Consider the following 113,325-nt stretch of genomic DNA (forward strand, 5'->3'; position numbering starts at 1 on the left):
ACAGACAAACCCGACACCCACTAGAAAAGGATCAAGGCTAGGACCTGGGGGAATAACCTGCAACGAACCCCAGGGGAATTACGTGGCGTTCCACAAGACGAGTTCGGACGACTTCCACCCGCTTGTGAATATCCGGTTCGCCCAACGCCATCGCGACCTCCTTGGCGCGCATTGGGCGACCTGCTGAGGCCAACATGATGACGACCTGCCGGTTAATACCGGTCAATGAGGGCCACGCGGCAGCAAGAGTGTCCGGAGCTCCCATGGACGGCACCGGTTGAAGGTGACGAGACTCGGCGGGGCTTTGACGGTCAGCCTCACCGGTGACCAGTTGGTGCGAGCCCTGGGCGTTCTGATCAAGCACTTCCGGCTCGGAATCGTCACTCGCCGCGTTCTTCGCCCGGAGATCCTCCACGGGGTTCCGGCTCGACACCTCGTCTTTGGCCTGCAACCTGGCCAAGGTGCGCCGAACCGCCGTCAGCTGCTCCAGTCGCTCCTCGGCCTCGGCGATTTTCTCACGCCACGCCACGACCTCTTGCCGCGCCTGAGCTTCCTCATCGTCCAGCCGCTCAACAAGCTGAGCGACACTCATCTGCTCAAACCGTGATGGCACCATCGCCCCCTCAGGCTCGATGACCCCAGCGCCTCGCCGCACTCCGGCTTACTCACTCACCGAATAGTTGCAACTCCACACTGTAGGCACGAAAGCCACGCGAGTGCAGACACATCACAAGATCTTCCTTGCTTTCAAGCCACAACTTCCGACACGCAACGAAGCCGGAGCCATTTACGGGTTCATGCCCGAGCCGCCTTGCACCGGATCTCCACACTAACTACGCATCAGGCACATACCGGCCTGCTTTGATGGCGCCGTGATCAAGCAAAGAAGGCACTCGACGGAAGCCAGCGACATTCGCTGGGCCTTCGGCTGCGGATTCCCCATGATCATCGCCCTGGCGTTCGCGACCGTCGGAACCCCCCTCGAGCTTCACCTGGTAGCTCGTGCGCACGTCTACTGCGCTGGTGACCTGAGCGCGGGAGAGAACTTCGCCGGGTCCATCTGGATGGTGAGCCGCCTTGTTCTCTTCCCGGTCGTCTCGGTGGTGTCGGCGCTCATCTCGCTGGCCTTCCAGCTACTCGCCCGACTGCCACGCCTGGCCGGCCGCTTGTGGCTGGAACTCCTCCTGCTGGCGCTCACCATCGCCGTCTCGGCCGCCGGGCCAGTAGCCCTGACCCTGCACGACCTGGCCACCCAAGGCACTCCAGGCAACTGTGTCCTGCCCTGGTGGCCCTCCTGGCTGCCCTCCTAGAAACGACGAACTCCCTCCTCCCTCCAGGGAAACGATCACAAGGATCCTGGGAAGCGATCTTCCGAGCCTCCATTCCGTTCCAGGTCAGACCAACTCGTGAACACCCCGTGAGGGCGGCCCGCGAAGGCCGAACCCAGCTCGCGGTACAAACGGCGCCAACGCCACGCGATGCGGTGCTCAAGACCTCCTCGGCGGCCGCCAGCGACCGCGAACACCTGAAGGAACTGCGCCGGGCCGAGCGGCGCGAGCAGCGCCTGCAGAAGGCGGCCGCTGGGCCGCTGGAGATCGGCCGAATATTCAAAAACGGCGAGATCGCCGGCCGCGCGCTCGCCCGACACCTCGGCCTGCAGCAGGGCCTGGCCCGCTGGCTGTGGCGAGGCGAGCTGCCGATCAGCTCCGGCTACCGGGACATCCCGATCTCCGCGTCCTCCACCAGCAGCCGATCCAGATCCGCCCGCATCAGCCGCGTCAGCAGATGCGCGACCTTCTGGCTGGTCAGCTTCCCCGCCGCAGTCCGCGCAGCGGTCACCAGTTCCATGAGCGTGACCGCGCCCGGCCGCACTACTTGCGCAGCCTGCAGATGCTCCACCGCCTGCTGGAACAACAGCGATGGGGTGTCGTGCTCCATCGCCCGGTCCAGGAGGAACTGCTCCAGCTCCTTCCACTGGATGCTGCCCGGCGTGGCGTTCTTCCACGTCAGATACTTCATAACCAGCTTCAGATGATCGCTGCGCGTCTGCGGCCGCTTCCGCGTCGACCGGTCGTACTGCTCGAGCACCCCGGGAAACACCGCCATCTGGGTCGCCAACCGCTGCACCGCCGCCTGCGGAACCTGCAGCAGTTCATCAGGGACGAAGCCGAGCCACGGCAACGTGCACAGCTGAACGGCCAACCCCAGCCGGGCATCGGGACCGCGGCCAGGCGCGTTCAAGAAGCCGTGCTCACGCGACGTCAACGTGAAGTACTTGTTCAGCTCCTCACGCCCGATGTCCGGGAACGACCGCAGGCGCTCCAACTGCTCGTCCGACAGGAACCGCGTCGACATCAACCACCCCGGACGTCACAGAACGCACGAATCATGACGAACCGTAGCCGAGGAGATCAACAACCGTCCCCGAAACCTCCACAACCGCAGGTCAGCGCTGTATCCGTTGGATTTTCGCCGTTTGCTACGGGAACCCCGTACAGCTCGCTCTCGCCGCTCTCGATCCGGTACAGCTTGACCTTGTTGATCTGCTTGATACGCGGGAGCAGGTCAAAGCCCAAGAGCCGGGTCACACCGAACCCGACTCGGTCTGGCCGTGGGAGTCGACGTAGTTGCCCTCGACCTTCATGGTGGTGCCGTGCCGGACCGCACCCTCGATCATGGCGTGCACTTCCGAGGCCGAGGCGCGCAGGGTCTGGGAGTGCACGACCATGGACCCGCGTTCGATGTGCCAGTAGATGAGGATGCCGCGGCCGCCGTACCGCGAGTGCCACTCGGTGAAAATATTCTGATCGTAGGCGCGCACGTGCGTGGAGTCGGAGGCGACGGTGGTCGTCCCCTCGCCCCACAGCTCCACGTCCCGGGCGGTGAAGGTGGCGTTCGCGATGTCGGTGGCGACCTGCGGGGTCAAATAGCGGCGCCGCACGTAGCGGATCTCGTCCTCGCCGTGGGCGTGGCCACCGGAGGCCACGGCCCGGATCCCGGTGTTGGTGCCGTACCCGAAGATCGCCAGCATCAGCCGCTCGGCCAGCACCTCGGGCTTGAGGCTGGAGCCGCCCACCACCGAGGTAACCGCCTTCACGCTGGATCACCAGCCACCCCGACCACGTCACCGCCGACGACAAGACCAAGCTTGAGAAGATTCTGGAGCGCAGCCCGCGCCTTGCCGCGCTATCTGCACACGTCACCGCGTTCGCGCAGATGATGACCAACCGCACGGGAAGCGAACACCTCAAGAACTGGCTTGCCGCCGTCGAAGCCGACGACATCGCTCAGCTGCACTCCTTCGCCAAAGGGATCGACCGTGACCTGGACGCGGTCATCAACCGTCTCACTCCTCCGGCGCGATCGAGGGTAACGCCACGAAGATCAAGGCCCTCAAACGCAGCCGATAAGGCCGCGCCAACTTCGATCCTCTGCAGCCGACAAGGACGAGATCACGCTCAGTCACAACGGTACACACTTTGCGCCAGAGCTACCTTTACATGGCCACGGACATGAAACGACGATGGACTTACAAGCGCAGACGGCAGGGTCGTCCACCGATCCGACCAGCCATCCAGAACCTGGTCGTCCGCAGAGTGACCGGTGGTGAGGGTCGACCGCTCACGACTGGACGACCAGGACCGCTTTGCTTTGGAGCGTACGGGCGTAGCCCGTTCCTTGATGGGTTAGGGGTGGTGAGCGGATCTCAAGCCGAGCGCCTTTACATTGTAGATTTTTTAGTGAGGACGAGGATAAGGCTCTATTTCTCCCAACAGCGGCTGCCACTCAAGAACGGCCGGGTCGCCGATTGCATCTCTCAACCCATGTAGCCAGCACAAGCCGCTGCCATCCGCCGTCCCCTCCTGTACCGATTCCGAGTAGGTCCCCTGCTCCCCCGCGGTGTGCCCAGACTTGAGCGGCGATCGCGACCGCGTGACCCTTGATTTTGCTGTTCAACGCTTCGCCTGGCCTGGCTGCGGACCCGGCTCGCCCTACCGGTCCGTCACCACCACCAACTCAAAGACCCCGAGCATTGGACGCCCGCGCGACAAGGGCGACCTGCCTGTGCGCCGCTGCGGCGCCCACGAACGTTGCCCATCAGCCAGCACACGGCTGGCGTGCGCGCCCTCTCCAACGTCTATCACCCGATGTCGAGCTCGGGAGCGCGAACCGCCGTAGATCGCCCCGTCCAGGCCCGCGTCCAGCAACGGGCCGATCATGCGCGGTGACGGAGTGTTGGGGTGGAGGTAGACCGGTGTGTCCAGGGTTTCTGCCGCCTCGAAGATCGCCCAGGTACTCGCCCTGGGTGTGGGAGTTGATCATCACGCCCTTCAGGCCAAGCTCCCGGTGGCTTCTTTCGATCTCCTTGGCCGCGTGTTCCGAGTCCAAGCAGGTGCGGATCATCTGGTCTTGTGCCTCGCCTGACTTCTCTGTTAATCGGAGTCGGACCATATGGGGGCCGGTATCGGCCTCACACTGCGGTCAGGCACTGTCAAGGCAGCCGGACCACCTGGCCATCGCGGGCGCTGGACCGCGCGGCGTCCAGGACGGTGGCGGTGGCCACCGCGTCCCAGGGGTCGACGGGAACAGGTCCCTTGCCGCGGACCGCGGCGGCGAAGGCGGTGTAGAACAGGTCCCACCTGCCGCGCATCGAGGCGACGGGCTCGACGATCTCTCCGCGCCGCACCCGGCCCCAGAGGTGTTCGGGCTCGGCGCCCCAGCTGTCGCCCTCGGATTGCGGGGTCGCACCGGTCATCAGCGCGCGGTCCTGGCTGTCCCTGTGGTCGATGACGAAGGTGCCCGTGGTCCCGGTGACGCGCAGGCTGGGTCCCGGGGCACCCTGCCGCCAGCTGCCCCACAGGTGCGACTGCACCCCATTGCGGTGGGTCAGGGCCACAAAGACGTCGTCGTCGAGTCCGTTCTCGTCCTCGCGGTGGTGCATCTCCGCGTACACCCGCTCCACCGGGCCGGACAGCACCAGAGCCTGGTCGACCAGGTGGCTGCCGAAGTCGACGAGGGTGCCACCGCCCGCGGCAGGAGCACCTGCCGTCGGCCGGAAGACCTCAAACCGGGATTCGTAGCGGAGTACGGTGCCGATTTCGCCGCTGTCCAGCAGCGTCCGCAGAGTGAGGAAGTCGGAGTCCCACCGGCGGTTCTGGTACACCGTCAGCGGATGGCCGTGCTTCTCCGCGAGCTCGACGGTCGCACGAGCCGAGGCCGCGTCGAGCGCGAATGGCTTGTCACAGACGACGGCCAGGCCCAGTTCCAGCGCCTGCCGCACCAACGGGATGTGCGTGGCCGCGGGCGTGGAGACGGCGACCGCCTCGGCGCCGGCGCGAACCAGGTCCTCCAGCGAATCGAAGGTCGGCCGGCTCACGTCCTGGGCGACCTGGGCTCGGCGCTCGGGTGAAGTGGTGACCACGCCCAGGAACTCGTATTCCGGGGCGGCGGCGAGCAGCGGGGCGTGGAAGACGCGGCCACCGAAGCCGTAGCCGATCAGTCCGATGCGTACGGGGGCATCCAAGGAGACTCCTCTGTGTTCTTCTGTCGTCGGCACGTCGACCTGTCTGCGGCAACGCCGCCATCCAGACACCGGAGCGCTGGTCCAACGGCGAGCAGTGGCTCGAGTCCAGCATCTGGGACGCCCCCGACTGTTGCCCTGCCTGCCGCCGGTGAGGCCCCGGAGCTGGATGAACACCCATCCAGCCAAGTGCTGCGCCGCCACCTACACGATGACCACCACGCGTGGGCGCGCTGGAACACCGGCTTCGCCACCCTGGTGGCGGCCTGCGACGACCCGCCCGTGGACGCCATGGCCGAGTTGCTGGCCTTGCGCACTCGACCACCTGCTCGCCAACGACGTGCCCTTGGACCCCGACCTTCCCCCACGTGAGGTCTTCAACCTGATCATCGCTCCACAAGCGCAGGGTAGCCGCAGCGACGTCACTGTCAGCCGTGCAGTCAGCGTCCCAGGGAAGGTTTTGTGATATTTCGTCCGTTCTGAGGCTGAGCGGTCGACGTCTACCCGTGGTGGTTGGCTCGGGTGAACAGCCCGGGTTCGGGTTCGATGAGGATGCCGTGGCCGCCCAGGCGTTTGCGCATGGCGCGCATACTATCGGTGTGCTGGGGCTCCAATCCTGTGTTCAGTATCCGGCAGATGTCCTTGGCGCGCAGCCCATCCGGCGCTTGCTCCACGACTGCCAGGATCTGCTGGTAGGCGGGCGGGAGCGAGGCCCCCTCAGAGGCGGATCCGGGCAGGTCGCCGGTCATTTTCAGGATCGTTTCGCGGGTGATGCGCAGCCGGGACAGGACCTGCTCGGCTGCGCTCAGCTCGGCGATCTGCTCGCGCGGGCGGTCGGCTTCGGCTTTGGGGTTCGGCCAGGCGCTCCAGTACACGGGCAACCGCCGGTGGGCCAGCAGCACGGCGACAGCGTTGTGGCGAGGATCGTACTCGACCTGATCTTGGAGGCCTCCTACGAGCCGCCGTTCCCAGCACATCGATGGCGGGCCGCTCCTGGGCCGCTCTCGACGACCGGCCTCACTTACCGCACGATCCGCTGCTCGAGGTCTTGGAGGAACCCGCGGTACGTGTCGAGGAGCGGATCGCCGGTCTCGGCCATCCACGCGAGCAGGTGCCGCCGCGCGGCCTTGAGCGCCTCCCCATGGCTCGGATCCTCGGCCAGGTTGGCCAGCGAGTGCGGATCGGCGCGGAGAGCGTAGAGCTCCTCCGGAACACGGTGCCGGTAGAACCGGGCACGCTGTGCGAGCCGTTCGTCGCTGGAGGCGGCGGCGAGCATCGCCGGCCAGGTGCCGTCTCGTGGAACACCGTGAACACCGTGTCCCAGCCGTCCTGCCGTTCCCCGCGCAGCAGCGGGAGCATGCTTCGCCCGTCCAGCCCCGTCGGCTCCGGTACGCCCGCCGCCGCGCAGAGCGTCGGGAACAGGTCGATCATCGACACGAACGCGGTGTCCACTCGTGTCCCGGGGCGGGTCACCAGGGGCCAGCGGACGATCAGCGGCGTCCAGCTGCTCTGCAGATAGCAGTTCGCTTTGGCGAACGGCACGGCGATCCCGTTGTCGGACAGGAACACCACCAGCGTGTCGTCGGCGGCACCGGCCTCGTCCAGCGCGCGCAGCACCCCGGCGACCACGTCGTCGCAGCGGCGGGACGAGCTCAGGTACTCCTGGTATTCCTGCGCCACCTCGGGCAGCCCGGGGAGGAACCCGGGTAGGTCCCCGACCTCGTGGGCTGGCCCGAAGACCTTCGACGGAGCCGGGTACGTGGCCCGCGCTTCGGCCGGGAAGCGGTCCAGCTCATCCTGGCTGCCGGAGTAGGGACGATGCGGATCGTGCGCGTTGGCCATGAGGAACCAGGGCCGCCCCTGCGCGGCCGCCTCGCCCATGAACCGTCGTGACGCCTCGCCGTAGGCCCGCGGATCGCGTCCCATCCCGAGCTCGCGCATGCCGCGGGTGAATTCCCAGCCGAACGCCTCCACCGGCTGCAGGTGCTCGACCTTGCCGAGGATGCCCGGCATGTACCCGGCCTCGTGCAGGAGCCGGGTGAGGAGCGGCACCCCGGCGGTGATCGGCTCGAAGCCCTGCGCGCCGTTGCGGTGCGGCCACCGGCCGGTCATGTTCGCGGAACGGCTGGGCTGGCACACCGCGATCGCCACGTGGGCGCGCCCGAACGTCATCCCCTCCGCGGCGAGCCGGTCCAGGGTGGGGGTCACCTCCGCCGGGCCGCCGAAGCAACCGGGGGTGTCACCGCCCATGTCGTCCGCGGTGATCAGCAGAATGTTCGGTGGCATGATGCTCCTCAACGGCCGCTCAGTTCAAGGGTGGCGCGGACGTCACCCAGCCCTCGGGCGAAGATGATCCGTCCCTGCGCGGGGAGCGGCGTCCATGCTCCGCGCGCGTCGTCCCAATACCGCCACAGGCGCGGATCGGTGGTCACCTCGACCCGTGCGCTGTCACCCGGCTCCACGGTCGCGGCCCGCCAGCCGACGAGCCGCACCGGCCGGCGGCGGCCGGTGGGACGGAAGTAGACCTGGACGACCTCGCGGCTGGTCCGGCCGCCCGTGTTGGTGACGGTCACAGCGAGGCGGCGGCCTTGGCCGTCGAGTACCGCGGCGCCTGCGTATTCCCAGGTGGAGTAGCCGAGGCCGTGTCCGAACCAGAACGCCGGCGCGGGCCCGCGATCGTGGCCTCGGTAGCCGACAAAGACGCCCTCCGTGTATGCGAGCCTGCCCTCGACCGGGGTGACCGACCAGGCCGGGCCGGCTCCATCCGCGGCGGGGAACGTGGTGACCAGGCGGCCGGCCGGCTCGATGTCCCCGAGCAGCGCGGCCGCCACGGCGTGGCCGCCCTCCTGCCCGGGGCAGGCCCGCCCAGAGCACGGCGTCGACCTGGTCGAGCCACGGCATGAGGATCGGGGTCGCCGCGTTGACCACGACCACCGTGCGCCGGGCCGCGGCGGCGACCGCGGCGACGAGCGCGTCCTGTGCGCAGGGCAGCCGAAGCGTGGTCTTGTCGACCGACTCGGTCTCCTGCTCCTCGGTGAGCCCGACGACGACCACGGCGACCACGCCGACCCGGACGAGACCGAAAACCTGTGCGGAACCCCGGACCACGCGGCCGTCGAAGAGAGGCTGCGCACCGCGATCCTGTCCTGGCTCGCCGCCACCGCGGACGTCCTCCCCATGGACCGCGACCCTCGCCGCCCCACCGTCGACCTGCCGACGCCCGGCTTGGCAGCATCCGCATGAAACCGGCCCGCAGACGCCTGGCACCCAGGTAGACCTGTTCGGATCAACGACGAGCCCGTCATCGAGGCGCTCAGCCTCGCCCGTACCTCCACCGAAGTACCTAGGGGTCCCCGGCCGACTTGGCGGAGGTGGACCGGAGCAGCCGCAATGCACCCCGTGACAAGGCCGTCAGGATGTCGGCGGCCTCGTCCAGGTCCGGGTACCGCCCCTCCAGATGCCCCATGGCCAGCGCGTTGGTGGCCGCGTCGATCCCGTCGGCGATCATCTCCAAGCGCCGCCGATCCCGCTCGTTGTCCGCCGTATACCCCAGCGCCGCCAGGTCGGCGGCATGATGCTCCCGATAGGCCGCCGCCGTCTCGGTGGCGAAGTCGCGCAGCGAGGATGAGGGATCGTGCCGAGCCCTGAGCTGGATCCGCAACAACTCAGGATGACGGCAGATCGCCTCCAGCGGGCTCCGGAACGTCTCCCGATGCCGTTCGAGATCGTCAGGAGCCTCGCGAGCCTTGCGCCGCGCCTCCCGCATCGAGGTGAACAGCCGCTCGCCCCCTTCCTCGGCGAGCACCCGCAGCAACTCCTGTCGATCCTTGAAATGCACGTAGAAACTGGACTGCGCGATGCCGGCGACCTTGGCCACCTTGACCGTGGTCAGCCCGGCCTCACCTTCCTCGTCGAGAATCGCCACCGCGGCGCGGATCAGCTTGCGCCTGGTCAGGTCTTTGGCCTCGCTCCTGGTGAGCGGCGTGCTCGTCATCGATGCCCTCCCCCTGTCGTAACGATTCTTCCGCGGCTCTTGTGCAGTTTTTCACCGATAGTACTATCGGTGAAATCGCTCTCGGGGGGATCTGGCCTCCCAGTACTAGTGGAACGATGAGCCGGGGTTAGTGTCACAAGATTTGACACTCTGCGGGATGATGGCTGTTGACCTGCGTCGGGGCGTGTGACGCAGAGTTCGAGCAGTCGATCTTCAGGGTGGAGGGCAGATCTGATGGCAGTGCCGAGGATGACGCCGCAGCAGCGGGCGAAGGCCTTGGAGAAGGCGGCCGAGGCTCGCACGGCGCGTGCCGTGCTGTTGGCCGGGGTGAAGTCCGGTACGACCAGCGTGGCGGAGGTGTTCGGTCGTAGCGGCGAGGAGCTGGTGAGGAAGACCCGGGTGGCGCAGGTCCTTCGAGCGGTTCCCGGTTACGGGCCGGCGAGGGTCGCGGCGCTGATGGCGGTGTCGGGGGTGGCTGAGAAGCGGCGGGTCGGCGGGCTGACCAAGCAACAGCGGGAGCGTCTGCTGCAGGCGCTGGCCGGCTGATCGCCGAAGATCAGCCGGGCGTGGGCCCTCATCCACACCGATGGGGCCTACGCTCGCCGCCGGTTCCACTCCACGGCGGTGCCGCGGGGAGGCGGTCAGTCAAAGGCGAGCGCGCGGAAGGCGTTGCGGACGGCCATGAGCGGGTCGCGGTCGCGGCTGCAGTGATCTACGACGGCATTACTACTTTCGCTGGACCAAATCTCTTCAGGAAACCGCCCTTCCCGCCAACGAGCGTTACCTGAAGCTGTACACCAACCCGCCCGAGGAGATTGCCGCCACCTACGTCGAAGACCTGTGACCACTCACTCGCTAAACCACATCGCATTTCCCGCCCTGTCTGGGCCGTTCTCACGCACACTCTCCTCAAGGATGTTCAGCTCAGAGGGTGTCCTTTAACCCGGATTGATTTTCGCTAGGACCTGCGCACGCGCCCCGGCCGCGCGAACGTGCAAAAAGGCGTGGATGGAGCGTGCATTTGGCCGCTGACCTACCCACGCTGCCTGCCGCACCCTGAGATGCCGGCGTTTCGGCATGAAACGCAGGTCAACAGAGGGAGAAACGGCATGCGCTCTCACAAGCTCATACGCGCGCTCGCGCTGACGGCGGGCCTGGCCGTCTCGGCGGCTCTGTCCGCGGTCTCGCCCGCCGGCGCGACGACCGCGGCCGCCACCTGCCGGGTGGAACTGAACTACGTGGACGCCTACGACACGGACGAGAACAGCGGCGACGAGATCCGGATCAACCTCGCCGGGTACATGTACCCCAGCGGCAACCGATACGTCGCCATGAATAACGGTGATCGCGCCTATTCCGGCAACTTCGCCCCCGGCCCGACCACCACCATCGGCACCACCGGATCAGCGCTGTTCAGCCTGCGCGAGGTCACCCCGCCCGCCGTCGGCCAAGGCAAAACGCTCGGCTCGGTCACCGCGTGGGGCTCCACCTGCGCCACGCTCGCCACCGGACAGATCACCTACATCCCGCAGCACATCTTCGGCGGCGACTACTGGTACTACATGAGCCTGGTGATGACCGGCCTGTAGCCCCCGGGTTCGAAGGCCCTGCCGGGCCCGCGAGGCGGGAGCTTCACCAGCCCCCGACGCCAGGCCGCACCCCCCGCGTCCAGGCGCCCGGCATCTTGGCCCCATCGTGTTGTGCATCAGTGATCAGATTTCGGAAACCGCCCCCAGAGGGCTGGAAACTTTTGGCATCAGATGACGACTGACAGAACCTACTGGTAGCCACCCGAAACAGGGCGCGGCGGGACTAGCGTGAGGTAGCAGGACCAGGCGGGGCCGGTGGCCGCATATGAAGGGGTGGCATGCCACTGGACAGGCGGCGCAGCGGGCGGGTCCAGGCGGCGATCAGTAGTCGGGCCCAGAGTGAGGGCGTGCCGGTGACGGTGGCCCACGTCTGCGTGGCCTGCACGCAGGCCTTGAACATGAGCGGCGCCGGTCTGTTGCTGGTCACCAGTATGGGCCTGGGTGAGCCGGTGTATGCCACCGATCCGCGTACCGACCGGCTGGCCGAACTGCAGATCACCCTGGGCGCGGGCCCGGCGCACGAGGCGTTGTGCCAGGACCGGCCGGTGCTGGTGCCCGACCTGGCGGCGACCGGCACCCAGCGGCGCTGGCCGATCTTCGCCCCCGGGGCCCACGACCTGGGAGTGCGGGCGGTTTTCGCCTTCCCGCTGCTGGTCGGGGCGATCGCGGTGGGGGTGCTGGAGGTCAACCGTCAACTGCCGGGCTGGTTGTCGCCCGACCAACTTGCCGACGCACTGCTGTACGCCGACGCCGCCCTGCTGGTCACCTTGCGACTCACCCTGGACAAGACCGGCGACGCGCCCGCGGGTACAGGCCAGGCCTCGGACGGGTATGCCGGAAGGTGGGCCGAGGTACACCAGGCCACCGGCATGGTGGCGGTGCAACTGAGCGTCGGCCTGAGCGAGGCGTTCGTCCGGCTGCGCGCCTACGCCTACACCAATGATCGCCGTCTGGCCGAGGTGGCCCGTGACATCGTCGCCCGCCGCCTGCGGCTGGAACCGGACTAAACGCGCAGGATGTCGGCGCGGTGGTCCTCTCCTGTGTGAGGGGTGCCGGCGCTAGCAGGGGAGCCCGCTGGCGGCCCCGCTCGCAGGCGGAAACACGTCCTGTTCGGTGGCGTGCCGGTGGTCGATGTCGGTGAGGTAGGGGGCGACGAAGCCGTGGTAGTCGGCTTTGCGTTCGGCGGGTAGATCCTTCCAGCCGGTGATGTGGTCACGGCAGCGGGGTGAGCCGCACTGGCAGTGGGCGGCGAAGTGCTCGACCGAGTAGTTGCGCATGGCGTAGTCGAAGGTGATCTCCTGGTCGGCGGTGATCGGCCGGCGGGCGACGTAGTCGTGAGCGCCGCCGGCGTTGAGGCGAATTCCGCAGTTCGGGTCGCAGGAGTGGTTCACCTTGGCGATGAGCCCGCCGTGCAGCACGAACCGGTTCTGGCTGACCTGGGAGGCGTGGGCGTGGTTGTGGTCGAGTTCGCGGTCGATGACACCGACCATCACCGTCTCGCCGACCTGGAAGGAGCGGGTGGCGAACACGCCGTCACCTTTGGAGTCGGTTCGCTGGAGTTCGTAGCCGCTGTTCACTTCGTGGCCGCTGTTCACGTCGCCTGCTCTCTGAGGGATCCAGCCCCACCGTCAAGCTGATCAAGGACGAACCGATCGATCCCCCTGCCGGAGATCGCCCGCAACGCATCGCCTAGGTAACCGTTCAGACGCATCTGCACCTTATCCCGTGTTCCGCGTAATCCCGCGGGATGGAGGCTTGAATGTAGGCGTTGACCTGGGCGGACATGCACCGGCCATCCCACCGAGCCGGACCCGCATGGAAGGGAGTGATGGCCCGATGAGCAGGCCAGAGGAAAGGCGACGGCGAGGCGTGGAACGCCTTCGCCGATGAGGTCGAAGCCGAGATCGACCGTCTCATCACCGAGAACGAAGAGCTCCGCGCCGTGCCCGCCCGGTCGGGCGCCACCTGCCTGGCCAGCTCGGCCGACAACGCGCCCGGCACGTTGCGCGCACCGGGCAGGTGCTCGGCGGCGAAAGCGTCGACCGGCAGTGCCTCCACCAGCTGCACGGCGCCACGCTCCTGCCGCACGAGCAAGTCCTCACGGGTGATGCGATCCATCACAGTCCTTCCGGGAACAGGGCGCGCCCGCTTCACACGGACGGGGACGGCGCTGCGGCGGCTGCGCCAGCGCGGGCCTGCAGCGCGTCCAGCACCTCCACCTGCTCCGGTGGCACCGCCACCTCCAGCGCCAGGCTGCCGTCGGCGATGGTGAGGGTGAAGGTGAAGAAGGAGCAGCAGCCGTTCTCCCGCGCCGTCAGCTCAGCGGCCCGGGCCGCGTGCTCGGGGCTGAAGACGAGTTCCAGATGCAGCCGCGCGCGCTCCGGCCGCGTCAGGGCCTGCACCGCGTCGGCGAACAAGGCGTCGAACTCGGCCACCCGCAGCGGCTGCTTGGCGGTGGGCAGCGCGCACGCCGAGGGCACCCACTCCTGGTCAAAGGCGATGTTCTGGGTCATGCCTCGACGGTAAGCCTGTACCCAGGTACCGGATGCAAGCCTTGCGGGCGATTGGTCAACCGCCGAAATCCCGACCGATCCTGGCGTCAGCACCCGCGCTCCGGGCTGCTCCTTGCTGCTCTGGCGCCATCGCGCTCGCCCGGCGAGCCCCTTTGCGCCCATCCGGCGGGCCGCGAGCGGCAGATGCGGGGTGTTCAGCTGGTGGTCACGGTGGTGTGGGCGCCGGGCGGCGGCGTGCGATCAGGGCGGCGATCACCGTCACCAGCGGGCCGATGGCCAGCAGGACGGCGAGCGCGGCGAAGCCGTACGTGAGGGTGAACAGGGTCGCGACGCCGGCGACCAGGAGGGGGCCGCCGGCGTTGCCGAGTTCGCGGCCGAGTTCGGCTGAGCCCATGGTCTGGCCCAGGCGTTCGGGCGGGGTGGCGGCGGCCAGCGCGGCGAAGCCGAGCGGGGTGATCAGGCCGGTGCCGGCGCCGATCAGCAGCGCGGCGGCCAGGACGCCGCTCAAACCGGGAAGCATGGCGGCCGCGAGACCGGCGGCGGTGGTCAGCAGGCCGGTGGCCAGGCCGGTCCGTGTTGTGAGGCGGCCGGCGTCCAGGGCCCGTCCGGCGATCGGCTGGACGATGGCTGCGCTGGCGGCCAGGACGGAGACGGCGGCGCCGGTAACCACGGTGCCGAGACCGGCAGCCGCGCCGGAGACGGGCAGGAAGCCGACGCCGACCGACGGCGGCGGTCGCTCCCGCGAGGGCTGCGGTGGGGGGTGAGGAATGCGGGCGCGCTCAGGCGGCGGGCCAGGTCCAGTACGGTCTGGCGGGCGCGCGGCAGCGGCGGCACGGCGGGTACGGCCAGCGCCACCCACAGAGCAACGCCCGCGCCGAGCAGCGCCATCACCGTGAACAGCAGGCGCAGCCCGCCGGCCCAGACCAGGACTCCGCCGAGCAGCGGGCCCATGGTGTAGCCGATGGACTTGTAGAAGCCGTAGCTGCCGAAAGCCCGCCCGCGCTTGGCAGCCCGGTTGAGCCGGGCGACCAGCGCGGAGGCCGAGGGGGAGAACGCCGAGGCCGCCGCGCCCTGGCCGAGGCGGGCCGCCCACAGCCAGCCGGGACTGTCAGCCACCGCGTACAGCGCGGAGGCGGCGGCGAAGGCGAGCAGCCCGCCCAGCAGCACCGGCCAGGCGCCGATGCGGTTGGCCAGACTGCCGAAGACCGGCTTGAGCAGCACCTCCGCCCCGTCGTAGAGGGCCAGCAGGCCGCCGAGCACCAGCAGCGAGGTGACCGCGTCGGAGGAGAAGCCGCCCAGGTTGGCGGCGATGGCGTGCGCGCCGAACGCGGTGGTGAACCCGGCCGCATGCAGCGGCCACATCGCCGCCCGCGAAACCACCGCGGACGCCGCCTGAGATGCCGGGCGGGAAGTGGAAGGGGGCGGGCTGCTCACGCCTGCTCCGCAGCCGGTCGGTGCAGGTGCTCGAAGACACGCTCGGCGTAGTCCTCGCAGGCCCGTTCGCAGTCCTTGAGCCGCTCGGCGGCCTGAGCCGCCTGCGGTGCGGTGAAGACGTCGCGGGCACTCAGATCCCGGTGCCAGCGTCGCAGCCGCTCCAGGCTCTGTTCCTCTTCCTCCAGTTCGGCCAGGGTGAACTTGGCTATCCGGATGCGGTGATGACGGTCGCCGTGTCCAGGAACAACGGCCCGTCCGGGCGCAGCACCCGGGCGAACTCGGCCGCGAACAGCAGCACGTCCACACACACGACGGCCGCGCCCGCTACAGGTACTGGCCCGCCTCGGCGCTGTCCGTCTTCGACACCCGTACCGACACCACGTTGGCCAGGTTGATGACCACGCCATTCACGTCGGTTTCACGGTCATATCTCGCCCGGGTCAACACCAGGCTGCGCCGCTCGTCCACAGCGCGAGCGATCGCCTCCAACGCCTCCGGCTCCCCGTCGAAGTCCCCGCTCATCACGGAGACGTCTTCACCGCCCACCGGGTGGAATCGAATGATCAGTGCGACATTGTCAGGCACGGCCGGCTCCTTTCGCCAGAATCCGCCCAGAATCCGCAAGGGCTACCTGCCCAGCGTCGAACGCTGTAAGCAGCTGCCCTCCGCATCCGCCTGCGGCGCCGGAAATGCGGCGCCCTCCAGGGCCAAGTCGGGAGACAGGAGGTAAGAATCGCGTCACCGGGGTGCAGCCAAGGTACGGCGGAAACCGGCAATAGGCGGGTAGCGGGGCCAGTAGTGGGTGCGGGTTTGGGCTACTGGCCCGCGCGGCGTTGGAGTACCTGAGCCTGGAGGCGGTCGTGGAGCTCGGCTTCCTCGGGTGTTTCCGGCTCGCTGCGCTGCCGGATCGGGGCGGGCTTGGGTCGCAGCGTCACGCGGTCGTTCGCGGCGGCCTGTTCGGCTGCCGCCTCGGCTTCGGCAAATGCCCGGTAGAGCGAGGCGACGGACGGCGGCTTGCCCTTGTTCTTGCCGGCCCGTGACTAACATGATCCACGGAAACGGCGCTAGTGATGATCTTGAGCAGTCTCCGATCTTGGATCGGCCCTTGAGGACCAGCGCTCGGAGAAGTCCCGATAGGCAGGATCATCTTCGGTGGGCAGGCCAGCGCCGTCCAGCGGGGGCAATAACGATCGTTTTCGCCCCCATGCGGATCGGCAGCCGCACAGGCCGCGAACCACCCCTGAACCGGTAGCGAAATCATGTAGCAAAACCGGCAGGTAGCACAAGAACCCCAACCACCGTTTTCGCTACATTGAAGCCTTACCGCGCCGGGAGGCCACCATCAAAGATCACGTCATCCTCAACGACGACTCAGCCGCGCGCGAGGACCTCATCGGACTGGCCCGGGTATCCACCGACGCCCAGGAACTCGCGCGCCAGATCGACGCCCTCAAGACCGCCGGCTGCGCCCGGATCTACCTCGACAAGGCATCCGGCGTCAAGGGCACCACCCGGCCCGGCCTGACCGCCGCCCTCGATCACATGCGCAGCGGCGACACCCTCGTCGTGCTCGACCTGACCCGGCTGGGCCGCGACACCCGCGAACTCCTCGCCATCGTCGAAGACGACCTGCACGCCAACGGCCGCCACTTCCGCACCCTCGACGGCATCGTGCTCGACACCAGCGACGACATGTGCGGCGAACTGATCTTCACCGTGTTCGCCGCCATCGCCAAGTTCCAACATCAGCAGATCGTCAAAGGCACCGCGAAGGCCTCGACGCCGCCCGCGCTCGAGGCCGCGTCGGCGGCCGCCCTCGCGCCCTGACCTCCGAACAGATCGCCGACGCCCGCATCCTGCTCAGCGCCGGACAAACCCGAACCGCCGTCGCCGCCAAGCTGCGCGTCTCCCGCTGGACACTCAGCCGCGCCCTCGACACCGCGCCCCGCTGACGGCCGCCACCGGGTGCCAACGCTTGACCGCGGCGGACAGCCCCAGCCCCATGCGCGGATCGCAGAAGAGGACGGTCTAGTTGTCGCCTCGGTGTCCGTCGCGGACCACCGCTAACCCGCCGACCCGGGTCGTGATGCCCGCCGGCCCGCGTCGGGCCGAAGCGAGCACGCTGGCCGGTCGACCGAGGGTGTCACCCTGCTCCACCTCGATCGCGACCGTCTGTGCCCCTGTCGTGTCGAGCAGGTGGGCGGCCAGGCAGCCGGTGCTGTTGGCGTTGGCGACGTCCTCGTCGACACCGATCGCCGGCGCGAACATCCGCGCCGCACCCGGTCGGTCACCCACCGGCGGTACGTACACGAAACAGCCGAGGAGCCCGTACCGCTGGCACGCCGCTGTCAGCCTGCCGAGGTGTGGGTGGACTCGGAGCAGCGCCGACCGGTCGTGGACCGGTACCAGCATGCGTGGTGCGCCGGGCGCGGCGATCCGTGGCGCGTCGGTCGGATGCGGGTCGTCCGCGGTGAGCCCGAGCGCGGCGACGATCGCGGCGCGCTCGTCCGGTGCCGGGTGACGCAGCGCGACGAGGCCCTGGTCGAACCACACCTCGATGCCGGCGGGGCGGCGGATCGCGACGGTGTCGAACGTGCGCCCGCCGGTGTGTTGGCGGTCGTTCAGCTCGCCCAGCGCGGTGCGGGTCAACCGGACGGCCTGCGCGGCAACGGTGCCGTGGCCGCAGCCGGACAGTTCGGCGGTGGCGGTGAAGAACCGGACCGGCCAGCCACCGTCCGGCGTCCGCCCCGGGCCGAGGAACGCCGCGTGCGAGGTGCCGGCCGCAGCAGCGACCGCACGCCGGTCCGCGTCCGTCGCCGCCGGGTCGTCGTCGGTGACGGCCGTGGGGCTGCCGCCCCGGCCGTCGCGCCGCACGCACGCATCAACCACCGTGACATCCGGCCAGGACATCGGCCCTCCTTTGACGCTCAACGAACCGGCAACCGCGAACGGCGTTCCGCCGATAGCCGGACCTGGCCGCAACGGCCGACCGAACGCGTCCCGGAGCGTACCGTCCTGCCTCAGCCGGTGCCGTCCTGCACCGGATAGTGGATGATGACCGCACCGCCGGTGGCGTAGTTGCGAACTGGGACGCGGGGCATGGCTTCGAACTCGTCTCGTGAGTCGTCGTTCAGCACCGTGTGCGTATCAGGTGACGGATGCTCAGCGATGGCTGGGCCCGCCGGTCAGTCGATGCCTTCGATGATGCGGAAGTCGCGCTCGAAGCCGTCGGGGAGGGCCACCAGCGCCTTCTGGTATGCCTCGCTCTCGTATGCCGCGACGGCCTGTTCAAAGCTGTCGAACTCGATCAGAACGACGCGTTGCGTGATTCCGGCTTCGTGGGGGACGACTCGACCGCCACGGGACGGGATCCGGGACAGGACGCGCCCGCCCCCAGCCTGGACAGCCGGACCGGCCAGCTTGTCGTAGGCAGTCAGCCTCTCAGGGTCGGAAATGGCGGGGTAGACACTGACCCAGTAGCCCTTAGCCATGGAAACCTCCTGTGTTCGGCCGGACACGTCCGACTTCGAATTGACACTCAGATCGATCGATCCCGGCGACGGGTACTGCGGTCAGTTGAATCGTCATATGCGCAGGTTAGGGCTTGATGTGCGGTCGAGGGAAAGACCGGTACGGGATAGACTCAGAACGGATCGTTATCAATCGGCAGGGAGGGCACGTGGCGCCGGATACGGTGAGCCTGCGGTACTTCCTGGTGCTGGCGCAGGAGTTGAACTTCACCCGCGCGGCCGCACGGATCGGTATCGCACAGCCCGCACTCAGCGCCCGGATGCGCCGATTGGAGGCGGAACTCGGTACGGCCCTGCTGGTCCGCAACACCCGTAGCGTTGTATTGACCGCGGCCGGTGCGGCTTTGGCGGAGTCCGCACCGCCCGCGCTGGCGGCGCTGGACCGGGCATGGGACACCGCCCGGAGCGCGGCGGCCGGTGAACTGGGCACGCTGCGCATCGGATACAGCCTCACCGCCGGGGCCGAGACGGCACCGGCCCTGGTGGACAGGCTCATTCGCAGCAGCCCGGGACTCGAGGTCGGCGCGGTCCCGATGGCGACACCGGAGATCTCCCCCGCGGTCGCCGACGGCCGCATCGATGCCGGGATCACCCGCGGTGAACAGCCGGGCGGTGGCGTGCGCCGGTTCCTGCTGCGGCGTGAGCGCGTCGGGGTCCAGCTGGCGCAGCACCATCCGCTGGCCGAACACCCGGAGATCGAGATCGCCGACGCGGCCGCGTATCCGCTGCGACTCCCGGACCGTGCGGCCAACCCCGTGATCCACGATCAGCTGTCCGCACTGTTCCGAGACATCCGACCACACCCCCGATTCCACACGCCGGCAGTCTCTGTCGACATGTCTCAGCGCGACCTGCGCGACGGGGTCGCCCTCGCCCCGGCCGGAGAAGCCGCGGTCACGGCACAACCGGCCGGTCTCACCTGGCGACCGCTGCGGGGCGCGCCCAGCCTGACGATCCACCTGGTCCTCCCACGCGAGCAGTCGCCGCTACACCGCCGCATCCGTGCCGTCGCCAAAACCCTGGCGCACGAGCTGCACTGGCTGCCGGACTGACGCGCAAGAGGTCAAGCGAGACGGACGTCTGCGGCGTGTAGAACACGTGCAACTCCCGGGCCGACAGGAACCGCTTGAACCGCGGATACGCGGTCCGCTCGATCGACGTCACGCCACAACCCCAGACCCGTAAATATCAACCCATACGGATCGAGGAACGTACCAAAAGATCAACTACGCCGAGGGCTGAGATCGATCACATCCGGGAACCCCTGCCCTCACCAGCGCAAACCCGAGGGCCGCTCAGCCTATTGCCGGTTTCCGCCGTACCTTGGCTGCACCCCTCTTACGGCCACCCCCTAATTGACCCAACAGGTTCACCGTGCGAAGGTGCGCCCGGCGGTGCCGATGTTCTGGCGCACCTTCGCAGGTGAATCAATGGTCAGGCGGGTGCGTTGAGGATGTTGTTGGTGAAGTGGCGGCCCCAGTGCGGGCGGCTGCCGTCGAGGTCGTCCACGTTGTATTCCTCAGCGAGATCCCAGGATGTCAATACCTGTCCGCTCTTGCGTTCGACGTGGGGGTCGGCGGCCAGGGCGGTGACGACGCGGCCGATGAAGCGAGGGGTCTCCGAGGCCAGGAAGTGCGGGTCGCGCTGGCCGGCGTCGCGCCAGTTGGCCTCGGTGACGCCGAATCCGTCGAGCATGGCTTCCGAGCGAAGGAACCCGGGGGTGACGGCGAGGGCGGTGATGCCGTGCGGGCGAAGTTCCTCGGCCTGGGCCAGCGCCAGGCGATTGACGGCGGTCTTAACCAGGTCGTAGGCCAGGTTCCCGCGGTAGTGGGCGCCGTCGCCGTCGGTCACCTCGATGATGAGGCCGCCGGGGTGTTCCAGCATGAGAGGTACCGCATGCTGGCTGGTGATCAGGTGCGTGAGCACGGCGCGTTCCCACAGCACTTGGAGCTTGGCCAGGCCGAGTTGCCAGAACGGCGTTCCCCACTCGGTGAGCGGGTCGCCGCCCCACACATCGTTGACCAGCAGGTTCAGCCGACCGTGATCGGCGCGTACCCGCTCGATGACGGCGACGACGTCGTCGGGGCGGGTGTGGTCGCAGCGGATCGCGATGCCGGTGCCACCGGCCTTGGTGACCAGTTCGGCGGTGTCCTCGATCGTCTCGGGGCGGTCGAGGTCGGATCGGGCGGTGCGCGTGGATCGGCCGGTGACGTAGACGGTGGCGCCGGCGGTGCCGAGCTCTACGGCGATGCCGCGCCCGGCGCCGCGGGTGGCGCCGGCGACGAGGGCGACCTGTCCGATAAGGGGTGGCGTCATGGGTGGTGTCTTCCTTCGCGGATCGGGTGGGTCAAAAACCGAGCGGCTCGTCGACGAGCACCACGCGGACGCGGCCCTCTTCGATGTCGCCGTGCAAGGTCAGGACCTTGTGGACGGTGCTGCCCATGCCGTAGGCCGAGCGGGCCCGGGCGTCCTCCAGCGGCAGGCTGTACTCGTGGACGCGCCGCATGGCGGTGTCGAGGTCAGGGACGATCTTTTGGGCGCCGATGATGAGCAGCACATTCTGGGCGCCGTAGGCCATTGAGGCCAGCTGGCTGCCGCTTGCGGAGGCGATGACAAGGTCTCCGTCGTGGGTCAGCGCGTGGACGCTGCCGACCACCCACTGTGGGGCGGCACCGAGGCGGCGCATCTCGCTCATCTGGGTCGCGGGGTCCATCGCCATCAACTTTGGTCGGGTCGCGGTGTAGCGGCCGGAGCTGTCGATCTCCTGGATCAGGCCGATCGCATCGGCGGTCACCGAAGACGCGGTGAACACCTCAGCGCCGTCGGGCAGCAGGTCCAGCGCCGCCTGCAGGGCCGCGGCCGCGTCGGACACGCGGCGGACGCGGTAGCCGCGGGCTTGCAGCGCTTCGGCTGCGGCAGCGACGGCGGCCTCGTCCGCAGGGGCAGCGTAAGCGGTGTTGGGGGTTGCAGTCGTCATGGTCATCTCCTCTATCTTGGGTCAGACGACATAGTAAATGATTATTCGTTTACTATGTCCTCATGACGATTGGACGGCCGCGAACGGTGAGCGACGAGCAGGTCCTGGCGGGCGCTGCGCGGGTGATCGCGCGTGTGGGTCCCGCACGGTTGACGCTGGCGGAGGTGGGCCGTGAGGTCGGATTGTCCGCGGCTACCGTGGTGCAGCGCTTCGGGTCCAAACGCGGAGTTCTGCTGGCGGTGGCCCGTCACGGGGCCGATGCCTTGCCCCTCCAGGTGGTCGCAGCTCAGGACGCGAGCGCTCCCACCGTGGCTCTGATCGACGTTCTCGCCGGCATCGCCGGCAGCATCCGCAGCTCGGAGGAGTTCGCCAACCACCTGGCGTTCCTGTTGCTGGATCTGGCTGACCCGCAGTTCCAGCGGATCAGCGGCGACTACACCGCGGCCGTCGAACGCGCCATCGCGGACGTTCTGGCTGCCGGCCAAGCCGCGGGTGAGCTCATCTCAGGTGATCTCGGCCGGCTACCGCGGGCGATTCACGCCGCCTACAACGGAGCGCTCCTCACCTGGGGCCTGGCTGGCGATGGCAGTCCAGCCGAGCAGGTCCGCGACCAGCTGACGCTACTCCTCGGCCCATACCTCCAGCCCACGCGCCCAGCTCAGCCGGGCCCGTCATCATGACGAGCACCGCTCCCGGTGCCTGCCCGCAGCCGGAGGCGGCCGGTCAGCGGCCACACCGCGACGCCACAGTGACGCGGGCCCTGCACGTGCTGTGGGCGGCCAGCGTGTTGGGCGGGCTCGCGCAGTCGCTCGCCGGCACAGCCGGGTCCCTGCTCGCCGACGAGATCGCCGGCTCCGACGCGGTGGCGGGTCTGCCGCAGACGCTGCTTGTCGCCGGCTCCGCCCTCGCAGCCCTGGCGCTGTCCGGATTGACAAGCCATCGCGGTCGCCGCGCCGCGCTGAGCACCGGCGCGGCCGTCGCGCTCGCCGGATGCGTCGTGGTGACCATCGCCGCCGTGTACGCGAGCCTGCCACTGGTCCTGGCGGGCAGCCTGCTGCTCGGGGCGGGCAACACCACAGTGATGCTGGGCCGGTACGCCGCCGCCGACCTTGCCTCCCCGACCGGGCGCGGCCGGGCCATGGCGTCCGTACTGGTCGCGACCACTGCTGGGGCAGTCGCCGGATCGAACCTGCTCGCGCCGGCAGGCAACCTGGCCGCCTGGTTCGGGCTTCCCCCGCTGGGCGGGTCCTACCTGCTCGCGGCGATCGGCTTCGCGGCGGCAACGGGCACGCTCGCGATCGGGTTACGCACGCCGGACTCCGCTGTCGGGGGCATACGCGCCCCCGACGATGCCCCTGCCGCTCCCGTCGTGCTCGGCCGCCACAGTGTGGTGGGGCTGGCCGTCCTCGCGCTGGCCAACCTTGTGATGGTCGCGGTCATGACGATGGCACCTGTCCAGCTGCACCACCTCGGCAGCGGGCTTGGCGCCATCGGACTCATCGTCAGCCTGCACATCGCCGGCATGTTCGCGCCGTCGCCGCTCAGCGGACGGCTCACAGACCACATCGGCGGCCAGCGTGCGGCCCTCTGCGCCGCGACGGTTCTCATCACCGCTGCCGGGCTGGCCGCAGCCGCCGCACGCTCCCCAGCCGTCCTGGCCGTAGCGATGCTGCTGCTGGGGGTGGGATGGAACCTCGCCATGATCGCCGGAAGCGCCCTGCTCACCAACGGCGTCCCCAGCCGGCAGCGCCCACGACTCGAGGGCTATGGGGAGGTCGGCATGGGCATAGCCGCCGCTGGAGGTGGAGTCATCTCGGGACCCGTCATGGCGATGGGTGGATACGGCTCCCTAGCCCTGTGCGGAGCTGCCGTAGCCACCCTCATCCTCCCGATCGCCTGGAACTGGTCGACCCGACGGGCGACCCGATGAACCATGATCCCAAGTCGTCCTCCGCTCCCGAGCCGATGAACGATAACAGTGCGTCGGGGACGTCGCGCCCGGCCGCGTAGCTCGCCGATCGCCTTGCGCAGGGCCCGGGTGGCTCTGCACGGAGTCAGAGCACAGGCGCGGTACTTCGGACACGCGTGCAACCCGACCGTCATGAACTGGACAACAATGATCATGACTGGCATGAGACTGGCACAATTCACCACGTAATCGGTCACGTCGATCATCTGGCCTGACCGCTGCTGATATCCGAGGGCGCCCCCACAGCGCCGTACGAGGTGGGGGCGCCCTGGCATGCCTGGAGGCCCCCCTATGCCGGTCAGTTTCCTGTCCGCCGAGCAACGCAGCCGATACGGCGTCTTCAACGCCGTGCCCGACATCGCTCAGCTGGGCGCCTTCTTCCATCTGGATGCCGATGACCGGCGCCGGGCGATGGCCGCCAACGGCGCGCGCAACCAGCTCGGCTGGTCCGTGCAACTGGGCACCGCACGGTTCTTGAACTGCTTCCTGGACGATCCGGAGGACGTTCCCGCCGTGGTGGTCGACTACGTTGCCGAGCAGCTCGGCCTGCAGGCAGCCGACCTGAAGGGGTACGGCGAGAAGGAGGCCCGTTGGGATCATCAGGAGCAGATCCGCACCGGCTACGGCTTCACCGCCTTTGGAGGCGAGCAGTGGTTCGCACTGGCCTGCTGGCTCTACAAACGGGCCTGGACCACAGGCGAGCGCCCGATCGTGCTGTTCGACCTGGCCACCCACCGTCTGGTGGAGGCCAAGATCCTGCTGCCCGGCGTCACCACTCTGGAGCGGCTGATCGCCGCGCTGCGCGAGCGCGTCGCCTCCCGCCAGTACGCGCTGCTGGCCGCCGCCCCCAGCCCCAACCAGGCCGTCGTGCTGGAGAACCTGGTCAAGGTCGAGGACGGCCGGCGCGTCTCCCGGCTGGACCGGCTGCGCAAAAGCCCCACCGACGTCAGCGGCACCGGCCTGGTCAAGGCCCTGGATCGGCATGTGGAACTGCGCGACCTGGGCGCGGCCGGCTGGGACCTGAGCACGGTGCCGCCCGGCAAGATCGCCGCGCTGGCCCGCTTCGCCCACGCCGCCCGCGCCCAGGCCGTCGCCGAACTGGCCGGCGACCGCAAACTCGCCACCCTGGTCGCCTTCGCCGCGACCATGGCCCCCCAGTCGGCCGACGACGCGGTCGAGGTGTTCGACCTGGCGGTAGGCGACCTGCTGCGCACCTCGGCGTTCAAAGCGAACAAGGAGCGGATGCGCACCCTCAAGGACCTCGATGTCGCGGCGATCGTGCTGCGCGAGGTGTGGCTGAAGATCCGCTCCGTCGCCGAAATCCCCGACGGCGACATCCGCGCCGCCCTCGATGAGATGGATCTGGCCGCCATCGGTGCCGCCGCCGACGTCATCGGCGACATCGCCCGCGAACCGGATGAGGACTTCCAAGAAGAGTTGCTGGATCGCTACGCCACCATCCGACGCTTCCTGCCCAAGCTGCTCAAGCACCTCGACTTCGACGCCGGCGCCACCGAGACGCCCGGGCAAGGGGTGCGGCGCGGCCATGAGGTGCTGGAGGCTCTGGACTTCCTCAAAGCGATCGAGCGCCGCCGCACCGACATCGACCCTCACGAGGTTCCTGCGGGCGTGCTGTCCTCTGCCTGGCACCGGCGCGTCTTCCCCAAGCGCGGCGAGCTGGCCGGCACCTTCAACAGACACGCCTACACCGTGGCGGCCGTCGAGCGGTTGCGGGAATCGCTGCGCCGCCACGAGGTGTTCGTGCCGGGCCTGCGCAAGTGGGGCGACCCCACCGCCGGGCTGCTGAAGGGCGCCGAGTGGGAGCGGGCCCGCCCCCGCATCTGCGATGAGCTGAACCTGTCCCCGCAGCCCGGCACCGACGTGGAGCGGTGGGCCGGCACGCTGGACTTCGCCTACCGCCAACTGGCCGCCGGCCTGTCCGGAGCCGAAGACGGGCGCAACGACTGGGTACGCCTAGCCAAGGACGAAGGAGGCAAGGACCACCTGGTGCTCACCGGCCTGGACCGCCTGGACGAGCCCGCCTCCCTGACCACGCTGCGCACCGACATCGACGCCCGCATACCCATCGTCGACCTGCCCGAAGCCCTGCTGGAGGTGCACTCCTGGACCGGCTGCCTCGACCACTTCACCCACGTCTCCGAAGAGGCGCCCTCCCGCAAACAGGACATGATCACCTCGATCGCCGCCGTCCTGGTCAGCCAAGCCATGAACGTCGGCATGCGGCCGATGGCCGCCGAAGGCGAACCCGCCCTCGCCGTGGACCGGCTGTACTGGGTGGAACAGAACTACCTGCGCGCCGCCACCCTCACCGCCGCCAACGCCGCCCTCGTCGACCACCACTCCGGCCTGGAACTGGCCCAAGCCTGGGGCGGCGGCGAACTCGCCTCCGCCGACGGACTGCGGTTCGTGGTCCCAGTCAAAACCATCAACGCCGGACCCAACACCAAATACTTCGGAAAGGGAAAGGGAGCCAAGGGCGTCACCTACTACAACTTCACCTCCGATCAATTTACCGGCTTTCACGGCATCGTCATTCCCGGCACCCCCAAAGACTGGTACAGTACTACATCCTGGAAGGGCTTCTGGACCAGGAAACGTCACTGAAGCCCACCGAGATCACCTCCGACACCGCGGGCGCCTCCGAAATCGCGTTCGGCATCTTCCGGCTGCTGGGCTGGCAATTCTCCCCGCGCCTGGCCGATGTCGGCAGCGCCACCCTGTTCCGCGCCGACCCGGCCGCCCACTACGGGTCCATCGACGCCCTGGTCCGCAGCCGGGTCAACATCAAGCTGATCAACGACTCCTGGGATGATCTGCTACGGGTGGCCGGATCGCTGCTCACCGGCGCGGTCAAGGCCAGTGAGCTGTTTCGCTACTTCGCCGGCGGCGGCACCCCGACCCCCATCGGGCGCGCCCTGATGGAGCTGGGCAAGCTCGATCGCTCCACCTACCTGGCCAGCTACTACGACGACGAACTGCTGCGCCGCCGCGTCAACACCCAGCTCAACCGGCAAGAATCCCGCCACACCCTGGCCCTCCCTGGCCCGCAGGATCTTCCACGGCCAAAAAGGCGAACTCCGGCAGAAATACAAAGAAGGCCAGGAAGACCAACTCGGCGCACTGGGATTTATGACCAACGTCTGCATTCTGTGGAACACGGTCTATACGGCCCGTGCCCTGGAAGAAATGCGAGCCGAGGGTAAGAAAATCTCCGCCGCCGACATCGCCCGACTATCACCCTTGGGCTTTGAGCATCTCAACATGCTAGGCCGCTACAGTTTCTCCCTGCCCGAGCTGGTCCGCGACGGGCAACTGCGGCCGCTGCGCACGCCCCCGCCGGCCGAGTAACCCCTCGCGGTCAGCGCGCCGGATGCTCCCGAACCGGACGGCCCTCGGTGAGCATCCGGCGTACCTGCTCATGCGACATCCCGGCGCTCGTGCCGATCTTGCGCAGGCCCCACCCCTCACCCCGCGCGTCCGCCATCGCCGCCATCAGCGCCGCGCCGGTCACCTCTTCCAGCATCGCGCGCAACTCCGACAGCCGCCGCAACCGCAGCGCGGGCGCGAGATCAACGATCTCCCGGCAAAAACGATCAACATCAGCACGCAGGAACGCTACACCCTCAGACTCCGCCATCAGGCAAGCCTCCCCTGGTCAAGCCCATGGTGTCAAAGCATGTGACACCAAGCCCGGTTCGCCGTTCCACTCCTACTGGCAGGCCGATCTACCGGGAGGAGACGTGAATGAAACGCTGGACCACTCCGGCCACGCTGTTGCTGGCCTCAATGGTGCTGCTGGCCTGTAGCGGCCAGCGACCGGTCGAACAACCGCAGGCCCCGACCGCGGCGTCGGCGACGGGACCGGTTCAGGGCGGACGCCTGGTCTACGCGCTCAGCGCGGACGCCAACGGGTTCAACCCGGTCACCGACCAGTTCGCCGCCCAGAGCTACAGCATGGCGGGCACGATCATCGAAGCGCTGGTGAGCGTGGACGCCAACGGCGACTGGAAGCCGTACCTGGCCGAGTCGCTCACCCCGAACAAGACGTACGACGAGTGGACGATCAAGGTCAGGTCCGGCATCTCGTTCTCCGACGGCATGGCGCTGACCGGTGACATCGTCAAGGCGAACCTCGAGGCGCAGAAGGTCTCGCCGCTGACCGCGGCCGTGTTCGTGCCGATCAAGTCGTTCGAGCTGGCGGACGCGATGACGGTCAAGGTGAACCTGAACCAGCCGTGGGTGGCCTTCCCGTACTACCTGACCACGCAGACCGGCATGATCGTCCCGCCCGCCTCGCTGAGCGACCCCAAGGCGGCCAGCCTCAAGCCGGTGGGCACCGGGCCGTTCCTCTTCAAGGAGTACGTGCCGGACAACCGCATGGTCGTCACGCGCAACCCGCGCTACTGGCGGCAGGGCCTGCCGTACCTGGACGAGATCGAGTTCCGGATCCTGCCCGACAGCCAGACCCGCGCGCAGACGCTCGAGGCCGGCGGGGTCGACGCCATCGGCACCTCCCGCGACGAGGACCTCACCAAGTTCGGCGGCCGGAAGGACGCCTACACCGTGCATCGAGCGCAGGGCATGGCGGTGCCCGAGTACATGTTCCTGCTCAACACCGCGGTCGCCCCTCTCGACGACGTACGGGTGCGCCAGGCCATGGCCTACGCCACCGACCGCAAGACCGTGATCTCGACCCTGCGCGGCGGCCTCACCGAACTCGCCGACGGCCCCTGGGCGCCGGACTCCAAGTGGTACGCGGCGGGCGCCTACCCCGACTACAACCTGGCCAAGGCCACCGCCCTGGTCAAGGAGGTCGAGGCGGAGAAGGGCCCGATCCGCTTCGAGCTGATCTCCACGCCCGACCCGAACACCATGCAGGGCGTCGAGCTGGCCCAGGACATGTGGCGCAAGGCCGGCATCGAGGCGTCGATCAAGCAGGCCGACCAGGCCGACCTGATCAACCGGGCCATCACCGGCAACTTCGCGGCCACGGTGTGGACGCAGTTCTCCGCACCGGACCCCGACGGCGAGTACATCTGGATGCACCAGGCCTACGCCAAGCCCGTCGGTGCCATCTCGCTCAACATGACCCGGCTCAAGGACGCCAAGCTGAGCGCCGCCCTGGACGTCGGGCGTACCAACCCGGACGAGGCCGCGCGCAAGCAGGCGTACGGCACCGTGCAGCAACGGTTGCGCGAACTGGTGCCGTACGTGTTCGTCGACCACCTCAACACCGGCGCCATCGTGGCCAGGACCAAGGTGCGCGGCATCGGTGAGCACACGCTGCCCGACGGCGAGCGGGGACTGCCGCTGACCGGTTCGCCCATCCCCTACCACCCGTTCTCGCAGCTGTGGATCAGCCAGCGGTGATCATCGTCTACCGGCTGGCCCGGCTCGTCGTGGTGCTGCTCGTGGTGACGTTCCTGTCCTACGTCCTGCTGAACCTGCTGCCCGGCGACCCGATCACGCAGATCCTGGGCCTGTCGGCGACGGACGAGGCCCGCGCGCAGCTCCGGCAGGAGCTCGGGCTGGGCCAGCCGCTGCTGGTGCGTTATCTGGACTGGCTCGGCGGGCTCGTCACCGGCGACTTCGGCGACTCCTACATCACCAGGATGTCCGTGGCCGCCGAGCTGACCGATCGGCTGCCCGTCACCCTGGAGCTGCTGGTCGCGGCGCAGATCATCGCGCTCGGGCTGGCGATCCCGGTGGGCGTGGCCGCCGCCCGCCGAGCCGGCCGGCCCTTGGACCAGGCGCTGACCGCGCTCAGCTTCGCGTTGCTGTCCACCCCCGTCTTCGTGCTCGGCGTGCTGCTGATCCTCATTTTCGCGGTCACCTTCCAGGTGCTGCCCGCGACCGGCTGGACGCCCATCTCGCTCGACCTGGGCTGGAACCTGACCTCCGTGATCCTGCCCGCGATCACCCTCGGCTGCGGGCAGCTCGCGGTCTACGCGCGGTTGCTGCGTACCGACCTGATCGCCACCCTGCAGGAGGACTACATCACGCTGGCCCGCGCCCGCGGCCTGTCGCCGCGGCGCATCCTGTGGCGGCACGCGCTGCGCCCGTCCGCGATCACCTTGATCACCGCCATCGGCCTCAACCTGGGCGCGCTCATCGGCGGCACGGTGATCATCGAAACCCTCTTCGGCCTGCCCGGCGTCGGGCGGCTGATCGTCGACTCCATCTTCTCCCGCGACTACCTGACCGTTCAGGGCGGCGTCGTGCTGATCTCCGTGGGATACGTGGTGGTCAACTTCGCGGTCGACCTTCTGTACGCCGCCGTCGATCCCAGGATCCGACGTGCGTAGGCGGCTGGGGCTTGCCTTCTGGCTCGCGACCGGCTGGATCGGGCTGGTGCTGCTGGCTGCCGTCCTGGCCGACCTGCTGCCGTTCGCCCGCTACGACGAGACGCTCGCCGGGCCGCCGCAGTCGGGGCCGAGCGCCGCGCACCTGTTCGGCACCGACGGGCTCGGCCGCGACGTGCTCAGCCGAGTCGTGTACGGCGCCCGCGTCTCCCTCGGCGTCGGCGTCGGCGCCGTGCTGCTGGGGCTGGGTATCGGTGCGCCCCTCGGCATCCTGGCCGGCTACCGTCGCCGGGCCACGGACGCGGTCATCATGGCGGTCAACGACGTGGCGCAGGCGTTCCCCGCGCTGGTGTTCGCGCTGGCCGTGGTGGCCTTCGCCGGGGCGAACCTGCGTAATGTGCTGATCGTGCTCGGCGTGCTCGGTGTGCCCTCCTGGGTCCGGCTCATCCGGGGCGCCACGCTCACCTTCGCCGAACGCGAGTTCGTGCTGGCCGCCCGCGTGCTGGGCGCCCGCGACCGGCGCATCCTGTGGCGGGAGATCGTGCCGAACGTGGCGGTGCCGGCGGCGTCGTACGCGTTCATCGGGATGGCCGTGGTCGTGGTCGCCGAGGGCAGCCTCGCCTTCCTCGGTCTGTCCGTCCAGGCGCCCACCCCCACCTGGGGCGGGCTGATCAACGAGGGCCGCACGCTGATGGAGACCGCGCCACACGTGGTGCTGGCCCCCTCGGTCGTCATGTTCCTGACCGTGCTGTCGTTCAACCTGGTGGGCGACCGGTTCCGATCCCTGACCGACGTGCGGGAGAGCGGCCTGGAGCCGGTACGCCGGTCCGCCCCGGCCTCGATGCCCACCGCCACCCACCCGATCCGCGACTGCCTGCTGCAGGTGGAGGACCTGCGCACGCACTTCGTCACCCCGCGCGGCATCGTCAAGGCCGTGGACGGGGTCTCCTTCACCTTGGAACGCGGAAAGACGCTGGCGATCGTGGGCGAGTCTGGTTCGGGCAAGTCCATGTTGATCCGCTCAATTCTGGGCCTGCTGCCCGGTACCTCGATCAAGGCCGGGAACGTCTACCTGTCGGGCGACGACCTGACCGGCTTCAGCCCCGAAGAGATGCGTGCGGTGCTCGGTCCCCGGCTCGGAACCGTGTTCCAGGACCCGATGACCGCGCTGAACCCGGTCAGGACGATCGGAACGCAGGTGACCGAGCCGCTGCGGGTGCACCTGGGCATGGGGCGGGCGCGGGCGCGCGCGGAGGCCGTACGGCTGCTGGCCTCTGTGGGGATCCCCGACCCCGTACGGATGTCGCGCCGCTACCCGCACCAGCTCTCGGGCGGGATGCGGCAGCGGGTGACGATCGCGATGGCGCTGTCGTGCGGGCCCGACGTCCTGTTCGCGGACGAGCCCACGACCGCGCTCGACGTGACCATCCAGGACCAGGTGCTGCGGCTGCTGCACCGCCTGCGGGAAGAGCGGGACATGGCCGTGGTGCTGGTCAGCCACGACCTGTCCGTGGTGGCCCGCTGGGCGGACGAGGTGATCGTCATGTACGCGGGCAAGGTGGTCGAGCAGGGCCCCGCCGCCGAGATGTTCGAACGGCCGCGGATGCCGTACACGGAGGCGCTGCTGCAGGCGGCCCCGAAACTGACGGACCCGGTGCACCACCGCCTGCGGGTCATCCCCGGCCGCCCCCCTGACCTGGTCGACCTGCCGCCGGGGTGCGCGTTCCGTCCCCGCTGCGCATATGCGCAGGACCGCTGCGCGTCCGAGGCCCCGCCCCTGTTCGAGGACGGTCACCGCTACGCCTGCTGGCACCCCCGCCCGGCCACCCTCGCCCCGCCCGCGCCCGTCCCCACGACGAACCCCGACCACCTGCCGACCCACCCGCCCTTCTCCCCGGCGGCCTCGACCGGCGGCGGGCCCCATCACGGCGCCCTCGAGGAGGACGCCCACCCCAGCAGGAACATTCGCAAGCTCGACGAGAAGGGCGGCTGAGGACGGTGGCCGGTAGCGGAAGTGCCCACCTGCGTGCCCGTGACGAGGTGCTGCTCCGGGTGGAGGATCTGGTTGTGGAGTTCCCCGCAGGCCGCGGCCGTACCGTGAGGGCGGTGTCCGGGGTGAGCTTCGATCTGGCGCGCGGCGAGACGCTCGGCATCGTCGGCGAGTCCGGCTGCGGCAAGTCGAGTGCCGCCAGGGCCCTGGTCCAGCTCCCGCCGCCCCGCTCGGGCTCGGTGCGGCTCGACGGCGTCGAGCTGACCACCCTGAGCGGTGAGGCGCTGCGCAAGACCCGCCGCCGCCTCCAGATGATCTTCCAGGATCCCATCTCCTCCCTCAACCCGCGCCGCCGCGTCCGCGACATCGTCGGCGAGGGCCCGCGCGTGTGGAGTCTCGAGGGCGACCGCGTGGACGAGGTCCTGGAGGCGGTCGGCCTCGACCCGGCGACGGCGGCGGTACGGCGGCCGCACGAGTTCTCCGGCGGGCAGTGCCAGCGCATCTCCATCGCCAGGGCGCTGATCCTGGATCCGGAGGTGGTGATCTGCGACGAGCCGGTGTCGGCGCTGGACGTCTCCGTACAGGCGCAGATCCTCGGCCTGCTGGAGGACCTCAAGGACCGCTACCGGCTCACGCTCGTCTTCATCGCCCACGACCTGGCCGTGGTCAAGAACATCAGCGACCGCATCATGGTGATGTACCTGGGCAAGGTGTGCGAGCTGGCGCCGAGCGCGGATCTGATCAGCCGTCCGGCGCACCCGTACACGCAGGCTCTGATCGCCTCGATCCCCGGCGGCGGCCTCGGCTTCCCCCCGGCCGACACCCTGATCAGCGGCGAACCCCCTTCCCCCGTCGACCCGCCTGCGGGCTGCCGCTTCCGTACGCGCTGCCCCCGGGCCGAGCTCCGCTGCGCCGAGGAAGAACCCCAGATCAGGCGGGTAGGTGACGACCACTGGCTGGCCTGCCACAACCCATCACCCCGTTGAAGGAAGCATGGCCATCGATTTCACCCTCGCCCCCGAACATGAGGGGATCCATCAAGCGTGTCCGGGCCTTCATCCAGGGCACCGTCATCCCGGCCATGGAGCAACTGAAGGACGACGAGCGCGACGGTCGCGTACAGGAACTCGTTGACCACTGTGGTGATTTGGGCTGCGGTGTCGCGTGGTTCGCCCAGGTATACCCGTTGGTCGCACAGACGGAGGATGACACGTTCGATAAAGCGCCGATGTGCCGCAAGCGCGACAAGGTCGGTGCCACGGCCAGACAGCTTGGTGATGGTTTGTTTGAGATCTTACTTATTCGTGGGTTGTACCGGTCCACCGCCTTTACATTGTAGATTAATTATACGCAGTCGGCCGGCAGATGTGTGGCAGTCGCTCACCGACGAGCAGGTCGACCACCCGGCTGGAGCCAACCCTCATGTGCATAACGCCCTGTCCGGAAGAGCCCTCGACGAGGGTGTCGCTCCCCCGGGTTGGCCAGGTCGGTGAGGAAGTCGTCCAGGTGCCGGGCGATGGTCACGCACGAGGAAATGGTCGAGGCGTTCGGCGACGACTGGGTCATGCGGATGCCGCCCGAGGTGGCCGGGCGGCCTGCCGAGTCGGACGATGCTGCGAAGGCGGCGGTCGCCCGCGTTCTGGCAGAGCGAAGCTACTCAGCGCAGTACGGCCGCCAGCAGGTCGGCCCCCAGCGCCGTCAGATCGGGGAGATTGAGGGTGTAACGGACGTAACGACCGTGCCGCCGGGCCGTGAGCAGGCCCGCGCGGCGCAGGACAGCGAGGTGGCGGGACACCTCCGGGGGTGAAAGTTCCCAGGCGTGAGCCAGCTCACCGGTGGTGTGCGGGCCGCGGGCCAGGGTGCGCAGCAGCCGCAGCCGTACCGGATGCGCGAGTGCCTCCAGCCGTAGCGTGACCGTTTCCAGCGATACCGGCTCCGATGGACTCGCCTCGGCCACGGGGTACTGCACCACCGGCTGCCACCCAGGCGCGTGGACCACCACCAGGTGCGGGCGGCCGAAGACACTGGGCAGGAAGGTGACCCCGCTACCGTGGACGGCGATCGCCTTGTCCTGCAGCTTGTCCACGACAATGCGGTTGCCGTCCGGCGCCAGGGTGACGGCGCCGGAGACCGACGCGAGTGCCGCCCCGATGCCCTGGCGCTTCAGCAGGTCGTTCTTCAGGCGCAGGTCGGTGGCGAGTTGCACGGCGACGCCCGTCCAGGCGGCGTCGAAGAAGGCCTCGGCGCACTGTTCGAGGGTGTGACGCACCCGCGCCCGCACGGCGGCCGGGTCCGCGAGCAGCCGTTCCGCGAAGGCCTCCTGAAGCGCGCCGCGGGCCTGGGCCAGGTCCAGGGCCCGCTCGCGCGCCGTCGCGTCGGCGAGCGGCGACGGCGCGGCGAAGTGGACCCGGTTGCTGCCGCACGTGGTGACGAGCGCGGCGGCCACATAGGTTTCGTCGTCGATCCGGTCTACATCGTCCAGCTCCTCGGCGAGGGTCGGCCGAGGACGAGCGGGGACCAGAAAGTCGGCTCGTGAGGAACGCCAGAGGAACTCCGCCTCCCTGAGCCGCTCGGCCAGCTCCGGCCGCAGCCCAGCCCAGACGTCCCCGGCCCAGCCGGCGAGCTGCGGGTGATGCCCAGGTTCGGCCAGCACGTGCAGCATCGCGGTCAGCTCGGCCAGCGGGGAGGCAGCGAACCGCAGTCGCCCGGACGGCAGGCCGCCGATGTCGATCCTCAACGTCATCCCCTCATCATCGCTGGTCGGATGGCCGACGACCGCGTCGATTGACGGTGTCCGTCAACCGACACAGTCGGCCCGGCGGCCCGAACGCATCGTTGACGCCATGGCAACCACCACCAAGATCCAGCCGCGCGCCCTCGTCCGTGCCTCCGGAGGCCCCCGCTATGCCGTCGCCCTGGCCGTGGACGCGCTCGGCACCGGCCTGCTGCGGCCCTTTCTGCTGCTCTACGGGGTGATGGTGCTGAGGCTGTCCGCGTCGGACACCGGCATCGCCATGACGGTCGGCGTCGTCGTGGGTCTGGTGTGCATGCCCGCGGTCGGCCGATGGCTGGACCGGGGCGCACGCAGCACGGTCGTGGCAGCGTCGATGCTGGTGCGGGTGCTGGGCGTGGCGCTGCTGCTGGCCGCCCCGGCGGGGCACGTCTGGCTGTTCGCGACGGCGGCGCTCTTCCTCGGCATCGGCAACCAGGCATGGCCGGCCGCCCATGCAGCCCTCGTGGCCACGGTCGCCCACGGCCGCGAACGCGACGCCGCTCTGGCGGCGGGCCGCGCCCTGCGCAACGCCGGCCTGGGCGCGGGCGCCCTCCTCGCCACCGCATGCCTGGCGGGCGGCACCACCGCATTGCAGGCGCTGGCAGCCGTCACCGGGCTCGCCTATCTCGCCGCGGCGGCCTTGGCATGGTCGGTCCACCTGCACGCGCATCCAGCCGCTACTCCGGCCAAGGGCAGGGCCGGCGGGCCCGCACCCCGGATGCGCGCGCTGCTGGCCGCCAACGTGGTCTACGTCTTCTGCCTCAACGTCCCCGAGATCGCGCTCCCCCTGGTCCTGGTGACACAGATGCACGCGTCCCCGGTGTGGTCGGCAGCCATCTTCGTGGCGAACACTGTGCTGGTGGTCACCCTGCAGGTTCCGGTCACCGTCCTGATGTCCCGCTTTCCCCGCCGGACCGTGCTGGCAATCGCCGGCGTGGTGCTCACCGCGTCCTACCTCGGCTTCCTCGCGGCCACCTCACTGGGACACGGCTGGAGTGCCCCGGCCGTCGCCGCGGTGTCCGTGGTCTGCACCATCGGCGAGATCATCTATGCCGGCAGCGCCACCCCGCTCGTCACCGCCCTCGCCCCGGCCCATCTCCTGGGACGCACCCTCGCCCGCTTCCAGCTCTCCACGGGCTTCGGCCTCGCCGTCTCCCCAGCGGTCATCACCACTCTCGCCTCCCACGGCTCGGCCGCCCTCTGGGGCAGCCTCGCCGCCGCGACGCTCCTGTCCGCCTCCGCCGTCACCACCGAGAAGGATCAAGGAACGCGGCTCAGCGGTTGCAGCCGCCGGGCTTGAGCAGGCTCGTGAACTCGGCCATCGCCTCGGGGTACGCGTTGAAAATTTCTTCATTGCTACTGGGACCCCTATATCGGCGGGCGCCGACTGCAGAAGGCCGTCGACATCGTGCGGGAACGCACCGGTCAGGAGTTCCGCATCCGCCACCACGCCTTCGAGCTCAACCCCAAGATGCCGACGGCCGGGATGGACCGGCGCACCTACCGGAGTGAGAAGTTCGGTAGCTGGGAGCGTTCGTGCCAGCTGGATGCCGGCACGGTGCCGGCAGGCCGGGACGAGGGCATCGGCTTCAACTACGAGGCGATCAACAGGACGCCGAACACCCGGGCCGGGCACCGGCTGATCGCCCTCGCGGAGCGGCAGGCACAGTCGGGCGCGGCGATGGCCGACCGCCGTCAGCGGCGAGGGTCCCGCGGTGGCCCGTGGCGGGGGCGGGGGCGGGTCAGCGGAGGTCCGTGGACAGGGTGATCTCCTTGTTCTGCTCGATCCCGGCCGCCAGGTTCTCGATCTTCTGGGTCGCGAGTCGCAGCGCGGCAAGGCCGGCGAGGGACCCCCCATGAGGGCCCGGCCCCTCATGAGTCGGCCACCGGTCCCTGGGCCGCCGAGCCCGTGGCGTCTGTGGCCTGCCCGGTGGGGCCGGCCGTCCGGGCGTCCGCAGCTCGTGGCAGGGTACGTACGCCCGGTTCGGGGTGCCACAGGTTCGCCGGACTCTTGCGCATGTCGGTGTCCCGGGTGAGGGACACGGTGGATCATCCCGTAGACCGCGAACAGCATGCCGCCGTCGGCAGGAGCCTGACCGGTCACCTATTGCTGGCCGCCCGTTCCTCATCTACAGTTCTCGAACTGAGTTCAATTTTGGTGCGGGGGGACTTCTGCCGAGTGAGCCACCCCGCCGAGAAGGTGGCGGTCGGAGTGGATCAGTTCCTGCTTGTCCTGGTGAGCGGTATCGCCAGTGGCGCGATCTACGGCTTGATGGGCCTGGGTCTGGTGATCATCTACAGAGCGACGGACGTGGTGAATTTCGCCCTCGCCGGCCTGGCCACGCTGGGACTGTACGTGGCGATCACCTTTCGTGACAGCGGTGTCGCGATGCTGCTGGGGGTGTTCGCCGCGATAGCGGTGACCGCGGTGGTCGGGGTGATCGTGCGGGAGGTGGTGATCCGGCCGCTCGGTCAGGGGCAGTTGTTCTCCGCGCTCGTGGTCACGATGGGTGTCTCGCTCATCGTCGAGAGCGTGGTGGACTCGATCTGGGGCACCCAGCCGAAGACCTTTCCCAGCCTGGTGGACGGCACCATCCGATGGGGTGACGCGGCACTGCCGGCGCAGAGCCTGGTGACCATCGGCATCGCGGCGGCGGCGATGGCCGCCGTCGCCTTCCTGTTCGGGCGCACCACACTGGGGTCGGCGATGCGGGCCGTCGCCGAGTCCGCGGACACCGCGCAGCTCATCGGCATCAGCGCGCAACGCGTGGCGCGGATCGCGTGGGCTCTCGGCCTCGCGCTGGCCGCTCTGGCCGCCTGCCTCTACGCGCCCAGATCGGGGCTGGTGCCCACCGTGCTGGCAGCGCCGCTCTTCCGGGCGTTCGCCGGGATCTTCCTCGGTGGTCTCACGAGCATGTACGGAGCCGTCATCGGAGGGCTGACCGTCGGGGTGCTGGAGAACATCGCGGCCAGCTATGTCTCGGCCAGCTTCCGCGACACCTTCGTGTTCTCTTTCACCATCCTCGTGTTGCTGATCCGCCCGCAGGGCCTGTTCGGCACACGCACCTTCCAGCGGGTCTGAGGAGCAGCACATGGTATTCACCCGCTCGAATCTCGCGTGGGCCGCGCTCGGCCCGATCGCCGGGCTGGCGCTCATCGCGCTGATGCAGTCCGGAGCGATCCCGGCCTACCAGGCTTATTCGGTCGCGCTCGCCGCGGTCTACGCGATCGTGGTCCTCTCGGTCGGCCTCCTGGCCGGCTGGTCGGGGGTGTGGTCCGTGGGCCACCCCGCGTTCGTCGCGGTGGGCGCCTACTTCGCGGCGTACGGCGGTGCGCATCAGTGGCCGCTGGAGTGGGTGATCGTGGGGGCGATCACGTCGTGCGCACTGCTGGGCGCGTTCCTCGGGTACGCCGGCGCCAGGTTCTCGGTGCTCTACATCGCCCTGCTGACGTTGGCGTTCAGCCTGGTGTCCCTTGAGGTGATCAACCGGTGGACCAGTGTGACCGGCGGCGACCAGGGCGTGGCGGTGTCCCCCTTGGCCAGTGCGCTCGGCCTGGGCGCGGTCCCGAGCGGCGGTAGCGAGGCCCAGTATCTCGCGGTCCTCGTGGCGGGCGTGGTGTTCGCGATCGCGGTCTTCGCCAAGTCGACCGCGCTGCGCATGCGGCTGGTAGCCGCGAAGGCGCACCCGCTGGTCGCCCGTTCCGTGGGCATCGTGCCCGAGGCGCAGACCGCTCTGTCGTTCGCGGTCAGCGCGGCGTTCACCGGCTTGGCCGGCGTGCTGCTGGGCCTGATCACCGGCTTCGTCAGCCCGGACGCGTTCTCGCTGAACTTCGGCGTCACCATCATCGCGGCCTGCGTGCTCGGTGGCGTCGGCTCGGTGTTCGGCGCCGTGGTGGGCGGGGTCTACCTGGCATGGGTTCCGACGGTGGCCGACGCCGTGTCGGTGCCGCAGCCGGTGGTGCAGGGCGTCCTGCTGATCGCCGCGCTGATCTTCCTCCCCGGCGGAGTGGTCCCGTTCCTGGGCTCGCTGGTACGCAGGGCGCTGGGCAGACGAGGTCCCGGCCTTCTCGACGGCGAGCATCACGTCAGCACGGCGGCCGCCGACAGCGGGGACGGCGCTCCCGCCACCCCGGCGAGGGGCCGGCCGGTTGCGGACGACGCGACGCCGTTGCTGGTCGTCGATGGCCTGTCCGTGCGATTCGGCGGTCTGAACGCCCTTGAGAGCGCGTCGCTCGACGTACGGCCCGGAGAGGTGCTCGCCATCATCGGCCCGAACGGCGCCGGCAAGACCACACTGCTCAACGCCGTCTCCGGGCTCATCGGCGGCGCGCGGATCAGCGGCGCGGTCGACTACGCGGGTGTGAAGCTGATGGGGACGAGGGCCACCGCACGGCGCAGGCTGGGCATCGCCCGCACCTTCCAGCACGCGGAGACCTTCTCGGAGCTCACGGTCGCGGAGAACGTGCTGTGCACGAAGCGCTGGGCCGGCACGGCGGACCGCGCCCGGGCCGATGAGCTGCTCGCCCGCACCGGACTGGCCGACGTGGCCGACCGCTACCCGGCCGAGCTGCCGTTCGGGCTGCAGAAGCGCCTGGACCTCGCCCGGGCGATCGCCGAGGAGCCGAAGCTGCTGATCCTGGACGAACCGTTCGGCGGCCTGGACGCCACAGAGCGTCGACTGGCCGCCCAGCAGATCGTCCGCCTGCGTGCGCAGGGCGCCGCCGTCGTGATCATCGATCATGTTCTGGACGACCTCTTCGCCGTCGCCGACCGGGTGGTCGCCTTCGACTTCGGCAAGCCGATCGGTTCCGGCGAGCCGGGCACCATTCTGAAGGACCCGCAGGTGCGGTCGTCGTACCTCGGCCTGATCGCCACGCGCGCCGAGTTGCCGGCCCGCGCCGATGAGAGCGTCGCCGTCGCCCTGCGCGACGTCAGCCATCACTACGGTGGTGTCGCCGCCCTGCACGACGTCCACCTGGACATCCGCAAGGGCACGGTCGTCGGTGTCGTCGGAGCGAACGGCGCGGGCAAGAGCACACTCGGCAAGATCATTCACGGCTCGCTGCGCCCATCGTCGGGACAGGTGCGGATCGGCGAGCCCGGTGCGCGCCCGATCCGCAGCAGCCTGGTCCCCGAAGGTCGCGCCCTCTTCAAGACCCTGTCATTGCGGGAGAACCTCGAAGTGGCCGGTTACGCCGTAGGCGTCCAGGGATCGGCCCTGCGCACCCGCCTCGACGAGACCGCCGAATGGCTGCCGGAGCGGTTGCGCGCCCGCCTCTCGGTGGCCGCGGCCGGGCTGAGCGGAGGCGAGCAGCAGATCCTGGCCGTCGCACGGGCCCTGATGGCCCGGCCGGATGTGCTGATCCTCGACGAGCCCGCGCTGGGGCTGGCGCCGGCCCTCGTCGACGAGGTCTACGCCCGGATCAACCAGCTCGCCCGCGACGGGATGACGATCGTGCTCCTGGAGCAGTTGCTCAGCCGGGCGCTCACCTCCTGCCATGAGGTGGTGGTGCTGCACGAGGGCCGGGTGGCCGCCTGCGGGGCCGCGTCGAACCCCTTGTTCGCCGAGACCGCGGAACTGGCCTACTTCGGTGGGGAGGCCGCGACCTTGCTCAAACTACGCGACGTGAACGAACTGGAGGCCTGATGCTCGACGTCGATCCGGCGCTGCTCGGCGACACCGATGAACGCAAGCAGCTACGGGAGGTCCTGCGCGACTTCTTCACCGAGGCCGCCGCGTCGCAGGACGTACGCGAGCACCTGACGACCGGCCGCGAACACGACCCGGCACTGTGGGCGCGGATGGCCACGGAACTGGGCGTCCAGGGGCTGGTGATACCGGAGGAGTACGGCGGGTCGGGCTTCTCGTTCGCGGAGCTCGCGGTGGTCTTCGAGGAGGCCGGGCGGGCGCTGCTGTGCGCCCCCCTGCTGTCCACCACCGTGCTCGCGACCTACACCCTGTTGCTCAGCGGAGATCGCGAAGCCTGCGCCCGCTACCTTCCCGGCATCGCCGAGGGCACCCGCACCGCGACGGTCGCGGGCTTCGACGAGGGCGGCGGCGGCGGGCTACGAGCCACGCCGGGGAAGGGCGGGTGGGTCGGCAGCGGGGCGGCCGACTTCGTGCTCGACGGGTACGGAGCCGACCTGATCCTCGTCGCGGCGCGGACCGCCGACGGAGCCGGTCTCTTCGCGTGCGAGCGTGAGGCGGAAGGCCTCACCCGGACGGCCCGGACCGTTCTGGACGGTACCCGTCCCCAGGCCCTGGTCACCTTCGCGGACACCCCGTTCACGCAGATCGGGCAGCCGGGGAACGCCGCCGCGATCACCGGGCGGGTGCTCGACATCGGGCGGGCCGCGCTGGCCGCCGAGCAGGTCGGCGGGAGCGTGCACGCGCTCGACGCGACCATGTCGTACGTGCTGCAACGCCGTCAGTTCGGCCGGCAGATCGGCTCGTTCCAGGCGATCAAGCATCGGCTGGCCGACCTGCTGGTCGAGATCGAGGCGGCGCGTTCGGCCGCCGTCTACGCGGTGGCATGCGTCACAGCTTCGGCCGAGCATCTGCCGGTGGCGGCGAGTACGGCGAAGGTGGTCTGCTCCGGCGCGTACCGCCAGGCGACCGCCGAATACGTGCAGCTGCACGGAGGTATCGGCTTCACCTGGGAGCACTCCGCCCACCTCTATCTGCGTCGCGCCCGTGCGGCGGAGGTTCTGTTCGGCACGGCCGACGACCACCGGGCACGCCTGGGCGGCCTGCTCGGTTTCAACGTGGCCTGACATGCCCGATGCCAACCCTTGACAGGGCCGCACCGGGCCCCGGAAACTGTACTGAATTCAGTTCATTTAGGAGGAACAGTGACGGTAGAGGACGAGATCCAGTTCGAGCGCGATGGCAACGTCGCGCGCGTGTGGCTCAACCGCCCGTGGAAGAAGAACTGTGTAACCCTGCCGATTCTCAAGCGGCTCGACGAGATCATCACCGAGGTCGACGCCGACCCCGAACTGCGCGTCCTGGTGCTGCGCGGCCGGGGTGGCACGTTCTGCTCGGGCTTCGACCTCGACGAGCTGCAGGCCGACTACATCGGCAGCAGCACGGCCATGGACGTGGCGGTCATCTCGGCGAAGGTCTGCGACCGGCTGTACTCGATGAGCACCCCCTCCGTGGCGGTGCTGGAGGGTCATGTCACGGCCGGCGGCTTCGAGCTGATGATCTCCTGTGACTTCGCGATCGCCGCGGACGACGCCAAGATCGGTGACTTTCACATCCGCCGGGCGCTGTTCGGCGGGGCGGGGCCGATCTACCGGGTGCCTCGCATGATCGGCATCCGCAAGACCAAGGAGCTGATGCTCACCGGCAAGCTGCTGTCCGGTGTCGAGGCGGTCGACTTCGATCTGATCAACAAGTCGGCGCCCGCGGAGGAGCTCGATGCCACGGTCGAGGAGTTCATCAGCCACCTGACCGACAAGAGCCCCTTCCAGATGCGGATCACGAAGATGACCATCGACCGCAGCCTGGAGGCCGACATCCAGTCGCTGATGGTGATGGAGCACCTGGCCGTCGGGGTGACGCTCAACTCCCAGGACGCCGCCGAGGGCGTGGCCGCGTTCCTGGAGAAGCGCGAGCCGAAGTGGAAGGGTCGCTGACCGGTGTCGGCGCATCAGGCCGCCGGTCTGCGAGGTTCCCGGTGCGAGGCGTGCGCGGTGACGGTCTACCCGGCTGACGACGCCTGTCCGCGCTGCGGGCAGGCGGCCTCTCCGGTGACGCTGTCCTCGGCTGGGGAGCTGTGGACCTGGACGGTTCAGCGGTTCGCTCCGAAATCACCCCCGTTCGTGCCGCCGCAGGACGGCTTCCGGCCGTTCGCACTGGGTTACGTGGAGCTGCCGGAGGGCGTCCGCGTCGCGGCGGTGCTCGACATCGACGACCTCGACTCGATCCGGATCGGCATGCCCTTGCGGATCGAGCCGACCACCGGAGTACCACACGCGATCGCGATCGAAGGGGCCTGATGACCGACGTACTGATCGCCGGCGCCGGCATGTCGCCGTTCGGGCGCACGGAGCACATGACCGGGCGCCAGCACGCCGTGTACGCGGTGAAGGCCGCGCTCTCCGATGCCGGGATCGCGTGGCCACGGGTGGACGCGGCGTTCGGTGGCAGCGATGCCGCGGGCCTGGCCGACACCTTGGTGGCGCAGCTCGGCCTCACCGGCCTGCCGTTCGTCAACGTCAAGAACGGCTGCGCGACGGGTGGCAGCGCTCTGGTGTCGGCGGTGAACGCCATTCGCGCCGGCCTGGCCGAAGTGGTGGTGGCCGTCGGGTTCGACAAGCATCCGCGGGGGGCCTTCGACCCGCTGCCGGCGGACTGGGGGCTCGACGAGGCCTACGGGCGTGACGGGCTGATGGTCACCACCCAGTTCTTCGGCATGAAGATCCGGCGTTACATGTACGACCACGGGATCAGCTCCCGGACGCTCGGGCTGGTGGCGGAGAAGGCCTACCGCAACGGCGCCCTCAATCCGAACGCATGGCGGCGTACCCCGATGGACGCCGACGAGATCCTCGCGTCGGGCATGGTCAGCGACCCGCTGACCCGCTACATGTTCTGCTCCCCGGGAGAAGGAGCGGCCGCGCTGGTGCTGTGCGCCGCCTCGGCGATCGGGAAACCGGCGAGCGTCCCGGTGACCCTGCGATCGGCGGTCGTGCGGTCGCGCCGCTTCGGCTCGTTCGAGGTCTTCAGCCCGTGGATCGCCAGCGGAGAGCTGAGCAGCGTGACCCGGGACGCCGCTGCGGCGGCGTTCGAGGCGGCCGGTGTCGCCCCCGGCGACGTCGATGTGTGCCAGCTGCAGGACACCGAGAGCGGTGCCGAGGTGATGCACATGGCCGAGTGCGGGTTCTGCGAGGACGGTGAGCAGGAGAAGCTGATCGCGTCGCGCGCCACCGAGATCGGCGGCGCGTTGCCGGTCAACACCGACGGCGGCTGCATCGCCAACGGTGAACCCATCGGGGCGTCGGGTCTGCGCCAGGTCTGCGAAGTGGTGCGGCAGCTGCGCGGACAGGCCGGAGACCGGCAGGTGCCCGGCGGGCCCAGAGTCGGATTCACCCACGTGTACGGCGCCCCGGGCGTGAGTGCCTGCACGGTGCTGTCCCGATAGAGGAACTGATGAGCGACATTCCAGCACCTGAGAAGTTCAGGGCAGAGGCCGCCGACTGGCTCGCGTCGGCCGCCCGGCCGCGGCAGGAGAGCGGCGCCTGGGGCACCGGAGACGACTCGGTAGCGGTCTTCGAGAACTGGTCGGAAGAGGAGGAGCGCGAGCACACCGAACGGATCCGGGCTTGGGAGGTGACCCGGTACGACGCGGGCTGGGGCGCGCTGAGCTGGCCGGAGGAGTTCGGCGGACGTGGCCTGCCCGTGTTCTACGAGCAGCTCTACCGGCAAGAGGAAGCGGCCTTCGACGTCCCGCGCCGCACCGAGGTCTTTCCGGTCACCCAGCAGCTGGTGGCCCCGGCCATCCGGATCTGGGGCACGCCCGAGCAGCAGGAGCGCTGGATCCGGCCCATGCTGCGTACGGACCAGCTGGCCTGTCAGCTGTTCTCCGAGACCGAGGCCGGCTCCGACCTGGCCGCGGTCCGTACCCGGGCGGTGCGCGACGGCGACAACTGGGTGCTCGACGGGCACAAGGTGTGGACCTCGGGGGCGACGGTGGCGTCCTGGGGTGTCGCCGTGTGCCGCACCGACCCGGACGTGCGCAAGCACGCGGGCATCACCGTGTTCATGGTGCCGATGGACGCTCCAGGCGTCACCATCCGCCCCATCCGGCAGATGACCGGCGGGACCAGCTTCAACGAGGTCTACCTCGACGGCGTCGTGGTGCCCGACACCGATCGGCTGGGCCCCGTCGGAGAGGGCTGGCGGGTCACGCTGACGGTGCTGGCCGCCGAACGGCTGGACTCCGGCTCCCTCGGCCTGGACAACGCCGACCGCGCCCTCGACCTGGCCCGGCACCTGCCACGACCGCTCACCGGCCACGAGCAGAACCTCGCGGCGGACCTGTACGCACGCACGCTCGTCCAGCGCGTCATCGGGCTCCGCGTGACCGCGGCGCTGGTCTCCGGTCGCGAACCGGGCGCCGAGGCGTCGGTGGGCAAGCTCTACGCCACCGAGACCATGCGCCGCACCAGTGACCTGGTCCTGCAACTTCTCGGGCCGCGCCTGGTCGCCGACACCGGAGAGTGGGGCACTTTCGCCTGGACCGAGCAACTGCTGGGCGCTCCCGGCTACAGCATCGCCGGCGGCACCGACGAGATCCAGCGCACCATCCTGTCCGAGCGGGTGCTCGGCCTGCCCAAGGAGCCGTCACGATGACCGCCGGCGTCGCTTCGCCAGACCTGGCCGACCGGGTCGTCAGCGCTTTCCCAGGCCAGCGGGTGGGCCCGCTGGAGACACTCGCCGGCGGCCACTCCGGGCTCACCTACGTGGTCACGGTGGGAGAGCGCAAGTACGTCGTCAAGGCGGTCCCGCACGCGGAACGGCCGGTGGGCCGTAACGACATGCTCCGCCAGGCGCGGGTGCTCCAGGCGCTGGCCGGCACGGCGGTGCCTGTCCCCCAGATCGTGGCCGTCGACGAGCGGCAACCGGCCTGGTTCGCCATGGAGTTCGTCTCCGGCGAGGCCGTGGAACCGGTGCTCGACGAGCACGATCTCGACCCGGCACTCGCCCGCGCCCGCATGGTGGAGGCGGCCCGCGTACTGCGCCGGTTGCACGACCTCGACATCGCCTCCCTGACGCTGGACGCGCCGCCGCCCCGCGACGCGACCGCCGAGCTCGAACAGTGGAGCCGCACGATGCGCGCGGTTCCCGCCGAACTCCGCCCCGGGGGCGAGGACCTGCTCCATCGGCTCGCTCAGGCAGTGCCCGACGACCTGCCGCCGGTCCTGGTGCACGGGGACTTCCGGCTGGGCAACGTCCTGTGCCGGGCGCATGAAGCGGCGGCCGTCGTGGACTGGGAGATCTGGAGCATCGGCGACCCGCGGACGGACCTCGGCTGGTTCCTGCTGTTCGCCGACCATCGCAACTTCCCCGCGCTGGGCAGGGAGTTCCCCGGGCTGCCGGCCGAGGCGGAGCTGCTGGACGCCTACCTCGCGGGCGCCGTCCCGCTCCCCGGCCTCGACTGGTTCCGCGCGCTCACCCGGATGAAGATGGCCGCGATCATGGGTCACAACCTGCGCCGTCACCGCGAAGGCCGGATCCACGACCCGGACCAGGAACGGCTGCCGCCGACGATCGCCGCCATGATCCGCACCGCGAACGACATTCTAGGGACATAAGTGGATTTCGCATTCTCCCCCCGCGCACGCGAGCTCCAGACCCGGCTGGGATCGTTCATGGAGCAGCACGTCTACCCCGCCGAAATCGTGTACGACCGGCAGCTCGCCGACGCCGACGACCCGCACGCCCTTCCTCCCGTGATGCTCGACCTCAAGGAGAAGGCCCGCGCCAAGGGTCTGTGGAACCTGTTCATGTCCCACGGCGACTGGGGCGCGGGGCTGACCAACCTCGAGTACGCGCCGCTCGCCGAGCTCGCCGGCCGCTCCATCATCGGACCCGAGGTGTTCAACTGCTCCGCCCCGGACACCGGGAACATGGAGTTGCTCGCGCTGTTCGGCACCCCCGAGCAGCAGGAGCGTTGGTTGCGCCCGCTGCTGGCGGCCGAGATCCGGTCGTGCTTCGCCATGACCGAGCCCGACGTGGCCAGTTCCGACCCGCGCAACCTCCGCACCAGGATCACCCGCGACGGCGACAGCTACCTCGTCAATGGCCATAAGTGGTACACCTCGGGCATCCTTGATCCGGACTGCCGGCTGATCATCCTCATGGGGGTGACCGACCCGGAGGCGCCGACCTACCGTCAGCAGAGCATGCTGCTCATCCCCCGCGATACCCCGGGCATCACAGTGCTGCGCGACCTGCCCATGTTCGGCTACACCGACCGGCTCGGACACGGTGACGTGCTCTTCGAGGACGTACGCGTGCCCGCCGCCAACATGCTCGGCGGCGAAGGCGACGGCTTCGCGCTCGCCCAGGGACGGCTCGGACCCGGCCGGATGCACTACGCCATGCGCGCGGTCGGGTTCGCCGAACGCGCTCTGGAGCTCATGTGCCGGCGGGTGCTCGACCGCGAGGCGTTCGGCGGCCCGCTGGCCGACCAGGGCGTGGTGCGGGAGTGGATCGCACGCAGCCGGATCGAGATCGAGCAGTTGCGGCTGCTGGTGCTCAAGTCGGCATGGTTGATGGACACCATCGGCAACGCCGCGGCCCGCATGGAGGTCGCGGCGATCAAAGTGGCGGCGCTGGAGGTGGCCCACCGGGTGGTCGACCGGGCCGTCCAGGCGTTCGGCGCGGCCGGGGTCAGCGACGACACCGTCCTGGCCCGGTTGTTCGCGATCACCAGGGCGTTGCGCATCGCCGACGGGCCCGACGAGGTGCACCTGCGTACCGTCGCCCGCCAGGAGCTGGCCAAGTACACCAAGAAGGGGGCGGCATGAACGTGCTCGACGGCCGAGTCGCGGTGATCACCGGCGGGTCCCGGGGCATCGGGCTGGGGATCGCGCAGGCTTACCGGAGCGCCGGCGCGCACGTGGTCATCGCCGCGCGCAAACCGGAGGGGCTGGCCGCCGCCCGTACCGAGCTGCTGCGCGTCGAGGCGAGCGGGGACGTGCGCACGGTCGTGGCCAACGCCGGCGAGCCGGACCAGGCCCAGCGCTGCGTCGACCAGACGATGGAGTGGTTCGGCCGACTCGACATCCTGGTCAACAACGCCGCCACCAACCCGTACCACGGCGACCTGCTCGACCTCGACCTGCCCCGCGCGGAGAAGACGGTGCGGGTCAACCAGTACGGGATGATCGCGTGGACCAGCTGTGCCTGGAAGGCCGCGATGGCCGAGCACGGCGGTGCCGTCATCAACATCGCGTCGGTGGGCGGGCTGATCGTCGACCCGCACATCGGTTACTACAACGCCACCAAGGCCGCCATGATGCACATGACGCGCCAGCTCGCCTACGAGCTCGGCCCCAAGGCGCGCGTCAACGCCATCGCACCGGGCCTGATCAAGACCGAGCTGGCGCGTGCCGTCTGGGAGGCGCGCGAGTCCATCCTCACCGCGAAGCTCCCACTGCGCAGGCTGGGCACCCCCGAGGACGTCGCCAACGCGGCGCTCTTCCTGGCCTCGGACGCCTCGTCCTGGATCACCGGCCAGACCCTCGTCATCGACGGCGGCGCCACGGTCCTGCCGATCGGGGTCGACGAGTGATCGACGACCTGTTCTCCCTGCGCGGACGGACGGCCGTGGTCACCGGTGCCTCCTCGGGGCTGGGCGCCCGCTTCGCGACCGTCCTCGCCGCCGCCGGAGCGACCGTGTTCGCGGCGGCCCGGCGGATCGACCGGCTGGCGGAGCTGGCGGCGGGTGACTCCCGCATCCACCCGGTGGCCTGCGACGTCAGCCGTGAGGAGGATCGCGAACGGCTGGTCGCGACGGCGATGGCGGACACCGGTCGCTTCGACGTTCTGATCAACAACGCCGGCATCCCGGGCGAGCTTCGCGCACAGGACGAGAGCCCGCAGGACTTCACGGACGTCCTCGCGGTGAACCTGGTGGCGCCGTTCCACCTGGCCGGCCTCATGATGGAACGCGAAGCACCCGGCACCGGGCGGAGCATCGTCAACGTGGCGTCGATCCTGGGCCTGGTGTCCACAGCTCCGATGGGCGGCGCGAGCTACTCGGCCTCCAAGGCGGGGCTGATAGGGCTCACCCGGGAGCTGGCCGGCCAGTGGGGTCACGCGGGCGTACGCGTCAACGCGCTGGCGCCGGGCTGGTTCAGATCCGAGATGACCGAGGGGTTGTTCTCCGACGACCGGTCCAGCCGGTGGGTCCAGAAGAACACGATGCTGCGCCGCGGTGGGGACACCGGCGAACTCGATGGTGCCCTGCTGTTCCTCGCCTCCGACGCCTCGTCCTACTGCACCGGCCAGGTCCTGGTCGTCGACGGCGGCTGGACGGCACGATGAGCGCGACCGTCACGATCGAGGTTCTGGACGGAGTGGCGGACATCGTCATGTGCCGCGGCGCCCGCGGCAACGCCATCGATCTGAGCCTGGCGCGCGGGCTGCGCGACGCCGCCCGGGCCTGCACGGTGGAGAACGTCCGGGCCGTCCTGCTGCGTGGTGAGGGGCGATCCTTCTGCGTCGGCGGCGACCTGCGCGAGTTCTCCTCGCTGCGGGGTGAAGCGCTCAAGAAACATCTCATGGAGGTGACCGACGCGCTGCACGGAGCCCTGCGGATCTTCGCCGGGATGGACGCACCGCTCGTCGCGCAGGTCCAGGGCGCGGTGGCCGGCGCCGGCGTGGGCCTGGCCGCCGCCGCAGACCTCACCGTCGCGGCGGACGACGCGACGTTCATGCTCGCCTACACGGGCATCGGGTACTCCCCCGATGCCGGGGTGACCTGGTCGCTGCCCCGGCTGGTCGGCCCCAAGCGGGCGCTGGAGCTGTTGCTCACCAATCGCCGGATCTCCGCGCGGGAAGCGGCCGACCTGGGGCTCGTGACGTCCGTGGTGGCCGCCGAACGGTTGCCGGAGGAAGCGCGACGGGTGGCCACCGCGCTCACTCTGGGTGCGACCAAGGCCATCGGCGCGACCAGGCGGCTCGTTTCCGCCGCCCTGTCCGGCGACCTCGACCCGCACCTGGACCGTGAGGCCCGCTCGCTCGCCGAGACGGCGGCGTCCTTCGAGGGCGTCGAAGGCGTCGCCGCCTTCCTGGGCAAGCGTCCTGCTCGGTTCTCCTTTCCCCACCCCACCGAATGACCGGAGAAAACTGTGGCCGAAGCCTTCATCGTCGATGCCGTCCGTACCCCTGTCGGCCGCCGCAAGGGAGCGCTCAGCCAGGTCCACCCCGCCGACCTGGGCGCCCATGTCCTGCGTTCGCTCGTCACCCGAACCGGGATCGACCCCGGGGCCGTCGATGACGTCTACTTCGGCTGCGTCAGCCAGATAGGGGCGCAGACGGGGAACATCGCCCGTACGTCATGGCTGGCCGCGGGGCTCCCCCAGCACGTGCCCGGCACGACCGTCGACCGGCAGTGCGGCTCGTCGCAGCAGGCCGTCCATTTCGCCGCTCAAGCGGTCATGTCCGGCACCGCCGACCTCGTCGTCGCGGGCGGCGTCGAGGTCATGAGCCTGGTGCCCATCGCGAGCCCGGCCGTCGTGGGCGAACGCGAGGGCATGGGGACGCCGTACGACGGGGAGGGCTGGCGAACCCACTTCGGCGAGGAGGAAGTGTCGCAGTTCCGCGGCGCCGAGCTGATCGCGCGGATGTGGAAGGTCTCGCGGGAGGACATGGAGCGGTTCGCCATGAACAGCCACCGGCGCGCGATCACCGCATGGGCGGACGGGGTCTTCGCCGACGAGGTGGTGCCGGCGTTCGGCCTGGAGGCTGACGAGGGACCGCGGGCCGACACCACTCTGGAGAAGATGGCGGGGCTCAGGACGCTCACCGAGGGCGGCCTGCTGACCGCCGCGGTGTCCAGCCAGATCTCGGACGGCGCCGCCGCACTGCTCGTCGCCTCGCAGGACGCGGTGCGCCGACACGGGCTCACGCCGCTGGCCCGGGTCCACAGCATGGCCGTGGTGGGCTCGGACCCGATCTACATGCTCACCGGACCCATCCCGGCCACCGAGAAGATTCTGGACCGCGCCGGGCTGTCCATCGACGCCATGGACCTGATCGAGATCAATGAGGCGTTCGCCTCGGTGGTGCTGGCCTGGCAGAAGGAGACCGGCGCCGCCCCCGAACGGACCAACGCGTTCGGCGGAGCCATCGCGCTCGGCCATCCGCTGGGCGCCACAGGAGCGCGGCTGATGACGACCCTGGTGCACCAGCTTCGCCGTACCGGCGGACGGTACGGCCTGCAGACGATGTGCGAGGGAGGCGGGATGGCGAACGCCACGATCGTCGAGCGGGTATGAGAGCCGGCCCGCCGGCATCGCGGCGGGCCGGCCCGGCGATCAGCCGTGAATGGCGTTGAGGACGGCGGCCAGCTTTCCGGGCGCGCTGATCATCGCCAGGTGGCCGGTGTCGAGATCGACGACGTCCGGCCGGAGCAGCGCGATGGATCGCTGCTGGAGCTCCTCGACGTAGCACTTGTCCCGTGTGAGGTGCAGGTACGTGCGCGGGATCTCGCGCCGGTAGCCGCTCAGGTCCACGGTTTCGCTCAGCAGAGCGGCCGAGTCGTCGATCAGCCGATCCAACGTGGACACGGTGGTCGCCTCGTCCATGTCTTCGCACAGGATCGCGGCGGCGCCCTCGCGGGTCTGGTGGTAGACGCCGCCGGCGATGGACTGCTCGACCAGATCCCGTACGCCGGGATCGATCTGGTCGAGCACCCGGGACCCGTCGGGAGGCACCACGCCCGACACGAGAACGACATGCCGGATCCGGTCTGGTATGAGGTCCAGGACACGCGGCACGGTCACTCCCGCGAAGGAGTGACCGACCAGCACCACGTCTCGCAGATCCTTCGCCTCGACGTCCTGCCGGACCGCGTCGGCGCAGTCCGCGAGCGTGACCGTGTTCAGCTCGACTCCCGCCCTGGTCCCGCGGCCGGGAAGGTCGACCGCCAGCGCCTCCGCGTCCAGGTGAGGGATCAGCTCGTCCCAGCAGTTCGCGCCGAAGCCGGCGCCATGGATGAGAACGAACGGCATGGGTGGCCTCCTCATTCGCAGTATCGCTGAACCCTAACTGAATTCAATTTTGCTGTACAGGTCTCGTGCCGCCCCAGGCGAGCGCACGTATGGCAGCGGTGATCGACGGGCGACCTGTACCGCTCGCGGCCCTCGTTGCTAGCCTAAGTGAGTTCAGTTCGGGAAAGACTGATCGAGGATGGTGCATGATGGGCGCTTCGTGGCGTCGACGGGCGTGCTCCGCTCTACTCACAGGCCTGCTCACCACGGGAATGCTCGCCGGGGGCGGGGCGCCCGCGCGGGCCGATCGCCAAGCGTCGACACCCTGGCCGGGCGGGCGATGGGAGCCGGGACCCGCCCGCTATGGAACGACGATCGCGTCGAACGTCCCTGTGCGGATGGACGACGGTGTGACGCTCACGGCCACAGTGGCCTACCCGACCGATCCCGCCACCGGCCGGCGTGCCGTCGGCCGGTTTCCGGTGATCTTGCAGCAGACGCCGTACACGGATGACGTCAATTCCTTCTTCGTCCCGTACGGCTACATCTTCGCGACCGTTCGATCGCGAGGCACCGGCACGTCGGGCGGCGAGTTCGGGTACGTGTCGGCACGGGATCACCGAGACGGTGTGCGGACCGTCGACTGGGCGGCCCACGAACTGGACGGCTCCAACGGCATCGTCGGCGGATATGGCTGCTCCTATGCCGGAGAGACCCAGCTCTACACCGCCGCCGACGTCGGCCGCGGCTCACCCCTCAAAGCGATCATTCCCACGTGTACCGCGCAGGACTACCTCCGGGAGACCTTCCTGGTGAACGGGATCTTGACCGGAGACTTCCCGTTCCTGCGCCGCGCGGCCGCCTCCGTGGGCGACACGCCCTCGGCGAAGGCCTTCTTCGCCGATCTGGTCGCGAACATCGAGAGCGGTGGTGACGCCGCCTACAGCAGGGACTTCTGGCGGGCCCGCCAGCCCGTCACCTTCGCCCAGAGCATCGTGGACAACGACATCCCCGCCCTGCTCTGGAGCGGATGGGACGACGTCGTCATCCGGGGCGCGACCGAGTTCTACACGGCGCTGCAGAACGCCTACCACGACCGCCCCGTCCAGGCCGCGATGGATCCCAGGCAGCCGACCACCGGTCGCTACCAGATCATCGTCGGTCCGTGGGGACACGGTCAGGGCCTCGACAACACCATCATGCTCGAGTGGTACGACACGTGGCTGAAGCGCGCGAACACCGGCATCGAGCGCACCGACACCCCGATGCACCTGTACGAGCTAGGCACGGACCGCTGGATCAACGCGGCGCACTACCCGATCGTCCCGGACTACACCACCTACTATCTCCACGCGAACGGAGCGCTCGAGTCGTCCCGATCGTCAAGGGGCAGTGACCCGATCGCGTGGGCCCAGCCGAGCGTGGCGGGCAGCACGCTCACGTACTCGACGCCTCCCCTCGCGGACGGCGCCACCCTGGCGGGACCCGTCAGCGCGGCCGTGTACGCGAGTTCCAGCAACACCAACCTCCAACTGATCGCCACCCTCGCCGACGTCGCGCCCGACGGGACGGCGGTGCCCATCACGTTCGGGGCGGTCCTCGGCAGTCAGCGTGCCCTGGATCCCGCCAAGAGCTGGCGCGACCGGAACGGGACGATCATCCGCCCCTTCACCCGGCAGACCGGCGACGACTACCTCACGCCCGGTGCGGTGACCCGCTTCGACATCGCGCTCCACCCCCGTCTGTGGGCGGTGCTTCCGGGACATTCACTCCGTCTCACCCTCACGACCCAGACGCCCGATTCCGCCTGTGCGGGGTTCAACATCCTTCCGTGTGCTCTCACCGCTCCCGCGCGGGCCAGCGTGGCCGGTGGCACCTACCGGATTCAGCGCGGCCCGGCGTGGCCGTCCTCGGTGAGCCTGCCGCTCCTGAGAGCCGGTTGCTTCCGCACGGCGGCCGGCGCGGTCACGCCGACGAGCGGCGGCCTCTCCCAGCCCATGGACTGGTCCACCAAGGGGCCCGGCAATCCCTGCCAGCGGTAGCGCGCGTTCTCGCGCCATCGGGACCTGCGATCTTGACGGCCTGCCGCGAGAACCCGAGCTCGACCAGGGCAGGGGCGTTCTTGCGAGTATGATGACCTGGAATGGGACTAGAACCGAGTTCAAATCAGGTTGACCAGGGAATTCTGGCCGGGCCGCGACGTTGCTCGGCGCGATTGTCGGGGGTGGGGTGATGACGACAGCGAAGATCACGGAGCCGGACGAAGGTCCCCGTTCCAAACGCAGGGCCATCCTGACGGCTGCGATCAAGAATTTCGGCAAGAACGGCTACGACGCCACCAAGTGGTCGGTGGTTGCTGATCAGGTAGGAATCGGGCAGACCGCCCTTTATCACTACTTCGAGTCGAAGGCCCACTGCCTGCTCACGATCATGCGGCTTGAGCTTCAGCGTTCGCTGGAGATGTTCGTGAAGGCGACCGACGGCCAGCCGGACCCGATGGAGGCGTTGCGGGAAGCGGTGCGCTCGGCGTACACGGTGTCCGAACGCGACGTGGCGCAGATGCGGATCCTGCAGAACAACCTGGCGATTCTCGCGGTGCCGCGCAGCTCGAAGAAGGAGGAGGCCGAGCGGCTCGCCGCTCGTGAGCTGGTCCATGGCATCGAGGACGCCTGGACCGCACTGCTCCAGCGGGGGATGGACGAGGGCGCCTTCGTCCACCGTGACGCGCACACGCTGGCCCTGAACATGCTCGGCATGATCGTGAGCGTCTGGCGCTGGTATCGCCCCAGAGGTCCGGTGACTCTGTCCGACGTGAGCGAGCTGACCGAAGACTGCTGCGTGCGGATGGTCGCACCGTAGCCAGTGGTCCGACGACCGGCATGACCCGTGTGGAGGGTCGTGCCGGTCGCTCTGTGTCGGGACAAAACCACCACGTTCGGCTCATCAGGCTATTGCCCGAGTGTGAGCGCGACGATAGAGTCCCGTAAACTGAACTGAACTCAGTTGTGGGAGTACGTCATGCGCCTCCATTCAACGCACCTTCTCACCACCTGTGTCGCGGCCCTCGTCCTCGCCACGAGCGCCTGCGGTGGCGGTGGCTCCAACGCCGCGGACGACAAAGAGATCAAGATCGGCGCCTGGTATCCGCTCACCGGTCCCGTGGCCGCCTCCGGTGTCCCGCAGCGCGCGGGCGCCGACGCCTACTTCAAGATGATCAACGACAAGGGCGGCATCAACGGGCGCAAGATCAACTGGATCGTCAAGGACAACGCCTTCGACCCCCAGCAGACCGTCCAGATCGCCCGGGAGCTGATCGGCCAGGACAAGGTCGTGGCCATCGTCGCCGCCAACGGCACCGCGCAGGGCGAGGCGAGCTTCCCCTTCGTCCTGCAGCAGTCGAAGATTCCGATTCTCAACGAGCTGGGCGGCGCCGCCACCTGGTACACCCCGCCTCGTCCCGGCCTGTTCGGGGTCCAGACCCTCTACGAGGACCAGGCGGCGGCGCTGGCGGCCTGGGCGGCGGAGGACGGCGCGAAGAAGGTACTGGTCGTGCACAGCGACCCGGCCGCGTTCGTCAACGTGGCCAAGCAGGTCGGGCCCGTCCTGCAGAAGGTCAGTCCGGGCAGCAGCGCCGAGCTGTTGTCGGTGAAGTTCCAGTCCACCGACTGGAGCCCGACGATCACGCAGGTGAAGGCCAAGAAGCCCGACGCGGTGATCGTGATCCTCGCCTCGCCGGAGGCCGCGGCCTTCCTCAAGGAGGCCAAGCTGCAGGGCTTGTCCGTACCCACCTACGGCTACGCGCCCACCGCGGCGGCCTCCACGCTCACCCTCGCCGGCGACGCCGCGGAAGGCTTCAAGGCGGTGCAGCTGGTCAAGGCGCCGAGCGACAGCGATCCGTCGGTCAAGGAGTTCCGCGACGCGATGGCCAAGTACGAGCCGAAGCAGGCCGCCGACTTCATCGCTCTGTGGGGGTGGGCCTCGGCCAAGGTCTTCGTCCAGATCGCGCAGACTGTACAAGGCCCGGTCACCTCGCAGTCGCTCGTCCAGGCGTACGAGAAGGCGGGCAAGATCGACCCTGGTGTCGCGCCGGTCATGAACTTCAGCGCCGCCAACCACCTCGGGACCCGCAGCGTGCAGAAGGTGGTCGTGAAGGGTGGCCAGTTCGTGGCGGAAGGCGACTTCTTCACACCCCCTGACCGGTGACACCGGCTCACCTGCTTTCCTTGACGGACGCTGAGGAGGATCGAAGATCATGGTGCTGCGAGAGTACATGGCCTGTATGGACAGCCAGGACCCGGAGAAGGCGCTCGAGTGCGTGGAGCCGGACTTCCGGTTCCTGCTCGCTCTCCCCGGCCGCCAGGTGAGCGGACAGTCCAAGGAGGACTTCGCCCGGTACATCTCCGGCCGCAACGCGGTCGAGCGGGTGCACAAGGTCCTCCGCTCGGCGGTCGACGGGAACCTCGAGATGGTCTACGGGGTGGTCGTCGAGTCGGGCAAGCCCACCGGAACGTTCCACTCCGCGGCCGTCGTGTCGGCCAACGGGAAGATGCTCCGCTACCAGTCCTTCTTCACGACCTCGTTCGAGCTGCTGGACTGGCCGGCCGCCGATCAGTAGAGGAGAGACCTCATGTACAACCTCGTGCTGCTGGCCGCGCGGCCGCCGGAGTGGACCCACGAGCAGTTCATCGCATGGTGGCGGGTCGAGCACGCGGAGCTCACCTATCGGCTTCCGGGCCTGCGGGCGTGGCGGCACACCGAGATCGAGGCGGCGTTCGACACCCGTTCCGAGGGCTGGGACGGGGTGTCGGTGCTCAGCTTCGACAGCGCGGAAGACCTCCGGCAGGCGCTGGACAGCCCCGAGTGGGCTGCGGCGGTCGCCCAGGTCGGCGACATGAGGGGTCGCCGACTCGCCGTGATGGGCACCGAGAAGGAAATGTTCACGGGCTGACCAACGTGAGTGAGGCGAGGAAAGCGGTATGCGACAGGTAGTGAGTGAGTTCCGGCGGCGGGCCGAGGAGTCGGATGCCGTGGCCGTCATCGACGATTCGGGTAGTCACACCGCACGCGAGCTGCTCACTCATGCGGCCGGGCTCGCGGACGCCGTGGCCGGCCCGGGCGGAGCCGGAACCGTGCTGGTGCAGGCCGACAACTCGTGGCGGACCGTCGCGGCGAGCCTGGCCGCGGGGATGAGCGGCGGCGTGCTGGCGGTGGTCAACCGGCACACGACCGGCGCCGAGTTCGCTGCGGCCTTCGAGGACATCCGGCCCGACGCCGTGGTCGCCGAACCCTCCGCCCTTGAGGAGTGGGCCGTGCCCGCCCTGATGGCCGGCGCGGGCCGGCACGAGGTGCTGGACGGCTGGGCGGCCTGGTCAGGCGATGGGCCACGGGACGTCTCGCGGTGGTCCGGAGGTTCGCTGATCGGGCTGACCTCCGGGTCGACGGGGCGGCCCAAGGGGGTGGTGCAGTCCGAGGACGCCTTGCGGTACGCCTGCTCGCACACCATCGCCGTCAACGGCCTGCGCCACGGGGACGCGATCGCGGCGATCGTGCCGCTGTCGTCCACCGCGGCGTACTGTTTCGGGGTCTTCCTGGCCCTGTCGCTGGGCGGTCCGCTGGTCCTGTGGCGCAAATGGGACCCCGCCGCGGTGCTGGCCCGGATGGCCGAGACGCGGGTGCGCTGGACCATGTGCGTGCCGACCATGTCGCTCCAGCTGGGCGCCGCCGCTTCCGGGTCGCGGGTGCTCCAGAGTGTACGTTCGATCACCGTCGGTGGCGGTCCGATGGACGTGGCGGCCATGACCCGGGCCGAGGAGTCGCTGGGCACCAGGATCCTGCGGGTGTTCGGGATGTCGGAGTGCCTGGGCCACACCTCGCCGTCGCCGGAGGAGCCGGTGGAGATCCGGCTCGGCCGTGACGGCCGTCCGTTTCCCGGCACCGAGCTTCGGGTGGTCGGCCAGGATGGCCGTGAGGTGCGGCGGGGTGAGGTCGGCCGGGCCCAGGTGCGCGGGCCGTCGCTGTTCCTCGGGTACGCGCATGAGGGCAGGCTGGACCCTCCGGAGCTGACCGCGGACGGGTTCTTCCCGACCGGTGATCTCATGATGACCAACGAGGACGGGACCGTCAGCGTCATGGGCCGGGAGAAGGACGTGATCATCCGCGGCGGCCGTAACATCGACGTCACCGAGGTGGAGCGCGCCGTCGCGTCTCATCCGGACGTCTCGCAGGCCTGTGTGGTGCCGGTGCCCGACGAGATTCTCGGTGAACGGGTGGCCGCGCTGGTGACCTCCGCCGACGGAGGCGGGATCGGGCTCGATGAGATCAGCCGGCATCTGCGGGAGGTGGGGCTCTCCAAAGCGAAGTGGCCCGAGTTCGTGTTCGCCGTCGACGAGCTGCCGCAGACCACGGTCGGCAAGATCTCCCGAGCCGGCGCCCGTGACCTCGCCCGTGACCTGCTCGCCGGCCTGGCGGAGAAGTGACGGCACCTGCCCGGGGGGGCCAGTGGGCCGAGTCCGGAGCGGAGCTGATCCAGTCCGGAGTGCACCGCGTTCCACTGCCGCTTCCGGGTGACGGGCTGCGTGCCGTCAACGTCTACCTGCTCGAAGAGGACGACGGCATCGTCATGATCGACGGCGGCTGGGCGTTGCCCCAATCCCGCCGGGCCCTTGAGAAGGCCATGGCTTCGGTGGGGTACGACCTGGGTCAGATCACGAAGATCTTCGTCACCCACGTCCATCGCGATCACTACACGCAGGCCGTGGCGTTGCGCCGGCTGCTGGGGTCGCGGGTGTATCTCGGTGCCGGCGAGCGGCAGGGCCTGGAGCTGCTGGGCGAGGTGCGCAGCGACGTGCCGGTCACCTCGCTGCGAGTGCTCCGCCGTGGCGGCGCCGGCGACCTCGCCGACCGGCTGTCGGGCATTGACCACGGTGGTTTCACCGCGAGCGACTGGGAAGCGCCGGACGACTGGCTCGGCGCGGGCGTTCTCGAGCTCGGCCGGCGGGCTCTGCATGTCATCCCCACGCCCGGCCACACCAAGGGGCACGTGGTGTACCTGGACGAAGGGGCGGGTCTGCTGTTCGCCGGTGACCACGTCCTGCCGCACATCACGCCGTCCATCGGCTTCGAGCTCGGCGAGTCCGAGCGCCCCCTGGCCGACTACCTCGATTCGCTGCGGCTGATGACCCGCTTCGCCGACGCGCGGCTGCTGCCCGCGCACGGTCCGGTCACCCAGAGCGCCCATGCTCGCGTCGCCGAGCTGCTGGCCCATCATGACGTACGGCTGGCACAGGCACTGCGGGCTCTCGGCACGCGGACCCTCGACGGGTACGCGGTCGCGCGGCAGCTGACCTGGACCCGGCGAGAGGTGCCCTTCGCCGGCCTGGACGACTTCAATCAGATGCTCGCGATCAACGAGACGGTCGCCCACCTCGACGTCCTCGTGGCGCGCGGACAGGTGATCGTGGCGCTCGACGGCGAGGTGGGCAGATACACGCGAGCGGACGGCGGCGCACAGTGATCGGATGCTGGTCCGCGCCGGTGGAGGGAGGCCTGGCGTGATCGGCGTCCGGTCCGCGCCACCGTAGCCAGCCTCAGCGGGCGGTGTAGCCGCCGTCGACGTACAGCTCGGAACCGGTGATGAAGCTCGCCTCGTCGGAGGCGAGGAAGAGCGCGGCGTTGGCGACCTCGTCGGTGCTGCCCAACCGTCCCATCGGGGTGTTGTCGACCATCAGGTCGAGCCGGGGCGTCCCCCGCCAGAGCTTGCGTGACAGCGGGGTCTCGATGAATCCCGGGTGCACCGAGTTGACCCTGACCCCGCGCGTCGCCCAGTAGAGCGCCGCGTTCTTCGTCATCAGCCGGACCGCGCCCTTGGCGGCGTGGTAGGAGAACTGCCCGCCGAATCCGCCGATCGTGCCGAAGATCGACGAGACGTTGACGATCGAGCCCCCGCCGGAACGCTCGATCACCGGACCGACGTGCTTCATCCCGAGCCAGACCCCGCGCTGGGTCACCGCGATGACCGCTTCCCAGGTCTCCAGCGTCTCCGTCTCCACGTTCGTCATCTTGGCGATGCCGGCGTTGTTGACCAGTACGGCGATGCCGCCGAACCGCCCGTCCACCTCGTTCACCACCGCCTCCCAGGCCTGCTCGTCGGTGACGTCGAGGCCCAGGCCAAAAGCGCGTCCACCGGCCGCCGTGACCTGCTCGGCGGCCTCTTCACAGCGTCCCGCGTCCACGTCGGTGATCACGACCGTCGCGTCCTCCTCGGCGAACCGGCGGATGACGGCCTCACCGATTCCGCCGGTCGCGCCGGTGACCAGGGCTACGCGTCCGGACAGTCGAGCTTTCACGGCAATCTCCTCTTCGGCCGGTCCTCGACGGGCCGGTCGTTCATGCGTCACTGGATGGAAACAAGTGGCGGAGGCGGTTTCAGACGGTGAATCGCCCGCCGTTGCTCAGCAGCACGGCACCCACCACGTTCGAGGCGCCGGGGGAAGCGAGGTACAGGATGTTGTCCGCGAGCTCTTCCGGGGAGGCGTACCCCACCGGTCCCGACGCTTCCATCGCCTGCCTGACGGCCGCGGGAGTTCGGGCCGCCATGGGGGTGTCCACGGGACCTGGCGCGACGACGTTCACCCGTACGCCGAACGCCGCCGCCTCCTTGGCCACCGACTGCGCGAGCGCGTGTACGCCCGCCTTGGACGCCGCGTAGTGGGCGTAGCCCGTCAGCGTGTCGAAGGCCGCCGACGATCCGACCATGACGACGGCGCCGCGACCCGCCGGGATCATCGCGCGCACGGCGGCACGCAGGACGTGGAACGACCCGTCGAGGTTGATCGCCATGACCCGGCGCCACTGTTCGTCCTCGAGATGCCGGAACACGTCGAGCGGCTCCCCTGACTGCTGGGCGGCCAGGATCCGCTCCTTGGCGCGCGGGTCGTCGACCCCCGCGGTGTTCACCACGACATCGAGCCGGCCGTGTGCTTCGACGATCCGTTCGACCTGCGCTTCGACGGCGGCGGCGACGGTGACGTCCAAAGCGACCGGACGGCCGGACTTGGTCGTCGCGGCCACCGTACGCGCTCCGACCTCGTTGACGTCGGCCACATAGATCGCGGCGCACTGCTCGCGATCGAGCTGCCGGACGACCGCGGCGCCGATTCCGGAGCCGCCCCCGGTGACCAGCGCGATCATCCCCTCGAATCGGCCGTTGGTGGTTCCGGTCATGCCGTGGTGCCCTTCGATCGCTGGTCGCTCAGGGGAAAGGCGATCTCAGGTGTCCGGCAGATCAGCAGTCGCCGGCACTTGCCGGACGCGGGATCCACGAGCGCGCTCACGTTGAACGACGCCTCGAACCGGCCGTCCCGCGTCACCAGCCCGAACCCCAGCTCCACGTCGCCGACGGCCGCGGCCCGGACCAGGTGATGGACGAGCGTGTTCTTCTCGCGTTGCGCAAGGTAGCCGACCAGGCCCGCACGGTCGCCGCAGAACTCGGCGGTCTGGGCGTCTCCCTTGGAGAACACCACTGACATCTGGAAGTCATCGGTGATCTTCTTGAGCACACGTTCCGGCTCGTCGGAGTCCATCGTGGCGAACCACGCGTCGAGCAGGGGCGTTTCGGTGGTCATGGGTGGCTCCTTATCGATGACCGCAGGGTGAATTCCGCGCGCGGAAGCAGGGTCCTTCACCGGGAATCTCCCGTCGCCGCCGCCTTCATGGCGGTGTCGGCCGCGGTGAGCCCGAAGACGAGAGCCGCGGCGATACCGCCGGCGTAGGCGCGGTGCCACAGGCCGCCGACGTCCGACCCCGCCGCGAGGAGTCCGCCGAGCGGTTCGCCGTCCCCGCGCAGGACGCGGGCGTGGTCGTCGACGCGCAGACCGTGGAACGGAAAGGTGATGGCCGGCACCGTCTCGATGACGTAGTACGGCGCCTCGTCGAGCGGGAGGCGGTCCAGTTCCCGGCCGGGCCGCAGCTCCAGCCCTGCCGAAGCGCGCTCGTTGAACGCCTCGACGCCGTCGCGGACGGCCTTGCCTCTGTAGCCCCATTCCTCGGGCAGGAAGGCCAGCTCGTCCAGGTCCTCGGCGACTCCGACGCGGCCTCCTCGCTTGCTCGCCAGGGCGAACTTGTCGACGGCGACGGCTCCCTCGACGTAGGAGCCGAGGACCCAGTCGCGGAACACCCGGGCGTCGGCAACGAGGAGACCTCGACTCTCGGGCTGCTCCAGCAACGCCATGGTCGTGAGGTGGTCGCCCTTCGTCTCATCCACGAACCGCTCGTTGTCCAGGTTGAACAGGAGCGCGTGCTCGCTGTAGTAGAGCGAGAGGTCCACGAAATCCGACGGATCGGCGAAGGACAGGCCGCTGGGGATGAGGTGGCCGTAGAAGCCGGCGTTCTCATGGCCGGTGGCCGCGCCGACCTGGGTGGCCAGACGGTAGCCGCCGCCGCGGCTGTGGGGATTCGAGCGCAACTCCATGCGGTCGGCGTGCGGGTGCACGTGAGCGGTTCGGAGTCCGAGGTCGCCCTGGAATCCGCCGGTCGCGATGAGCGTCGAGCGGGCCCGGACCTCCCTCGACGTGCCGTCGGCTGACCTCAGTCGCGCTCCGACCACGACCCCGTGCTCCGCCACCAGGTGTTCGGTGTCGGTGTTGAGCAGCAGCTCGCCACCGCCCTGAAGGATGAGCCGACGGCAGGTGTCGACGTAGTGGTTGGTGTCGAACCGGTGCCCGCGGCCGAAGCTGAGGATGCGTTGCGCGGCCTCGGCCTCGACGCCGATGGAGCGGATCCACGCGATGCCCTCGGCGAACCGGTCCACCAGCGTGCGCTTCAGCGAGACGTCTCCGTGGGGATTGTGCTCATCCATGACGTGGTGGCTCGGGGCAGTCCAGGCGTACCCGGCGAAGCGGGCGGATCCGCCGACGTCTTCGCTGATCTCGACGATCACCACGGACAGTCCATCGCGTGCCGCGCGGGCACCGGCGGTCAGCCCCGCCATGCCCGCACCGATGATCAGCAGATCGGTCTCCTCTGCGCTCACGCGGCTCTCCTCTGTCCGGATCGGCTGGTCGGCGGGGGTGCTTGCCATCCGCGTGCCACGATAGACCAAACTCAATTCAATTCAAGTCTCGGCTCCTGGTTCTTGTCGCGGTCACCAGAAAGCCGATCAGTATCCTGAGCCCACGATGCGGAGCGCGAACTCGCTGTACTGCCACACGACGGCGTCCTCGCTGTGCTCGCCGTCATCGCGGTACCAGGCCGCCAATCCCATGCCGAGGTCGAGGATCGCGTAGGACGCGAGCCGCTCCGAGGTCACGGAGAACACGCCCGCGGTCATCCCCGCTCGTACGAGATCGCGAAAGCAGGTCTCGTACTCGGCGCGCAGGTCGAGCACGAGACCGCGATGAGGCTCGACAAGACTGCGGATCTCCCGGTTCCCGACGAACGCTTCACGCCGGTGCCGGGCGTGATAGCGGACGTGGGCCTCGCTCGCCCGCCGCAGGCGCTCGACGGGGTCGGTCGTGGTCGCGACCGCCGCACGGTTGGCGGCGAGCAGCTCCCGCATCGTCACGGCCATGATCTCGGCGAGCAGATCCTGCTTGGAGTTGACGTGCTTGTACAGGCTGGGCGCGCGCATCCCCACCATGGCACCGATGTCGGCCATCGTGGTCGCTTCGTACCCCTTGCCGGCGAACAACTCCAGCGCTACCGCACGGATGTGATCGAGCCTGTCCACAGCGCCTCCCTTCAGCTAACGCATCTTAGCCCTTGGGCCTTGCACAGCCGTGGTTGCGCGCTACAGTTCGGCTAACGATGATTAGCCACATGGGAGGCTCCATGGCCGTCGACCTTGCCCCCGGTACAGCCGTCGCCGATGTCGCCCGGCGTACCGCGACGTTCATCCGCGAGGTGGTGATGCCCGTCGAAGAGCGACATCGTGGCGTCGTACGGTCGGAGGAGGTCCGCCAGCAGCTGCAGCAGGCCGCGAAGCAGGCCGGGATCTTCGCTCCGCACGTCGCGCGGGAGTACGGCGGGCTCGGGCTGGACATGCTCGGCCGGGCGGCGGTGTTCGAGGAGGCCGGCTACTCCCTCCTGGGACCGCTGGCGCTCAACATCGCGGCGCCCGACGAAGGCAACATGCACATGCTCGAGGCCATCGCCACCGGCGAGCAGAAGGAACGCTACCTGCGGCCTCTCGCCGCGGGCGAGGTTCGCTCCTGCTTCGCGATGACCGAGCCGGCCCCCGGCGCGGGGTCGGATCCGAGCGCGCTCTCCACCTGTGCCACGCGAGTGGACGAAGGGTGGCGTATCGACGGCCACAAGTGGTTCATCACCGGCGCGGACGGTGCGGGTTTCGCGATCTGCATGGCGAGAACCTCAGGGCGGCAGGGCGAAGCGGGTGGCGCGACGATGTTCCTCGTCGATGCCGGCAACCCCGGCATGAAGACGGTCCGGCACATCGACACTCTCGACGAGAGCCTGTACGGGGGGCACGTCGAGCTGGTCTTCGACAACTGCGTGGTCGGCGAGGACGCGGTGCTCGGTCAGGTCGACCAGGGTTTCCGCCACGCCCAGGTCAGGCTGGGACCCGCCCGTATGACGCATTGCATGCGCTGGCTGGGCATCGCACGGCGGGCGCAGGACATCGCCGTGGCGCGGGCGGCGGAGCGGCGGCTGTTCGGGTCGCGGTTGGGCGAGCTCGGCATGGTTCAGCAGATGATCGCCGACAACGAGATCGACATCGCCGCGTCGCGCGGCCTCATCCTCCGGGCGTGCTGGGAGCTCGACCGGAAGGAATCCGCGTCACAGTCCACCGCGATCGCCAAGACCTTCTGCGCGGAGGCGATCTGGCGCGTCGTCGATCGCGCCGTGCAGATCTGTGGTGCGCTCGGCATCTCCGGCGACGTTCTGCTGAGCCGCTACCTGCGAGAAGTCCGCCCCTTCAGGATCTATGACGGACCGTCGGAGACCCACCGCTGGGCCATCGCCAGGCGGGTGCTGCGCCGGCATGACGCGCAGGCGGCACGGTGACCGGCCCGGCCCCGTCCGCGATCGACGGCCTGGACCTTCCCGCGCTCGAACGGTTCTTCGCCGAGCGCGTGCCCGAGTTCACCGGCCACCTCACCGCCGAGTTGCTGCAAGGGGGCCGGTCGAACCTGACATACCTGCTCATGGACGGGCGGCACAAGTGGGTGCTGCGCCGCCCGCCGCTGGGCGGGCTCACCCCGTCGGCGCACGACATGGGCCGCGAGTACCAGGTCGTGGCAGCCCTCGCCGGCAGCCGGGTTCCGGTCGCCGGCGCGGTCGTCCTGGCCGGGGCGGAGGTGCTGGGCGTTCCGTTCTCGGTGGTCGAGCACGTCGAGGGGGTCGTGCTCCGGACCACGGACCACCTGCTCGCGCTGTCCGACGAGGACCTCGCCCGCTGCTCGTACGGACTGATCGATGTGCTGGCCGAGTTGCACGCGGTCGACCCCGCCGCGGTCGGGCTGGGGGCTTTCGGCCGTCCCGTGGGCTACCTGGCCAGGCAGGTGGGGCGCTGGCACGACCAGTGGCAACGGGTGCGGACCCGCCCCCTGCCCGACATCGAGCGGCTGCACGCGCGGCTGGCCGAGCGGTGTCCTCATGAGAGTGGCGCCTCGATCGTGCACGGCGACTATCGCATCGACAATGCCATCCTCGCCCGGCACGATCCCGCCGAGGTTCGCGCGGTGGTGGACTGGGAGATGGCCACGCTCGGCGATCCGCTGGCCGACCTGGGATTGCACCTCGTCTACTCGGATCCGGCGTTCGCTCCCGTCCTCGGCGGCTCGGCCGCCTCCACCAGCGAACGCTTGCCCACGCCCGCCGAACTCGCGCAGCGCTACGCCGCGGTCAGCGGTCGTGACCTCGGCCGGCTCGACTTCTATCTCGGGCTCGGCTACTTCAAGATCGCCGTGATCGCGGAAGGCATCCACGCCCGCTTCCAGCAGGGCATGACGCGGGGATCCGGGTTCGAATCGGCCGGCCAGGCGGTCGCGCCGCTGGCCGCCGCCGGCCTCCGCGCCCTGGAGAGGCCCGCCTCTCATTAGGAAACGATCACCGACCGCGGTTCCGAACATCGCGCGACATCAGGGCCTCGATGGGCTGTCGAGTGGCGCGAGAGGGACTGCTGGGCGGCGGCCGGTTCGCCTACTTCGCCGGAGGCGCCAGGTTTGGTGAACTGACTTCAGTTTACTAGCATGGGAGGTATGCTGATGTCGATCGTCGGCGGCCGAGCGGTGGCCGCACCCCGTACCACGGCGAGCCGGATGGCGCGGTGAGAGCGCTCAGGCTTCCGGGCTGGGGCAGCCCGGCGATCCTCACCGACGTCGAGCGGCCGTCCCCCCGAGACGGCGAGGTCCTGCTACGGGTGGAGGCCGCGGGTCTGTGCTACTCCGACCTGCACGTCCTCGACGCGAGCCCGGCGGGCATGCCCTTTCCGACACCGTTCTCCCTCGGCCATGAGATCGCCGGTCGTGTCGCGGCCGTGGGCCCGGCCGTTACCGGCGTCGCCCTCGGCGATCCCGTCGCGGTCTACGGTCCATGGGGCTGCGGTGAGTGCCCGCGCTGTCGGGCCGGTAAGGACAACTATTGCGACCGCAGGGCAGAACTGCCGTGGGCCGGGGCCGGACTCGGCCGCGACGGCGGGATGGCCGAGTACGTCCTCGTGCCATCGGCCCACCACCTCGAGCCGATCGGCGAGTTGGATCCCCTGCAGGCAGCGCCGATGACGGATGCCGCCCTGACGCCCTACCACGCCATCCAGCGATGCAGGCCGGCGCTGGGCGAGGGGTCGACGGTCGCCGTCATCGGCGTCGGCGGCCTGGGTCACCTGGCCATCCAGATACTCCGCGCGATGACACCGAGCCGGGTATTCGCCGTCGACGTGCGCGAGGAGGCCCTGAGCCTCGCCGACAGATGCGGAGCCCACCTGAGCACCCGCATATCGGGAGACACAAGCCGGGTCCTGCGGACCGCGAGCGGCGGTCACGGCGTCGACGTCGTGCTCGACTTCGTGGGCACGGACTCAACGCTTGATCTGTCCGCCGGGATCCTCCGCACCGACGGGGAGCTCGTGGTGGTCGGCAGCGGAGGTGGACGGCTGAACGTCCGGAAACCAGGCCCGCTCCCCCAGGGCGCCCGGATCTCACTACCGTTCTGGGGCACCCGCCCCGAACTCACCGAGGTGATCTCGCTCGGCCGTTCCGGCGCGCTCCATGTCGAGGTCGAACGGTTCCCGCTCTCCGCTGCCCTTGAGGCGCTGGCCCGGCTGCGCAGCGGACAGCTGAAGGGACGAGCCGTAATAGTGCCCGATTGACGCGCTCAAAGTCGGCGCTGAGGCGGAGACGCGCTCCGGAACCTGTCGATCGTGGTTGTGGTAGGCGTGGGGGTCCTGGCAGAAGGCGCGGGCGCCTGCTCCTCGGTACTGTCAGAGCCGAGCAGTCGCTCCCCCGAGGCGCCCCGCGCCCCTGCCGCCCGGGCCCGCTGACCAGCAGCACGACCTCGACACCACGACCACCGAACTGGGGTCAGGTCACCGTGTGACGACCACCGTCTCCTCTCTGTCGATGGAGCCGCTCCCAAGAAGCGCAGCGACTGCCGAGCCACCGGCGAACGCCATCACCAGTGCCATCGCCACGATCACAGGCCGCCGCCAAGCCGCGTGCCTCAAGGGCGCAGCGATGGGAGCAGCAGCCGTACGTAGTAGCCGAGGCCGGCCAGATGGGCATGGCGGCTTTTGGCCTGCAACTCCGGGGCGGTCCGTCCGGCTTGGGCCAGATGCTGCAGCGCCGAGTGCCGCAGCTGGTGCAGGGTTCACCCCTGGCGGTGCGGGCCGAGCTTGGCGCGCGCGGCCGTGTCGTACAAGGCATGTGGTCTCCGGCGGGCTTGCAAAAGTGGGGTGGTCCTCCATATCGTACTCACTCAGAATCGGAGTGCCACCCCACTTATGTGGATGGCCTCAGCATGCCTACTGTTCGGAGACACATCGTGAAGACCATCGTGGTGGTGGGGGCGACCGGCCTGCAGGGCCGGGCCGTGATGACGCATCTGCTCGCCGACGGCCGGCGGGTACGGGCGGTGACGCGCGATCCGGACGCCGCTGGGGCCAGGGCGCTGGCGCTGGCGGGCGCCGAGCTCGTCCGCGCCGAGATGGACGACGTCGCCTCGCTCATCGCCGCCGCCGAAGGCGCCGACGGCCTGTTCAGCGTGCAGCCCACTGTCGGCTCCCCGGGCACCCCGGCGGGCTTTTCCGCCGAGGACGAGGTCCGCTGGGGCTGCAACGTCGCCGACGCGGCGCACGCCGCCGGTGTGCGGCACCTGGTCTACGCCTCCCTCGCCGGCGCGGGCCGCCACAACACCGAGAAGCTGCCGAAGAACACGATCAACAAGTGGCGGATCGAGCAGCACATCGCCCGGCTGGGCCTGCCCGCGACCTTCCTGCGCCCGGTCTCCTTCATGGAGAACTACACCGGCGGCTACCACCTGCACGACGGCACCGTGGCCACCGCGTTCGCAGCCGACGTACCGCAGCAGATCGTGGCCGTCGACGATGTCGGTGTCTTCGCCGCGCTGGCCTTCGCTCATCCGGGCGAGTGGATCGGGCGCGCGGTCGACCTGGCCGGGGACGAAGTGACCCCAGTACAGATCGCCGCGGCCATCTCCGAGGCCACCGGCCGACCACTGCCCTACGTCCAGATACCGATCGAAGCGATCGCGCAGATCGGCGAGGACTTCGCCTTCTCCTACACTTGGCTCAACGAACGCGGCTATCGCGCCGACATAGCCTTCACCCGCGCGCTACACCCCGGCCTGCTGGACCTGCGCACCTGGCTGCAGCGGACCGGAGCCGCCCAGATCGCCGGTTTCCTGACCGCCCAGGACGCCGCCAAGCAGGACCAATGAGCGCGCTCGACCTCGGACGGGTCGGCATCTGGGCGGGCGAGATGGATCGCTATCCCGCCCCCGCCCTGCGCCGAGCAGTCGCCGCCATCGAGGACTTCGGCTACCCGGCTCTGTGGATTCCCGAGACGACCGGCCGGGAGGCCATGGCCCAGGCCGCTCTGCTGCTGTCGGCCACCCGGCGAACGGTCATCGCCACCGGTACCGCCAGCATCTACGCCCGCGACGCGATCAGCGCCGTGGCCGCACAGCGCACCCTTGCCGAGTCATTCCCTGGGCGGTTCCTGCTCGGCCTCGGCGTCAGCCACCCCGACCTGGTGACCGACGTACGCGGCCACCGGTTCGGCCCGCCGGTGGCGACCATGCGCGCCTATCTGGACGCGATGGACACCGCCCCGTTCGGCCCGGCGATCCCCGCAGTGCCCCGGGTCTTGGCCGCGCTGGGCCCGAAGATGCTCCAGCTCGCCGCCGAACGCGCGTGGGGCGCCCACCCGCTGGGCATGCCGATCGAGCACACCCGCCACGCCAGAAGCCTGCTCGGGCCACAGGCGATGCTGGCGGTCACCCAGCTCGTCGTCCTGGACCCGTCCCGCCCCATCGCGGCCGAGCTGGCCCACGCCCACGCGGCCGCCGCCCTGCCCAACCGGCTCACGCTGCTGCGCGATCTGGGATTCGACGATGCCGAATCCCTCGACGACCGGCTGGTCGATGCCCTGGTGGCCACCGGCGGGACCGAGGACATCGCCCGGCGAGTCGAGGAGCATCTCGACGCCGGTGCGGACCATGTCAGCCTGCACGTGCTCACGGCCACACCAGACGAGCCGCCACTGCGTCAATGGCAGGAGCTTGCCGCACAGTTGCTGTGAGCGGCCCCCTGTTATGGGGCCATCCAGGCATGGGCTGGGACCTCCAGGTCAGTCGTGTCCTGCCAACCCTGGAACGGGGATCAGGCGCCGGCCGCTGCGAACAACACTGGGTGCTGGGGGTGTCGTCCGGCGGAGTGAGGTTGAGGGTCCAGTTCCCGAACCGGCGGACGGTGTGGGTGATGTAGGGGGACGGTCGCCAGGTCGACAGGGTGTCCCTCGACGGCCACCCTCCAGCACCAGATCGGTGTTGGAGGGTGGCCCGGCATCGACGCTCTGAACGAGGGCGGCAAGCTTCCCCGGCCGCGCAGCTCTTCGACGGCCATGCCGCAGTACTCGGTCATCGAGGTGATCACAACGGACGCCGCGCGGTGGTCACTCTCGCCTCACGCTTCTCTGGCTTTGATCTTTGCAGAAAGGCCCCAGGTCACGTGCCGTCGATCAGCCGAGTGGCGAGGTCCGGGCTGAACGTTCCGGCGGGCACGTTCGGCGCGATGCCGCAGTTGCCGTCCGAGTCGCCGGGGACCTTGACCCAGAGCAGCATCTCGGCGCCGCCGCCGATCTGCGTCGTGGCGCCGAGCTTGCGGCCCGATGGGTTGCACCATTCGCCGTTGGAGCCGTTGCCGTTGCGGCTGGTGTCGATCACGAACTTGGCGGTGCCGCCGAGCGCGGAGTTGATCGCGTTGCCGTATGTGGCCGACTGGCTGGTGGTGTAGTAGTTGGAGACGTTGACCGAGAATCCGCGGACGTTGGCGACGCCCACGCTCTGCAGCCGGGAGGCCATGGTCGCCGGTGCGGTCCAGCCGGCGTTGCCGGCGTCGAGGTAGGCCCAGGTGTTGGCGGCCTTGTCACGGAACTGTTCGGTTGCGTAGGTCAGCATGCGGATGCGTTCCTGCCGGGCCGTCTCGCTCATGCAGTCGAAGTCGCCGAGAGAGTCGGGTTCGATGACGACGACCGCGGGTCGGTTGCCGATACCGGAGGCGAACGCGGAGATCCACGTCTTGTACGCCGCTTCGCTGCCGGCGCCGCCGCCGGAGTGACCGCCGCATGCGTCGCGGCCGGGGATGTTGTACGCGACCAGGATCGGCAGTTTGTCGGCGCTGTCGGCGGCGCCCACGAAGCCGGAGACGGCCGCGGTGATGTCGCCGCTCCAGCTGCCGAACCACCGGGCCATCGGCTTGGAGCCGATCGAGGACTGGATGCGGGCCGCGCGGGAGTCGCCGGAGTTGTTGCGCACCCAGACCGCGGGGTTGGAGTTGGGGTCGACGTAGAAGCCGCTCGTCATGCCGATCGGCCCGGAGCCCGACGTCGTCTCGGTGAGGGAGACATTGTCGAGGTAGACCGTGTGGGCGGCGTTCTTACCGAGTTGGAACGACACTTGTCCGGCCGCCGTGCTCAGGCTGGAGGTGAAGGGGAAGCTGAAGCGCTTGCTCGTCGTGGTGAGCGCGATCGTCTGCGTCAGGGTGTTGGTGTACGGGCTGTCGGCCAGTTGCACGGTGGTGACCGCGCTGACCGAGGCGGAGGCGACGGCGTCGAACGACAGCGTGTAGGCCTTGCCACTGGTCAGGGTGATGTTGTTCTGTGCGACCATGGCGTCCCACGGGTTGGCCGTGCCGCCGGCCACGTTGACGCGAAGCCGCCCGGTGTCCACCGCCATGGAGGTGTTGGACGAGTTCCACCATGGCGCGGTGGAAGTGCTGAAGGTGCCGTTGACCACCAGTTCGGTCGCGGCGGTGGCGGGTGTGGCGACGGCCATCGACAGGGCGGTGGCCGTTGCGGCCGTGATCGCCGCCAACCGGGTTAATACTCGCATGTACTGCTTTCCTTTCGTAGGGATCCCCTGTCACAGGGAGTCAGTGAAAGCGGCGATCCAGGCAAGGGATGAGTTCCAGTTGATCGCCACCTCGTTGGTGGACCAGGAGCCGATGTCGTCGATGTAGCACTTGGCCGGCGTACAGCCGACGAGGTTGCGCTGGGCGACCGGGTCCTGGAGACCGGAATTGGGCCCTCCGGCCAGGGAACCGGGGGCGGGGGTGGGAAGGCTCGGGTCGATCTGGTGGGCCCAGAATCGGTGGTGCTGGTTGTGGCTGGCCCGTTCGCCGTATCCGGTGACGTAGGACTGGTTGAGCGCGTTGCGCCCGAGCAGGTAGTCCATCGACTCCAGGACCGCTTCGCGGTAGCGGCGGTCGCGGGTGAGGTCGTAGGCCGTCGCCATGATCATTGCGCTGTTGGTGGTGGCGCTGGTCGAGCCCCAGACGTACTTTCCGTCGGCCGGCAGGTAGGGGTTGGCGTAGCCCTGAGCGTTCATATCGCGTACATAGCGGTCGGCGACGGACAGCACCCGCTTGCGTGCGGCGGCGGACATGGCGGCCGGGAAGCGGCCCGGCAGCCGGGCGACGGTCAGGTCGGCAAGCGCGCCGGTCGACTGCCAGGAGAACCCGTCCGCGGTCAGTTTCGTGGTGACGAAGGGCAGGTAGGAGCGCTTCCCGGTGGTCGCGTACAGTTCGGCGGCGGCCCAGGAGAACTCGTCGGAGACGTCGGTGTCGTCGTAGGCGCCCCCGCCCTCGCCTCCGGGTGGTGCGTAGAGGTCGGGATGCGCGCGGGCCGCCCGCCAAGCGGTCTCGGCGGCCTCAAGGCAACGCCGGGCGAACGCGCGGTCCCATGCCTTCCAGATCCGGGCGCACTGGGCGCCGGCCGCGGCGAGGTTGAGCGTCGCGGCGGTGGAGGGCGGGTAGAGGTAGCGCGGCTGCGCGTCCAGGTGCGGGATCGTCGGGTGCCCGGTCCACGCGGCGTCGTGCATCTTGTGGTGGACCAGGCCGCTGCCGGGCACCTGCATGCGAAGCAGGAACTCCACCTCCCAGCGGGCCTCGTCTAGCACGTCCGGGACTCCGTTGCCGGCCTCGGGGATGCGCAGCAGGCCGTCGCGCGTCCCCTTCAGATCGCTCTGCCTGCGCGAGCGCTCGTAGAGGTCCATGAGCTGCCAGGCGGCGAGGGCGCCGTTGACCACGTACTTGCCGTGGTCGCCCGCGTCGTACCATCCTCCGCGCACGTCCAGCGTGTGGTCGCAGGTGCCCGGCAGGCACGGCACGCGGGTGTCTCCCTGGTTGGGTGCGACGCCGAGGTGCCCGGCCGGCCTGGCGTAGGCGTCGCCGACGTATGCGGCCTCGATCGGGATGCCGCTGCGGTTGTGGTAGAAGTACGCCAGCGCGTCCCTGCGCAGCCCGTCGTACAGGTCGTCGCCGATGTCGAACGGCAGGCTGACCTGGTCGCCGACCGCGAGCGTGTAGCCGGTGCCCGCCTTGCGGACGGACGAGAAGTCGGCCACGTGGACATGGTCGCCGGACATCGCGTCGGCGCCGTGCACCCGGGTGCGGCCCTGGGCCACGGCTGCGCCGCGCGTGTCGAGCAGCCGCCATTCCAGCGGCTCGGTCCCGGGGTTGACGATCGTGGCGCGCTTGGGGCCTGAGGTCGCGTAGCCGTGCTGGTTGACCCGCACCGGCGAACCGAGGTCCCGGATGCCGCCGGGCGGGAGTACCCCTCCGACCAGGGAGATCTCGTCCAGGCACACCGTGTACGGCTCCGTGGCGCCGCCCATCTGGAAGGTCATCTGTCCGTGCGAGTCCGAGACGTTCGACGTCGCGGTGTACTCGAACGTGCGCGGTGTGGCTGTCAGCTCGGGCCGTTGGTCCAGGGGGGTGGTGTACGGCGGGCCGGCGAGCTGGACGGTGGTGCGGATGGTGACGTCCCGGCTGGCGGAGGCGGTGAAGCGGAGCGTGTACGGCTGGCCGTCCTCCAACGGGACGTCGTTCTGGCCGATCATGGAGTCCCACGGATTCGTGGTCCCGGCCGGGACGTCGGCGCACAGCCGGCCCGATTCGACGCGTGACGGGGTGTTCTGGCTGCTCCACCAAGGGTCTTTGCCGCTGTCGAAGCTGCCGTTCAGGAGTCTTTCGTAGGAGTCGGCGTGCGCGGGGGTCGCGAGGCCGGCGAGGAGGAGGACACAGGCCGCGGACAGCCTGAGTGTGGCGGACATACCGGGACCTTTCAGGTCGCTGGACAGATCGTCCCCGGCACACCGCGGCGTCAGTGCCGAATCCTCTGCCAGGGCGCCGCGAGCTGTCAACTGTTTCGCAGAGATTGAACCTTGCTCTCGCCGCCCCCTTCTCAGCGGTGCGACAATCCCCTAACATCGGCTGGGAGCGCTCCCAATTATGTACGGAAAAAGCTCTGGAACACTGGCACGATCCGCGGCGTCAACGCAGATAGTTGCGTGTATCCAGCGGCTCCATCCCCTCTGGAACCGCTCCCGGAAGCAGGGAGAAATGACATGACGACAAGGCTGGCGCGGCCGCTGATCGCCGCCACCCTCACCGGCCTGCTCGCGGCGTGCGGCGCCGGCGCACAGACGCCGGACACCGCGGCGCAGGGAAAGATCACTCTGGTGGTCAAGACCTTCAGCGAGTTCGGCTACGAGGAGCTCTACAAGCAGTACGAGGCCGCTCATCCCGGAATAACGATCAAGCAGGAGAGCATCGCCCAGCTCGGCGACTACCTGCCCAAGCTGCAGCAGTGGATGGCGTCGGGCAGCGGAGCCGGAGACGTGGTCGCGCTGGAGGAGGGCATCCTCATCCAGTTCATGGCCAAGCCCGAGCAGTTCGTGAACCTTCTCGACCACGGAGCCGGGTCACTGAAGGCCGACTTCCTGGAATGGAAGTGGAAGCAGGCGCTCACGAACGACGGTGCCAAACTCGTCGGGCTCGGCACCGACGTCGGCGCGCAAGGCATGTGCTACCGGACGGACCTGTTGGCCAAGGCCGGGCTGCCCGCCGATCGAGAGAAGGTCGGTGAGCTCTGGCCGACCTGGGACGCCTACCTTGCCACCGGGCAGAAGTTCGCTCAGGCCAAGACGGGAGCGCACTTCTTCGACTCGGCCGGGGGCATCTATCAGAACATCCTGATGCAGCAGGGCGACCACACCTACTACGACACCTCCAACAAGCTGGTGATCGACACCAATCCCGGGGTGAAGGCTGCCTGGGACCAGTCGGTCAAGATGATCCAGGGCGGACTGTCGGCGAATCTCGCGCAGTGGAGCCCGCAGTGGAACGCCGGGTTCAAGAAGGGCACCTTCGCCACCATCCCGTGCCCGTCCTGGATGCTCGGCGTCATTGAGGAGCAGGCGGGGCCGGAGAACGCCGGCAAGTGGGACGTGGCGCGCGTGCCAGGCGACGGAGCCGTTCGTGGCGGCTCGTTCCTGGCGGTGCCGACGCAGAGCAAGCACCAGAAGGAAGCCGCCGAACTGGTGAAATTCCTCACCAGCCCGAAGGGGCAGATCGCGGCGTTCAAGGCCAAGAGCAACTTCCCCTCATCGCCGCAGGCCATCGACGACCCGGCGGTGCAGGGCTTCGTCAACGACTACTTCAACAACGCTCCCGTCGGGAAGATCTTCGGAGCGAGCGCGAAGGCGCTCAAGCCGGTCTACCTGGGGCCGGACAACAACCCGGTCGGTGACCGCGTCGGCAACGCGCTGATAGCCGTCGAGCAGGGCAAGCTCCAGCCGGACGAGGCGTGGGCCAAGGCTGTCGAGGACGCCAAGCGTGCTGCGAAGTAGCAAAGTGCCATCCGCTTCACACACGAGGTCGCGGGCGGGGCTGCGGTCCCGCCTCGACCTGGTGGGCTCGCCCTACCTCTTCGTGGCGCCGTTTTTCGTGATCTTCGCGGTCTTCGGGCTCTTCCCGCTGCTGTACACCGCGTGGGTCTCGCTGCACGACTGGGACCTGGCAGGGGACGCGGGGTTCGTCGGGCTGGCGAACTACGCGGATCTGTTCGCCGACCCCGACTTCTGGAACGCGGTCGTCAACACGCTCGGCATGTTCGTGCTGGCCACGGTGCCGCAGTTGCTCCTGGCGCTGGTCGTGGCGAGCCTGCTCAACCAGCGGCTGCGTGCGCTGACGTTCTTCCGGATGGGGGTGCTCGCGCCGATCGTCACCTCGGTGGCGGCGGTGGGCATCGTGTTCAGCCAGATCTTCGACCGCGACGCCGGCATGGCCAACGGCCTGCTCGCCCTGGTGGGCGTGGACCCGGTGGACTGGCGGGCGGACAAGTGGTCGTCCTGGCTGGCGATCTCGGTCATGGTCGATTGGCGGTGGACCGGCTACAACGCGCTGATCTTCCTGGCCGCGATGCAGTCGGTGCCGCGCGACGTGTACGAGGCGGCGGCCATCGACGGCGCCTCCAAGGCCCGGCAGTTCTGGGGCATCACGGTGCCGCTGATCCGGCCGGCGATCCTGTTCGCTGTGATCATCTCGACGATCGGCGGCATGCAGCTGTTCACCGAGCCGCTCATCTTCGGCCAGGGCGGCTACGCCATCTCCGGCGGCAGTCTGCGGCAGTTCCAGACCGTGGCCATGTACATGTTCGAGAAGGCCTTCAGGGACTTCGACTACGGCTACGGCTCGGCCGTCGCCTGGATGATCTTCCTGCTCATCGTGGTCTTCGCTCTGGTCAACTTCCTGGTCACGCGGAGAGCGAGATAGCCATGCGAACCTCAGGCCCGCTGGTCTACCTCACCCTGCTGGCGGCGATCGCGCTGTCGGTCTTCCCGCTCTACTGGCTGTTCGTCGTGGCCACCCGGGCCAACGACGTCGTCGGCGACTGGCCGCCGCCGCTCACCCCGGGCGGCAACCTGGGCGAGAACGTCACGCGGCTCTTCGCGGCCGAGGACGCCAACTTCCTGCTGGGGATGGTCAACTCCGCGATCGCTTCGATCACCGTGACCGTGTCGGTGGTGTTCTTCTCCTCACTGGCCGGCTTCGCATTCGCCAAGCTGCGCTTCCGCGGCCGGAACGCGCTGTTGCTCGTCATCCTGGCCACGATGATGATCCCGGTCCAGATGGGCATCATCCCGCTCTATATGATCATGGTGGAGCTCGGCTGGCAGAACCGGCTGCAGGCGGTCATCGTGCCGTTCCTGGTCTCGGCGTTCGGTGTCTTCCTGATGCGGCAGTACGCCGAGCGGGCCGTCCCCGACGAGTTGGTCGAGGCGGCGCGGGTGGACGGCTGCTCGACCTTCGGCATCTTCTGGAAGGTCGTGCTGCCCGCTCTTCGTCCGGGTGCCGCCGTGCTGGCGCTGTTCACCTTCATGGGCACCTGGAACGAGTTCCTGTGGCCGCTGGCCGTTCTGGAGGCCGACAACCCGACCGTCCAGTTCTCGCTCAGCCAGTTGTCCAGCACCTACTACACCGACTACACGCTCATGTTCTCCGGGACGCTGATCGCCACGCTCCCGCTGCTGTTCGTCTTCATCGCATTCGGCCGCCAGATCATCGGCGGCATCATGGAAGGAGCCGTCAAGGCGTGAACACGTTCGATCCTGGCTTTCTCTGGGGGGCCGCCACCTCGAGCTACCAGATCGAGGGGGCGGCCGCCGAGGACGGACGCGAGCCTTCGATCTGGGATGTCTTCGCCGCGCAGCCCGGCAACGTGCGCGACGGCGACACCGGTGACGTCGCCGCCGACCACTACCACCGCTACCGCGACGACGTCGCCCTCATGGCCGAGCTCGGCCTGCGTGCCTACCGCTTCTCCGTGGCCTGGCCGCGGGTGCAGCCGCTCGGATCGGGGCCCGTCAACCAGCGCGGACTGGACTTCTACCGGCGCCTCGTGGACGAGTTGCTGAGCCGCGGGATCCAGCCGTGGCCGACGCTGTACCACTGGGACCTGCCCCAGCCGCTGGAGGACGCCGGTGGCTGGCCCGCGCGGGACACGGCCCTGCGCTTCGCCGACTACGCCGCCGCCGTGCACGACGCGCTGGCCGACAGGGTGACGGACTGGACCACGCTCAACGAGCCCTGGTGCTCGGCCTTTCTCGGGTACGCCACCGCGGAGCACGCGCCCGGCCGGCGTGAGCCTGCCGCCGCCATCCGTGCCGTGCACCACCTGCTGCTCGGTCACGGCATGGCCGCGAGCGCCATGAGCGGCTCACGGGTCGGCATCACCCTGAACCCCACCCAGGCGAGCCCGGCCACCGGCTCGGCCGAGGACCTGGACGCCGCGCGCCGCATCGACGGCGTGGCCAACCGGATCTTCCTGGACCCGCTGTTCCGGGCCGCCTACCCAGCGGACGTGGTCGAGGACCTGACCGAGGTGACCGGCTTCGAGCACGTCCATGACGGCGACCTGAAGGTGATCGCCGCGCCGCTGGACTTCCTCGGCGTCAACTACTACACCCCCGCCATCGTCTCCGGCGACGGTCCCGCCCACCCGCCGGGCAAGCCGAGCCCATACGTCGGGTCGGAGACGGTGCGATTCGTGGACGGCGGGCGGCCGCGGACCACCATGGGATGGGAGGTCGACGAGAGCGGGCTGTCCGACCTGCTCGTGCGGCTCGCCCGCGACTATCCGGTGACCGCTCTCTACGTCACCGAGAACGGCGCGGCCTACGACGACGAGGTGCACGACGCCGACCGGATCGCCTACCTCGATGGCCACCTGCGCGCCTGCCACGACGCCGTGGTGCGGGGAGTGCCGCTGCGCGGCTATTTCGCCTGGTCCCTGCTGGACAACTTCGAGTGGGCGCACGGGTACTCCCAGCGGTTCGGCCTGGTTCACGTCGATTTCGCCACGCAGCGCCGTACACCTAAGGACAGCGCGCGCTGGTACGCCGAGGTGATCAGGCGTGGTGGGGTGTGAGACCTACGATCGAGCAGGTGGCCACGCACGCGGGGGTCGGCCGGAGCACGGTCTCCCGCGTGCTCAACGGCTCCTCCAAGGTGCGCCCGAAGACCAGGCTCACCGTGCAGAGGGCCATCGAGGAGTTGCGCTACACCCCCAACCGGGCCGCGCGTTCACTGGTCACCCGGCGCACGGACACGATCGCGCTGGTCATCTCCGAGTCTCCCGAGCGGGTGTTCAGCGACCCGTTCTTCGCGAGCGTGGTACGCGGCATCGCGGTGCAGCTGACATCGTCCGGCAAGCAGTTGCTGATGACCATGGCCCGGTCGAGCAGCGAGCGGTCAGCCTTGGAGACCTATCTCGGGGGCGGCCACGTGGACGGGGTCCTGCTGCTCTCGCTGCACCATGAGGATCTGCTCCCGTCCCACCTGGGGGAGCTCGGCCTCCCGGCGGTGCTGGGCGGCAGGCCGCTCGATCCCACTCTCGCCGCTCATGTCGTGGACGTGGACAACCAGGCGGGAGCGTACCTGGCGGTGCGGCACCTGATCGAGCGGGGACGGCGCCGGATCGCGACCATCACGGGGCCGATGGACATGCTCGTCAGTGTCCACCGGCTGGGGGGCTACCGTGATGGCCTGACCGCCTCCGGGATCGAGGAGAGTTCCGATCTCGTGGCGGGCGGGGACTTCAGTGAGCGGAGCGGTGCCGTGGCCATGCGGGCGCTGCTGGCCCGCAGGCCCGACCTTGACGCGGTCTTCGCCGCCTCCGACCTGATGGCCCTGGGCGCGCTGCGGGTGCTGCGCGAGGCAGGCCGCGCCGACGTAGCCATCGTGGGCTTTGACGACTCGCCACTCGCCGAGCAGACCGGGCTCACCTCGGTCCATCAGCCGGTCGAGGACATGGGCCGGGAGATGGTCCGCCTGCTGCTCATGCTGATCGGCGGTGGGACACCGAGCCGATCGGTCCTCGTCCTCACCCCACACCTCGTGACAAGGGAGACTTCATGAAATTTCGCCATCTTGGGCACAGCGGACTCATGGTCAGCGAGATCGCCTACGGTAACTGGCTCACCGAGGACACCGTCGAACCCTGCGTGCACGCCGCTCTCGACGCCGGGATCACCACGTTCGACACCGCCGACGCCTATGCCGAGACCCGCGCCGAGGAGGCGCTCGGCCAGGCGCTGCGGGGCGTCCCCCGCGATTCGGTGGAGATCCTCACCAAGATCTACTGGCCCACCGGCCCCGGCCCCAACGACCGCGGCCTGTCCCGCAAGCACATCATGCGCTCGATCGACGGCTCCCTGCGCCGTCTCGGCACCGACTACGTGGATCTCTATCAGGCGCACCGCTACGACTACGCCACCCCCTTGGAAGAGACCCTGCGGGCCTTCGACGACCTGGTGCGAAGCGGCAAGGTCATGTACGTCGGCGTCTCCGACTGGACGGCGGATCAGATCGCCGACGCGCTGCGGATCGCCGACGACCTGGGCCTGGACCGGATCGTGTCCAACCAGCCGCAGTACAACATGCTCCGCAGGGTCGTCGAACCAGAGATCCTCCCGCTGTGCGCCAAGGAAGGTGTCGGCCAGCTCGTCTACCAGCCGATGGCCCAGGGTGTGCTGGCTGGGCGCTACTCCCCCGGCCAGGCGCCGCCCGCCGAGGCGCGCAAGGAGTTCGTGGGCCGCCTGCTCACCGACGACGTCCTGACGCGCGTGGAGCGGCTCCGCCCGATCGCGGCGGACCTCGGGCTGACCATGGCGCAACTGGCGATCGCCTGGGTGCTACGCGGCCTGGAGATCTCGGCCGCGATCGTCGGCGGCTCGCGGCCCGAGCAGGTGCGCGACAGTGCGGCGGCATCCGGGGCGACCCTCGGAGACGACGTGCTCGGCGCGATCGACGAGATCTTGGACGACGTGGTGGAACGCGTGGCCGACGGGCCCTTCAGCCCCCTCACCAGGGCCTGATCACCGTTGGGAGCGCTCACAGACTGGAAGCCTGATAACCTCCGTATGACCAGCATGTACACACTTGGGAGCGCTCCTAAAAATGACGGATCGGCAGCCGACGCTGGACGAGGTGGCCCGGCGGGCGGGCGTGTCCAGGGGCACGGTGTCCCGGGTGATCAACAACGCCCCGCATGTTAGCCGGGCCGCGCGGCAGGCCGTGGAGCGGGCCGTCAAGGACCTGGGCTACGTGCCCAACGTCGCCGCCCGCTCCCTGGCCACCCAGCGCAGTGGCGCTGTTGTGCTGGCGGTCTCCAGCGACGACCAGGCCCTGTTCACCAATCCCTTCTTCGCCGAGGTCATCGTCGGGGTGAACGCCGCCCTGGAGGAGACCGACCTTGAGCTGCTGCTGATCCTGGCCGCCTCCGAGCGCGGCAGGGACCGGCTGGCCCGCGTCCTGCAGTCACGCAGGGCCGACGGTGTCATGCTGCTCGCCCTGCGGGAGAACGACCCTCTGGCGAAGGTGGCCGCCGAGGGCGGCGTCCCCGTGGTCTACGGCGGACGCTCCCTGGGCGGCTCCCACCGCTGGTACGTGGACGCCGACAACCGCGACGGCGCCCGCCAGGCGGCCGAATACCTGATCTCCACCGGCCGTACCCGGATCGCCACCATCACCGGGCCGCTCGACATGCACGTCGGCGTATCCCGCTACCTGGGCTTCCGCGAGGCGCTGGCGCTGGCCGGACTCGGAGACCAGCGGGTCGCGCACGGCGACTTCACCGAGGCGAGCGGAGCCGCCGCGATGGCTCGCCTGCTGACCGAGCATCCGGACCTCGACGCCGTGCTCATCGCCTCCGACGAGATGGCCGTGGGCGCGCTCGGCGTGCTGAAAGAGCACGGCCGGGCCGTACCCGGCGAGATCGCGGTCGTGGGGTTCGACGACGTGGTGACCGCCCGGCACACCCATCCCACCCTGACCACGGTACGCCAGCCCATCAAGGCCCTCGGTCGCGAGATGATCCGCATGCTGCTCGCCCTGATCCGCGGCGAGCAGCCCACCCCCCTCATCCTCCCCACCGAACTGGTCATCCGCGAATCCGCCTGAACCCGAATGGCGGTATCCAGGGCGCTGCTGGGCCTGACCGGGAACTGTACGACCACTGGTTCTGGCACGAATGCGAATGCCTGAAGATCGTCATCAAGCCCAGCGGCGCGACCCCGCTGCTGTCGGGGCAGCCGTCCCCCGTACCGACCCGGATCGGGCTCATCGTCTCGGGCGGTAACATCGACACCCGCCGCTTCGCCGAACTGTGCGCCAGCGCGCCGTCCGCCTGAGCCGTGTGAGGCTGGGGAGCTCATTCTCCTGGCGAATGCCGACGGATGGCGCTCAGGAGGCGTCCCCGGCGAGCGCGACGGCGTCCACCTCGAACAGCAGGCCGGGCAAAGCGAGCGCAGCCACTCCGGTGAGCGTCTGAGTGGGCGGCAGGTCCCCCCAGATCTCATGGACGGCCTTGGCGAGGATCTCCAGCTTGGTGGCGTCGTGGTCGACGATGTGGGTGCGGATCTGGACAACGTGGCTGTAATCCAGACCGGCAGCGGCCAGCGCGCTGCCCAGGTTCGCGAACGACTGCTCGACCTGCTCGGCGAAGTCCTCGGAGGTGTCGTCACGGGCGCTTCGGCGGGCATCGGCCGGCGCTTCGCCGCCGAGGGCGCCCACGTCTACCTGACCGGCCGCCGCAAAACCCAGCTCGACGACGCGGTCGCGGCGATCGGCCCGAACACCACCGGCGTCCAGGCCGACGCCGGCGACCTGGCCGACCTCGACCGGCTCTCCGCCCAGATCACCGGCGACGGCCGCCGCCTGGACGTCCTGGTGGCCAACACCGGCGGCGGCGAGCTCGCCACCCTGGAACTGACCACCGAGGAACACTTCGACCAGATGGTCACCACCAACATGCGCAGCACCGTGTTCGCCGTGCAGAAAGCACTGCCGCTGCTCAACGACGGCGCGTCGGTGATCCTGTTCAGCTCGATCGCCGCCGACAGCGGCAGCGAGACGTTCGGCATGTACGCCGCCACCAAGGCCGCCGTCCGCTCCTACGCCCGCACCTGGGCCAACGAGCTCAAAGGCCGCGGCATCCGGGTGAACGCCATCTCCCCGGGAGCCGTCAAGACACCCGGCCTGGCCGCCAAGGCCCCCGACCCCGCCCAGCCCGACATGCTGTACGACATGATCGCCGGCGGCATCCCGCTCGGCCGCGTCGCCGAGGCGGACGAGGTGGCCGGTGCCGTGCTGTTCCTCGCCTCCGACGACAGCAGCTACATCACCGGCTCGAACCTGTACGTCGATGGCGGTTTGAAGCAGATCTGAACGAGGAGGTGAAGCATGGCCGACTGGGACCACGAGACCGACTTCCTCGTCATCGGAAGCGGAGGCGGCCTGTGCGGCGCGATCGCGGCACGCGCCGCCGGCCTGGACGTGCTGGTGGTGGAGAAGAGTGAGTACCTCGGCGGCTCCACCGGCATCTCCGGGGGAGTTCTCTGGCTGCCCGACAACCCCCTGATGCGCCGGGAAGGAGTGCCCGACTCGCTGGAGACGGCACTGGAGTACCTCGCCTCCGTCGTGGGCGACGTCGGCCCGGCCTCCTCCGACATCCGCCGTCGCAGCTACGTGGTGGAGGGCGGCAGACCACTGGCCGACACAGCGTCTTAACCGCGACCGATCTCCTGACTGGCGGCGAAGTGTGGTCCATCACCTCGAAGAGGCCGGTCTTCACCGCCACGATGATGATGTCTGGCACCAGGAGCCGGACGCCGAGACCGCCACCGCGCTGCGGCAGGCGGCAGGTTTCTGTCAGTCAGCAGAGCACCCGCAGGTTCCACCGCGCCTCACCACACACGCGAGAGTTTCGTGACGGTTCGCCTCCTCGTTGCCCTCTAGGGCTTCGAGGAGGATCCGCACCGCCACCCGTCCGACGTCCTCCATCGGCTGTCGCACCGTCGTCAAGTGCGGTGTGATCAGCCGTCCCGCCAGTATGCCGTCGAAGCCGGTCACCGCTGCCCGGGCCGGCACGTCCACGCCCTGTCCCCGAAGGGCGTCAATGGCGACGAGGGCCTCCTGATCGGTCGCGCACACGAGAACCTGCGGGAAGGAAGGCCGATCGAGAAGGCCGTGAACGGCGTCGATCGTCGATTGATCGTCGCCGGGATGGCTCCTCACCGGGGGCGGAGGGGCGATTCGCGCCTGCCGCAGAGCCTCGGAGAAGCCTTCATAGCGCGCGACGAACTCCGGGGTGCCCAACTCGCCGAGGTATGCGAAGTCTCGGTATCCGTGATCGATCAGCAAGTGTTCCGTAAGACGGGCCATGGCGGCACGGTTGTCGACGAAGACGGTGTGCATCCCCTCTCGCCGGATTTCCCCGCCGAGTTCGACGACGGGTATACGGGCTGATATCTGTTCCAGAAGGGCGCCCGACGCGGCACCGGCGAACGCTATGAGGCCGTCTACGCGTCCCGCGACATCGATCACGCTCGGCAAATGTCCAGGATTACGGCCGGAGCCGAGCATCAGAGCGTAACCGTGCCGCCTGCACTCCAACTGCACGCCCCGCTGGACCTCGTCCGAATACAACGGGAAAAGCCGCCCGTCAGTAACGCGAGTCGAATCAGGTGGAGCGGAATTCGGGAAATCTGCGACCGGCTCGAGCAGATAGTCGAACGCATACAAGCCCAGTGCCCCGGTCTTTCCCTTGGCAAGCCCCCGGGCATTCGCACTGGGCACATAGCCGATGGAGTCGGCAGCGCGCAGAACCGCTTGCAAAGTGTCCGCCTTCACCCGCTCTGGCTTGGTGAACGCAAAGGAAACCGTTGCGATCGACACTCCAGCAAGCTGGGCGACATCGTATACCGTCGGTCGCCTCGTCACGTCCGCCCCAATTCGAGTCAGCAGTCCATCAAGAGCACTCGTACAGTACCGGTTCGACGGCGCTCCAAGGCCGCCGCCTTTGCGCCCCCTTCGACTGTCGCCCAGCGAACGGAAAGGCTCGGCCTTACGCGCGACCGCATGGCGGACACGGTCAGCAGGGACCGTCATCACGGTCATGTCCCGCACGAGGAGTCGCCCCGGGGGACGCGGCCGCCATACGGAAGTCGCGCGCCCGCGATGGCGAGCAGACAGCGTTGATCTTGAGGTACATCCCTTCTAACAGGGCTTATCGCTTCGTGGATCAAGAACGGCGGCCCGCGTCGGACGTGCGGCGCGCGCATCACCGTGCGCAGAGTTCAGCGGTGAGCATGGTTGCGCCACCTGATGTTATGCGCTTAGATGCCGAAACGGAGTCGATCCGGCACGACCTGTGCTCGCGGTGGAGCACCGTTCGCGCACCCCCCACCCCCACGCACGAAGGGGAACGATGATGATCCGACGGAATATGGCGGCGGCCACGGCCGTCACCGCGACGCTTGCGCTCATGCTCAGCGGCTGCGGCCGTTCGAACGACCGCCCACAGAACGACGTGTCAGCGAGTCGCCTGGCGAATGGTCCGGCCACTGGCACCGTCACTATCTGGGCGCAAGGCACGGAGGGTGAAGCGCTCGCCGATTTCCTCAAGCCCTTCAAAGAGAAGAACCCCGGTGTCGAGGTCAAGGTGACCCCGATTCCGTGGGACTCGGCGCAGAACAAATATCAGACGGCGATCGCCGGCGGAACGACTCCAGATATCGGCATGCTGGGGACCGACTGGATGCCGACGTTCGCCTCGGCGCTCCGTCCGACGCCCGCTGAGATCGACACGAGCGACATCTTCCCGGTTTCGCGGCAGACGACGACCATCGGCGGAGCACAGCTGGGTGTGCCATGGTATGTCGAAACCCGAGTGATCTTCTACCGTACCGACTTGATGAAGAAGGCGGGGTTCGAGAGCTTCCCCAAAGACTGGCAGGGATTCAAGGCGCTCGCCAAGGCCTACCAGGACAAGGCCGGTGCGAAATACGGCGTCGTGCTTCCCTCCGGCGGATGGAACGGGTTCTTGAGCAACCTGCCGTTCGTCTGGTCGAACGGAGCAGACGTCATGAACGCCGACCAGACGAAGTGGACGTTCGACAGCCCCAAGATGGTCGAGTCTCTCGAATACGTCAACAGCTTCTTCAAAGAGGCCATCGCCAACAAGAATCCCGATTCCGAGTCGGCGTCCACTGCCTCGGCCTTCGTTGACGGTACTGTCCCGATGTTCATCAGTGGCCCGTGGGACATCCCGGGGCTGAAGACCGCGGGCGGCGCCGGTTTCGAGGACAAGTTCGCGGTGGCGCCGATCCCAGCCCCGCCGGGCGGGACGTCCACCTCGTTCGCGGCCGGCGCCAACCTCACCGTGTTCAAGAACTCCAAGAACCCGGACGCGGCATGGAAGCTCATCCAGTGGCTCACGCAGCCGGATGTCCAGGTCGGGTGGTTCAAAGCGGTCAACGACCTTCCCTCGCGGCAGTCGGCTTGGAAGGACACCGCGTTGACGAGCGACCCGAAGGTGTCGGTGTTCGGTGAGCAGCTCAAGAGCGTCAAGACGGCTCCCGCGCTCACCACGTGGACGCAGGTGTCGGCGGCCGCCGACACGGAGATCGAGCGGGTGATCCGCGGCGGCAAGAGCTCGCAGGACGCGGTCAAGCAGTTGCAGTCCACCGCCGATTCGCTGGGCACCGGCGAATAGGCATGGCCCTGACACGAGTCGCGGGCGCCGGAGCGTTGTCGCGCTCCGGCGGCGACAGCACCACCAGGGCGCGTCGTCGCCGGATGACGGTGGTGGCCTACCTCTTCGCTCTGCCGTTCATCCTGAGCTTCGCCGTCTTCATGGTGTTCCCGCTCGTGTCGTCGTTCCTGATGTCCTTCACCGACTTCAGGAACAGCGACATCGAGAGCCCGCTGGCCGTCGCGTTCGTCGCGATGGACCAGTACCTCCGGCTGTTCGAGAACCAGCAGTTCGTGCGGTCGCTGCTGAACACCGTGTACTTCGTCGCAGTGGGCATCCCGCTCACGATGGTCGCGGCTCTCGCCCTGGCCGTGGCGCTCAACAACGGGATCACGCGATTCCGCACAGCGTTTCGCGTCGGTTTCTACGCTCCTGTGATCACGAGCATCGTGGCGGTCGCGGTGGTGTGGCGGTTCATCCTCCAACCGGACGGCCTGCTGAACACCGCGCTCGACGCCGTCGGCATCCAGGGCCCGGACTGGCTCAATGACCCGCTCTGGTCGATGCCTGCCATGATCCTCATGGCCATCTGGCGGAACATGGGCACCCTCATGATCATCTTCCTGGCTGGGCTGCAGAACATCCCCGCGAGCGTCTTGGAGGCGGCCGCCGTCGACGGCGCCACCGCCTGGCAGCGTTTCGTCCGGGTGACGCTGCCGATGCTCCGCCCGACGCTGCTCCTCGGCGCCGTGCTCCTCTCGGTCGGGTATCTGCAGTTCTTCGAGGAGCCGTTCGTCATGACAAAGGGAGGCCCTCTGGACTCCACGCTCTCGATCAGCTACTTCACCTACAACCAGTTCGGATTCGGCAACTACGGCACCGCGTCGGCGGCGAGCTACGTGCTCTTCATCGCCATCGCGCTGCTCAGCATCGTGCAGTTCCGAGCCTTCCGCTCCAAGGAAGCGCCATGAGAAAGCCCATCATCCCGGGCCGGGCCCTGGTGTACATCGTGCTCGTCATCGCCGTCGTGGCCACGCTCATCCCGTTCGTCTGGATGTACCTCGGTTCGGTGAAGACCCAGTCGGAGCTGCTGAGGCGACCGCCCACATGGTGGCCCGAGACTTTCACGTTCGAGAACTTCGCCACGTGGTTCGGCCGCCTGAACTTCCAGACGTTCTTTCTCAACAGCGTCATCGTGGCCGTCTTCACGGTCCTCGGAACGCTGTTGTTCTGCTCCATGGTCGGCTACGCGCTCGCGAAACTCGACTTCGCCGGCAAGCGGGTCCTCTTCCTGCTCGTCCTGATCACGCTCATGGTTCCCGGCGTCGTCACCTTCATCCCGCTGTTCGTCGTGGTCAGCAAACTAGGGATGGTCAGCACCTATCCCGCGCTGATCATCCCGTTCCTCGCGGGGCCGATGGGCGTCTTCCTCATGCGCCAGTTCATCAGTGAGATCCCCGACGCGCTCATCGAGGCCGCCCGCATCGACGGCGCGGGCGAGGTGCGCATCTTCACGCGCATCATCCTGCCGCTCTGCGGGCCGGCGCTGGCGACGCTCGCGATCCTCACCTTCCTCGGGTCATGGAACAACTTCCTGTGGCCGCTCGTGGTCGCACAGACCGAGGACATGTACACCCTCCCCGTAGCGCTCTCCCTGTACTCGGTGGGGCAGAACGCGACCAACTACGGAGTCCTGCTGGCTGGCTCCGTGCTGGTCATCACCCCTGTGCTGCTGCTCTTCGTGGCCCTGCAGCGCTACTTCATTCAAGGAATCGCGGCGACCGGAATCAAATGACCTTCGAAACACCACATCCCGAATCGCGAAAAGGCAGGCGCCGCGAGGCCGCCGACGTACATCCCATCATCGGCGGCTTCCACCCCGACCCGAGCATCTGCCGGGTCGGCACCGACTACTACCTGGTCAACTCCTCCTTCGAATACTCCCCCGGAGTCCCGCTCTGGCACAGCACCGACCTCACCCAGTGGACCCAGATCGGCAACGCCCTGGTCGGCACCGACCAGTTCCAGGCGGGAGAAGCCGGCGCCAGCAAGGGCATCTACGCTCCGACGCTGCGCCATCACGCGGGCCGATTCTGGCTGATCACGACGAACGTCTCCACCAGCGGCGGCCAACTGCTGACGTCGACGACAGACCCGGCCGGCCCGTGGGCTCCAGCCGTGGTGATCGACGGTCTGGCGGGCATCGATCCGGACCTGGCGTGGGATGACGACGGCACCTGCTACGTCACCTACTGCTCGACACGCCCCGGCCTGGCGGGCATCGCCCAAGCCCGAGTCGATCTCGAAAAGGGTGTGACGCTGGAGGAGCCGAGGTCCGTGTGGCAGGGGACCGGACTGGCCTTCCCGGAGGCTCCACATCTCTACCGCCGAGACGGCTGGTGGTACCTGGTGATCGCCGAGGGCGGCACGGAACGCGGCCACACCATCACCATCGCCCGATCCCGAAACCCCGACGGCCCCTTCCAGCCCGCCCCCGGCAATCCCGTCTTCTCTCATCGCAGCACCACGCATCCCGTCCAGAACACCGGGCACGCAGACCTCGTCGAAGCCCCCGACGGACGGTGGGCGGCCGTGTATCTCGGCGTCCGCCCGCGCGGGACGACCCCGATGTTCCACGTCAACGGACGCGAGACATTCCTCGCCGGCATCGACTGGATCGACGAGTGGCCGCGGTTCGACGAGGGGCGCTTCGTGTACGAGATCCCCGACCGCTCATTTCTGGATCGATTCGCCGAACCCTCACTACATCCTCGCTGGGTCTCCCCCGGCGCTCCTCTCGGCGAATTCGTCTCACCCGCAGAACCCGGCATTTCGCTGATCCCGGCCGCCTCAGCCAGCGGGAACGTCAGTGCCCTCATGACCCGTGTGACCGACGAGCGCTGGCGCTTCGACGTCGCGCTACGGACGGCCGACAGCACGGCGGGCGTCCTGCTCCGACTCGATGATCGCCACTGGTGCGAGCTGCGCGTGAACGACGGCTCCGCACACGCGGTCCTGCACATCGGTCCGCTCGAATCCCACGTCGGCGAGGCCGCGACCGGTCTCGGGCCAACGCCGACGGTACGGATCGAGTCGCTGCCCGCCACCCACGACGGCCCGGACGACATCGCACTGTCAGTGATCCGCGACGGCCACAGCGTGATGCTCGCGCGCTTCGACGGCCGATACCTCTCCACCGAGGTTGCCGGCGGATTCACCGGCCGGGTCGCCGGCGTCCGCGCCATCAGCGGCACGGTCGAAGTCGCCTCCGTGCGCTACGAGGCGGATGACGCCTACATCGATCCCCGGCCGTGACGCCATGACTCAAACCTTTCGCGAGGAGCTCCAGTGAGGTTTCCCCACGAGTTCGTCTTCGGGTCCGCGACGGCTGCTTACCAGATCGAAGGCGCCGCCACCGAGGACGGGCGCGGCCCGTCGATCTGGGACACATTCAGCCACACGCCCGGTCGCACGTTCAACGGCGACACCGGAGATGTCGCCGACGATCACTACCACCGTCTCGACGCCGACCTCGACCTGATGGCCGAACTCGGGCTCAAGGCCTACCGGTTCTCCATCGCCTGGCCGCGGGTCATTCCGGCCGGCGTGGGCCCGACCAACCAGAAGGGCGTCGATTTCTATTCACGCCTGGTCGACGGGCTTCTCGAACGCGGCATCCGCCCGGTGGCGACGTTGTATCACTGGGACCTCCCCCAGCCCCTGGAGGATGAGGGAGGGTGGACCAGCAGAGCCACCGCCGACGCGTTCGCCGAGTATGCGCGGGTCATCAGCGCCGCGCTCGGGGACCGTGTCGACACCTGGACCACGCTCAACGAACCCTGGTGCTCGGCCTACCTCGGCTACGGCAGCGGCGTGCACGCGCCCGGACACACAAGCAGGCTGGAGCCGCTGCTGGCCGTGCACCATCTCAACCGCGCGCACGGCCTGGCCATCCAGGCGATGCGTTCAGAGGTCAAACCCGACGCCAAGTTCTCCGTCACGCTCAACCTGCACGTGTTCCGCCCGGACGGCCCGAGTGGCGAGACCGCACGCTCCAAAGTGGAGGCTCTGTCGAACGACGCGTTCCTGGGGCCGATGCTGGAGGGTCGCTACACCGACCGGCTCCTGGAAACGACGGTCGGCATCACCGACTGGTCTTTCGTCCAGGATGGGGACCTGGAAACCATTCACCAGCCCATCGACGTCCTGGGCGTCAACTACTACAACACCAACCGGGTGCGGATGTCGGAAGGGTCAGACGATCGGGAGCGCTCTGACGGACATGGCCGCTCGACCACTTCTCCTTGGCCCGGCGCCGAAGACGTCGAGTTCCTCAAGCACCCAGGCCCGCTGACCGAGATGGGCTGGAATATCGATCCGGACGGCCTCCGTGACCTCCTCACCGAGCTTCATGACCGGTACCCGAACCAACCCCTCATGATCACCGAGAACGGCGCCGCCTTCCCGGACACCGTCGACAACGGCGCGGTCCACGACGAGGATCGAATCGACTACGTCCGGCGGCACCTTCAGGCAGTACTCGACGTCATCGAGAAAGGCGTCGATGTGCGCGGCTACTTCTTGTGGTCGCTCATGGACAACTTCGAATGGGCGTACGGATACTCGAAACGCTTCGGAATCATCCGCGTCGACTACGACACCCAGGCCCGCACGCTGAAGGACAGCGCCCGCTGGTACGCCAACGTCATCCGCTCACACGAGCTCTTATGACCATGCTCAGCCGCACGGCTCTCCACTCCGAATTGACCGTCGAAGCCGCCACCGGCCAGATCCCGGACCGGGGGTGTGTGGTACCGGCTCTGTCCCGTAAGTAAGAGGATCATGCGACAGATGCACGGCCGTGCACCGTCCGCATGCCCACCGGCGACCCGCGCCCCGGCGCCGAGGCGGCCGGCTGCACCCGCCCGCGCCAGCCGACGACCCCTCCGAACCGCTCGCGGTCAGGAGTGCCAAGCGGTAACCGTCCGCGGCGCCCCCGTCCGGCCCGGCTCACGGGTGGGCCTCGACGAACGCGCGGATCAGCTCGAACGCCGACACGTCGTACACCTCCTCCACCGCCCCCGCGGCCAGGTGGCAGAGCCGGAAGCGGGCAGGCGGGGTGAGGCCGAGCCGGGTGTTGTGCAGGTAGGTGTAGTTCAGCAGGACGCGGTACCGCAGGAAGGCCGGGTCGGCGAAGACGCGGTCGTAGTAGGCCTGGCTGGAGTACATGAGCTGGTGGAAGGCGCTGAGCTTGGTGAACGAGAGGGCCTGCTCGCGGGAGCCCACGTCGATGAGCCGGTCACGCGCGATGAGAGGCGCGGCCCGGCCGGCGTACGTCTCCATCAGGGCGGCCCACTCGCGGGCGAAGGGCACGGGCGTGCCGGTGTCGCCGTCCAGGGTGGCGATGACCGCGCGCACCCTGCCGGTCAGCTCCTCGCGACGGGCTCGGTAGTCCAGGTCGAAGGCGGCGCGCATGGAGGCGGGGTCGACGCAGCGGGACAGGAAGCTCTCGGCGTGGGAACGGAAGGAGACGAAACTCCGCGTGATCGGGCCCATGACGGTGTGGGCGGTGGCCAGCATGATCGTCAGGGCCAGGCCGTCCTTGGTGTCGTTGCCCTGCCGCACGTGCCGCACCATGCCGAGTAGCAACGGCGTGCTGTCGTTGTAGAAGTCGGCCAGCAGGGCCGCGGCGTCCTCGTCCAGCACCGCGTGGCGGGTGTCGTAGGCGGTGTGGTGCAGGGAGTTGTCCGGATACCAGGGAGTGAGCGGGCCGTCGTCCCGCTCCTGCACGGCGAGCACCCGGTGCTGGGCGAGCAGCGCCCGCTGGTCGAGGACCGCCGTGGAGGGCCGGGTACGCAGGTAGGAGCCGACGATCTCCTCGATGGCGGGTCGCACCACATCCGCCCAGGTGGCGGGGTCCGTCGCGACGTTGAGCCGCAGGTGGGGGCCGCGGCGCCAGTGCCGCAGCATGTGGGCGCCATCGAGGGTGCCGCTCAGCAGGTGCAGCAGCGGGTCGAGGGCGTCCAGCAGCAGGTCGTCCTGCCGGGATACGTCGTGATAGGCGATGTGGGTGCTGTGCCAGCGGGATGGCGCGTGAGTGGTCATGCGGGTCAGCTTTCGTCGAGCGCGGCCATGACGCGCAGCGTGAGCAGGATGAGACGCTCCTCGGCGGCGGGGATGATGCCCAGCCGGTTGTTCAGCAGGTGCGAGCAGCGCAGCAGGATGTACGGCACGGCGGCGGCCTCGGGCCTCAGCAGCCGCGCCAGGGAGCCTGCCGGGGTCGCCACGTCGGAGGGCACCGCGTGCAACTCGGTGAGCCGGTCGCGCAGGGTACGCAGGGAGGCCGCCCAGGCGGCCGGCATGCCCCCGGTCGGCTCGCCCGCGTCGGGCATGCCTCCCGCCGGCTCGGCTTCGCGCGACATGCCCCACAGCCGTCGGGCCTGCCGCAGCAGGCGGTCCCTGTCGCGCTGGAAAGCCTGCTCGACATCCGGCGGAAAGCGGATGCCGGCGCGTAGCCGCGAAGCCAGGACCCGCTCGTCGGGCAGGCAGGCCGCCACGGTGAGGGTGAGCGCCGCCAGACCGGCGGCCGCCCGCCTGCCCCGGTCGGGCCTGGTGGCGAGCAGGCCGAGGGCGAGCCGGCTGGAGTCGGTGAAGTGTTCCTCCACCGCGGCGATGCACGCGTCCTCGCCGTACGCGCGGTGCTCGGGCACGTAGGCGATGAACTCCACCGCGTCGTTGGGGTGCAGGCGCTCGTCGTACCCGGTCAGATCCTCGGCGCGGGCGTACCGGGCCGCGAGCTCCTGGTATTGGCCGGTACGGAACCCGCGCACTGACGGGTGCCCGGCGAAGTAGGCGACGGCCCTGCCTTCGATCAGGTCACGGATCCGCCCGGCGCAGGCCCCGTCAACGGGCTTCACCCTGAGCCGCAGGTGCGGGCCGCCCTCCCAGTAGTGCAGGAAGAAGAACCCGTCAAGTTCCCCGTCCAGCTCCGCCACCAGAGGCGCGACGACCCGCTCGACCAGGGTGTCGGGGGGTCCCGCGTGGAAGAGGTGGGCGCTGATCCAGCTCATGGGCGCTCCGCCCCGGCGTTGACCTGGAACAGGTACTCGGTGACGCGTATGCCGTCGTCCCCGTAACACGGGTTGGCCGCCACGTCGGGCAGGGCCTCCTCCAGCACCACCAGGTCGCCGGGATCGCCGACGGCGCGGGCCAGGTCCAGCAGCACGAAACAGTTGGCCGCGTCCACGTACAGCGGCTTGCGCGCCTTGGTGAACGAACTCTCCGCGGACAGGACACGGGCGAAGAACCGCCGCGGGATGCCACGTTCGGCCAGCCAGCGAGCGAACCGCAGCACGTAGTCCGCCTCGCTCTCACCTTTCCCCGGGGTGGGCACCTCCCCGGCGGGCAGGCGCCAGCGGGCTCGGGCCAGCGTGACCCGCCCGACGTTCAGCCGGGGCGAATGCCCCCTCGGCGCGCCGCCCAGTAGCCGGCCGGGCACCAGGGCCACGGGCGGCTCCCCGAAGACCCGTACCAGGAACGAGTACGCCGGAGGCAGCAGCAAGGGGTTGAGCAGCCCCAGATGCATCGGACGCACGCGTTCGCCGTCGGCGTCGCGGAGCACGAGCAACTCGCGCTCCGCCTCGTACCCGACCCGCAGTTCCGTCAGTGTGAGAGCGCCCGGGTCGTCGCCCGTGGTGAAGGGGTAGTCGATGGCCCGCCCGGCGGATGGTCGCAGGTTGAGGCTCGTACCGAACGCGCCCAGGTTCTCGGCCACGCGGTGGCGGCCGAGGTCGGGCACCTCGTCGGTGACCCGCGTCAGCAGGCGGTGCAGGCGGCCCAGGCCGCGGCCGTACCCGCAGGCGATGGTGTTGACGACCAGTCCCGGCCCCTCCGGCGTGGTGATCGCCTGGCCGTAGCAGCCGATGGAGCGGGGCGGGCGGACGTAGGGGGGCCAGCCGGCGGCGAGCTTGCGTACGAGATCCGGATCGATCCTGATCACGCCCGCCGCGTCCGCGCCCGCGGCCCGCAGCGTCTGCCAGGTCTGGCGGCGCAGGCCGGTGAGGGGGGACGGGGCGGGATCCGGCAGGGGGCGCAGCAGCGCGCCCAGCTCGGCCTCCTGGTGGACCTGCCGGTAGAACCTCAGGAACGGCACCGAAGCGGACGGGCCGTGACGGCGCAGGAAGAAGGCGGAGACCGCCAGCTTGACCGGGAGGTCGGCGTCCAGGAGTCCGAGCAGCTCGCGTACCGCGCCCAGGTCGTCGAAGACCGGCTGCCACCGCTGCCTGCCGCACCGGGTCACGACACCGCTCAGCAGCGCCGTCTCCAGGCTGTGGATGCCCCCCACCTCCTGCGCGCACAGGCTCCGCACCTGCTCGCCGATCTCACCGGCACGCTGAACGCGTTCGGCCGGACGGGTCAGAGCGGGGTAGGTGGCCACGGCCTCGTCGAGCCGCCGCAGCGCCTCGGCGGCCGGGTGGCCGGACGGCAGCCAGCGGGTCAGCTCGCCGAGGGGATCGCGGGACTGGTCCGCATAGGGTCGCCGCCGCTCCAGCAGCCCCGCCTCCATCAGCACCGCCACCGCGCGTCTCGCGTCGTCGCTGCGGTGGGTCGGCCGCGGGTCGGCGCGGACGGTCTCCAGGACAGCGCGTACGGCGTTCGTGGCGGGCACGCTGCTGATCGGCTCACCGGGACCGGTGCCGAGGAACCAGATGCGGCCCTCGTCCTCCGTGGCCGAGGGGTTGACCCGGATCCGTACCCGGTCGCGCAACTCGGGCCGGTCGGCGAGCGCACGCCAGATCCGTTCGGCCACGAACGGGTGCAGCTCGGCCACGCTCCGCCGCACCAGAAGCGGGGCGGGCTCCACCGTCGGCCCGCCCTCCGTCCACCGGCCGAACCCCGCCGCCGTGAACGTGGCGTACGGGCTGGTCTTGGCCGCCGCACGGGCGACATACCGCGCCAGCCGCAGCAACGTCTGCCGCCCGGGCACGACCTGTGCCTGTCCGGCCAGCCACTTGTCCAGTTCGGCCGACAACACCGGGCTGCTCTGGGCCAGGCCGTGGCGGAAGGCGTCAGCGGAGACGATCTCGCGCAGCCGCTCCGTCTTCTCGTGCCGCTCCCCCGCCAGCACGCCGGGCAACCCGGCCAGCAGGACATCTCGCCGTTCCAGCTCGCGCAGCCAGGCCGTGATCCGCTGGGCGAGGTCGTCCGGCAGCGCGTTCAGGACTTCCGGCGACCGCGTTCGCGGCTGTGGACGGCGTCCGCGGAACAACGCCCGGCGCAGCGCCACCAGCAGCGGTTTGAGGTCGGACCCGGCGTTCGCGCCGATGACGTCGTGCAACGCCTCGGACAACGCCTCGCCCTCTCGCGCCACCGCGGCCGACGTGTCCAGCAGTTCGTCAATGACCGACCACGTACGTACGAAGCGCAGCGCCTCGAGGTCGCCGACCGGCATCCCCGCCACCCGCACCCCGAACACGGGCGAGACGTGGCAGCCGTCCTCAGCGCTTCCGGGCATGCGATTCACCTTTCGGGAAGGGGCGGTGTGCCCGGACCCAGTGCCCGGGCACACCTCAGGAGTCGGCTGCGGTCAGTCCTCGTCGAGCGGCAGGGCCACGCCGCTGCAGTTGCCACCGCAGGAACAGTGGAAGCAGGCGATCGACGCCCCGGTCTCGGTCATGCCGTGGCCGGTGGTGAGGAACTCGATGGCGTCGGCGGGCAGCACCTCAATGCTGTCCACCGCGAGGCCCTCAAGGTCGAGGTTGAGCTTTCCGGACATGATGTCTCCCATCGGTTGGGGAACGGTCTGCACCCACGCGTCGCGCAGGTGCGATTCCGCCGCCCGAACCAGCCCCGTCCACCGCCGCAGCGGGGAGAGGCCGGATGAGCGACGGGCCCATGGGGGGCCTGCCGAGCAGCAGGAAGCTCAGCGCCTGCCTGTCGCTGCCCGTCAGGCCGAGTGCCGCCGAGGTGGCGGCGATGGTGCCGTCGGAGTGGATGCGTGCGGAGATGCCGAGGGCGGCGGCGGCCAGCGTGGCCCGGTGCACGGCCAGGCCCGTACCGGCCTGCTGGATGCGGTACCAGCGGTCGCCGAACCACCGGACGCCTGCCATCGGATCGCCCACCGGTACGAGTGCCGCCGCGGCACTGCGCAGGGCGACACGGGTGTTGGGTGCCAGCGGTCCGAGGGGGACGGGCTCGCCGGCCACCCTTGCCAGTTCGCGCCGTCCGGCGTCGTAGCGATAGGCCCCCGCCGGCAGCCCTGCCACGCGCAGGGCGATCAGGTGGAGCGTGACCATGGGGTGGTCGCCCAGGTCACCGGGGCAGTCGGTGGAGGTGACGGCGAGGATCTGGGCGAGCTCCCGAAGGTTGATCGCCTCGGGCCGGTACCCGGTCCGCGGCGATGCCCGGCGGGGGATGCCGTCGGCGAGCCGCGGGGCAGCGGCCGCAGGCAAGGAGAACACCTGGCTCACCGTGGGCATGAGTGCGGACGTCGGCGTTGGCTTCGGCATGGGTGCAGAAGTTGGCGTTGGCGTCGGCATGGGTGCGGGCGTCGGCGTCGGCGTGGCAGCCGGTGCCGGCTCGGGGCTTTCGGGCCGAGCCTCGGGTGCCGGGGCGGCGGCGCGGGTGGCGGCGTGCAGGGCGGCCAAGTGCGGCAGCAGGCCGGTGACCGGCTGCGACTCCGTGGATCTGACCGCGGGCGTGATGACGAGGCTGTCGGGCGAGGACGTGGAGGCGTGCCGCCTCACGGCGAGGCCGTCGGGCGGAGGCGGGGCGACGGACTGCCGCGGAGCAGGGTTGCCGGACGGCGGCTCGGTAGCGTGCTGTCGCACTGTGAGCAGTGCGAGCACGCTTTCTGCGGCGCTGTCCAGGCCGAGCAGCCGGTCGGCCGCGGGGTCGTCGAACCGCAGGTGGAGCGAGGCGGAAAGGTCCAGCCTTTCGGCCACCGCCATGGCCTGCGCGGCGAGGACGCCGATCTCCTGGCACTGCAGGCGGTAGGCGAAGTCACCGTACTTGACACCGTTGCGCCAGAAGACGGCCGACAGCACGAGGACCAGGTCCGGCGGCTGGGGCGGAGGAGCCGAGAGCAGAGCCGTGAGCGCCGGGCGGTGGTCGCCGGACCGCAGCGTCTCCAGTACGTGATGGACGGGGTCGTAGCGGAACAGCCCGGCAGGCAGATCGGGCCCGCCGGCCGCGAGATAGGCCTCGATCGGGTACAGGCCTCCGCCGGACGGCGCGGGACGGCCCACCATGAGCCACGGCGCCTCCCCGACCGGCCGCCCCCGCTCGTCGGCCGGATGTACCCAGTCGGCCCGGACCAGGCCGAGCAGGTCACGCAGCAGTGCCCCGGCCGGACCGGGAGGCGGGGTGAGCCGGGTGCCCCCGAAGTACCGGTTGCACCGGTCCGGAGCGGCACCCCGCGCGACCGGCCCCGCCTCGGAGTCGCGCAGGGCCTGCAGATAGGCGCGGATCGCCGTACCCGTCGTGTCCATGGCGCTCCTCATGGGAAAGGGTGGGGGTCGGGGTTGAGCTCGCCGGGATGCAGGTCGCGCTCCCGGTGGCCGAGGAGGCGCGGCATCCGCAGCAGGCGCGGCAGATCGTGGGTACGGCGGAACCGATGGCCGAAGGTCATCGAGGCGGTGCCGGGCACGAGTACTTTCGCGCAGGCGAAGCCGCCCGCGCGTACCTCGGGGCCGGTGGTGTCGACGGCGATCACATCGAGCCCCGTCGCCAGGTAGCGACCGACCAGTTCGGCCAGGTCGTCGGCCAGGTCGTCGCAGGCGGGCCACCTCTTCGCGGTGATCGGCCGCGGCGGCTCTTCGACCGGCAGGAACGCCAGTCGCCGGAACGCGTCGGGATGCCCGTGGAGCAGGCCGTGGTCGTCCATCTCCCGTACCCGCCCCGGCTCGGCCAGCAGGCGCTCGGCCCGGGCGGCGTCGTAGCGGCGCGTCAGGCCCTCGATGCCGGGCCCGAGTTCGGCCAGGGCGGAGGCCAGGGCGCGTTCGGGGTCGGGGTGGGCGGCCGCCGCGCACACCGCGTACGGACGGCCCGAATCTTTGGAACGTTCCACAGCCATCGCCCAGAACGCGGGCAGTCCCTGCTCCAGGGTGGTGTCGAAGGCCATCACCTGGTAGCCGAGGTCGTACCGGATGCGCGCGGCGGTCATCGGGATCTCGCGGTTCGCGGCCGAGTCCAGGTCGACGCGGGGGGCGGGCAGGCGGGCGTACCAGGTGGTCAGGAACGCGTCCCGTTCGGCGACCTCCAGCAGGCCGTGGAAGATCGCCTCGGTCAGGCAGCCGCCGATCGCGCACCCGTTGGAGCACTCGTAGGCGAATCCGGGGTCGCCCTCGGGACGCGGGCCGTAGTAGGCGAAGCTCTCCGGGACGAGCAGCGGCTCGGCGCGGGCGAAGGAGTAGCCCCACACCCAGGATGCCGGTCGTTTCGGGTCGAAGCGGGCGAAGGGGAAGTTCGGCTGGTCGTACCAGGTGTCCGGGTACAGGCCCAGCGTACGCGGGTCCAGGGCGCGGTCGGCCACTTCGGTGTACGGGGCGCGGACGGTGGTGCGACGGCCGCGGGGGCGCAGGCCCGAGTGGCGTTCCAAGGCTTCTGCCAGGGCGGTGAGTCCGGCCGAGGCGAAGTCGCGGGAGCGGCCGTAGCCGTGGTGGCTGTCGTGCCGCGAGATGCCCGGGCGCAGGTGGGCGATCGCAGTGGCGGTGCCTCCCGCCGTAGCCGTCGCCAGGGATTGGATCAGGCCGGTCTCGGCGTCCACGTACAGGCGTTGCAGGTCCGTCTGGAGCCCGGTCAGGTTCCGTACGCGGAAGACGTCCGGATCGGGCTTCGGCGACGGCCCGAGCACCAGGGCGCGGGGGTGGTCGGCGCGAACGTGGGCGCAATGGGGGCAGAGGGGGTCGGGCAGCAGCGGATGCCGGGTGAGCAGGCCGGTCTCGACCGAGATCCGCAGCAGCGCCCGATGGGTGCGCGCGGCGTCCGGGGCGCGGTGCAGCAGCCCGGCCTCGGCTGCCACCAGCGTCCCGACGGTGGCGGCCAGCAGCGGGGTCAGCAAGGAGCAGGGGCGGGTGACCGGTTCCTGTCCGTACCGCTCCCGCAGCGCGCGCCGCGCGATCGCGTCCTTCCGGTTGCCGGTACGCCTTCGCTCGGCGCAGAGCGGGCACCCGGGCAGCTGGGGCCGGGCCGACGGGCCGATCAGCACCCAGCCGGTGTCCACGCGCACCGGCAGCCAGGGGATCCGGGCCGCAGCGGCCTGCCGGAGAAGGTGCCCGAAGTCGCGCGTGTCAGCGGCGTCGCGGGCCGTCACCAGTACGTCCGGCGCGTCGAGGTCGCCGGGCGGGCCGGTCAGCGGACCGCGGACGGGCGCCTGCGGCAACGCCGACGCCACGGCCTCGCGCAGGCGTCCGGACCCCAGCAGCGCCACCCGCGGCGGGGTGGGGCGCAGTTCGTCGGCCGCCGGTGGGCGGGCCAGGACATCAGTCATCGCACAACACCACCCGGACCACGTACGGGAGCAGTTCGGCCGCGGCCGGGTCATGGTGCAGCGGCGTCACCACCGGCACGTACCCGGCCTCCCGCAGCGCCTCGGCCAGGACCTTCCACTCCGGCTCTTCCTCCTCCACCCACCACGGCGGGGCGGGATCGGCGTAGGCCGGCTGGCGCGCGGTCCGCGCCTGCCAGGCCAGCAGCGCGCGCTCCAGCGCGTCCCGCAGCGCTTGGACCGGGGTGGTCGCGCAGGCCACCGAAACGGCCGAACCGCAGGCCACGGCGTAGGCGGGGAGCCGGAGAACGCTGGTGAAGTCGCGAATCTCCGGCCGCTCCCCTGCCGTGCGCAGCAGGTGCAGCAGGTGAGCTGCCTCAGCGTCGGTTGCGGGGTCGGCTTCGGGCCCGGCGGCCGGACCGGATTCGCGACCGGTGTCGGCGTCGGCGTCGGCGTCGGATGTGATGTGGGCGCGTAGCAGCGCCTCGGCGTGTGAGCGCAGCCCCGCCGCCAGTGCGGCCGCCCATGACAGCCCTGCTCCAGCCCCTACCGGTGGCCTGCGATGTCCTTCGGCCGGGGTGGCTGCCCATGACGGTCCGGCGCCCGGTCTGCGGGGCCCTTCGGTGAGGTGGGAGGTCAGGGGCAGGCGGCGTGTGCGGCCGGTGAGTGGTTCGAGGCCCCAGAACGTGGTGGCTCCGGTGGCTTCGGCGGCCAGGGTGCCGTAGGTCGCGCAGGCGGCCAGCAGTGCACGCAGCCGCGCGGTTCGCCGGTCGCGTCCCCAGCCGACGACCTGCGGCGGGGGAACCCAGCCGGGTGAAACCCGGTGCGGGTTGGAGATCACCGCCCGGCACACCGACACCGGGACCTGGACCAGATCCTCCTCATCCAACGTGCCCAGCAACCCCGTGCGGGGGTCCACGTGTGGCTTCGCGCGTTCGAGCAGGGCTTCCGGCGTGATCGGCTCGGACGCCTGCAGTCGCTCGACCGTCGCACGGAGTTCGGCCTCGCCGTGCTGTACGGGAAACGTCCACGGCACGATCCGGTGGCGATGCGTTTCCAGCGTACGCAGGTCCACCCGGGTCGCCGCCGGTCGCTCCGACGGTTGCGCCAGGCCGGTGAGGTGGGCGAAACACGACAGGGCCACCTGCGCGGCCAGCACCACTGGGACCGGGCCGGTGAGCAGGTTCGCACCGTCCTCGTCCTCGTCCTCGTCGCCGAACGGCAGACCGGCCAGCCGTCGCCAGCACGAGAGCGCCGAGGCCGCCGGGCCCGGACCGACGATCCATGCCTCGGCAGGGCGCAGCAGCACCTGGCCCAGCGCCACGTCGGCCGGGCATGTCCGTGCCGTCGCGATCAGCTCCGCCACCTCCGTGCCGACCTGCAGCACCACGTCAGCGCCCACCCGCAGCGGTCCGGCGGTGTCCGCGTCCACTCGCGAACCTGGCAGCGATCCGGCAACGGTGTCGACGTCCATCCGCAGGCTCAGCAGAAGGTCGGGGGTGGTCGCGTCCACCCGTACCCGCTGGTCCTCGTCGCGGCGCGCGCGAGCCGCCGTCTCCTCCAGCCGCATGATCTCCTCGGCGGGGGCAACCACCCGGACCTGACGCCAGCCGGAGACCAGACCCGCCTCCAGCAGGGCGGCGAGCACCGGGCCGTGCCCGGCCAGGGTGACGCGGGCCTGGCGCAGCCGTTCGAAGCGGCGTTCCGCCGAGCTCAGCCGGTGACGGACGAAGGCGATCTCGGCGGCGTAGATCTGTCGTTCGCGTTCGCCCAGCCCGTGTGGCTCCTCGTCGGAGGCGTCGATGACGAACCCCTGGCCCGCCAGGGTCTGGACGAGGTCGGCGACCATCCGGCGGCGGTCCGGAGGAAGGTCCGCGGTCAGCTCGGCCAGGGTATGCTCGCCGGTCAGGTAAGGAGCGAGCCTGTCGAGCCAGTCGTGAGCCTGCGCGCCTTTCAGAGTGCACGCGCCGTGGTCCGCGTGAACATACGCGCCCTCGTCGCAACGCACGTAACGGACGTCGTCCCGGAGGCGTGGTCGCATGACATCTCCTGGTGTCCTTCGTCCCGCTGTAGCTTAGAGTAATGGCAAAGATACAATCCGTGTTCGGCTATGTATAGCGATTTATTTGCCCAGCTCAGATGGCACACGCGGTGATCGACTTCATGTCCGGGGGCGGGGGCCGGGCCGCCACGCCGGACTCGCCCGGCAACCGCACGGGCCCGTTCGGAGTCGTGATCACGTGGCTGGAAAAGGATTGGACGGGATGATGCTCAGGCTTGTAGCTTGCAGTTGATCGTGACACCGCCCGAGGAGGTGAGACCCATGAACGCTGTATCGATGTGGGTGCTCCCCCTTGCCGTCATGGTCGGGCGATTGACGTAGGTGTCGCCGGGAGCGCCTCGCCAACAAGGCACTCCCGAAAGGCAACACCTATGCACTCTCAGCAGGTCACCCCCGAGCCGCCGTCGAACGACAGGGGCGAGCGCGACTCCACGGTGGGCGACGTCCCCGGAGTTCTCGGGTCGCCGGCCTCCGGCGCCGATCGCGCGCCCCTCATCTTCGATGTGATCATTGCCGGGTGCGGGCCGACCGGTGCGATGCTGGCCGCCGAACTGCGGCTGCACGATGTGCGGGTACTCGTTCTGGAGAAGGAAACCGAGCCCGTGTCGTTCGTCCGCATAGTCGGTCTGCATATTCGCAGTCTCGAGCTGATGGCGATGCGCGGACTGCTGGATCGCATCCTCCAGCATGGAAGACAGCGTCCGGCCGGCGGTTTCTTCGCCGCCATCCCCAAACCCGCGCCCAAGGGCCTGGATTCCGCGTACGCCTATCTGCTGGGCATCCCGCAGCCGGTCATCGAACATCTGCTCGAAGAACATGCGACCGAACTGGGTGCGCAGGTCCGGCGCGGTTGCGCGGTGGCCGGTTTCGAGCAGGACGACGAAGGCGTGACCGTCGAGCTGGCCGACGGGGAACAGCTGCGTTCGCGCTATCTCGTCGGCTGTGACGGCGCGCGCAGTACGGTGCGTAAACTGCTCGGCGTCGGCTTCCCCGGCGAGCCCTCACGGACCGACACGCTCATGGGCGAGATGAAAGTGGGTGTACCGCAGGAGGAGATCGCCGCCAAGGTGACCGAGATCAGCGGGACCCATCAGCGATTCTGGCTCCGGCCCTTCGGCGAAGGGGTCTATAGCGTCCTGGTCCCCGCCGCGGGAGTCAGCGACCGCGCGGAACCGCCTACCCTCGAGGATTTCAAACAACAGTTGCGCACCATCGCCGGAACCGATTTCGGCGTGCACTCCCCGCGCTGGTTGTCCCGCTTCGGGGATGCCACCCGGCTGGCCGAACGTTATCGGGTCGGGCGGGTGCTGCTGGCCGGCGATGCGGCACACATCCATCCACCCACCGGCGGACAGGGCCTCAACCTGGGCGTTCAGGACGCATTCAACCTCGGCTGGAAACTGGCCGCACAGATCCGCGGCTGGGCCCCGGAATCACTGCTGGACACCTACCAGGCCGAACGTCATCCGGTCGCCGAGGACGTGCTGGACAACACTCGCGCCCAGATGGAACTGCACTCCACCGAACCGGGCCCGCAGGCCGTGCGCAGGCTGCTCACCGAACTGATGGACTTCGACGCGGTGAACCGCTATCTGATCGAGAAGATCACCGCGATCGGCATCCGCTACGACTTCGGCGAGGGCCCCGACCTGCTCGGCCGCCGCCTGCGCGACATCGACGTGAAACAGGGCCACCTCTACGGTCTGCTGCATCGCGGCCGCGGCCTGCTGCTGGACCGCACCGAACGCCTGACCGTCGGCGGCTGGTCAGACCGGGTCGATCACCTCGCGGATCCCACTGCGGTACTGGATGTTCCGTGCGTCCTGCTACGCCCCGACGGCCACGTCGCCTGGATCGGCGACGATCAGCAGGACCTGGACGACCACCTCTCCCGCTGGTTCGGCGAGCCCGCCAACTGATTTCGCCTGAGCAGTGGTCACTTAGGACCGGTGGTCGGCTCGTCCCCGTTCGAGATGACGACCACTCCCGACCCGGTGTCGGGGATGGCGGTCACCTTGGGCCCTTTCCCGTCCCCGGGGCCAGGATCGGAGACGATGACGGTCCCGGGGTCCGCCGGTTCTGTCACGTCGGCCTGGGCGATGCCGCCGGTGCACGCCAGGGCAAGTACCGAAAAGGCCAGCGCGCTTACGGCCCGGCCCAACTGTCTGCGCATCGTGGAAGCTCCTCACCAGGAAGTCGGCCACCCCCTTCACCTGTGAGGCGTGCCATCCCGTTCCACTCGTCGCTCGGCGGAGCCGCGACCTATCCCCTGGCTCACCGGTGAAGCGGCCGGCAAACGCCCACTCGTGCCCAGCCGGTCGCCGGCCTCACCGGCCGCTGCCGGGCTGGTCGGCCGCCGCCTCACGCGACGAGCCCCGGCCCCGCAATGCCGTCCAGCCGTGCCAGGCGAGCACGTAGCAGGCAAGTATCAACGCCGCTCCGTCGACCCCGCCCAAGATCATGCTTCGTACCAGGTCGTAGTCGCTCACCGCGGCACGATCCGAGGCCGCTCCGCAAGCGGCGCCCGCTGCCATGGCCAGCGCGGCCGCGGCCAGCACCACGCCGCGCGCCCGGCCCAGCACCACCCCCGGGCCCCGCCCAGGCTGGACCGGCGCGCGCCGATACCACAGCACGAGCCATCCGGCCAGGATCACCAGGCCGCCTGCCGAGCTGACGTACATCAGCATGTTGAACACCCGGTGCGCGCCGATGACCGGCTGCCGCAATGCCTGCCAGTGCGCCACCGCGAACCCGCCGACCTGCGTGAAGGCGTCCCAGAGCAGATGCGTGGCCATCCCGGCGAGCAGCGCGGCCACCACCGCCGCAGGCGTCGGCCGCGCCGGCTCCGGCAGCCGGACACGCAGCCCGGCAGGAGCCAACGCGGTCAGCGGCGCCCGCAGCACCTGGTGGAACACCACCAGCAGCACCACACCTGCCGGCAGGCCCAGGACAAGCGGCCCCCACCACGCGTGCGTGCTCGCCGACGAGAACGGTAGCGGCAGATAGTACGGCGCGTCGGGAATCACGGCCCCGATGGCCAGCGCCGACGACGGCAACCATCGCCGCACCGGCAAGATCGCTGCAACATGGCTCACGGTGAAGGGCACACGCCATTATCGGCGCCTCCCACCCGGACGGCGACCTTGATCGACAAAACCCGGCCCTCGCCGTACCTTCCTCCCGCTTCCCGCTGGTGGTCGGCGACCGTGAGAGCGCCGAGTCGCAACTCGGCGAATCGCTCTGGGACAGAGCAATGGTGCAGCTCTCCGGCAGGAGAACGAAGGCCCTCAACGAAGAGCACGCAGCCCGGACAACAACACCACCGCCCGGCATCTGGTCAACAAGGTCCCGGTCGACCAGGCCGGTGAAGTCGTCCGGCAGCGTCCATCGGCTCTGGCCATGTGAAACAGCGGCGCGACCTGAATGACCTGGTCGACGCATGTTCAGTGAGGCCTTCGTCAAACCTGGCACGTTCGCGACCGATTTCGCCGACACCGCATCCCGGCCGGCCGAGCCGGAGAAGTCAGCCCAGCGCGGCCGCCTTGCGCAGCAGCACTGAGCGTTCGCGCTGGTTGGCGCACAGCCGGGCCGCCAGCTCCAGCTCGGCGCGCGCCTCCGGTCGCCGGCCGAGGCGGGCCAGCAGCTCCCCGCGTACGGTAGGAAGCAGATGCGAACCGGGGAGCCGGTCCGAGGCGATCAGCTCGTCCACGATGGCCAGGGCCTGCGCCGGACCCGAGGCCATGGCCACGGCGACGGCCCGGTTGAGCTCGACCACCGGCGAGGGCGCGACCCGGCCGAGCGCCTCGTAGAGCACCACGATCCGGTCCCAGTCGGTCGCCTCCACCGACGGCGCCGACGCGTGGGTGGCCGCGATCGCGGCCTGCAGGCCGTAGGGGCCGAGGCCGCGAGTCGATGCCTTGGCCAGCGCGGCCAGCCCACGGCGGATCGCCGAGAAGTCCCACCGCCGCCGGTCCTGGTCCTCGAGCAGGACCGGCGAACCGTCCGGGCCGGTCCGGGCCGGGAAGCGCGCGGCCGTCAGCTCGCACAGCGCGAGCAGGCCGTGCACCTCCGGCTCGTCCGGCTGCAGCGCGGCCAGCGTTCGGGCCAGCCGGATCGCCTCGTACGCGACGTCGGGGCGCAGCAGCCGGTCGCCTGAGGTGGCCGTCGACCCCTCGGTGAAGATCACGTAGACGACGCTGAGCACGCCGCCCAGCCGTTCCCGGCGCTCACCGGCCGGCGGCAGCTCGAACGGCACCCCGGCCGCCGCGATCGTCTTCTTGGCCCGGGTGATGCGGGCCTGGACGGTCGGCACGGGTACGAGGAACGCGCGGGCGATCTCCTCGCTGGACAGGCCGCCGACCACGCGCAGGGTCAGCGCCACCCGGGCCTCCGGAGAGAGCACCGGGTGGCAGCTCACGAACATCAGCGCCAGGACGTCGTCGTCGATCCTGTCGGGGTCGATGTCTTCGTCGACCGCCGGGTCGGCCGCCAGCAGGGCGTATCTGTCCTGGAGGGCGGTCCGGCGGCGGATCGCGTCGATCGCCCGCCGGCGGGCCGTGGCCATCAGCCAGCCGGCCGGATTGGCCGGAGAGGCAAGCGGCCACGACACCAGCGCCTCGGCCACCGCCTCCTGGGCGGCATCCTCGGCCAGCCCGAAATCGCCGGTGAACCGGGTCAGCGCGGCGACGATCCGCGCCGACTCGATCCGCCAGACGGCCTCGACGTCGGCCATACCCATCAGCGCTGGACGGTGCTGTCCTGCGGGACCTCGTCCTCCCCGGGCACCCGCCGGATCTCGATCTTGGACCCGGGGGCCGCCGGGACCCGCTTGGCCCACTCGACCGCCTCCTGCTTCGAGGCGACGTCGAGCAGGAAGAAGCCCCCGAACAGTTCCTTGGTCTCGCCGTACGGCCCGTCCGTGACCACCGGGGCCTCGCCGCTGAAGTCGACCACGACGCCCTTGCCCGGATCGTCCAGCCCTTCGGCCCCGAGGAGAACGCCGGCCTTCATCATCTCCTCGATGAAGAGGCGGGTCCTGGCAATCCCCTCCTCGATCGAGGCCATCATGGCAGCGTTCGACTCATCGGTGCCCCGCATGATCAGCATGTACTTCGACATCGCGTTCTCCTCATCCGGCGGGGCCGCCTCTCGGCCCTCGCACCCACATGTCGAACGAGCGGCCCGCGGATCGACACGGCCCCGGAGAAATTTCTCGCCGCGACGCAGCCGATCCCTCCGACCCGCGTTTCGCCCGTCAGACCGGCCCCTGAGCGATGGCTGACGCGGACGCCCCGCTGACCAGAAAGCTTAACGTCGCAGCTTTGGAAGGCGGCGACGCTCACACGGATCTGGGGAGAAAGCATTCGGGACGCGGCCAGTGATTCTTTCCGCTACATAGTCAAGCGAAATACGTAGCTGGTCAGCTGCTCGAAGGTCTGTCAGGCCGCTTCCAGGCGGTCACCTCCCGCTCGTGGTGCACGGCGTCGTCGTATTCGCTTCGCCGCCGGCGGGTGGGTCATGACTTAGGTGATGGCCGAGGGACGGGTCCGCCCTTCGAATCACGACACCGAAGGTGCCCTGGACGGCAATGCCACACTATGCGAATATACGTTCGATTGACGGAGATCATCAGCGGAAGCGAGTCCTCCAGTCATGTCGGGGTCCTCGCTTCTCCCCTTCTCATCCAGAACGGAGTGCATGTGCGCCCATCAACCTCTGGCCGTGCCCCTCTATCCCGCCGATTAGTCGCCGTGGCCGGATCCCTGCTCCTGATGGCGGCCCTGCTCGTCACTCAGGCGCCCATCGCCGCGACCGCTGCGGCCGCCGCGACCGTCACCGACCTCGGCGTCGCCGGGAAGGGCGGAGACGTGGTGGCGCGCGGCAGCAAGGTCTTCGTCGCCGCCGGCGACCAGATCGTGGTCGCGTCCATCGACGGCAAGGTCATCAACACGATCTCCGGCCTGTCCGGTGCTGTCGCCCTGGCCTCGCCGGAGACTGGCAGGAAGGTGTACGCGGCGCTGCGCGATTCGCATGAAGTGATCGAGATCGACACCACCACGCTCGCCATCACCAAGCGCATCGACCTCACCGCGTACCCGTGCCCGTCGAGCCTGGCGCAGTCGTACAACCGGCTGTGGATCGGATTCGGTTGCGGCGAAGCGGGAGAGGGAGGCGTTCTCGGCCTCATTCCGGCAGCGGCGACACCCACCCCCGTCCGGGTCGGGCCGGCCACGACCCAGGCTCCGCTCGTCGCCGTCGCCGGGAACACGCTGGTGGCCGGGGAGCCGGGAGTCAGCCCCGCCACAGTCAAGGTGTACGACATCAGCACCACGCCTGCCACTTCGCGCGGCGAGATCCGCGGAGACGCGAACGGGCTGCCGGCCCTGCGGGATCTCGCACTCGCCGAGTACGGGTCGGCGGCGCTGTCGGCGTTGGACGACACCCGCCAGTTCGACGCCTGGGACACGACAGCCCTGACTCAGGGCCGCGCCTACGACAGCAGCGGATTCGGCGAGCACGGCCTCCCCACCGCTGTCGCGGCCAGCCCGAACGGCGCCTACGTCGTGGGCGGCTGGAACTCCTCCGCGGGCGACGCGGCGGAGCTCGTGGTGTACGACGCGACCACCGCGGAGGTCATCTACACAGCCGCCCACCAGGGGAAGGCGGTGGTGGCGGGCAGCATCGAGTTCTACGGCACACTCACCTTCGCGGTTTTGAAAGAGCCCGGCACCGGACGGATGCACCTGTGGCGGTTGCCGCCCTCGCCCTACCACTCCTCCACGCTGACCTTGACGGCTCCCTCCAAGGTGACCGCGCTCAAGCAGTCGACCCTCAGCGGACGACTCACGCTGAGCAGCGGACTGCCACCCGGCGTACAGACGCTCGAACTGTACCGCTGGCTCCCCGACGGCACCTCCAGGCCCTTCCAGGAGATCACCACGGCGGCGGACGGGACCTACCAATTCACCGACGCCCCGCCGTCCATCGGGGCGTTCAAGTATCAGGTGTACTGGCCGGGCAACTCATGGTTCTGGGGCAGCGGCTCCTCGGTGACCGTCACGGTGGCCTTGTACGAGCCGACGCTCACCGTGACCGGACCGGCGACGGGCAACGTCGGCGAGCGACTCGAATTCAGCGGAACCTTCGGCGCCGACGGCATCACCTTCCCGCAGACGATCATCACCGTCTCGCGCAAGGTCGTCAGCCCGGATGGCACCGCCACCTCGAAGCACCTGGTGAAGTTGATCGCCGCCGCCGACGGGTCGTTCAGCTTCGCCGATACGCCGACCACGGCCGGCGAACACACGTACACCATCCACTTGTTCGGCAACTCGACCAGCGAGTCAGCGCGCACCACCCACGTGGTCACCGTCCTCCAGCCGCCCGCGTAGCATCCCGACGCCCGGGTGACGGCGATCCGAATCGCCGTCGCCCATGTCTCCCGTCCCACGGCGAGCCGTGCCTACGTGGTCTGGCTTGCCCTCGCGCACCTGACGACAACTCTGCTGACTTGCTTCACCCTGCCTCATGTGGTGGGTGGGTGACCGGAACGATGACCCGCGTGGTCGACAGGTCGATTGTCCGGCGTGACGGTCGCATCCTGGTTGAGGTGGCTGGGTCGTCGCCGGTTCCCAGGTTGCGTTCCCAGCGGGGATGCAATCCGCCGGCGATGATCAGCCGGATCCGGTTACCTGGCGCGAAGCAGTGGGCGACGGCGTCGAGCTCCAACCGAACCACGCCCGGGGGTTGCACAGGGTCGAGCCGGACGAATCCGTCGCTGATGTTGCGTGAGCGGCCGTTGGCATCGACTTCCGAAAGGCGGACGAACAGGTCGGCGAAGGGGTTGTCGGAGCTGTGCCCTACCTCCACAACGGGGCTGCCGATGACCTCAAGCCGTGTGGTCAACGGGTCTGACGTGAATGCCAGCACGTCGGAACGCGAGGCGAGCGCGCTGTCATCGGTGTAGCCGGCGGTCATTCCCGGGGAAAGCTGTGTGACGAAGGCGCCGCCGCACGTGGGGGTCGGATTCGCCGGGTCATAGGTGAACTCGCCGACTTCGCCCGGGTGGGCCGGTAGTGCGGCCAAGGTCTTGCCGGAGCGGGGATGAAGGACCTGCTCATCCGTCGTCGGCGGCCAGGTCGCAAGGTCGCGCCACCCCGCGTCGGGGCCGCTGACGAACACCCTGACCGGCATGGCGCGGCACCGGTCGCCTGATCCGGCCAGATGCTCGTCGAACCAGGCGAGGGCTTCGGGAAGCAGGACACCGGCGCCTACGGCGCCGCCCTGGGCATGCGTCCATGGGCCGACGGTGAGTCCGGCGTCGACGCCGCGATCGGCCAGCCGCGCGTATCCGGCCAGGGTCGGGCGGAGGAAGCCGTCCTGCCAGCCGCCCTGCAGCAACACGGGGACGTGCACCCGTTCCAGCGCGTCGGTCAGATCGGCGCTCTTCCACCATGCGTCGCCCAGGTCCCGTCGGCTGACCCATTCGTGATACCAGGACGCCTTCCCGTCCATCAGTTTCTCGGCGGCGCCGGTCAACGGCAGGGCCGCCAGGGCCTTTCGAACGCGGCCCCGGGAAGAGAGAACCGCAAGGATGCGCGGCAGGATGGGTTTCTCCTGCTTGGTCGTGACGAACGACCACTCGAACATCGTGCTGAGCAGAAACGCCCCGCCGGTGTAGACGAATGCGCCCAAGTCGTGCGGCGCGCACGCAATGACCGCGGTCACCAGCTCTGGAGGCGGATCCATCAGCATCGCCCACTGGGTGAAGCCGAGATATGAATAGCCGTGCGTGGCAAAGCGCCCATCGAACCACGGCTGCTCGCGCATCCAAGCGACGATGTCGGCCGCATCGTCGACCTCCCGCCTGAACGGTTCGAAGGTTCCCCCCGATCCGAACGTCCCCCGGCACCGGACCAGCACGACCCGATGACCACGGCAGGCGAACACTCCGCCCGTCATCGCCGTGCCGATCACGTTGTAGCCGTACGGCGAGGTGATGAGAATCGTTCCCGACACCGGCCCCTTCGGTTCGTAGAGGTCGGCGAGCAACTCGACGCCGTCCCTCATCGGGATCCGCAGGTCGCGGGTCACGGTGTAGCTGCTCGTCGGAGCAGGAAGCCAAGCGTACTTCGACCACTGCAGGTCGGCCAGCCGTTGCCACAACGTCCGATCCTTGGCTCGCTGGTTCATCTCTCTCCTCCGCCCGCAACGACGAGACCGATGAGATCGGCGGCTTCGTCGAGCGGTCCGCCTCCACTCTCGCTGATGCCGGCTTTCCACGTCTCGCCGCCCGGGTGTTCGCGACCCTTCTGGTCAGCGAGACCGGGCGCATGACCGCGGTCGAACTCGCGGAGAAGTTGCACGCCAGCATGGGCGGAGTCTCGGGCGCCGTCCGCTATCTGGTCCGCATCCGCCTCATCCGCACCGAGCGGGATCCCGGAACCCACCGACACGCCTACGTCGTCGACGATTCCTGGTATGAGGCCACGGTCACCGCGAACCCGTTCCTCGAACGGGGCGAGGCCGACCTCCGAGAGGGCATCGCCGCCCTCGGCGACTCACCGGCGGCCGACCGGCTGAACGAGACACTCGAACTCATCCGGTTCCTCAGGGACGAGACCCACGCGTACACGATCCGGGGTGGGTGCGCTGTGCCGACGCCCTCTCAGACCTTGAGGGAGTCGCTGCTGCTCGTGGTGTCAGCGGAACGCCGGTTGGCCAGTCAGCGCCTGGCCGATGATCAGCGTGTGCATTTCCACGGTGCCCTCGTAGGTCAGGATCGACTCCAGGTTGTTGGCGTGCCGGATGACCGGATACTCCAGGGAGATGCCGTTGGCACCCAGGATCGTGCGGGCGGTACGGCAGCCATCCTCATCTCGGCGGACGCCGACGCCGTCGCGCCGCACGAGGTGGAGCCGTTCGGACCCGTCGTCTCCGTGCTGGCCTACCGCGACACCGCCCACGCCGCCGAGCTGCTCGCCCGCGGCCGGGGAAGCCTGGCCGCCTCCCTGGTCAGCGACGACACGCCCTGGACGACCGGCTTCCTCCTGGAAGCGGCGCCATGGCACGGAAGGCTGCACATCCTGGACTCTGTGACCATGACGCAGACCACTGGCCACGGATCACCGCTGCCCGCCCTCAAGCACTGCGGCCCCGGCCGCGCGGGCGGAGGGGCAGAGATGGGCGGGATGCGCGGCGTCGTCGACCTGATGCAGCGAACCGCCCTCCAGGCATCCCCGGCACTGCTCGCCACACTGCGGAGCTGAAGCGCAGGGGTCATGCCCTTTGGGGTGGCGCAGTCAAGTCTCCGGGCTGGAGCGCAACGGCGCCATCCGTCGTAGGAGTGAGCGCCCGCAGCCCCAGGACATCGGCGGCACGTGTCCGTTGATCTGATCGCTCCGCTGCCGGCTGGCGGCCTGCCATGTCGACCACCCGCTTTCCGGCTCTTGAACAGGGCGGAGGGCTGGACGCGCCGACGGCCTTGCCCGCCACTGCGCGCAGTGCGGCGGTGAGCCTCACGGCCGGGGCACGAATCCGCTGCTGAGGGCGTCGAACAGGCGCTCCAGGCGGGCGCTGTGGTCGGCTGCGATGGCGTCGGCCGGTTCTCCGGCGATCAGGAGCCGGGCGGTCTCCACCAGTACGGCGGCGTAGCCGGCGATGAAGAAGGCGGCGAGCAGCGGGGCGTCGCCGTCGAAGGCGGGGTCGTGTTCGAGCTCGCCGGCGAGGGCCTGTTGGAGGTCGGAGGCGATCTCCCTGGCGCGGGCGACCAGCGCGGGCGAGGCGGCGACGGTCCGGAAGAAGGGGACGGATCCGTCCTTGAGGCCGGACAGGGCGTGCCGCTCCTCGAGGAGACCGAACGCCATATCACGCAGGGACTGGAGCACTCCGGCATCCGGGGCGCGGTCTTGCACCGCTGAGCGCAGGAGCCCGACGGCGTCGACCTCGCGGTCCAGGAGGAGGTCCTCCTTGCGCGGGAAGTGCTTGAAGACCGTCACGGCCGAGACCCCGGCCTCCCGCGCGACCTCGGTGACCGTGACCGTGTCGAAGCCGCGTTCGAGGAACAGCCGGGTCGCGACCTCTGAGATCTTCGCGCGCGTCCGCGGTCCGCCTCGCGCTCCGGTTCTGGGCATCCCAGCCCCACTTTCTTGTGTCACTTAACTTAGTCGCATAACCTAGTGGCATGTCCTTCGAACAGACAACCATCATTGCCGCCGGAGCGGGCCCCAGCGGGCCACGCGCCACCGCGACCGCGTCCCGTGCGGAGGCCGAGGTGACCGGCCCGCGCGGGCGGCCGGATCGCCCCGTGCCGGATCACCCCGTGCCGGGCCGCGCCGACGCCCGTGCCGATCAGGGCCCCCGCCGGGATCACGACGTGAAGGCAGCCCTCCATGAATGAGATGGCCGCGCGCCGGCCAGGTCGTACTCCCCGGTCGCTGCGGGAGGCGTGGGTCGCGTTGGCGGGGCTGTCGGCGGTGTTCCTGTTCGAGATGCTGGACAACTCGATCCTGAACGTCGCGCTGCCTGTGATCGGACGCGAGCTGCACGCCTCCACGACCGCGTTGCAGTGGGTGACGGGCGCCTATGCGGTCGTGTTCGGCGGGTTGATGCTGGCGTTCGGCGCGATCGCCGATCGGTTCGGCCGGCGGCGGATCATGCTGATCGGGCTGGTCCTGCTCGGTGTGGCGAGCCTGGCGACCGCCGTGGTCACCACCGCCGGGCAACTGATCGCCGTCCGGGCGACGATGGGGGTCGCCGCGGCGATGACGACGCCGGGATCGATGGCGCTGGCGTTCCGGCTGTTCGACGAGGACGGCCTGCGCGTGCGCGCGCTGACCCTCATCTCGACCGTCGGCCTGGTCGGGCTCGCGATCGGCCCGACGACGGGCGGCCTGGTGCTGGCGATCGCGCCCTGGCAGGTCCTGCTGCTGGTGAACGTGCCGATCGCCGTACTCGCGTTCCTCGGCGTGCGGTCCGGCATCGCCGCCGACGACCCGTCCGGCCTCCACCGCGACCCCCTCGACGTTCCCGGGATGCTGCTGGGCACGGCGACGATCGTGCTCGCGCTCCTGGCCCCGACGCTGTTCGTGGACGAGGGCGCCGGCTCCTGGGCACCCTGGGCGGCCACCGCCGCGGCCACCGTGACGGCGATCTGTTTCGTCCTGCGCGAGCGCCTGGCCCACCATCCGCTGCTCGACCTGAAGCTCCTCGCGCTCCCCCTGGTCTCCAGCGGCCTGGCCTACAAAGCCGCCACCGGACTGGCGACCGCCGGACTCGGTTACATGGTGACGCTGCAACTGCAGCTCGACTGGGGCTGGACGCCCGCACTGGCCGCTGTCGGGATGCTGCCGCAGGTCGTCGTCCTC

The 113,325-nt window shown here is 69.4% G+C and carries 108 protein-coding genes and 5 pseudogenes (1 of these 113 only partly in view); 65 read left to right on the top strand and 48 right to left on the bottom strand.

Going from position 1 to position 113,325, the window contains the following annotated elements; all coding sequences use genetic code 11:
- Positions 1-37 precede the first annotated feature (37 nt).
- Positions 38-592: a hypothetical protein gene (locus AB0F17_RS51770; protein ID WP_358039888.1), complete on the bottom strand. Its 555-nt coding sequence runs from the start codon at positions 590-592 to the stop codon at positions 38-40.
- Positions 593-941: 349 nt separating this feature from the next.
- On the opposite strand from AB0F17_RS51770, the gene AB0F17_RS51775 reads away from it, so the two are divergent.
- The gene (locus AB0F17_RS51775; protein ID WP_358039891.1) at positions 942-1,310 is read left to right on the top strand and encodes a hypothetical protein; all 369 of its coding nucleotides are present in this window, start codon (positions 942-944) and stop codon (positions 1,308-1,310) included.
- 35 nt (positions 1,311-1,345) lie between these two features.
- Here the strand turns inward: AB0F17_RS51775 and AB0F17_RS51780 are convergent, their stop codons facing one another.
- From AB0F17_RS51780 to AB0F17_RS51790, 3 genes and pseudogenes are all read right to left on the bottom strand, one after another.
- Positions 1,346-1,648 (bottom strand): hypothetical protein, encoded by a 303-nt coding sequence (locus tag AB0F17_RS51780; protein ID WP_358039894.1) that lies wholly within the window; start codon positions 1,646-1,648, stop codon positions 1,346-1,348.
- Positions 1,649-1,710: 62 nt separating this feature from the next.
- A complete protein-coding gene (locus tag AB0F17_RS51785) occupies positions 1,711-2,355 on the bottom strand; it encodes a DUF4158 domain-containing protein (protein ID WP_358039897.1) in 645 nt (214 codons plus the stop codon).
- 56 nt (positions 2,356-2,411) lie between these two features.
- A pseudogene (locus AB0F17_RS51790) lies at positions 2,412-3,031 on the bottom strand (Tn3 family transposase).
- 71 nt (positions 3,032-3,102) lie between these two features.
- Here AB0F17_RS51790 and AB0F17_RS51795 point away from each other — a divergent pair.
- Positions 3,103-3,516, top strand: a complete 414-nt coding sequence (locus AB0F17_RS51795; RefSeq protein ID WP_358040259.1) for a transposase — start codon at positions 3,103-3,105, stop codon at positions 3,514-3,516.
- A gap of 976 nt (positions 3,517-4,492) precedes the next feature.
- On the opposite strand, the gene AB0F17_RS51800 is transcribed toward AB0F17_RS51795, so the two are convergent.
- The 6 genes and pseudogenes from AB0F17_RS51800 to AB0F17_RS51825 all read right to left on the bottom strand — a co-directional run bounded on the left by AB0F17_RS51800 (position 4,493) and on the right by AB0F17_RS51825 (position 9,515).
- On the bottom strand, positions 4,493-5,524 hold the full coding sequence (locus tag AB0F17_RS51800; RefSeq protein WP_358039900.1) for a Gfo/Idh/MocA family oxidoreductase: 1,032 nt from the start codon (positions 5,522-5,524) through the stop codon (positions 4,493-4,495).
- Between the two features lie 497 nt (positions 5,525-6,021).
- Positions 6,022-6,423 carry a hypothetical protein gene (locus tag AB0F17_RS51805; RefSeq protein ID WP_358039902.1) on the bottom strand — a complete coding sequence of 134 codons (402 nt, stop codon included), beginning with the start codon at positions 6,421-6,423 and terminating at the stop codon, positions 6,022-6,024.
- A 115-nt stretch (positions 6,424-6,538) separates the two neighbouring features.
- Positions 6,539-7,807, bottom strand: coding sequence for a sulfatase (locus tag AB0F17_RS51810; RefSeq protein ID WP_358039905.1), 1,269 nt, complete (start codon positions 7,805-7,807; stop codon positions 6,539-6,541).
- Between the two features lie 8 nt (positions 7,808-7,815).
- Positions 7,816-8,352: a fibronectin type III-like domain-contianing protein gene (locus AB0F17_RS51815; RefSeq protein WP_358039908.1), complete on the bottom strand. Its 537-nt coding sequence runs from the start codon at positions 8,350-8,352 to the stop codon at positions 7,816-7,818.
- Between the two features lie 82 nt (positions 8,353-8,434).
- Positions 8,435-8,917: pseudogene (locus tag AB0F17_RS51820) on the bottom strand (glycoside hydrolase family 3 C-terminal domain-containing protein); the annotation flags it as partial.
- Positions 8,865-9,515: a TetR family transcriptional regulator gene (locus AB0F17_RS51825; protein ID WP_358039911.1), complete on the bottom strand. Its 651-nt coding sequence runs from the start codon at positions 9,513-9,515 to the stop codon at positions 8,865-8,867. The gene AB0F17_RS51825 and the pseudogene AB0F17_RS51820, both read right to left, overlap by 53 nt.
- Positions 9,516-9,749: 234 nt before the next feature.
- Between AB0F17_RS51825 and mihF the strand changes: the two genes are divergently transcribed.
- From mihF to AB0F17_RS51840, 3 genes are all read left to right on the top strand, one after another.
- Positions 9,750-10,061, top strand: a complete 312-nt coding sequence (mihF, locus tag AB0F17_RS51830; protein WP_358039914.1) for an integration host factor, actinobacterial type — start codon at positions 9,750-9,752, stop codon at positions 10,059-10,061.
- Positions 10,062-10,624: 563 nt separating this feature from the next.
- Positions 10,625-11,104: a hypothetical protein gene (locus tag AB0F17_RS51835; RefSeq protein WP_358039916.1), complete on the top strand. Its 480-nt coding sequence runs from the start codon at positions 10,625-10,627 to the stop codon at positions 11,102-11,104.
- A gap of 278 nt (positions 11,105-11,382) precedes the next feature.
- Positions 11,383-12,111 (top strand): GAF and ANTAR domain-containing protein, encoded by a 729-nt coding sequence (locus AB0F17_RS51840; protein ID WP_358039919.1) that lies wholly within the window; start codon positions 11,383-11,385, stop codon positions 12,109-12,111.
- 51 nt (positions 12,112-12,162) lie between these two features.
- Here the strand turns inward: AB0F17_RS51840 and AB0F17_RS51845 are convergent, their stop codons facing one another.
- From AB0F17_RS51845 to AB0F17_RS51875, 7 genes are all read right to left on the bottom strand, one after another.
- Positions 12,163-12,699 carry an SET domain-containing protein-lysine N-methyltransferase gene (locus AB0F17_RS51845; RefSeq protein ID WP_358039922.1) on the bottom strand — a complete coding sequence of 179 codons (537 nt, stop codon included), beginning with the start codon at positions 12,697-12,699 and terminating at the stop codon, positions 12,163-12,165.
- A 106-nt stretch (positions 12,700-12,805) separates the two neighbouring features.
- On the bottom strand, positions 12,806-13,222 hold the full coding sequence (locus tag AB0F17_RS51850) for a hypothetical protein (RefSeq protein ID WP_358039925.1): 417 nt from the start codon (positions 13,220-13,222) through the stop codon (positions 12,806-12,808).
- Positions 13,223-13,254: 32 nt separating this feature from the next.
- Complete coding sequence (locus tag AB0F17_RS51855) at positions 13,255-13,617, bottom strand: hypothetical protein (RefSeq protein ID WP_358039928.1); 363 nt, start codon at positions 13,615-13,617, stop codon at positions 13,255-13,257.
- A gap of 205 nt (positions 13,618-13,822) precedes the next feature.
- Positions 13,823-14,260 (bottom strand): MFS transporter, encoded by a 438-nt coding sequence (locus AB0F17_RS51860; protein WP_358040262.1) that lies wholly within the window; start codon positions 14,258-14,260, stop codon positions 13,823-13,825.
- Positions 14,164-14,979 carry an MFS transporter gene (locus AB0F17_RS51865; RefSeq protein ID WP_358040265.1) on the bottom strand — a complete coding sequence of 272 codons (816 nt, stop codon included), beginning with the start codon at positions 14,977-14,979 and terminating at the stop codon, positions 14,164-14,166. The genes AB0F17_RS51860 and AB0F17_RS51865 overlap by 97 nt, the downstream gene beginning before the upstream one ends.
- Positions 14,980-15,047: 68 nt before the next feature.
- A complete protein-coding gene (locus AB0F17_RS51870; protein ID WP_358039931.1) occupies positions 15,048-15,359 on the bottom strand; it encodes a Chromate resistance protein ChrB in 312 nt (103 codons plus the stop codon).
- Positions 15,360-15,375: 16 nt separating this feature from the next.
- The gene (locus AB0F17_RS51875) at positions 15,376-15,636 is read right to left on the bottom strand and encodes a hypothetical protein (protein ID WP_358039933.1); all 261 of its coding nucleotides are present in this window, start codon (positions 15,634-15,636) and stop codon (positions 15,376-15,378) included.
- An 813-nt stretch (positions 15,637-16,449) separates the two neighbouring features.
- On the opposite strand from AB0F17_RS51875, the gene AB0F17_RS51880 reads away from it, so the two are divergent.
- Positions 16,450-16,878, top strand: a complete 429-nt coding sequence (locus AB0F17_RS51880) for a recombinase family protein (RefSeq protein ID WP_358040267.1) — start codon at positions 16,450-16,452, stop codon at positions 16,876-16,878.
- Between the two features lie 29 nt (positions 16,879-16,907).
- The gene (locus tag AB0F17_RS51885; RefSeq protein ID WP_358040269.1) at positions 16,908-17,003 is read left to right on the top strand and encodes a hypothetical protein; all 96 of its coding nucleotides are present in this window, start codon (positions 16,908-16,910) and stop codon (positions 17,001-17,003) included.
- Between the two features lie 76 nt (positions 17,004-17,079).
- Here the strand turns inward: AB0F17_RS51885 and AB0F17_RS51890 are convergent, their stop codons facing one another.
- Both AB0F17_RS51890 and AB0F17_RS51895 read right to left on the bottom strand, forming a co-directional pair.
- Positions 17,080-17,961, bottom strand: a complete 882-nt coding sequence (locus AB0F17_RS51890) for a PhzF family phenazine biosynthesis isomerase (RefSeq protein ID WP_349449493.1) — start codon at positions 17,959-17,961, stop codon at positions 17,080-17,082.
- A 275-nt stretch (positions 17,962-18,236) separates the two neighbouring features.
- Positions 18,237-18,542 (bottom strand): DUF1330 domain-containing protein, encoded by a 306-nt coding sequence (locus AB0F17_RS51895; protein WP_358039936.1) that lies wholly within the window; start codon positions 18,540-18,542, stop codon positions 18,237-18,239.
- Between the two features lie 188 nt (positions 18,543-18,730).
- Here AB0F17_RS51895 and AB0F17_RS51900 point away from each other — a divergent pair, with 188 nt between their 5' ends.
- Positions 18,731-19,633 (top strand): LysR family transcriptional regulator, encoded by a 903-nt coding sequence (locus tag AB0F17_RS51900; protein ID WP_358039939.1) that lies wholly within the window; start codon positions 18,731-18,733, stop codon positions 19,631-19,633.
- A 382-nt stretch (positions 19,634-20,015) separates the two neighbouring features.
- Here the strand turns inward: AB0F17_RS51900 and AB0F17_RS51905 are convergent, their stop codons facing one another.
- Positions 20,016-20,897 (bottom strand): SDR family oxidoreductase, encoded by an 882-nt coding sequence (locus AB0F17_RS51905; RefSeq protein WP_358039942.1) that lies wholly within the window; start codon positions 20,895-20,897, stop codon positions 20,016-20,018.
- Between the two features lie 31 nt (positions 20,898-20,928).
- Complete coding sequence (locus tag AB0F17_RS51910) at positions 20,929-21,558, bottom strand: LUD domain-containing protein (RefSeq protein WP_358039945.1); 630 nt, start codon at positions 21,556-21,558, stop codon at positions 20,929-20,931.
- A gap of 62 nt (positions 21,559-21,620) precedes the next feature.
- On the opposite strand from AB0F17_RS51910, the gene AB0F17_RS51915 reads away from it, so the two are divergent.
- The 5 genes and pseudogenes from AB0F17_RS51915 to AB0F17_RS51935 all read left to right on the top strand — a co-directional run bounded on the left by AB0F17_RS51915 (position 21,621) and on the right by AB0F17_RS51935 (position 26,896).
- Positions 21,621-22,238, top strand: a complete 618-nt coding sequence (locus AB0F17_RS51915) for a helix-turn-helix domain-containing protein (RefSeq protein ID WP_358039948.1) — start codon at positions 21,621-21,623, stop codon at positions 22,236-22,238.
- Positions 22,235-23,488, top strand: coding sequence for an MFS transporter (locus AB0F17_RS51920; RefSeq protein ID WP_358039951.1), 1,254 nt, complete (start codon positions 22,235-22,237; stop codon positions 23,486-23,488). The genes AB0F17_RS51915 and AB0F17_RS51920 overlap by 4 nt, the downstream gene beginning before the upstream one ends.
- A gap of 330 nt (positions 23,489-23,818) precedes the next feature.
- Positions 23,819-26,152: a Tn3 family transposase gene (locus AB0F17_RS51925; RefSeq protein ID WP_358039954.1), complete on the top strand. Its 2,334-nt coding sequence runs from the start codon at positions 23,819-23,821 to the stop codon at positions 26,150-26,152.
- Positions 26,153-26,163: 11 nt separating this feature from the next.
- Positions 26,164-26,508: pseudogene (locus tag AB0F17_RS51930) on the top strand (Tn3 family transposase); the annotation flags it as partial.
- Positions 26,509-26,587: 79 nt separating this feature from the next.
- Complete coding sequence (locus AB0F17_RS51935; RefSeq protein ID WP_358040272.1) at positions 26,588-26,896, top strand: Tn3 family transposase; 309 nt, start codon at positions 26,588-26,590, stop codon at positions 26,894-26,896.
- Positions 26,897-26,906: 10 nt separating this feature from the next.
- On the opposite strand, the gene AB0F17_RS51940 is transcribed toward AB0F17_RS51935, so the two are convergent.
- Positions 26,907-27,185 carry a hypothetical protein gene (locus tag AB0F17_RS51940; RefSeq protein WP_358039957.1) on the bottom strand — a complete coding sequence of 93 codons (279 nt, stop codon included), beginning with the start codon at positions 27,183-27,185 and terminating at the stop codon, positions 26,907-26,909.
- A 107-nt stretch (positions 27,186-27,292) separates the two neighbouring features.
- On the opposite strand from AB0F17_RS51940, the gene AB0F17_RS51945 reads away from it, so the two are divergent.
- From AB0F17_RS51945 to AB0F17_RS51965, 5 genes are read left to right on the top strand one after another with little or no spacing between them, the layout of a single operon-like run.
- Positions 27,293-28,918 carry an ABC transporter substrate-binding protein gene (locus AB0F17_RS51945; protein ID WP_358039960.1) on the top strand — a complete coding sequence of 542 codons (1,626 nt, stop codon included), beginning with the start codon at positions 27,293-27,295 and terminating at the stop codon, positions 28,916-28,918.
- Positions 28,900-29,853, top strand: a complete 954-nt coding sequence (locus tag AB0F17_RS51950; protein WP_358039963.1) for an ABC transporter permease — start codon at positions 28,900-28,902, stop codon at positions 29,851-29,853. The genes AB0F17_RS51945 and AB0F17_RS51950 overlap by 19 nt, the downstream gene beginning before the upstream one ends.
- Entirely contained in the window at positions 29,846-31,843 is a 1,998-nt protein-coding gene (locus AB0F17_RS51955; RefSeq protein WP_358039966.1) for a dipeptide/oligopeptide/nickel ABC transporter permease/ATP-binding protein, read from the top strand. The genes AB0F17_RS51950 and AB0F17_RS51955 overlap by 8 nt, the downstream gene beginning before the upstream one ends.
- Before the next feature lie 5 nt (positions 31,844-31,848).
- The gene (locus AB0F17_RS51960) at positions 31,849-32,826 is read left to right on the top strand and encodes an ABC transporter ATP-binding protein (protein ID WP_358039968.1); all 978 of its coding nucleotides are present in this window, start codon (positions 31,849-31,851) and stop codon (positions 32,824-32,826) included.
- A gap of 38 nt (positions 32,827-32,864) precedes the next feature.
- A complete protein-coding gene (locus AB0F17_RS51965) occupies positions 32,865-33,179 on the top strand; it encodes a hypothetical protein (protein WP_358039971.1) in 315 nt (104 codons plus the stop codon).
- A 318-nt stretch (positions 33,180-33,497) separates the two neighbouring features.
- Here the strand turns inward: AB0F17_RS51965 and AB0F17_RS51970 are convergent, their stop codons facing one another.
- A complete protein-coding gene (locus tag AB0F17_RS51970; RefSeq protein WP_358039974.1) occupies positions 33,498-34,583 on the bottom strand; it encodes a helix-turn-helix domain-containing protein in 1,086 nt (361 codons plus the stop codon).
- Between the two features lie 100 nt (positions 34,584-34,683).
- On the opposite strand from AB0F17_RS51970, the gene AB0F17_RS51975 reads away from it, so the two are divergent.
- Both AB0F17_RS51975 and AB0F17_RS51980 read left to right on the top strand, forming a co-directional pair.
- Complete coding sequence (locus tag AB0F17_RS51975) at positions 34,684-35,913, top strand: MFS transporter (RefSeq protein WP_358039977.1); 1,230 nt, start codon at positions 34,684-34,686, stop codon at positions 35,911-35,913.
- Positions 35,914-35,985: 72 nt separating this feature from the next.
- Entirely contained in the window at positions 35,986-36,381 is a 396-nt protein-coding gene (locus tag AB0F17_RS51980) for a hypothetical protein (protein WP_358040275.1), read from the top strand.
- A 104-nt stretch (positions 36,382-36,485) separates the two neighbouring features.
- Here the strand turns inward: AB0F17_RS51980 and AB0F17_RS51985 are convergent, their stop codons facing one another.
- Entirely contained in the window at positions 36,486-36,656 is a 171-nt protein-coding gene (locus tag AB0F17_RS51985; protein ID WP_358039980.1) for a hypothetical protein, read from the bottom strand.
- A gap of 169 nt (positions 36,657-36,825) precedes the next feature.
- Between AB0F17_RS51985 and AB0F17_RS51990 the strand changes: the two genes are divergently transcribed.
- From AB0F17_RS51990 to AB0F17_RS52050, 13 genes are all read left to right on the top strand, one after another.
- A complete protein-coding gene (locus AB0F17_RS51990; RefSeq protein WP_358039983.1) occupies positions 36,826-37,695 on the top strand; it encodes a branched-chain amino acid ABC transporter permease in 870 nt (289 codons plus the stop codon).
- A 10-nt stretch (positions 37,696-37,705) separates the two neighbouring features.
- Positions 37,706-40,261, top strand: coding sequence for an ATP-binding cassette domain-containing protein (locus tag AB0F17_RS51995; RefSeq protein WP_358039986.1), 2,556 nt, complete (start codon positions 37,706-37,708; stop codon positions 40,259-40,261).
- The gene (locus AB0F17_RS52000) at positions 40,261-41,388 is read left to right on the top strand and encodes an acyl-CoA dehydrogenase family protein (protein ID WP_358039989.1); all 1,128 of its coding nucleotides are present in this window, start codon (positions 40,261-40,263) and stop codon (positions 41,386-41,388) included. Before AB0F17_RS51995 ends, AB0F17_RS52000 begins: the two co-directional genes overlap by 1 nt.
- A 78-nt stretch (positions 41,389-41,466) precedes the next feature.
- Positions 41,467-42,255 carry an enoyl-CoA hydratase/isomerase family protein gene (locus AB0F17_RS52005; protein WP_358039992.1) on the top strand — a complete coding sequence of 263 codons (789 nt, stop codon included), beginning with the start codon at positions 41,467-41,469 and terminating at the stop codon, positions 42,253-42,255.
- Positions 42,256-42,258: 3 nt separating this feature from the next.
- Positions 42,259-42,618 (top strand): OB-fold domain-containing protein, encoded by a 360-nt coding sequence (locus AB0F17_RS52010; protein WP_358039995.1) that lies wholly within the window; start codon positions 42,259-42,261, stop codon positions 42,616-42,618.
- Positions 42,618-43,763 carry a thiolase family protein gene (locus AB0F17_RS52015; protein WP_358039998.1) on the top strand — a complete coding sequence of 382 codons (1,146 nt, stop codon included), beginning with the start codon at positions 42,618-42,620 and terminating at the stop codon, positions 43,761-43,763. Before AB0F17_RS52010 ends, AB0F17_RS52015 begins: the two co-directional genes overlap by 1 nt.
- Before the next feature lie 8 nt (positions 43,764-43,771).
- Positions 43,772-44,974, top strand: a complete 1,203-nt coding sequence (locus AB0F17_RS52020) for an acyl-CoA dehydrogenase family protein (protein WP_358040001.1) — start codon at positions 43,772-43,774, stop codon at positions 44,972-44,974.
- On the top strand, positions 44,971-45,936 hold the full coding sequence (locus tag AB0F17_RS52025) for a phosphotransferase family protein (protein ID WP_358040004.1): 966 nt from the start codon (positions 44,971-44,973) through the stop codon (positions 45,934-45,936). Before AB0F17_RS52020 ends, AB0F17_RS52025 begins: the two co-directional genes overlap by 4 nt.
- Entirely contained in the window at positions 45,937-47,154 is a 1,218-nt protein-coding gene (locus AB0F17_RS52030) for an acyl-CoA dehydrogenase family protein (protein ID WP_358040007.1), read from the top strand. It begins immediately after the preceding gene.
- Complete coding sequence (locus AB0F17_RS52035) at positions 47,151-47,921, top strand: SDR family oxidoreductase (RefSeq protein WP_358040010.1); 771 nt, start codon at positions 47,151-47,153, stop codon at positions 47,919-47,921. Before AB0F17_RS52030 ends, AB0F17_RS52035 begins: the two co-directional genes overlap by 4 nt.
- On the top strand, positions 47,918-48,676 hold the full coding sequence (locus AB0F17_RS52040; protein ID WP_358040013.1) for an SDR family oxidoreductase: 759 nt from the start codon (positions 47,918-47,920) through the stop codon (positions 48,674-48,676). Before AB0F17_RS52035 ends, AB0F17_RS52040 begins: the two co-directional genes overlap by 4 nt.
- Entirely contained in the window at positions 48,673-49,470 is a 798-nt protein-coding gene (locus tag AB0F17_RS52045; protein ID WP_358040016.1) for an enoyl-CoA hydratase-related protein, read from the top strand. The genes AB0F17_RS52040 and AB0F17_RS52045 overlap by 4 nt, the downstream gene beginning before the upstream one ends.
- Positions 49,471-49,482: 12 nt before the next feature.
- Entirely contained in the window at positions 49,483-50,631 is a 1,149-nt protein-coding gene (locus tag AB0F17_RS52050) for an acetyl-CoA C-acetyltransferase (RefSeq protein WP_358040019.1), read from the top strand.
- A gap of 39 nt (positions 50,632-50,670) precedes the next feature.
- Here the strand turns inward: AB0F17_RS52050 and AB0F17_RS52055 are convergent, their stop codons facing one another.
- A complete protein-coding gene (locus AB0F17_RS52055) occupies positions 50,671-51,366 on the bottom strand; it encodes an alpha/beta fold hydrolase (protein ID WP_358040022.1) in 696 nt (231 codons plus the stop codon).
- Between the two features lie 377 nt (positions 51,367-51,743).
- On the opposite strand from AB0F17_RS52055, the gene AB0F17_RS52060 reads away from it, so the two are divergent.
- From AB0F17_RS52060 to AB0F17_RS52090, 7 genes are all read left to right on the top strand, one after another.
- Positions 51,744-53,387: a CocE/NonD family hydrolase gene (locus AB0F17_RS52060; protein WP_358040025.1), complete on the top strand. Its 1,644-nt coding sequence runs from the start codon at positions 51,744-51,746 to the stop codon at positions 53,385-53,387.
- 190 nt (positions 53,388-53,577) lie between these two features.
- On the top strand, positions 53,578-54,204 hold the full coding sequence (locus AB0F17_RS52065) for a TetR family transcriptional regulator (RefSeq protein ID WP_358040028.1): 627 nt from the start codon (positions 53,578-53,580) through the stop codon (positions 54,202-54,204).
- Between the two features lie 159 nt (positions 54,205-54,363).
- Positions 54,364-55,548 (top strand): ABC transporter substrate-binding protein, encoded by a 1,185-nt coding sequence (locus tag AB0F17_RS52070; RefSeq protein ID WP_358040031.1) that lies wholly within the window; start codon positions 54,364-54,366, stop codon positions 55,546-55,548.
- Positions 55,549-55,597: 49 nt separating this feature from the next.
- The gene (locus AB0F17_RS52075) at positions 55,598-55,960 is read left to right on the top strand and encodes a nuclear transport factor 2 family protein (protein WP_358040034.1); all 363 of its coding nucleotides are present in this window, start codon (positions 55,598-55,600) and stop codon (positions 55,958-55,960) included.
- A gap of 12 nt (positions 55,961-55,972) precedes the next feature.
- Positions 55,973-56,293: an EthD family reductase gene (locus AB0F17_RS52080; RefSeq protein WP_358040037.1), complete on the top strand. Its 321-nt coding sequence runs from the start codon at positions 55,973-55,975 to the stop codon at positions 56,291-56,293.
- Positions 56,294-56,321: 28 nt separating this feature from the next.
- Positions 56,322-57,821 (top strand): class I adenylate-forming enzyme family protein, encoded by a 1,500-nt coding sequence (locus AB0F17_RS52085; RefSeq protein ID WP_358040040.1) that lies wholly within the window; start codon positions 56,322-56,324, stop codon positions 57,819-57,821.
- Positions 57,818-58,858, top strand: a complete 1,041-nt coding sequence (locus AB0F17_RS52090; protein ID WP_358040043.1) for an MBL fold metallo-hydrolase — start codon at positions 57,818-57,820, stop codon at positions 58,856-58,858. The genes AB0F17_RS52085 and AB0F17_RS52090 overlap by 4 nt, the downstream gene beginning before the upstream one ends.
- Before the next feature lie 73 nt (positions 58,859-58,931).
- On the opposite strand, the gene AB0F17_RS52095 is transcribed toward AB0F17_RS52090, so the two are convergent.
- From AB0F17_RS52095 to AB0F17_RS52115, 5 genes are all read right to left on the bottom strand, one after another.
- A complete protein-coding gene (locus tag AB0F17_RS52095) occupies positions 58,932-59,690 on the bottom strand; it encodes an SDR family NAD(P)-dependent oxidoreductase (protein ID WP_358040046.1) in 759 nt (252 codons plus the stop codon).
- Between the two features lie 79 nt (positions 59,691-59,769).
- Positions 59,770-60,567 carry an SDR family NAD(P)-dependent oxidoreductase gene (locus AB0F17_RS52100; protein ID WP_358040049.1) on the bottom strand — a complete coding sequence of 266 codons (798 nt, stop codon included), beginning with the start codon at positions 60,565-60,567 and terminating at the stop codon, positions 59,770-59,772.
- On the bottom strand, positions 60,564-60,968 hold the full coding sequence (locus AB0F17_RS52105; protein ID WP_358040052.1) for a hypothetical protein: 405 nt from the start codon (positions 60,966-60,968) through the stop codon (positions 60,564-60,566). Before AB0F17_RS52105 ends, AB0F17_RS52100 begins: the two co-directional genes overlap by 4 nt.
- Before the next feature lie 56 nt (positions 60,969-61,024).
- Positions 61,025-62,374 (bottom strand): FAD-binding protein, encoded by a 1,350-nt coding sequence (locus AB0F17_RS52110; protein WP_358040055.1) that lies wholly within the window; start codon positions 62,372-62,374, stop codon positions 61,025-61,027.
- Between the two features lie 126 nt (positions 62,375-62,500).
- Entirely contained in the window at positions 62,501-63,070 is a 570-nt protein-coding gene (locus tag AB0F17_RS52115) for a TetR/AcrR family transcriptional regulator (RefSeq protein WP_358040058.1), read from the bottom strand.
- A gap of 101 nt (positions 63,071-63,171) precedes the next feature.
- Here AB0F17_RS52115 and AB0F17_RS52120 point away from each other — a divergent pair, with 101 nt between their 5' ends.
- The 5 genes from AB0F17_RS52120 to AB0F17_RS52140 all read left to right on the top strand — a co-directional run bounded on the left by AB0F17_RS52120 (position 63,172) and on the right by AB0F17_RS52140 (position 69,119).
- Entirely contained in the window at positions 63,172-64,365 is a 1,194-nt protein-coding gene (locus AB0F17_RS52120) for an acyl-CoA dehydrogenase family protein (protein ID WP_358040061.1), read from the top strand.
- Positions 64,362-65,402 carry a phosphotransferase family protein gene (locus tag AB0F17_RS52125; protein ID WP_358040064.1) on the top strand — a complete coding sequence of 347 codons (1,041 nt, stop codon included), beginning with the start codon at positions 64,362-64,364 and terminating at the stop codon, positions 65,400-65,402. The genes AB0F17_RS52120 and AB0F17_RS52125 overlap by 4 nt, the downstream gene beginning before the upstream one ends.
- 227 nt (positions 65,403-65,629) lie before the next feature.
- Entirely contained in the window at positions 65,630-66,670 is a 1,041-nt protein-coding gene (locus tag AB0F17_RS52130) for an NAD(P)-dependent alcohol dehydrogenase (protein ID WP_358040067.1), read from the top strand.
- A 671-nt stretch (positions 66,671-67,341) separates the two neighbouring features.
- Positions 67,342-68,256, top strand: coding sequence for an NmrA/HSCARG family protein (locus AB0F17_RS52135; protein ID WP_358040070.1), 915 nt, complete (start codon positions 67,342-67,344; stop codon positions 68,254-68,256).
- Entirely contained in the window at positions 68,253-69,119 is an 867-nt protein-coding gene (locus AB0F17_RS52140; protein ID WP_358040073.1) for a TIGR03620 family F420-dependent LLM class oxidoreductase, read from the top strand. The genes AB0F17_RS52135 and AB0F17_RS52140 overlap by 4 nt, the downstream gene beginning before the upstream one ends.
- 424 nt (positions 69,120-69,543) lie before the next feature.
- On the opposite strand, the gene AB0F17_RS52145 is transcribed toward AB0F17_RS52140, so the two are convergent.
- Positions 69,544-70,929 (bottom strand): glycoside hydrolase family 6 protein, encoded by a 1,386-nt coding sequence (locus AB0F17_RS52145; protein WP_358040077.1) that lies wholly within the window; start codon positions 70,927-70,929, stop codon positions 69,544-69,546.
- 30 nt (positions 70,930-70,959) lie between these two features.
- Positions 70,960-73,149: a glycoside hydrolase family 9 protein gene (locus tag AB0F17_RS52150; RefSeq protein WP_358040080.1), complete on the bottom strand. Its 2,190-nt coding sequence runs from the start codon at positions 73,147-73,149 to the stop codon at positions 70,960-70,962.
- Between the two features lie 294 nt (positions 73,150-73,443).
- Between AB0F17_RS52150 and AB0F17_RS52155 the strand changes: the two genes are divergently transcribed.
- From AB0F17_RS52155 to AB0F17_RS52185, 7 genes are all read left to right on the top strand, one after another.
- Positions 73,444-74,727: an extracellular solute-binding protein gene (locus AB0F17_RS52155; protein WP_358040083.1), complete on the top strand. Its 1,284-nt coding sequence runs from the start codon at positions 73,444-73,446 to the stop codon at positions 74,725-74,727.
- A gap of 4 nt (positions 74,728-74,731) precedes the next feature.
- Positions 74,732-75,652, top strand: coding sequence for a sugar ABC transporter permease (locus AB0F17_RS52160; RefSeq protein ID WP_358040086.1), 921 nt, complete (start codon positions 74,732-74,734; stop codon positions 75,650-75,652).
- A gap of 2 nt (positions 75,653-75,654) precedes the next feature.
- Positions 75,655-76,476 (top strand): carbohydrate ABC transporter permease, encoded by an 822-nt coding sequence (locus AB0F17_RS52165; protein WP_358040089.1) that lies wholly within the window; start codon positions 75,655-75,657, stop codon positions 76,474-76,476.
- Positions 76,473-77,807 carry a GH1 family beta-glucosidase gene (locus AB0F17_RS52170; protein WP_358040092.1) on the top strand — a complete coding sequence of 445 codons (1,335 nt, stop codon included), beginning with the start codon at positions 76,473-76,475 and terminating at the stop codon, positions 77,805-77,807. The genes AB0F17_RS52165 and AB0F17_RS52170 overlap by 4 nt, the downstream gene beginning before the upstream one ends.
- A complete protein-coding gene (locus AB0F17_RS52175; RefSeq protein WP_358040095.1) occupies positions 77,804-78,796 on the top strand; it encodes a LacI family DNA-binding transcriptional regulator in 993 nt (330 codons plus the stop codon). Before AB0F17_RS52170 ends, AB0F17_RS52175 begins: the two co-directional genes overlap by 4 nt.
- Complete coding sequence (locus tag AB0F17_RS52180) at positions 78,793-79,755, top strand: aldo/keto reductase family protein (RefSeq protein WP_358040098.1); 963 nt, start codon at positions 78,793-78,795, stop codon at positions 79,753-79,755. The genes AB0F17_RS52175 and AB0F17_RS52180 overlap by 4 nt, the downstream gene beginning before the upstream one ends.
- An 82-nt stretch (positions 79,756-79,837) precedes the next feature.
- Positions 79,838-80,839 carry a LacI family DNA-binding transcriptional regulator gene (locus AB0F17_RS52185; RefSeq protein ID WP_358040101.1) on the top strand — a complete coding sequence of 334 codons (1,002 nt, stop codon included), beginning with the start codon at positions 79,838-79,840 and terminating at the stop codon, positions 80,837-80,839.
- Between the two features lie 282 nt (positions 80,840-81,121).
- On the opposite strand, the gene AB0F17_RS52190 is transcribed toward AB0F17_RS52185, so the two are convergent.
- Entirely contained in the window at positions 81,122-81,349 is a 228-nt protein-coding gene (locus AB0F17_RS52190; protein WP_358040278.1) for a Rid family hydrolase, read from the bottom strand.
- On the opposite strand from AB0F17_RS52190, the gene AB0F17_RS52195 reads away from it, so the two are divergent.
- Positions 81,275-82,105, top strand: coding sequence for an SDR family oxidoreductase (locus AB0F17_RS52195; RefSeq protein WP_358040104.1), 831 nt, complete (start codon positions 81,275-81,277; stop codon positions 82,103-82,105). The two genes, AB0F17_RS52190 and AB0F17_RS52195, sit on opposite strands and share 75 nt — an antisense overlap.
- Before the next feature lie 15 nt (positions 82,106-82,120).
- Positions 82,121-82,447 carry an FAD-binding protein gene (locus AB0F17_RS52200; RefSeq protein WP_358040107.1) on the top strand — a complete coding sequence of 109 codons (327 nt, stop codon included), beginning with the start codon at positions 82,121-82,123 and terminating at the stop codon, positions 82,445-82,447.
- Between the two features lie 141 nt (positions 82,448-82,588).
- Here AB0F17_RS52200 and AB0F17_RS52205 read toward each other — a convergent pair whose 3' ends face one another.
- Positions 82,589-83,836 (bottom strand): LacI family DNA-binding transcriptional regulator, encoded by a 1,248-nt coding sequence (locus AB0F17_RS52205; protein WP_358040110.1) that lies wholly within the window; start codon positions 83,834-83,836, stop codon positions 82,589-82,591.
- A gap of 328 nt (positions 83,837-84,164) precedes the next feature.
- Between AB0F17_RS52205 and AB0F17_RS52210 the strand changes: the two genes are divergently transcribed.
- From AB0F17_RS52210 to AB0F17_RS52230, 5 genes are read left to right on the top strand one after another with little or no spacing between them, the layout of a single operon-like run.
- Positions 84,165-85,433, top strand: a complete 1,269-nt coding sequence (locus AB0F17_RS52210; protein ID WP_358040113.1) for a sugar ABC transporter substrate-binding protein — start codon at positions 84,165-84,167, stop codon at positions 85,431-85,433.
- 2 nt (positions 85,434-85,435) lie between these two features.
- Entirely contained in the window at positions 85,436-86,383 is a 948-nt protein-coding gene (locus AB0F17_RS52215) for a sugar ABC transporter permease (protein ID WP_358040116.1), read from the top strand.
- A complete protein-coding gene (locus AB0F17_RS52220) occupies positions 86,380-87,207 on the top strand; it encodes a carbohydrate ABC transporter permease (RefSeq protein ID WP_358040118.1) in 828 nt (275 codons plus the stop codon). Before AB0F17_RS52215 ends, AB0F17_RS52220 begins: the two co-directional genes overlap by 4 nt.
- Complete coding sequence (locus AB0F17_RS52225) at positions 87,204-88,727, top strand: family 43 glycosylhydrolase (protein ID WP_358040121.1); 1,524 nt, start codon at positions 87,204-87,206, stop codon at positions 88,725-88,727. Before AB0F17_RS52220 ends, AB0F17_RS52225 begins: the two co-directional genes overlap by 4 nt.
- Positions 88,728-88,760: 33 nt before the next feature.
- Entirely contained in the window at positions 88,761-90,143 is a 1,383-nt protein-coding gene (locus AB0F17_RS52230) for a GH1 family beta-glucosidase (protein WP_358040124.1), read from the top strand.
- A gap of 279 nt (positions 90,144-90,422) precedes the next feature.
- Here AB0F17_RS52230 and AB0F17_RS52235 read toward each other — a convergent pair whose 3' ends face one another.
- The 7 genes from AB0F17_RS52235 to AB0F17_RS52265 all read right to left on the bottom strand — a co-directional run bounded on the left by AB0F17_RS52235 (position 90,423) and on the right by AB0F17_RS52265 (position 100,939).
- Entirely contained in the window at positions 90,423-91,517 is a 1,095-nt protein-coding gene (locus AB0F17_RS52235; RefSeq protein WP_358040127.1) for a thiopeptide maturation pyridine synthase, read from the bottom strand.
- A 5-nt stretch (positions 91,518-91,522) separates the two neighbouring features.
- Entirely contained in the window at positions 91,523-92,482 is a 960-nt protein-coding gene (locus AB0F17_RS52240) for a lantibiotic dehydratase C-terminal domain-containing protein (RefSeq protein ID WP_358040130.1), read from the bottom strand.
- On the bottom strand, positions 92,479-94,926 hold the full coding sequence (locus AB0F17_RS52245; RefSeq protein WP_358040133.1) for a lantibiotic dehydratase: 2,448 nt from the start codon (positions 94,924-94,926) through the stop codon (positions 92,479-92,481). Before AB0F17_RS52245 ends, AB0F17_RS52240 begins: the two co-directional genes overlap by 4 nt.
- A 72-nt stretch (positions 94,927-94,998) precedes the next feature.
- Positions 94,999-95,187 carry a thiomuracin/GE37468 family thiazolyl RiPP peptide gene (locus AB0F17_RS52250; RefSeq protein WP_358040136.1) on the bottom strand — a complete coding sequence of 63 codons (189 nt, stop codon included), beginning with the start codon at positions 95,185-95,187 and terminating at the stop codon, positions 94,999-95,001.
- On the bottom strand, positions 95,159-96,901 hold the full coding sequence (locus tag AB0F17_RS52255) for a SagB family peptide dehydrogenase (protein ID WP_358040139.1): 1,743 nt from the start codon (positions 96,899-96,901) through the stop codon (positions 95,159-95,161). The genes AB0F17_RS52250 and AB0F17_RS52255 overlap by 29 nt, the downstream gene beginning before the upstream one ends.
- Before the next feature lie 8 nt (positions 96,902-96,909).
- Positions 96,910-98,901: a TOMM precursor leader peptide-binding protein gene (locus AB0F17_RS52260; protein WP_358040142.1), complete on the bottom strand. Its 1,992-nt coding sequence runs from the start codon at positions 98,899-98,901 to the stop codon at positions 96,910-96,912.
- Entirely contained in the window at positions 98,894-100,939 is a 2,046-nt protein-coding gene (locus tag AB0F17_RS52265; RefSeq protein ID WP_358040144.1) for a hypothetical protein, read from the bottom strand. Before AB0F17_RS52265 ends, AB0F17_RS52260 begins: the two co-directional genes overlap by 8 nt.
- A 515-nt stretch (positions 100,940-101,454) precedes the next feature.
- Between AB0F17_RS52265 and rox the strand changes: the two genes are divergently transcribed.
- Positions 101,455-102,879 carry a rifampin monooxygenase gene (rox, locus tag AB0F17_RS52270; RefSeq protein ID WP_358040281.1) on the top strand — a complete coding sequence of 475 codons (1,425 nt, stop codon included), beginning with the start codon at positions 101,455-101,457 and terminating at the stop codon, positions 102,877-102,879.
- A 17-nt stretch (positions 102,880-102,896) separates the two neighbouring features.
- On the opposite strand, the gene AB0F17_RS52275 is transcribed toward rox, so the two are convergent.
- The 4 genes from AB0F17_RS52275 to AB0F17_RS52290 form a co-directional block, all read right to left on the bottom strand.
- Entirely contained in the window at positions 102,897-103,133 is a 237-nt protein-coding gene (locus AB0F17_RS52275; RefSeq protein WP_358040147.1) for a hypothetical protein, read from the bottom strand.
- A 154-nt stretch (positions 103,134-103,287) separates the two neighbouring features.
- Positions 103,288-104,067 carry a DUF4184 family protein gene (locus AB0F17_RS52280; protein ID WP_358040150.1) on the bottom strand — a complete coding sequence of 260 codons (780 nt, stop codon included), beginning with the start codon at positions 104,065-104,067 and terminating at the stop codon, positions 103,288-103,290.
- A 416-nt stretch (positions 104,068-104,483) separates the two neighbouring features.
- The gene (locus AB0F17_RS52285; protein WP_358040153.1) at positions 104,484-105,698 is read right to left on the bottom strand and encodes a sigma-70 family RNA polymerase sigma factor; all 1,215 of its coding nucleotides are present in this window, start codon (positions 105,696-105,698) and stop codon (positions 104,484-104,486) included.
- Positions 105,698-106,078, bottom strand: a complete 381-nt coding sequence (locus tag AB0F17_RS52290; protein WP_358040156.1) for a YciI family protein — start codon at positions 106,076-106,078, stop codon at positions 105,698-105,700. The genes AB0F17_RS52285 and AB0F17_RS52290 overlap by 1 nt, the downstream gene beginning before the upstream one ends.
- Before the next feature lie 632 nt (positions 106,079-106,710).
- Here AB0F17_RS52290 and AB0F17_RS52295 point away from each other — a divergent pair.
- Positions 106,711-108,351 (top strand): hypothetical protein, encoded by a 1,641-nt coding sequence (locus AB0F17_RS52295; RefSeq protein WP_358040159.1) that lies wholly within the window; start codon positions 106,711-106,713, stop codon positions 108,349-108,351.
- A gap of 124 nt (positions 108,352-108,475) precedes the next feature.
- On the opposite strand, the gene AB0F17_RS52300 is transcribed toward AB0F17_RS52295, so the two are convergent.
- Entirely contained in the window at positions 108,476-110,152 is a 1,677-nt protein-coding gene (locus AB0F17_RS52300; protein WP_358040162.1) for a CocE/NonD family hydrolase, read from the bottom strand.
- Between the two features lie 35 nt (positions 110,153-110,187).
- On the opposite strand from AB0F17_RS52300, the pseudogene AB0F17_RS52305 reads away from it, so the two are divergent.
- Positions 110,188-110,400, top strand: a pseudogene (locus AB0F17_RS52305) (MarR family transcriptional regulator); the annotation flags it as partial.
- A gap of 261 nt (positions 110,401-110,661) precedes the next feature.
- Here AB0F17_RS52305 and AB0F17_RS52310 read toward each other — a convergent pair.
- Positions 110,662-110,823, bottom strand: a pseudogene (locus AB0F17_RS52310) (acyl-CoA dehydrogenase family protein); the annotation flags it as partial.
- Between the two features lie 48 nt (positions 110,824-110,871).
- On the opposite strand from AB0F17_RS52310, the gene AB0F17_RS52315 reads away from it, so the two are divergent.
- Positions 110,872-111,228 (top strand): hypothetical protein, encoded by a 357-nt coding sequence (locus tag AB0F17_RS52315; protein WP_358040165.1) that lies wholly within the window; start codon positions 110,872-110,874, stop codon positions 111,226-111,228.
- A gap of 249 nt (positions 111,229-111,477) precedes the next feature.
- On the opposite strand, the gene AB0F17_RS52320 is transcribed toward AB0F17_RS52315, so the two are convergent.
- A complete protein-coding gene (locus tag AB0F17_RS52320) occupies positions 111,478-112,092 on the bottom strand; it encodes a TetR/AcrR family transcriptional regulator (RefSeq protein ID WP_358040168.1) in 615 nt (204 codons plus the stop codon).
- A gap of 50 nt (positions 112,093-112,142) precedes the next feature.
- Here AB0F17_RS52320 and AB0F17_RS52325 point away from each other — a divergent pair, with 50 nt between their 5' ends.
- Positions 112,143-112,358: a hypothetical protein gene (locus AB0F17_RS52325; RefSeq protein WP_358040171.1), complete on the top strand. Its 216-nt coding sequence runs from the start codon at positions 112,143-112,145 to the stop codon at positions 112,356-112,358.
- Positions 112,351-113,325, top strand: the 5' portion of a protein-coding gene (locus tag AB0F17_RS52330; RefSeq protein WP_358040174.1) for an MFS transporter. It continues 510 nt past the right edge of the window; the window shows 975 of its 1,485 coding nt (coding positions 1-975); the start codon lies at positions 112,351-112,353; the stop codon falls past the right edge of the window. Before AB0F17_RS52325 ends, AB0F17_RS52330 begins: the two co-directional genes overlap by 8 nt.

The sequence above is a fragment of the Nonomuraea sp. NPDC026600 genome (genome assembly GCF_040638335.1).
In the GTDB taxonomy this organism is placed as follows: domain Bacteria; phylum Actinomycetota; class Actinomycetes; order Streptosporangiales; family Streptosporangiaceae; genus Nonomuraea.

Excerpts from the sequence above, each read along its gene's own strand:
- AB0F17_RS51770 (WP_358039888.1), bottom strand. The coding sequence starts at position 592 with ATGAGTGTCGCTCAGCTTGTTGAGCGGCTGGACGATGAGGAAGCTCAG.
- AB0F17_RS51775 (WP_358039891.1), top strand. The coding sequence starts at position 942 with ATGATCATCGCCCTGGCGTTCGCGACCGTCGGAACCCCCCTCGAGCTT.
- AB0F17_RS51785 (WP_358039897.1), bottom strand. The coding sequence starts at position 2,355 with ATGTCGACGCGGTTCCTGTCGGACGAGCAGTTGGAGCGCCTGCGGTCG.
- AB0F17_RS51810 (WP_358039905.1), bottom strand. The coding sequence starts at position 7,807 with ATGCCACCGAACATTCTGCTGATCACCGCGGACGACATGGGCGGTGAC.
- AB0F17_RS51825 (WP_358039911.1), bottom strand. The coding sequence starts at position 9,515 with ATGACGAGCACGCCGCTCACCAGGAGCGAGGCCAAAGACCTGACCAGG.
- mihF (WP_358039914.1), top strand. The coding sequence starts at position 9,750 with ATGGCAGTGCCGAGGATGACGCCGCAGCAGCGGGCGAAGGCCTTGGAG.
- AB0F17_RS51835 (WP_358039916.1), top strand. The coding sequence starts at position 10,625 with ATGCGCTCTCACAAGCTCATACGCGCGCTCGCGCTGACGGCGGGCCTG.
- AB0F17_RS51840 (WP_358039919.1), top strand. The coding sequence starts at position 11,383 with ATGCCACTGGACAGGCGGCGCAGCGGGCGGGTCCAGGCGGCGATCAGT.
- AB0F17_RS51850 (WP_358039925.1), bottom strand. The coding sequence starts at position 13,222 with ATGGATCGCATCACCCGTGAGGACTTGCTCGTGCGGCAGGAGCGTGGC.
- AB0F17_RS51855 (WP_358039928.1), bottom strand. The coding sequence starts at position 13,617 with ATGACCCAGAACATCGCCTTTGACCAGGAGTGGGTGCCCTCGGCGTGC.
- AB0F17_RS51865 (WP_358040265.1), bottom strand. The coding sequence starts at position 14,979 with ATGTGGCCGCTGCATGCGGCCGGGTTCACCACCGCGTTCGGCGCGCAC.
- AB0F17_RS51890 (WP_349449493.1), bottom strand. The coding sequence starts at position 17,961 with ATGTCCTGGCCGGATGTCACGGTGGTTGATGCGTGCGTGCGGCGCGAC.
- AB0F17_RS51895 (WP_358039936.1), bottom strand. The coding sequence starts at position 18,542 with ATGGCTAAGGGCTACTGGGTCAGTGTCTACCCCGCCATTTCCGACCCT.
- AB0F17_RS51905 (WP_358039942.1), bottom strand. The coding sequence starts at position 20,897 with ATGACGCCACCCCTTATCGGACAGGTCGCCCTCGTCGCCGGCGCCACC.
- AB0F17_RS51910 (WP_358039945.1), bottom strand. The coding sequence starts at position 21,558 with ATGACGACTGCAACCCCCAACACCGCTTACGCTGCCCCTGCGGACGAG.
- AB0F17_RS51915 (WP_358039948.1), top strand. The coding sequence starts at position 21,621 with ATGACGATTGGACGGCCGCGAACGGTGAGCGACGAGCAGGTCCTGGCG.
- AB0F17_RS51920 (WP_358039951.1), top strand. The coding sequence starts at position 22,235 with ATGACGAGCACCGCTCCCGGTGCCTGCCCGCAGCCGGAGGCGGCCGGT.
- AB0F17_RS51925 (WP_358039954.1), top strand. The coding sequence starts at position 23,819 with ATGCCGGTCAGTTTCCTGTCCGCCGAGCAACGCAGCCGATACGGCGTC.
- AB0F17_RS51940 (WP_358039957.1), bottom strand. The coding sequence starts at position 27,185 with ATGGCGGAGTCTGAGGGTGTAGCGTTCCTGCGTGCTGATGTTGATCGT.
- AB0F17_RS51945 (WP_358039960.1), top strand. The coding sequence starts at position 27,293 with ATGAAACGCTGGACCACTCCGGCCACGCTGTTGCTGGCCTCAATGGTG.
- AB0F17_RS51965 (WP_358039971.1), top strand. The coding sequence starts at position 32,865 with ATGAGGGGATCCATCAAGCGTGTCCGGGCCTTCATCCAGGGCACCGTC.
- AB0F17_RS51970 (WP_358039974.1), bottom strand. The coding sequence starts at position 34,583 with ATGACGTTGAGGATCGACATCGGCGGCCTGCCGTCCGGGCGACTGCGG.
- AB0F17_RS51975 (WP_358039977.1), top strand. The coding sequence starts at position 34,684 with ATGGCAACCACCACCAAGATCCAGCCGCGCGCCCTCGTCCGTGCCTCC.
- AB0F17_RS51995 (WP_358039986.1), top strand. The coding sequence starts at position 37,706 with ATGGTATTCACCCGCTCGAATCTCGCGTGGGCCGCGCTCGGCCCGATC.
- AB0F17_RS52000 (WP_358039989.1), top strand. The coding sequence starts at position 40,261 with ATGCTCGACGTCGATCCGGCGCTGCTCGGCGACACCGATGAACGCAAG.
- AB0F17_RS52015 (WP_358039998.1), top strand. The coding sequence starts at position 42,618 with ATGACCGACGTACTGATCGCCGGCGCCGGCATGTCGCCGTTCGGGCGC.
- AB0F17_RS52020 (WP_358040001.1), top strand. The coding sequence starts at position 43,772 with ATGAGCGACATTCCAGCACCTGAGAAGTTCAGGGCAGAGGCCGCCGAC.
- AB0F17_RS52025 (WP_358040004.1), top strand. The coding sequence starts at position 44,971 with ATGACCGCCGGCGTCGCTTCGCCAGACCTGGCCGACCGGGTCGTCAGC.
- AB0F17_RS52035 (WP_358040010.1), top strand. The coding sequence starts at position 47,151 with ATGAACGTGCTCGACGGCCGAGTCGCGGTGATCACCGGCGGGTCCCGG.
- AB0F17_RS52045 (WP_358040016.1), top strand. The coding sequence starts at position 48,673 with ATGAGCGCGACCGTCACGATCGAGGTTCTGGACGGAGTGGCGGACATC.
- AB0F17_RS52055 (WP_358040022.1), bottom strand. The coding sequence starts at position 51,366 with ATGCCGTTCGTTCTCATCCATGGCGCCGGCTTCGGCGCGAACTGCTGG.
- AB0F17_RS52060 (WP_358040025.1), top strand. The coding sequence starts at position 51,744 with ATGGACGACGGTGTGACGCTCACGGCCACAGTGGCCTACCCGACCGAT.
- AB0F17_RS52065 (WP_358040028.1), top strand. The coding sequence starts at position 53,578 with ATGACGACAGCGAAGATCACGGAGCCGGACGAAGGTCCCCGTTCCAAA.
- AB0F17_RS52070 (WP_358040031.1), top strand. The coding sequence starts at position 54,364 with ATGCGCCTCCATTCAACGCACCTTCTCACCACCTGTGTCGCGGCCCTC.
- AB0F17_RS52075 (WP_358040034.1), top strand. The coding sequence starts at position 55,598 with ATGGTGCTGCGAGAGTACATGGCCTGTATGGACAGCCAGGACCCGGAG.
- AB0F17_RS52080 (WP_358040037.1), top strand. The coding sequence starts at position 55,973 with ATGTACAACCTCGTGCTGCTGGCCGCGCGGCCGCCGGAGTGGACCCAC.
- AB0F17_RS52085 (WP_358040040.1), top strand. The coding sequence starts at position 56,322 with ATGCGACAGGTAGTGAGTGAGTTCCGGCGGCGGGCCGAGGAGTCGGAT.
- AB0F17_RS52100 (WP_358040049.1), bottom strand. The coding sequence starts at position 60,567 with ATGACCGGAACCACCAACGGCCGATTCGAGGGGATGATCGCGCTGGTC.
- AB0F17_RS52105 (WP_358040052.1), bottom strand. The coding sequence starts at position 60,968 with ATGACCACCGAAACGCCCCTGCTCGACGCGTGGTTCGCCACGATGGAC.
- AB0F17_RS52120 (WP_358040061.1), top strand. The coding sequence starts at position 63,172 with ATGGCCGTCGACCTTGCCCCCGGTACAGCCGTCGCCGATGTCGCCCGG.
- AB0F17_RS52140 (WP_358040073.1), top strand. The coding sequence starts at position 68,253 with ATGAGCGCGCTCGACCTCGGACGGGTCGGCATCTGGGCGGGCGAGATG.
- AB0F17_RS52145 (WP_358040077.1), bottom strand. The coding sequence starts at position 70,929 with ATGCGAGTATTAACCCGGTTGGCGGCGATCACGGCCGCAACGGCCACC.
- AB0F17_RS52150 (WP_358040080.1), bottom strand. The coding sequence starts at position 73,149 with ATGTCCGCCACACTCAGGCTGTCCGCGGCCTGTGTCCTCCTCCTCGCC.
- AB0F17_RS52155 (WP_358040083.1), top strand. The coding sequence starts at position 73,444 with ATGACGACAAGGCTGGCGCGGCCGCTGATCGCCGCCACCCTCACCGGC.
- AB0F17_RS52165 (WP_358040089.1), top strand. The coding sequence starts at position 75,655 with ATGCGAACCTCAGGCCCGCTGGTCTACCTCACCCTGCTGGCGGCGATC.
- AB0F17_RS52180 (WP_358040098.1), top strand. The coding sequence starts at position 78,793 with ATGAAATTTCGCCATCTTGGGCACAGCGGACTCATGGTCAGCGAGATC.
- AB0F17_RS52185 (WP_358040101.1), top strand. The coding sequence starts at position 79,838 with ATGACGGATCGGCAGCCGACGCTGGACGAGGTGGCCCGGCGGGCGGGC.
- AB0F17_RS52200 (WP_358040107.1), top strand. The coding sequence starts at position 82,121 with ATGGCCGACTGGGACCACGAGACCGACTTCCTCGTCATCGGAAGCGGA.
- AB0F17_RS52205 (WP_358040110.1), bottom strand. The coding sequence starts at position 83,836 with ATGACCGTGATGACGGTCCCTGCTGACCGTGTCCGCCATGCGGTCGCG.
- AB0F17_RS52210 (WP_358040113.1), top strand. The coding sequence starts at position 84,165 with ATGGCGGCGGCCACGGCCGTCACCGCGACGCTTGCGCTCATGCTCAGC.
- AB0F17_RS52215 (WP_358040116.1), top strand. The coding sequence starts at position 85,436 with ATGGCCCTGACACGAGTCGCGGGCGCCGGAGCGTTGTCGCGCTCCGGC.
- AB0F17_RS52220 (WP_358040118.1), top strand. The coding sequence starts at position 86,380 with ATGAGAAAGCCCATCATCCCGGGCCGGGCCCTGGTGTACATCGTGCTC.
- AB0F17_RS52225 (WP_358040121.1), top strand. The coding sequence starts at position 87,204 with ATGACCTTCGAAACACCACATCCCGAATCGCGAAAAGGCAGGCGCCGC.
- AB0F17_RS52235 (WP_358040127.1), bottom strand. The coding sequence starts at position 91,517 with ATGACCACTCACGCGCCATCCCGCTGGCACAGCACCCACATCGCCTAT.
- AB0F17_RS52240 (WP_358040130.1), bottom strand. The coding sequence starts at position 92,482 with ATGAGCTGGATCAGCGCCCACCTCTTCCACGCGGGACCCCCCGACACC.
- AB0F17_RS52245 (WP_358040133.1), bottom strand. The coding sequence starts at position 94,926 with ATGCCCGGAAGCGCTGAGGACGGCTGCCACGTCTCGCCCGTGTTCGGG.
- AB0F17_RS52250 (WP_358040136.1), bottom strand. The coding sequence starts at position 95,187 with ATGTCCGGAAAGCTCAACCTCGACCTTGAGGGCCTCGCGGTGGACAGC.
- AB0F17_RS52255 (WP_358040139.1), bottom strand. The coding sequence starts at position 96,901 with ATGGACACGACGGGTACGGCGATCCGCGCCTATCTGCAGGCCCTGCGC.
- AB0F17_RS52260 (WP_358040142.1), bottom strand. The coding sequence starts at position 98,901 with ATGACTGATGTCCTGGCCCGCCCACCGGCGGCCGACGAACTGCGCCCC.
- AB0F17_RS52265 (WP_358040144.1), bottom strand. The coding sequence starts at position 100,939 with ATGCGACCACGCCTCCGGGACGACGTCCGTTACGTGCGTTGCGACGAG.
- AB0F17_RS52275 (WP_358040147.1), bottom strand. The coding sequence starts at position 103,133 with ATGCGCAGACAGTTGGGCCGGGCCGTAAGCGCGCTGGCCTTTTCGGTA.
- AB0F17_RS52285 (WP_358040153.1), bottom strand. The coding sequence starts at position 105,698 with ATGGGTATGGCCGACGTCGAGGCCGTCTGGCGGATCGAGTCGGCGCGG.
- AB0F17_RS52290 (WP_358040156.1), bottom strand. The coding sequence starts at position 106,078 with ATGTCGAAGTACATGCTGATCATGCGGGGCACCGATGAGTCGAACGCT.
- AB0F17_RS52300 (WP_358040162.1), bottom strand. The coding sequence starts at position 110,152 with ATGAACCAGCGAGCCAAGGATCGGACGTTGTGGCAACGGCTGGCCGAC.
- AB0F17_RS52320 (WP_358040168.1), bottom strand. The coding sequence starts at position 112,092 with ATGCCCAGAACCGGAGCGCGAGGCGGACCGCGGACGCGCGCGAAGATC.
- AB0F17_RS52325 (WP_358040171.1), top strand. The coding sequence starts at position 112,143 with ATGTCCTTCGAACAGACAACCATCATTGCCGCCGGAGCGGGCCCCAGC.